We start from the raw sequence: 115343 nt of genomic DNA, 5'->3' as shown, positions 1-115343 counted from the left end.
TGTCGCGCAGCGGCTCGCCGCCCACTGGGCGGACGCGGTCGCACTGGCCGCTGCGCTGCCGGAGCCGGCCGCGCTCCGCGAGCTGCTCGCCCAGGCGGGCGCCCCCGCAACGCCGGACGAGCTCGGGCTCCCTCGCGAATGGGTCGCCCGCGCGCTCCGCGAGGCGCCGCAGCTGCGCGACCGTTACACCGGGCTGCGCTTCGCGAACGAGGCCGGCCTTGTCGAGCGGCTGGCCGGCGACTGGGCGCACGCGTCTCGGACGCGGTAGGCCGGAGGGCCCAGAGGCGGGTGGACATGCCGCCAGAATAGACAAGCGAACCGAAAGTCCCGGATCCGGGAGCGGTTCGCTTGTTTGGCGTGCGCCGGGCTTGTAACACAGCTGTAATCAAACTGTAATTGACCCTTCATGCAAATCGTCTATCAGCTGATACATATTACGAATATACTAAAGATAGAAGCAACACTCAGACCAAAGTACCAGATTTCTTCGGACATCCTTAGACTGCTGGCAACGATTCGACAAGCCCCGCGCAAGTCCGCCCGGCCCCGCACTTCGGCAGCCGGCGCCAGTCCCAATCCCCGTTCGGAGCACGTCCCCGCCGTACTGCAGGTCCCCTAATCTACTCAACAGGAGGAGTCAGCATGGAAACCACCTCGTACGTCTCGTTTCCCGTCCCAACGCCCTTATTTGATGAAAGCGTTATCGCGGATAAACCAAAACGGGTGTTCCGTCGCTACCGCTGGCTGCTGGCTCTATTGACGGCGGCGGGGATCGGCGTCACCTCCGTGCTGGGGATCTACGCTTACGCGGCCTGGGCACTCGGCAATCCGGTGATCGCCCCGCTAAAGTCGAACCCGGCCGAGGCGATCGGAGTGGCGTACGAGGACGTGCTGTTTCCGAGCGCGGACGGTTCCTCCGAGGTAAGCGGCTGGTACCTGCCGGCGGGGACCGGCGGCAAGACGGTTGTGCTTTCCCACGGCTATGGCACGAATCGAGAGGAGCCTTGGGTACCGATGTACGAGCTGGCCCGGCAGCTGCACAAGCAGAACTTCAACGTCGTGATGTTCGACTACGGGTTCACCAAGCCGAACCGATCCGTCACCGGCGGCATCGTAGAGACCCAGGAGCTGCTCGGAGCGGTGCAGTACGCCAAGTCGCGGGAGAGTGGACCGCTCTACGTATGGGGCTTCTCGATGGGTGCAGGAACGGCCCTGCAGGCGGCACTTAAGACGGATCTCATCGACGGCATGATTCTCGACAGCACCTTCATCCTCGATCCGGACACGATGTTCCACAACATTAAACAGCATCTGAGCCTGCTGCCGCGTACGCCGTCCGTGTCGCTGATCAATCTGTTCTTCCCGGTGTTCAGCGGTTACAGTCTCAACCAGGTGCCGTACCAGGCGGTCAAGACGACGACCTATGACATCCCGCTCTTCCTCATTCATGGCGAGCAGGATACCAAGGCGCCCTACACGAGCATCACGTCGTTCTACAGCAACCAAAAGGCGAATCCGGCCTCCCAGCTGTGGCTCGTCCCGGACGGCCACCACGAGCTGATCTTCGCCGAGCACCGCAAGGAATATTTGAAGCGGACGCTGCAGTTTCTGGACGCATGCGTCCGGCAAGCGGAAGAAACCGGGCACCGCACCGCCGTCTGATTGGGCCAGCACCGTGATATGACGGAGCCCCCGCCGCGCCGTCAAACGGAGCGTCCAGCACCGTCAGACGGTGCGCGGCAGGGCCTTCTGCCCGCAGGACTTTCGCGGCCGTCCTAAGATGGCGGTGGAGAAACCAGCAACCGAGCTAAAGCCCCGGCGGGATCGCCGGGGCTTGGCTATGTACGGGTGCCGGGTTACCGGGCGATGGGAGCTTCCTGGACGTGATTGGCCTCTATCGGCTTCTCGAACGCTTCGGCCAGAATTTGCAGGCCCAGTTCGACCATCCGCTGCTCGGTCTCCGTCAGCCGGCCGATCGCCGCGTAGAACTTCGCCTGGCCGGAATGATCGATTTGATCGAATATGTCCTGAGCCTGCGAAGTCAGCTTGACGAATACCGAGCGGCGGTCACTGACCGAAGGAACCCTCGCGACGAACCCGTGACCTTCCAGACGGTCGAGAATCCCCGTCATATTGGAGAGGGACGTGTTCATCACCTCGGCTAGCGTGCTGACGGACAGACGGGAACTGAACCGGAGCAGAATAAGAATCTTCAGCTGGGGCATCGTCAGGTCAAGCTTCGCCCAGGAATGGGGGTCTCCCGTTCCGGCTCCGTGGACGACCTTCATATACAGCTTCCACATGCTATCATTCATCGGCGTGATCCCTCTTTCGACAAACGAGCAGTATTCGTATTGACACACCAAAGTAGGCCTAGCGTAACATGCCCCCCCCTACCCGTCAAGGGAAATGTAAGCGTTCTATAGCCCTCAAATTGGCTTTCACTCGGTTACAAAAACGACGGCGAAAATACGAGTTGGCTTAAAAAGTATGGAGGGGATGGGCGGCCAAACAAAGGCCGCATTTATGAAGCTCGAAACCGCTCCGGGAGGGAGGATAGAAGGCAAGCTAGGTCCGGGGGGGTGGCAAGAGCCGGAGAGCGTGAGCGGGCATCTATGTACCGCATCTTTCTATATTCAATTTCCGGACCACATTTTGCGTCAATAAAGTGATATTCTTCATCGACACGGAATGACATTTGGCGTAAGATAATCGGAATTGTTTGGCAGATTTTGTCGAACGGCCAGACTAACTCGCAGAGTCAAAGCAAAGCTGCTGAGGTAGAAAGATAAAACTTAGCCCGCTTAGCGGAAATCGGCATTAGAGTCAGGAAGAAGCATTCAGAGGTAAAAAGAGACAAAACGGGTGTGCCACGGACCCTGCGCCCGTCACCGCATTGGCACCGGGGCGGGGTTCCGTTTTACAATAGAAGCCTAAGCCGGAACAGATAAGGAAGCGCTGGAAAGGAGGAAGCGGGAATGGAGAAGAGAAGCGGTATCATCCGCATCGGACTCGCCGGCTGGGGCGATCATGCAGAGCTGTATCCGCCGGGTACGGCGGCCAGGGACAAGCTCAGTGTCTACAGCGGCCACTTTCCGGTCGTCGAGGTGGACAGCTCGTTCTACGCCGTGCAGGCGGAGCGGAACTACGAACGGTGGGCGGCCGATACGCCGGACGGTTTCGGCTTTCTCGTAAAGGCGTACCAGGGAATGACCGGCCATCAGCGAGGCAAGCTGCCCTTTGAGACGGTCGATCAGATGTACGCGGCGTTCCTCGATTCGATCCGGCCGCTTCGCCGGGAGGGCAAGTTGCTCGCCGTACTGTTCCAGTTCCCGCCCTGGTTCGACTGCAACCGCGACCATGTCGAGGTGCTGCGGGACGCGCGCGAGCGGATGGGAGACATCCCGGTCGCTCTCGAATTCCGCCATGAGAGCTGGTTTCACCCGGCGTTCCGGGAGAAGACGCTGGCGTTCATGGAGGAGGAGGGCTGGATCCACAGCATCTGCGACGAGCCGGAGGCCGGACCGGGCTCGGTGCCGACCGTTCTGCACCCGACCAGCCGGCAGCGGACGGTCGTGCGGTTCCATGGGCGCAATACCGCCGGCTGGAACCAGTCGGGAGCGGCCAATTGGCGGGACGTCCGGTATTTGTACCGCTACAGCCGGGAGGAGCTGCTGGATTGGGCCGCCAAGCTGGAGAAGCTGAGGGCCGAGACGTACGAGCTCATCGTCATCTTCAACAACAACTCGGGGGGCGACGCCGCCGCCAACGCCAAGCAGCTGACGGAGCTGCTCGGGCTCGGCGATCAGGGGCTGGCGCCGCGCCAGCTCGATCTGTTCGAATGAGGATTCGCCCGGTACGAGAGAAGAACCCGACTTGCTTTTAGCTCGCCGCTATGGAGTCGGTGCCTTGTCGGGATGAACGGGCAGGAACGGGTACAGCTTGCCCTCGAGCGCAAACGACGCATGGCCGGTTTCCTCGGAGAGGACAACGACAAGCGCGTCGGTCCGTTCGGACAAGCCTAACGCCGCCCGGTGCCGCGTCCCCAGCTTTTGCCCCCGGGTAGAGCGCCGGGAGAGAGGGAGAATGTTGGCCGCCGAGACAATCTCGTTGCCGCGGATGAGGACGCCGCCGTCGTGCAGCGGATTGCCCGGGAAAAAGATCGACTCGAGCAGCGCATTCGTGAACTGGGCGCGGATACCGATGCCCGGCTGCAGCAGCTCGTCCAGCGGATCGTTGCGCTGGATGACGACGAGCGCGCCGTGGCGGCGGTTCGCCATATGGACGATGCTTGCGCTCAGCTGCTCGTAGATCTCCGTGTAAGGAGACAGGTAGCAGTTGAGATAGAACGAAGAGGCGAGCGATTGCAGCGTCAAGAACTGCTCCCGGATGTGGGCGAACCGGTTCAGCATACAGGTCGATTCGTTATCGAGGGCATCCGAGCCGGCTTCAAGATCATCCAGGATTGCCGCGATGGTTTCTTTGACCTTGGTCTTGAGCGGGGAGATATCGCACGGCGTGATGGTGGTCATGGGAGCACCTCCTAAGCGGTTGGGACACGCTGGTTCGGCAAAATTGGTAAAGCTAGTGTTCCCGGGCTGCCCGGGGACTACTCGTTTGGTTTGCGCCACTGCGTTGTGGTATGATGACGATTGATTAGGGCCTCACCAAACTATAGAAGCGGAGGGATCGAGATGATCAAAGGATTAACCGATACGACTGTCCTCCATAACGGCGTTCGCATGCCCTGGCTCGGCTTGGGAGTATGGCGCGTTCCCGAAGGGCAGGAAGTGGAGAGCTCCGTCCGTGCGGCACTGGCCGCAGGCTACCGCAGCATAGACACGGCCGCCGTCTACGGCAACGAGGAAGGCGTAGGCAGGGCGATCCAGCAATCCGGCGTCAAGCGCGACGAGCTGTTCGTGACGACCAAGGTTTGGAACAGCGAGCAGGGCTTCGATTCTACGCTGCGCGCCTTCGAAGAGAGCCGCAAGAAGCTCGGACTGGACTACATAGATCTGTATCTGATTCATTGGCCGGTAAAAGGCAAATATAAAGAGACCTGGAAGGCGCTCGAGAAGCTCTATAAGGAGAAGCAGGTTCGGGCGATCGGCGTAAGCAACTTCCACGTGCACCATCTGCAGGACGTCATGCAGGATGCCGAGATCGTCCCGATGGTCGACCAGGTGGAATTCCATCCTCTGCTCGCCCAGCGGGAGCTGCGTACGTTCTGCCGCCATAACAACATCCAGCTCGAGGCGTGGAGCCCGCTTATGCAGGGCAACCTGGACATCCCCGTGCTCAAGGAGATCGGCGAACGCTACGGCAAGTCGCCGGCGCAGGTCGTGCTTCGCTGGGATTTGCAGAATGGCGTCGTCACCATCCCGAAATCGGTGCACGAGCATCGCATCAAGGAGAACGCCGATGTATTCGATTTCGAGCTGACCGCCGAGGATATGGAGAAGATCGATGCGCTGAACGAGAACAAGCGCTACGGATCTGATCCGGACAATTTCAATTTCTAGTGCCCGCTCGGAGGTGGCATAACGAAGCGCGGAAGAGGCCCGAGGAGAATCTCCCCGGGCTTTTTTGTGCATCCGTCATTCGGTTGACGGCCGCCCTCCCGTTTTGGTATAGTCTACCTGTTATTTAGTTCAATGATCGAACAGTTCTCCTGTCGAACAACCTGGGGCTGTCCATGCCGCGAGCTAAGCGGGACGGTCGGCTCCAGGGTCCGGGCCATGCTCCGGAACGGGCAGGAGGAAGCGAGGGAGGGTGGAGAGAATGACGAACGAGAGCCGGCTGAAGAGCTGGATCGAACGCTACGAGGCGGCACACTTCCTCATCGGCAAACGGCTCGACGCGATGATGCGCGAGCAGCTCGGCGGCGAGCTGACGATCGAGCAGTTCTCGATTCTCCGGTATATGAAGCGGCGGGGCCGGACTACGTCGACGGAGCTGGCGGACGCCTTTTGCGTCGGCAAGAGCGCCATTACGGCGATCATCACTAGACTCGTCGACAAATCGCTGATCGCGAGAGTGCAGGACCAGGAGGACCGGCGCGTCGTTTATCTGGAACTTACGGACGAGGGGTACCGCATCGAGGAGATCGCCGACGAGAAGGTGCAGGCCAATGTAGGCAAGTATTTGGCAACGTTCCCGGAAGATGAGATCGAGGGCTTCATGAGCTGCTTCGAGCGGCTTGCCGCGCTGATGGTGGAAGATTCGGAAGGACGGGGGACACACGAATGAGAGCGATATTGAAAGTAAGATGGTTGCTGCTGGCCGCATGGGTGGCGCTGGCGGCCGTTCTGTTCGTGACCGCGCCCGACATGCAGCAGCTGGTGCGGGACAAGGGGCAGATCGGCGTGCCGGACGGCTACTCCTCCTCGCTGGCGACTCAGATTCTGAAGGATGCGAGCGGCGGGCAGGAGGCGGAGGCGTCGGACGCCGTCCTCGTATTCCACCGGAGCGGAGGCTTGACCGCCGAGGATAAGCGGCAGATCGAGCAGGCGGTGAAGAGCATGGACAGCCGCAAGGCCGATCTCCATCTGAGCCGCGTCATGTCGCATTTCACCCAAAAGGAGCTTGAGGAGCAGCTGGTCGCCAAGGACAACCAGACGATCCTCGTCCTCGTCAGTCCCGACAAGGGAGCGGGTGAGGCGGACGAGCTTCGCGCCGCGTTGAACAAGGAGCTGGAGGGAGTCCAAGCCGAGCATTACCTGACGGGCAACCAGTTCATCGACGAGGATGTCGTGAAAAGCTCGGAGGAAGGGCTCAAGCGGACCGAGCTGATTACGCTCGTCTTCATTCTCGCCATTCTGTTCCTCGTTTTCCGGTCGGCGGTGGCGCCGTTCGTCCCGCTCGTGACGGTGGGGCTCACTTATTTGATCTCCCAATCGGTCGTCGCGTTTCTCGTGGACCGCTGGGATTTTCCGCTGTCCAACTTTACGCAGATTTTTCTCGTGGCCGTGCTGTTCGGCATCGGCACCGACTACTGCATTCTGCTTATTAGCCGATTCAAGGAAGAACTGGCACATTCGGGCGACGTGAAGGACGCCATCGTGCGGACCTACCGGACCGCAGGCAAGACGGTCTTCTTCGCGGGTCTTGCGGTTCTGGTCGGCTTCGCCTCAATCGGCATGTCGACGTTCATCCTGTACCGTTCGGCGGCAGCGGTGGCCATCGGGGTCGGCGTGCTGCTCCTGGCACTCGTGACCGTCGTGCCGTTCTTCATGGTCGTGCTCGGCCCGAAGCTGTTCTGGCCGTCCCGGGGCTCGCTCGAGCACAAGCAGAGCGCGCTCTGGGGCTGGGCGGGACGCGTTTCGCTGAAGCGGCCGCTTCTTACGCTGCTGATCATCGCGGCTGTCGTCGCCCCGGCGCTTCTCGTCTACGACGGGAAGCTGTCGTACAACTCGCTTGACGAGATCGGCGAGAAGTACGATTCGGTCAAGGGCTTCAACATCGTCTCGTCCAGCTTTGGTCCGGGTCAGACGATGCCGGCCAAGGTCGTCATCCAGGGCGACCGGCCGCTCGACAACGCGGAGGGGCTCGCTGCGATCGAGAAGATCAGCCGCGAGCTGGCCAAGGTGGACGGCGTCGAAACCGTCCGCAGCGCTACCCGCCCTGTCGGCGAGGAGCTGAAGGACCTGCTCGTCTCCGAGCAGGCCAAACAGCTCGACCAGGGGCTCGGGCAGGGCAAGGACGGTCTCGAGCAAGTTCGCAGCGGCCTCGCGGAAGCGAGCAAGCAGCTGAGCGGCTCGGCGCCGCAGCTGGCGCAGGCGGCCGGCGGAGCCGGCGAGCTCGTCAAGGGCACGACCGATCTGAAGAACGGCGTGACCGAGCTCAGCCGCGGTCTGGCCCAGATCGAGAAGGGCGTGCGCGACGGCTCCGCCGGCGCAGGCGAGCTCAAGACGGCGGTCGCGCAAGCCGAGGCAAGCGCCCGGCAGCTGGCCGCGGCGGCAGAGCAGCTGCTTGCCGGCTACCGGCAGCTGGAGCAGGGGCTCGGCACCTTTGACGCCAAGTACCGCGAGATCGAGCAGGGCGTCGGTGGCCTGGCGCAGGCGCTCGGAGGCGCCAGCCAGAGCCTCGCGAACCTCGCCCAAAAGCACCCCGAGCTGCAGCAGGACCCGGATTTCCTGACCGCGCAGGGCACTATCGCCCAGGCGCAGCAGGGCGCTACTCAGCTATCCGGCGGTCTTCAGCAGCTGAATGCCGAGCTGGCCAAGGTGTCCGGCTCCCTCGCCGAGGCCAACGCCGGCCTCGCGCAGGCGGCGGCCGGCCAGAGCCAGCTGGCGGGCGGTCTCGCTCAGCTCGTCAGCGGCCTAGGGCAGCTGCAGCAGGGCCTCACGCAGGCGGCCGACGGCCAGGGCCAGGTGCTCGCCAAGCTGCCGGCGCTGTCCGGCGGCCTGGACCAGCTGGCTGCCGGTCAGAAGCAGCTGCAGGACGGCTTCTCGCAGCTCGACGGCCAGCTCGGCCAGCTGACCCAAGGGCTCGACCAAAGCGTGAGCGGTCTCGGCCAGATCAGCGATGGGCTCAAATCGGCGCAGGATTACCTCGGCGGTCTCGCCGCGGCGCCGGACGACAAGATGAGCGGGTTCTACATCCCGACCGAAGCGCTCAAGAACAGCGACTTCCAGCAGGTGTTCGATACGTACCTGTCCAAGGACCGGAAAGTCGCCACGTTCGATATCGTCTTCGAAGGCAACCCGTATTCGACCGAGTCGATCGACAAAGTCAAGGACATCAACGAATCGGTGCATCGGGCGGCCAAGGGCACGCTGCTCGAGGGCGGACAGTTCGGCGTGAACGGCGTCACCGGCATCTACGCCGACCTCGACCAGATCTCCGAGGCGGATTATTCGCGGACTGTCGTGCTGATGCTGATCGGCATCGCGATCATCCTCATTCTGCTGCTGCGTTCGATCATCATGCCGCTCTATCTGATCGCCTCGCTCATTCTGACGTATTACACGTCGATGGCGGTGGCGGAGATCATCTTTGTCGATCTGCTCGGGTATTCCGGCATTTCGTGGGCGGTTCCGTTCTTCGCCTTCGTCATCCTGGTCGCGCTCGGCATCGACTACAGCATCTTCCTGATGGACCGGTTCAACGAGTACAAGACGCTGTCCGTACGCGAGGCGATCGTCGAGGCGATGAAGAACATGGGGACCGTCATCATCTCGGCCGCCGTCATTCTCGGCGGCACGTTCGCGGCGATGCTGCCCTCGGGCGTGCTGTCGCTGCTCGAGATCGCAACGATAGTTATCACCGGACTCCTGCTGTACGCGCTGGTATTCCTGCCGTTCTTCATCCCGGTTATGGTCAATCTGTTCGGGAATGCGAACTGGTGGCCGTTCCTCCGCAAGGGCTCTTCCTCACACGACAACGAGCTGTCGGCATAGGTAAGCCGGGCGACGCAGAGACGCTGTTGAGACGAGGGAGAGACGAGGATCGCCGGCCGGTGGAAAGCCGTAGAGACGGAGAGAACGCGGATCACCGGAGGGAAGACGTAGAGACGGGGAAAGACGCTTGTCACCGAATCCGGTGCCCCCGGCGCTCACGGTCCTCTTCCTCCGAAGGGCACATCAAAAAACCATGGCACCGTGTGCCATGGTTTTTTTTGTGTCCGCCATTGGGATTATTTGCGAAGATTCTCCTGATCGATCATTCGGTTGTGGTCGTCCACGAGACGGCCTTCGTCAGTCGCTTTGCCGGAACTTGAGGCGGCGGCACCGCCGCTCACCTGCTCCACATAGCTGCGGAACCCTTCGTTTTGCTTCTGGGCCTCGCGTTTTTTCTCCAACAGGTCTTTCGGGTCCTGACCGTTCGGCATAGGCATGTCCTCCTTGTTGGATAGAGTATACCCGTTCTTACCCGTTTTCTTGCGCGGCGAATCAGACGGCCTGTGGAAATCTGGGGCATCCTCTCCCGCTAACCCGATACCGCCGGCAGGACAGCTGCAGGGAAGCGTCTGGGAAAAAAGGGGAAAACAGAGTATAGTGTAAGGAAGTCCTTTTGCGCGTGGAGAACCGCGTAAGCGTTTTCTGCGGAAGACAAAGGGGAAAATTCAGCATGGGCGGTGGAGAAATGGAATTTAACGAGATACGGCAGATGGCCGACGACATCAAGCGGACGGTAAACCGGGTTATCGTCGGCAAGGGAGAAGTGGTGGACCTGCTGCTGGTCGCGCTGATCGCGTCGGGACACGTGCTGCTTGAGGACGTGCCGGGCACCGGCAAAACGCTGCTTGCCAAGACGATGGCCCGCTCGCTCGGCTGCTCGTTCCGTCGGGTTCAGTTCACGCCGGATTTGCTGCCGTCGGATTTGAGCGGCATTCATTATTACAACCAGAAAGTCGGGGATTTCGAGTTCCGTCCGGGCCCCGTCTTTACGCAGATTCTGCTGGCGGACGAGATCAACCGGGCGACGCCCCGGACCCAAGCGAGTCTGCTCGAGTGCATGGAGGAGCGGCAGGTGACGGTGGACGGGGAGACGAGACGGCTGGACAGCCCGTTCCTCGTCCTCGCCACCCAAAACCCGGTCGAGAACCAGGGCACGTTCCCGCTGCCGGAGGCCCAGCTTGACCGGTTCCTGGTCAAGATCAAGATGGGCTATCCGTCGACGGACGAAGCGATGCATATCCTGAAGCGCTTCAAAGAGGACGATCCGCTCGAGACGATCGAACCGGTTGCCTCGGCTGCCACTATCCTTGAAGCCCAGCGGATGTTCCGCCGGACGCGGATCACCGACGAGCTGCTTGCCTACATAGTTGCGATCGTCGAAAAGACGCGGACGCATCCGGAAGCGGCCGCCGGCGTCAGTCCGCGGGGCAGCCAGGCGCTGCTGCGGGCTTCGCAGGTGTACGCGGTGCTGCAGGGACGCGATTATGTCGTGCCGGACGACATCAAGGCAATGGCCGCTCCGGTACTCGCCCACCGGATTATTCTGCGCAACGCGATGCGGCAGAAGGACGGCATGGCCGAGCGCATCGTCGCTCAGGTGCTCGCCGAGACGGCCGTGCCCGCCGAAGAACCGGTCCGGGGGTAGCCTGCCATGGCGATCGGCTGGCTGTTGTTCGTTGCATTTCTGGTCGTCGTGGGCCAGAGCTGGGTGTACAAGCGATACTCGCTGCGCGGCCTGAGTGTGAGCCGCACATTCAGCGAGCAGGCGGTGACCGAGGGAGACGAGGTGGAGATGGTCGAGCGGATCGCGAACCGCAAGCCGCTCCCGCTTCCCTGGATCAAGCTCGAGTCGGCGATTCACGCCCATTTGAGGTTCCGCAAGCAGTTTCATGTCGACATCAGCGGCGGCGAGCTGTTCCAGAACCATTCGAGCGTCTTCAGCCTGATGCCGTACAAGCAGATCACAAGACGCCACCAGATCCGCTGCATGCGGCGCGGCTATTACCAGCTGAACACCGCCACGCTGACGTGCGGAGACGTGCTTGGGCTGCAATCGGGACACGTGACCCTGCCGCTCAAGGCGGAGCTGACCGTCTACCCGAAGCTGCTGCCGCTGGACGACCCGGCGCTGCCGTCCCGCAGCTGGCTCGGGGACGTGCTGGTCAAGCGTTGGATTATGGAGGACCCGTTCGTTGTCACCGGCGTTCGCGGCTACCGGGACGGCGACTCGCTGAAGGACGTCAACTGGAAGGCGACGGCCCGAACGGGTGAGCTGCAAGTACACCAGAAGGGCTTTACGGCGGACACGGCGATCCGTCTCGTCCTGAACTTTGAGGTGGAGGAGACGATGCGCCAGGTCGTGAGCGATCCCGAGCTGATCGAGCGGGGTATCTCGCTCGCCGCCACCCTCGCTGCCTATGCGTGCGAGCAAGGAGCCGAAGTCGGGTTCGGCTGCAACGGCCGCGCGTTCCATACGGAGGACTTGTTCGTCCGGGTGGAGCCGGCGGCGGGCTACGAGCATCTGCAGGTGCTGAACGAGACGATGGCCCGGCTCGTGCTCGTGTCCGGACAGAGCATGGCCGACTATCTGGAGGAAGAGCTCCATCTGGCCGGCCGGCAGTCCGTCTACGTCTTCCTGACGCCTTACTTGAACGACCGGCTGCATAGCGCGCTGCAGCGGCTGGAGGCGGCGGGTCATGCCGTCGAGACGATTCTGCTGGAACACGCTCCGGCGGAAGAACTAGACCCGGACATGGCTGCCGAAGCCGAGCGGATGAAAGCGGCGGGCTGGGACTCGCCGGATAGCGGGACGGTTCCATCCGGCGCGGCCCCGGCCGCGGGCGCAGACATGTTCAGGTCAGGGGGCGGCCTGGCCGCCGCCGGGACGGCGGGAGCAGGAACGGAGAGGAGGAAGGCGCATGGCTAGACTTCGCAGAACGCTGTTCACCTGGCTGCACGGCGGCATGGAGATTCTGATCTTTCTGCCGATTCTGCTCGCTGTGGGAGTAGCGGTGGCGCCGTCCGGCCAGGCGCTGCTTTGGACGGTGCTCCTCTCGCTGTTCTATCTCGCGGGCGCGGCCGGATGGCAGCTGCTCCGCATCCGAAGACGCGTGCTCCGGCTGCTGTACGTGGCCGCGGCCGCCATAGCGGTCGCTTGGCTGCTGCCGGCAGGGCCACTGGGACTGTGGGGAGCCGTCCCGGTTGGCGCCGTGCTCGTCTACCGGGGACTACAGATGGCGGAGCGGACGCTCGTCACCATGTACCCCGAGATGGTGTACTGGATCGGCCCGTTTCTGTACTGGGCCGGCTCGCTCTTTTACCGCAACGTGACACTGCTGAAGGTATACGAGACGGCTTACGGCCGCCTCGGCCTCCTGACGCTCGTGCTTGTGTTCGTGCTGACGAACCGGGTCCACCTCCAGTGGACGGCCTCGTCCGCGAACCGGAACCAGGAGCGCGGCAAGACGGCCCGGCTCGCACCCGGCATGCTGCGGCACAACCGGGTGCTGCTGGGCGCGCTGCTTGTCCTTATCGTCCTGTTCAGCCAGTGGCGCGGGCTGCTCCACGCGCTGCAGGCGCTGTACGGCGGCGTGCTGATGCTGGTGGCCCGCCTGCTCGCCCTGCTGCCCCAAGCGGAGGAGAGGCCGCCGGAGACCCAGCGGCCGCCGGACCAGATGCCGCCGTTCGACATGGAGCCTTCGGAGCCGTCCCGGTTCCTCGTCCTTCTCGAGATGGTCGCCAAGGTGGCGGTTATGCTGGCTCTCGCCGCGGGCGTCGTCCTCCTCCTGATCGTGCTCTTCAAGCGGCTCCGCCAGCTCATTCGCTGGCTCCGCGAGAACCGGATGGGGATGAGCGGAGAAGAAACGGCGGGCGAAGGCTACGTGGACGAAGAGGAGAGTCTGGAAGGCTGGAAGCAGATTGGCGGCCGTTCTGCCGACCGGGTGCGCGCCTGGCTTTCCCGCTTTGGCCGCCGTGAGCCCAAGTGGGAGGAATTGGCCAGCGGGCAAGAGAGGGCGCGCTACCTGTACCGGCAGCTGCTCCGCCGCCGGTCGGAAGAGGGGGAGGCCGCGAAGCCCGGGCTTACGCCCGCCGAGACGACCGGCGAATGGGCGGCCCGGCATCCGGAGCGGACGGCTCCGCTCGGCGAGCTGGCGAAGGCCTATAACGAAGCCCGGTACGGGGAGCGGGAGCCGAGGCAGGCCGACCTGGACCGGACCCGGCGCGAGCTAGGGCTCGATTAGAGGCGGGAGTCCGGACCGGGTGAAGCGTGGATGCTCATGCGGAGGCTGCTAGGCAAAGGGGTGAACGGCAAGTAGACCCTGTCGCCGGCGTTCGCGCACTTCCCGGCAAGTGCGGCACGACAGGGAGCGGTCAACCTTTTACGGCAAGAAAGAAAGGCAGGATTCGGCAGGTTCTCCAGGGCGGCGCGCGGGTAAGTGGTTATAAACATCGGCCGCTGCGCCCGTTCTGCCTGAATAGGTTCCCTCGGGCTGCGAGCTGCGGCGGGAAGGAGAGGAAGCCATGCTGGAGACGAAGCCGCCCCGGACCGGGCGCATCTCATCACACGTAAAGGCCGCATCGGAGAAGGCGGAGCGAGAGGCCGCCCCCTGGATCGACCGGATGGGCCAGGCCGGCTTCGCCGCCAAAGGCATCGTCTACCTGCTCATCGGGCTGCTGGCCGTTCTGGCGGCCTGCGGCACCGGAGGCCGGTTCGCGGACACGCGAGGAGTTCTGGAGCTGATCGAAGGGCTGCCGCTCGGCGAAGCGGCGCTCACCGCTATCGCCTTCGGTCTTGCCGGCTACGCCGTCTGGCGGTTCGCGCAGGCGATCGCCGATCCCGACCGCAAGGGACGGTCGGTAAAGGGAATCGCCGCGCGGATAGGTTACGCCGGAAGCGGGCTGTTTTACGGCGGCCTCGCCTTCACGGCGCTGCGCCTCGCCTGGAGCAGCCAGGGCGGAGGCAAGTCCAAGCAGGGCTGGGCGGCCGAGCTGCTGCGCCAGCCGCTTGGCGAATGGATGCTCGGCGGCATCGGCGCCGGCATTCTCGTCTTCGGCGGCTACCAGCTGGTGAAGGCGGCATCGGCCCGGTTCGCCGACGACTGGAAGCGGGAGGAGATGAGCGAGACCGGCTACCGCTGGGGCGTCCGGCTCGGCCGGCTCGGCGAGAGTGCCCGGGGCGTCGTCTTCGGCATCGTCGGCGTGTTCCTGCTCGTCACGGCCTGGACCTCCGAGCCCCGCTACACCAAAGGCATCGACGGGGCGCTCGCCGAGCTGGCGGCCAAGCCGTACGGCAGCTGGCTCGTCGGCTTCGCGGGTGCGGGACTGATGGCGTACGGGGTGCTGCTGTTCGTCTATGCGAGATACCGGCGACTGTTGAGGGACCGCGGGCAGGAGGACGACCGGGCTCGCCGCTGACCGCTGGAGCGGGAGGAAGCACGGCGGCTTAGAGGAGAAGCTCACCGGAGAGCAGCGCCTGTGGTTAGCGGGGAGGCCGGAGGCCTTGAGCCCGGAGCTCTCAGAAGTGTCTCGCATGGACGGCAAGACACCGATCCGACAGGCGGGAGAGAACAGCAAAGAGCCGGCAGCATACACACTGCCGGTTCTTTGCTTTATCGCCCTTTGCCCCGGGCGGGCGCCTGGCCCTGCCAATCGCCTGGGGGATCAGCCGCTCTCCTCGTGGTCGATGTTGTGGTCGATGGCTTTTTCCATCTCGGGCGCGAGCCCTTTCAGCTTCACCTCGAACAGGTCGCTGCGCCGGTCCTTCAGCTGCAGCACGCTGCCCGAATGACGGATGCGGCGCAGCAGCTCCAGGTCGACGTCTCCGACGATCATCTGCTCGATGTTCGGATTGCACTCGTGAGCGATGCCGTCGCGGGGGAAGGTGAAGTCCGACGGCGTGAAGATCGCCGATTGGGCATATTGTATGTCCATGTTGACCGTATGCGTCAGGTTGCCGACCGTCCCCGCAATCACGGTGTAGACCTGATTCTCGACGGCTCTCGCCTGTGCGCAGTACCGCACCCGGAGATACGCCTGTCGGTCGTCGGTGCAGAACGGGATGAAGATAATGTTCGCCCCGAGATCGGTGACGATCCGCGACAGCTCGGGGAACTGGATGTCGTAGCAGATCAGGATGGCGATCTTGCCGCAGTCGGTATCGAACACGCTGATCTCGTTGCCGGGCTGCACGCCCCACCATTTGCGCTCGTTCGGGGTGATATGCAGCTTATACTGCTTCTCGATCGTCCCGTCGCGCCGGAACAGGTAGGCAATGTTGTAAATGTTGTGGTCTTCCTCCACGAAATGCGAGCCGGCGATGATATTGATGTCGTATTTGACCGCCATGTCGGTGAATAGGCGGATGTAGTCCTCTGTGAACGTCGACAGCTTGCGGACGGCCTGGCTCGGGATTTTTTCATCCAGGAACGAGAGCAGCTGCGTCGTGAAGATTTCGGGGAAGACGACAAAGTCGGATTTGTACGTGGAGCCGACCTCGACGAAATATTCGCACTGCGTGGCGAATTCCTCGAACGAATCGATCTTCTTCATCATGTACTGGACGACCGAGATGCGCACGGGCAGCGAGGTGCGGAAGCTGCGCTTCTCGACCGGCTGGTAATCGATATTGTGCCACTCCATCAAGGTAGCATACGTGAGCGAATCCTTATCGTCCTTCAAGTACCGGTTGTTGATCCGGTTCAGCACGAACCCGTTCATCATCTGGAACGTCAGCACGGGGTCGAAGATGTTGCGGTTCATGACCTCGTTCACGTACTCGCGCGGGGACATCTCTTTGGCATAGAGATGGTAATTCGGAATGCGGCCGCCGATCAGAATGCTCTTCAGGTTCATCTCTTTGGCGAGCGCCTTGCGCGCGTCGTACAGCCGCCGGCCGATCTTCATGCGCCGGTAGTCCGGATGCACCATCACCTCGATTCCGTACAGGTCGAGCCCGGTCGGGTCGTGGTTCGTGATGTAGCCGTTGGCGGTAATCTGCTCCCACGAGTGGTTGTCGTCATACTCGTCAAAGTTGATGAGCAGGCTGGAGCACGAGCCGATGATCTTGCCGTCGTATTCGACACAGAACTGCCCCTCCGGGAAAATGGCCAGATGGCTCCGGAGATGCTCCCGGGTCCACGGCTCCATATGCGGAAAGCAGATCTGCTGCAGAGCGATTAGCTCGTCGATATCTTTATGCTCTATGTTGCGCAGAATAATTTTCTTCTCAAATTTGGACAAATCCAAGTCGGGCATGCCGATCCTCCTCAGGGTCATTAGCTTACGTCATACATTAATTTAACCAGGGAAGGGTGCAATGAAAACGGACGGCGGCGGCAATCCCTGCCAAATGGCACTGGTCTGGGTATATAATAGAACCAATAAGGGCGCAGAACAGACAGAAAATACCTAACAGAAGCGAAGGTGGACATCATTTCGGAGAAACCAATCGGTGCCCGTACGGTGTCCGGAGCCGCCCGGGAGCGGACCGGCCCCGGCGGGAACGAGGCGGCAGGCAAGCGCGCCGAGCCTGACTTGCGGCCCGAGGAGGAGCCGGACGAACGCGGCGGGGCGGGGGCAGGCTCCCCGCACGCGCCGGTGCAGGCCGCCGGGTCAGCCGCCGAGAGGGAGGCTATACGCGCCGCGTCAACAGAAAGCGAAGCGGTACGCGCCGCGCCAACGGAAAGCGAAGCGATACGCGAGACGGCGGCGGAGACTGCCGCGGAGGAAGCGGCTGCCGACAGCGCAGCAGGACCGGCGGCGGAAGAGGCGGCCGCGGCCGCAGCCGCAGATAGCGCGGCCCGCGCAGCCGGCGAAGACGACGCGGCCGGAGGCGAAGGTGCGAGCCGTGCAGCCGGCGGGGAAGAAGCCGGGTCTCCTCCCGCGGCGGAGGCCAATAGCGGAGATCCGTTTGCTACGCTCGACATCGCCGACAAGAAGGCTGTGCGCCGCCGGATTCTGCAGATGGCCGGGCCGTCCCTCGTCGAGATGCTGCTCGTCAATTTTGTCTCGATGCTTAACATGATCATGGTCGGCCGGGTAGGCGCAGAGGCGGTCGCGGCCGTCGGACTGACGAATCAGCCGTACTTCCTGCTGCTCGCCGTCTTCATGACGCTCAACGTCGGCACGACCGCCCTCGTGGCCCGCTCCATCGGCAAAGGAGATCCGGGCACCGCGAACCGGGCCGCCGGACAGGCGTTCCTGCTCAACATCGCGCTGTCGATCGTCATTATCTTTTTCAGTTATCGGTATGCGGAAGAAATGCTCGTGATGATGGGAGCCTCGGCGGAGGTGCTGACCGAGGGCGTCTCCTATGCGCGTACGATGTTCCTGGCCATCGGCTTCACGGCAGTCTCCATGAGCCTGTCGGCCATTCTGAGGGGCTCCGGGAATACGAAGGCGCCGATGAAAATCAACGTGCTCGCGAACATTTTGGTGGTGCTAATCGGCTTCCCTCTCATCTACGGGATGTTCGGCCTGCCGAAGCTGGGTGTCGTTGGCGCGGGGATCGCGTCGATGGCGTCGCAGTTCGCCTCGATGAGCGGCCTCTTGTACGTCCTCTTCAAGGGCAAGTCGCAGGTCCGCCTGACGGGCGCGAATATTCTGCGCCTGGATGTCTCGCTCGTGAAGCGGATTCTGCGCATCGGGCTTCCCGCTGCGGGCGAGCAGTTTGCGATGCGCGGCGGCCAGATCATATTCAGTAAAGTAGTGGCGAGCCTCGGCACGATTACGTTCGCGGCGAACCAGATCGCCTTCAGCGTGCTCGGCCTCACGTTCATGCCGGGAATGGCGTTCTCCATCGTCGCCACGACGCTCGTCGGGCAGGCGCTCGGCGCCCGCAAGCCGGAGCTTGCGGAAGCGTTCGGCTGGGAGATCCGCAAGCTGGGCGTCATTGTCGCCGGTTCGCTCGGCGCGCTGTTCGTCGTGTTCGCTCCCTATATCATGATGCCCTACACGAGCGACGCCCGGATTGTCTCGCAGGGGGCGATTGCGCTGCGTGTCGTCGGCCTCGTACAGATTTCGCAGGCGACCCAGTTCATCCTGGCAGGGGCGCTGCGCGGAGCGGGAGACACCCGGTTCCCTCTCTACTCGACGTTTGTCGGCGTCTGGGGCTTCCGGGTGCTGCTGAGCGTCATGTTCGTGCTCTGGTTCGGCTGGGGCATCCTGGGCGCCTGGCTTGCGATTGCGGCGGATCAGATCATCCGCTCGGTCATTATCGTCGCCCGGTACAAGAGCGGCAAGTGGAAGAGCATTCGGGTATGACACCTACGGCAAATTCATCCGTATAACGAATATACTAGTCATGACAGCCAGGCCTTGCGGGCCCGGCGGATGGCTTGGCGGGAAGCCGCCGTACGCCTCTGGAAGGGAGGAGATTTGAATGAGTTCGGATATGAGAAGATTGCTCGGCGTCGTGCAAATGGTCGTCGAGGCCTGTATTGCGCTCGGCTATTTGGTTGGCCTGATCCCGTTCGCTTTTCTATGGTCGTCGAGTTGGGTCGTCCCGCTCGTACTGGTCAGCTTTGTGCTGGCGCTGCTGCTTCGCAACAACACGCTGGTTCCGGCCGTTGTGAACGTCCTGATGGCGTTCCTCAGCTTTATTCCGCTGCTCGGCTATGTGACGCGCATTATCGGGATTCTGCTGTCGCTGTATAACCTGTCGCAAATTCGCAGAACGTCCTGACACAGGGCGTGCCCAGCTTCGCCGCCAACAGAGGCAGCCCCTTGCAAGGGGCGCCTCTTTTTCGTAGCTTCGGGTCCGGTACCGTTCTCTCACGCCGGGTGGCTCGGCTGCCATGGCGCCTACGCCAAGGAGTAACGATGAAATAAAATGCATGAAGGATGAAACAATCCTGCATGTTCCCGCATTCCCCCGCTTTGTATAAAGAAACGAAATTTTAGATCAAGTAGAGGAGAGAGAACCTGCTTATGGCAACGACGATTACCTTCGTAAGACACGGACTAACCGATCACAATCTGGAGAAGAGAGCGCAAGGGCATACGCACAATCCGCTGAACGAAACCGGCAGGCGGCAAGCGGCCTTCCTGGCGAAGCGATTAGCCGAGGAACCGTGGGATGTGCTGATTTCCAGTGATTTGAGAAGAGCGAGCGAAACGGCGGCGTTCATCTCGGCCGCAATCGGCAGACCGGTCGACTTCTTCGATGAACGGCTGCGGGAGAAGGACAGAGGCCGGATTGCGGGGACGACGGAATCGGAACGGATCGCGCGGTGGGGAATCGATTGGGAGCGGATGGACATGGGGCAGGAAATGGACGACTCCATGCGCGCCCGGGGCATGAGCTTTGTTGAAGAGACGGCCGCCCGGTTCGCCGGCAAAAAGGTGCTCGTGGTCACCCACGGCTACTTTCTGGGCCAGACGCTCAAGGCGCTGATGGAGGACGAATCGACCGGCGACGACCTGCGCAACACTTGCGTGACCACGATCGCCCATGACGGTGAGAAGTGGACCTATTTGCTGTACGATTGCATTCGGCATCTGCCTGAGGAATAGGACGAGCCCGGTCCTTCATACCCGGTAAAGTTCCCGGTATTTGGCAGGGCTCATGCCCATAGTTTGCGTAAACACACGGCTCAAATAGAAGCCGCTCTAGAAGCCGCAGCGCGCGGCGATTTGAGGAAGCGTCAGCTCGGTCTCGATCAGCAGGCCGGCTGCGGATGCGCAGCGAACGCAAGGCAGCCGACGGGGTTTTGCGGAATACTTTGCGGAACCGCCTCGTGAACTGGACCGAACTTAGGCCAAGCCATGCGGCGAGCCCGCTCATGCTGAACGGGGCATAGGCATGCTGGCAGAGCCATTCGGCCGCCCGGTTCATGAGCGGATCGTCGGCATCCGTCAGGCGGGACCATTCCTCCTGCCGATGCTCTTCCTCCCATAACTCGCTGCTGAGCTGCCAGATATCGTTCAGCATCATCTGCTTGCGCCGGGTGCTGCGCGGGTCGATGGCAAGATGAAGCCTGCGCAAATAAGCAAGATCGGAAGCCAGCCATTTGCCATCCGTCGGATTCGACTTGAAGGAGGGCAAGCGGCTGGCTGCTTGCTGCTGCGGAGGTCCGGATAGCTCGAAACCGATCAGATGGAGCTGCAAGGGCAAGCCCATCTCGCGGTGAAACGCGATGCCCGGAGGGCAATAGATGAGGTCCCCTGCGCCTGCCTCCCCGCTTTCCGCTCCGATCCGATAGCGGAAGTTTCCCCCTTCAACGGCGAACAGCATCCAGAGAGGATACGTGTCCGCGCTCAACTCAAACTTCTCCTTACGCTCGAAGTAGGCATGCGAGACGAGGAGCAGCGACTGCTCCCACAGAGCTTGATTGTCCATACGTTTGAAGGCTCCTTAGTAGGGTGCTCATGCCGCCGCCAGTCAGCGGAACTGCTCAAGCGGGACGGCCAGCTCATGGACGCGTGAGCCGTCTTTGCCGCTTTCCTCATACAGCTCCAGCATTAACGTGCCGTTGCCCGGCAGCTTGTCGGCGGGAATGTCCAGCTGAAGCTCGAAAGAAGCCCAGGCGGGGGCGCCGCCCTCCAGCTGCCGGTGCCGGTCGAGCAGGTAGTCGTGTCCGTCGCTCACCGCGTAATGCATAACCCCTTCGAATACGCGGGCCTGTCCCTTGACCGTATACTTGCCGTTCTTGCCGGAGACTTCCATCACCCGGAACGCTGTATTCGCGTGCTCCGGCTGGCGGCCGGCGGCGGTCACCTCCACCTGCTGGGCGTTTTCTTCCCAGCGGACTTCCGCGATGCCGGCCTCCGCAAGGGCGGAGACGGGGAGATACGTGCTACCGTTATAATTGAGAGCCGGAAGCTCCTCGCTTGCATACCGCTCTCCTTGCAGCACGACCGGATAGGTCGGAGCGACGAGCAGGTACTGCTGAACCGTTTGGGCGACGGCCGGTGTAACCGCTGTCAACACTGCGCCTGCCGCCAGACCGAGTACGAATTTTTTCATGGCGAAACCCTCCCTGCTACCTTGATCGGATGAGTCCGGGAACCGCGACCTGGTCCCCTGTCCCCTCAGTTTCCCAGACATCCCGGCCGAATGCAATGCCGGATCTCCCTGCTTGGCGAGCCGTTTAGAGGCATATACGGAGAAGGACAGGCATCTGTTAGGGGAGGGCTTTTCTTGGGTAATAGTAAGGGTGGCACAAACGCCGGACACCAAGAGAAAGGGGAGAGGAACGTGAAAAAAGTCGCATTCCTGCTAGCAGACGGATTCGAGGATTCCGAGATGCAGAAGCCGTATGAGGCGGTGAAGGAAGCCGGATATGAAACGGAGATTATCGGACTCGAGAAGGGTGCCCAGCTGAAGGGCAAAAAGGGGACGGTGTCCTATACCTCCGATCTGGGCATCGATGAGGCCCAGCCGGCCGAATATGACGCCGTCGTCATTCCGGGCGGGCAGTCGCCGGAGAATCTGCGCACGAACGACAAGATGGTGGAGTTCGTCAAGCAGATTGACAGCCAGAAGAAAACGGTGGCCGCCATCTGCCACGGGCCTCAGCTGCTCGCCAGCGCCGATCTGCTGAAGGGCCGGACAATCACGTCGTACAACGCGCTCGAGGACGATATGGTGAACGCGGGAGCCTCGTTCGAGGACAAGGAAGTGGTTGTGGACGGCAACTTCGTGACGTCCCGCAACCCGAACGACGAGCCGGCCTTTATCCGTGAGCTGCTGACCAAGCTAAAGGCGTAAAGACGACCCCTCATCAGCCGCATAGACCGCCCGCACGAGCCGGCGGGAGCCCGCCTGTAGGAGGCCGCAAGGCCGCCCGCAAGCGGGCTTTTTGGCGTTCGGCCCGTTGACTGATGGAGATTCGCTCGTTGGGACATTCAAATCGCAGATCGCAGATTAACAGGGAACGGATGTTCTGTTATACTGGGAAGGGTTAGAGAGCAAACATAGAGGATAACTAGAGGAGGCGCGGGGATGCAGCGATGCAGCTGGACGACGAACGATCCGCTGTACATAGAGTACCACGATACGCAGTGGGGGGTGCCGGTTCACGACGACCGGGAGCTGTTCGAGATGCTGCTGCTCGAAGGCGTGCAGGCCGGGCTCAGCTGGATCACAGTGCTGAAGAAGCGGGAGCATTACCGCCGGGCGATGGATGGCTTCGACCCCGAGCGGATCGCGGCTTACGGCGAGGACAAGCTCGAGGAGCTGCTGGCCGATCCGGGGCTTATCCGCAACCGTCTCAAGATGCGGGCCGCCGTCACGAATGCCCAGGCCTTCCTGCGCGTCCAACGGGAATTCGGCAGCTTCGACCACTATATCTGGCAGTTCGTCTCGGGGAGCCCGGTGCAGAACCGGTATGCGTCCTCGAGCGAGGTCCCGGCCCGGACGGAGCAGTCCGATGCAATGAGCCGCGACTTGAAGCGGCGCGGCTTCAAGTTTGTCGGAAGCACCATCTGCTATGCGTACATGCAGGCGGCCGGCATGGTCAACGATCATGTCACCGGCTGCTTCCGCCACGCCGAGCTGTCCGGCGGCGGCCGCTGAGCTATTCCGCAACGGCAAACGGCCGGCACGCTTCCCGATTGGGAAACGTGCCGGCCGTTGCCGTTCAGCGGATCTGTTTAGGCTGCTTCGCAGCGTCCTGGGCGATCTCCATGTCGAGCTGTCCTTCGCTTAGCTGCTCCTGAGCCTTCGCGGTTGCCGGGCGCGCCGGGTCGGTATACCCGACCACGCCGAGCCGCCGTTCCGCCTCATGGAGCTGCTGCTCCGCCTGATGCGCCCACTGGCGGGCGATGCGCATCTCCTCCGGATCCGCGCTGGCGTTCGCCTGGGCGACCGCTCGTTCAGCGTCCTGCGCCGCTTCGACGGCGGCATTGGCGTTCTCGATCGCCTTGTCCATAGGCTCCTGATGCTGGTTGCGCTGCACCATTGCAAGTCCCTCCCTCGTAAGCGGGATGATGGTTCATCCGGCTGCTCCTACTAGGATGCGCAGACGAACCCGGGTTCATCCCGCTAGGTAGCCCCGCGGTCGGCAGCGCCGCATTCGAGGGAGAGAAGGTCAGCAGGTTTCGCGGGGGGCTCCCTGCTTGGTCGCCTGAGCCGTCTGGGCAACCTTCTCGAATGATTGGATAAAGGCATGCAGCTCATCGGGTTCCAGGCAGGACAGATGCTGCGTTACGATTTCCTCGCGTTTCTCCTTCACTTGCTCCAGCACCTGGCGGCCCTTCTCGGTCAGCCCGATGAGCACGACGCGCCGATCTTGTTCGTCGGCCTCCCGGATAACCAGGCCGTGGCTGACGAGCCGGTCGATCATGACGGTAATGGCGCTTGGTTTGACCTCCATCAGCTCGGCGAGCCTCGAAGCCTTGCAGCTGCCTTCCCGGTGAAGGCACATCAGAATATAGAATTGGGGGCCGGTTACCCCCAGATTGGCATGCTGTTCGGGCCCGATTCGCTTCAGCAGCGTGAACAGGGCCATTTGGAACCGTTGGGAGTAAGTATCTTTGTTGGTCAGCGTCATGGGCTTCTCCTTTCCAGTCCAGTATCACCTGGTACGATTACGGTGGCGAACCATTCCATTCTCGAATAATTAAGCTATTTAAATAATAGCATTCTCTTCACGTAACGTCAAGGTCGGGAGGGGGATTTTGGAAGCTGGCGGGCATGAAAAAACCGCCCCTTCCGGGGCGGGACCTTGGCGTCAATCACTCACTCAATTAAGAGCGAAGCAGGACAAGGCGGTCGGCAGCGAAGACAGGCTTCTATGGGACCTGCCGGCCTTCCATTTCCAGAGTGGTTGAATAACCGGTACAGGCAAACATAAGCAGCAGGAGACCGATCAGCAACGTCTTTTTTCGTTTCCTAAACTCGATACTTAGCGCTCCCTTTCATTCTCCATTTCTTGGCTCGGTACACGCAGCGAGGCTGCCGATTCTTCAAGCGGCAGCCTCGTGTTGCGTGTTTATATGGTTGTGTCTTAAGCGTTCATGTTCACCAGGTCAGGCGTGAGCGAAATTTCCTTCTGGGCATCGGACGAATCGTAGATCGCCTGGATAATCTGCGATGAAGCGATGACCGAATCGATATGGGCCGGCGATTTCTCGCCTGTCCGGATGCAGTTCAGGAAGCCGTCGATTTCGTTCTGGAACATGTTGCCAGCGTTGTACTTCGGCGTGGTTTCCAGCAAAGCGCCGTTTTTCGCGCTATAGATGACGAAATCCTTGCCGTACTGCAGCCGAATACCTGCTTTGTCGCCGATGAAATCGATGAACGATTCGCTGACGCCGATGTTTTGCGCCCAAGCGCCGTTGACCGTAATAGTCGGGCCTTCGGTGCGGACGAGAGCGGTCACCGAGTCGTCCACGTCGTAGGTGCCCTCGTAGTTGGGAGGACCTGCCCACATGTTCGTGTATGTATAGTTGGGCATATCCTTGCCGAGCTTGCTGAATGCCTGGCCGGATACCGTGAGCGGCTGGGGATCGCCGGTGCAGTACATGACGATGTCGAGGTAATGGACGCCCCAATCGATCAGAGCACCGCCGCCGGCAATCGCCTTGGTCGTGAAGGCTCCGCCGAGTCCCGGGATGGAGCGGTGGGAGCGGAAGCTGACGTAGACGTGATACACTTCGCCGAGATCGCCGTTCTCGATCATTTGCTTGATGATATTGACTCCGGTATTGAACCGGTTGACTACGCCGATGTTGAGCACCTTGCCGGTTTCGTGCTGGACCTTCTGCATCTCCAGCGCTTCGGCGTACGTCCTCGCGGCCGGCTTCTCGCACAGCACGTGCTTGCCCGCCCGCAGGCAATCGATCGAAATCGAAGCATGCCCGTTGTTCGGCGTGCAGATCGATACCGCTTCGACCTCGGGATCGTCAAGAATGACGCGATAATCCTCCACCGCCGTGCCGCAGCCGTAATCGCTCACCGCTTTTTCGGCCCGTTCCTTGATAATGTCGCAGAAGTATTTGATTTCCGCGTCCGGGTTGGCCATATACGCTTTGATATGCGCGCTGTTGGCGATCGTTCCGCAGCCGATGACGGCCACTTTGATTTTACTCACCGCTATCCCTCCCAGGGGAGCTGTCGCATGGTAGCGCTTCCGAAATATGTCCTGCCGCGGAGCGCATGCCCGACAGATCCGATTTGTGTGTCAAGTTCATTGTACCGGGACGGCCGAGATATACCAAGAGGTTTTCTCGAAATTTTTCCCGTATTTTTGTAGGCGTCCCGTCTCCCTCTAGGGGTCGGAGGGGAAAACGTCGCGAAGCTCCGGTCACGGTGGTGCTCGGCATCTTCAAGACGGTGGTCACCCACTAAACGGGCCGCCGAACATTCGGTTCGACAGAACCTTTGTTTAAAGGGTGACAGCCTCGGGTAAGAAATAAAAAAATTCGCCTGTTACGCACGAGCTTGGGGGTATCGCTCATGAACCACGAGGAATCACGCAGCAGAATGGAACAGCAGGGGGACCCGGCTAGAGACCGCTATTATCCGGAGCACGCTCCGTACGCCTCCGAACAGGAGAAGAGGGAGGATTCGCCGACGGCAAATGGGAAAGCGGTTTCCGCACCGGGGGAGTCCGGCTATGAGGACGTTTTGTCGGCCGGCGCGGCCGGATTGCCCGATGCTGCTGCCAGACTACAGGGCATTCCGTTCGAGAGCAAGGGTCTGACCCTGCCCGGAGGAGGGGCGGCCGGCGGCGCAGGAAGCGGCGCCGGGCATCCGAAGAAGGAAAAGGCGGCGCAGCCCGTCCGCCGGCGCAGCCGGATTTGGCGCGTGCTCGGCTTCAGCTTCCTGGGCATGTTCCTGCTACTCCTCTCGGGGGCCGGCTGGGCCTACTGGAAGGGAATGCAGCTCTATGAGCAGTCCAATATCGCGGCGCTCGGCAAGGAGCCGCAAAAGCCTACCGTGCTGTACGACCGCAACGGGGAGGTCATTACGGAGCTGACCAACTCTCGCTTCGAGTATATTCCGCTCGATCAGGTCGCCCCGATTATGCTGGAGGCGATCGTCGCCGTCGAGGACTCCCGTTTCTACGAGCACAAAGGCGTCGATCTGCAGGGAATCGCCCGCGCCACCTACAAGAACCTGAGGGCGGGCGCTGTCGTCGAGGGCGGCAGCACGATTACGCAGCAGCTCGCCAAGATGACGCTGTTCTCGTCCGAGCAGACCTATTCCCGCAAACTGAATGAAGCAATGGCCTCGCTCAAAATCGAGAATACATACACCAAAGATCAGATCCTCGAAATGTACCTGAACTCGATCTATTACGGGAACGGGGCCTACGGGATTCAGCGCGCGGCCCAAATTTATTTTGGCAAGCCGGCTTCCGAGCTGACTCTGGCCGAGGCGGCGCTGCTCGCCGGGATGCCCAAGGCGCCGAGCAACTATTCGCCGGTCGACAATCCGGACAAGGCGCTGGCCCGCCGCAACCTCGTGCTGCAGCTGATGGCAAGCCAGGGCAAGATCACCGCCGAGGAGCGGGACGCCGCCATAGCGGAGCCGATCAAGCTGATCGAGACGCCGATCTTGAAGCAGGTCGACAAGTACCCATCCTACGTCAACTATGTCATTCAAGAGGCGATTGTAAAGCACGGACTGACCGAGAAGGACATCCTGTCGCAGGGCCTCGCGATCTATACGAATCTCGATCCGAAGGTGCAGAACGCACTGACCGATGTCTACAACAACAATGCGTTATTCCCCGAGGACGCGGGCGGGCTGCAAAGCTCCGCGGTCGTGCTCGATCCGGCCAGCGGGGCTATCCGGGGTATCGCCGCGGGCCGCAACTTCTACGAGCAGAAGTTCCGCAGCTTCAACTACGCGACCCAGCTGAAGCGGCAGCCCGGCTCCAGCATCAAGCCGGTGGTCGTCTTCGCTCCGGCTCTGATGGCGGGATTCAAGCCAAACGATCTAGTTAACGACGTGGAGACGGAATTCGCCACCGGCTACAAGCCGCTCAACTACGGCAAAAAGGAGCACGGCTGGATCACGCTCGAGGAGGCGCTAATCCAATCGTACAATATCCCGGCCGTCGCCCTCCTGAACGAGGTCGGGATCGGCAAGGCGCTGGACTTCGGCCGCCGGGCCGGTCTTCCGCTGCTAGATGAGGACCGCGTGCTGGGCACCGCGCTGGGTGGCCTCCAGCAGGGCGTCTCGCCGCTTCAGATGGCCCAGGCCTACACGATGTTCGCCAATGGCGGCAAGATGGCCGAGGCGTACGCGATTACGAAGATCGTGGACCGTCAGGGACAGGTGCTGAAGGAAGCGAAGCCGCAGGCGAAGCAGCTGCTCGATCCTTCTATCGCTTACCAGATGACCCAAATGCTCCAGAAGGTCATTACGAACGGAACCGGGCAGATGGCCCAGATCGGCCGTCCCGTCGCCGGTAAGACGGGAACGACGCAGCTGCCGAACATCGCCGAGTTCAAGGATGCCCGGGGGAACCAGCTCGACGGCTCCAAGGACGCCTGGTTCGTCGGCTATACGCCGGAGCTCGTCACCGCGATCTGGCTCGGGTATCCGATGACGAACAAGACTCACTACCTGACGACCACCGGAGGCAAGGAGCCGGCGAAGCTGTTCCGCGAGGTCATGACCAGAGCGCTCGACGGCGTTCCGGCCAGCGACTTCGTGCCCCCGGAGAACTTCACGCCGATCGGGGGGCAGATCCGCTACGTAAACGGGGAGTATCCGGTGACGCCGACCCCGGCCAAACGCGTCGCGGTCGTGTCCAAGCCGCCCGCCGAGACGCCGGCCCCCCCGGATATGACGCCGCAGAAGGCAGCAGTGCCGGAGGAGAGCAAGGAAACAAACGGCAAGGGACAGGAGCCTGGCGCGGGCAAGGACGACAGCCGGAAGGATGAGAGCCGAGACGACGGCAAGAAGGAAGAGAAAAAAGACGAAGGCAAAAAAGACGACGGCAAAAAGGACGAGAAGAAGGAGGAGAAGAAGGACGACGGCAAGAGCGGAGGCGGGAACAAAGACGACGAAAAGAACAACGACAAAAAAAAAGAAGCCGGGGAGGGGACAAGCCCGGTAGAAGCAAGCCCTAACCCGGCCGGGCTAACGGCGAGCGGCGGAACGTCTTCCGCTCCATCGCAAGAGCCTACTCCTTCCCCGTCGTCTTGACCGGACACAGCAGAGAGTTCCCCCTGCTGCAGCACTTGATTGAAAAGGACGGCACGCTCCGGCAGCCATGCCGTCCCATCTGCCGTTACGGCCGGCTTCCTCCGGGAAGCCGGCTTTGTCATGGAGAGGTTCAAAGAATGTTCACGGGCGAGGAGCAGGAGAACCAGTGGCTCCGGATAAGCTGATTAGAGTAAAGAAGGAAGAGAGGGAGGCGAAGCGATGCTGATTCCGATTGAGGAGCTCCCCCGGGACAAACGGATTGCGGGCGTGCATGCCATTCCGCTTGCGGGGGACGGTGCCATTGTCATGGTGTGGGACCGCAACGAGTCACGGCTGACGACGGTGGGCGGACGGGTGGAAGGAACCGAGACGCCGATGGAGGCACTCGACCGGGAGACGGTGGAGGAGGCGGGCCTGCTGCTCAAGGCGGAGCGGGTTCCCGTCGCCTGCTGGCATTGGGCGAGCACCGATACGTATACCGTCTATTTTGTCGCCGAGGTGGACCGCCTCGTCCCGATGCCGGACGGGTTCGAGACGAGCGGGCGGGTCGTCAGCTCCTTCGAGACGGCCGGGCTTATGGTGAGGACGCTTGAGGGGGCGGGTCCCCGGCTAGAAATACTGAGGTTAGCGGAAGAAAAGGCCCAAAAGCTGGGGATGGGCGGGGTTGAGCCGCGCTCTCTCCCGAATATTCCCCAAATCCCGGATTGACGCTGGGTCGCGGCGGGGCAATAATTAAGGAAAAATAACGGCCTAAGGTGGAGACGATGAGAGAACCTTTCGGCGACCGGCCCCGCTTCCTAAGCGAAGTGGGCGGTTGGTGCTGAAAGCTCATCGTTTTTTTTATGGAAACAGGGCCTGGCCAAACCCAAGGAGAGAAGATTAATGAACAAGCCATTGGTTATCGCTCACCGGGGGGCTTCCTCCGAAGCGCCCGAGAACACGCTGGTTGCTATGCGCATCGGCATCGAACAAGGCTGTGAAGGGATTGAATTCGATATTCATCTGACCAAGGACAACCAAATCGTCGTCTGCCACGACGCCAAGGTCGACCGGACGACGAACGGAACGGGAGCGATCCGCGACATGACGCTGGAGGAGCTGCGGCAGCTCGATGCCGGCAGCTGGTTCGACGAGAAGTTCGCCGGCGAGAAGGTTCCTACGCTGGAGGAAGTTTTCGCGCTCGCGCCGGCCGACATGCTGCTCAACATCGAGCTGAAGGAAAGCTATGGCGGCGCGATCGAGCCGGTTTTGGCGGAGCTGATCCGGCGTCATAACCGTCTGGACAGCGTGGTTGTATCCTCTTTCTTCCACAAGACGCTGGCCCGGCTGCGCGAGATCGACCCCGAGATCAAGGTCGGCGCTCTGTACGCCCATGATTTTCTCTCGCACCGTCAGTTCGCGGAGAGCTACCCGATTCCGCTCACTTCGCTCCATCCGGGATACAAGTACATTCCTTGCGAGGACATCCGGGAGTCGGTCGCGGCCGGCTTCAAGGTCTACGTCTGGACGGTCAATCACCGCGAAGATATGGAGAAGCTGGCGGCGTGCGGCGTGTCCGGGATGATCTCGGATAAGCCGGGCTTCCTGCGCGAAGTAGTCGACAGCCTGTAGCTCCTCCTCCACTGCCTTCAACCGATCCCGGTTGGAGGCAGTTTTTTTGTCCGGCGGCAGAGAACGTGCCAGGCGGAGGCGTCTATTCACAAAACCTCCTTGATTTGTAGAGGAAGAAAATGGTGATCGGTTGAACAGGTCCGTATTAAGATAAAATGGGCGCCGCTCTGAGGCGCGGCTGCCTGCCGCCAGGCCGCTGTCGTTAGCCGCAGTTCTCATCGGTGAGGACAGGGCTGTGGCCGGGAAGGAATATTGGCGGTATTACGGGGCGGGGCCCGAACTGCGGCCGGAGTCACAGGCAAAGGTATGACCGGGATTATTACCAAGATATGACTTTCTCCACCTGTCGACCGGCGACCGTGCTGGTATGCTGGGAGAGACAGAGAGATTGCGGGTTGAGGAAGGATGGAGGAACAAACCGGATGGGGAAGTTAACTAGCTTTTCAATGAAGAACGTGGCGGCGATCATCATCCTGTCGCTGCTGCTGCTGGGCGGAGGGATCTATGCCTCGTCAACGCTCAAGGTCGAGAGCATGCCCGATATTTCGTTCCCGATCGTGATGGTGAACACCCAGTATTTGGCGCCACCCAAGGATATTCTGGAGCAGGTGACCAAGCCGCTGGAGAAGTCGGTTTCGAGCCTGGAGGGATTGAAGACGCTGACGAGCACGTCAAGCGACAATTTCTCCTCGATCATTCTTGAGCTCGAGCAGGACAAAAAGCCGGACGATGTCAAGAAGGACATCGAGAGCCTGATTGCCAATGTCAAGCTGCCCCAGGCGGCGGAGAAGCCGCGGGTCGAGACGATCGGCTTTGCCTCGCAGCCCGTCTACTACATGGCGGTCTACGGCGAGAACGGAATGAACCAGGCGGAGCTCGACAAGCTCTACAAGGATGTCATTCTGCCGGGCTTCAATTCGCTGAAGGGCATTGACCACGTCGACTCCATCGGCAACCAGGAAGCGACACTGACGATCAAGCTCGATGCCGACGCGGTGAACAAGTACGGCTTTACGCCCAGCCAGGTGACGGGTTACATACAGGCCGCTCTGACGGAGAGCCCGGCCGGCTCGGTGGAATTCAACGGCAATACCCAGATGGTGCGGATTAAAGGAGAGCTCGACACCATCTACAGCCTGGACCAGCTCAAGCTGATGACCGGCAAAGGCGAGACGATCCTCCTGAAGCAGCTCGCCCGAGTGGAGGCGATCAACGAATCGACATTCCTCGCCCGGCTCGACGGCAAGCCGGCGATCGGGGTCCATCTGTACAAGACGAAGGAAGCCAACGCGGTAGAGTTCGCCGATGCGGCGGACGCCCTGATTGCCGGATGGAAGACAACGCAGCCGAACATTGCGTTCCATACCGTCTACAACTCGGCGGTCGATATCAAGCATTCCATTAACGGGATGGTGCGGGAGGGCGCGCTCGGCGCGGCACTCGCCTCCCTGATGATTTTGCTGTTCCTGCGCAATATCCGCATGACGTTGATCGTTCTCGTCTCGATCCCGCTGTCGATCGTCATTACGCTGCTGTTCATGGCGCCGCTCGGCATCTCGCTGAACATCATGACGCTCGGCGGCATGGCGATCGCCATCGGCCGGGTCGTGGACGACGCCATCGTCGTCATTGAGAACATCTACAGCCAGCTGCAGAAGGCGCAGGAGCGCAACGAGTCCGTCATTTTGTACGCGACCAAGCAGGTCTCCTCCGCCATTACGTCCTCGACGATTACAACGGTCGGCGTCTTCGGTCCGATCGCGTTCGTGACGGGCGTCGTCGGCGAAGTGTTCCGCCCGTTTGCGATTACGCTGGGCGTGGCTCTGCTGTCCTCGCTGCTCGTCGCGCTGACCGTCATCCCGATGCTTGCCAAGCTGATGGTGATGCGCAGTGCGAGCATCAAGCACGTCGAGCATGCGGAAGGGCCGGTAACGAGACGGTACAAGAAGATTTTGCTTTGGTCGCTCAAGCACCGGTTCAAGACAATGGGCATGGCGGCTATCCTGTTCTTCGCCTCCCTGATCCTGATCGTGCCGCAGCTCGCCAGCACCTTCATGCCGGAGAGCGAAGCGGATAAGCAGATGCTGTTCCAGATCAAGATGCCGCGCGAAACATCGCTCGAGCTGATGGATGCCAAGGTGAAGGAGATCGAAGCGCTCCTCGGAGAGACCAAGGACAACGCCGGCAATCCGATGTTCACCGGTATCGAATCGCTGATCGGCTACGATTTCACCAAGGACCGGGTGCCTTACAAGGCGACCCTGTTCGCTGAGGCGTCCGAGGTGACCGATGCCAAAGCCGCGCTCAAGACGTACAAAGAGAAGATTCTATACGAGCTTCCCAAAGGCTCGACGGTCGACGGCTCGCTGATCAGCTTCGGAGGCGATGGAGGAGGCGGTACGGACTTCTCCTATAAGCTCAAGGGCGATGACCAGCTCGTGCTGAAGCAGGCCGCGGCCATCGTGGAAGAGAAGATGAAGGAATTCCCGGAGCTGAGCTCCATCAAGGATAGCCTGAGCGAGTCCAAAACCGAGGTGGAGATTACCGTCGACCAAAACAAGGCGCGTCTCTACGGCATGACCTCCGCCCAGGTGCTCGAAACCGTGAACGGCTGGATCGGTGAACGCAGCCTCGGCGATCTCAAATTCGATAACGTTCTGTACGAAACGAAGGTTCAGCTGAACGAGCAGGACATTAACTCGGTCGACAAGATCGGCCGTCTGCAGATTACGGCTCCGACAGGCGCCAAGCTGTACCTGAACGAGATCGCCAAAATCCGTCAGGTGGAAGCGCCGGTCTCGATCAGCCGGGAGAACCAGAGCCAGGTCCTCAGCATCAGCGCCAAGATCGAGAGCGCCGACAAGGGCGGTGTCAGCAAGAAGGTCTCGGCGGAGCTTGACAAGCTGGAGCTGCCGTCCGGCGTCAGCCGGGAAGTCTCCGGTATCTCCGACGACATGGCCGAAGGCTTCGCCCAGATGTTCGTGGCCATGGCGGCCGCCATCTTCATCGTCTACTTGATCATGGTGCTTGCTTTCGGCAATGCCAGCGCTCCGTTCGCGATTCTGTTCTCGCTGCCGCTCGCCGTCATCGGCGGCCTCGTCGGACTTCTCGTGACGGGCGAATCCATCAACGTTACTTCGCTGATCGGCTTCCTGATGCTTATCGGGATTGTCATCACGAACGCCATCGTTCTGATCGACCGTGTCCAGCAGCTGCGCGAGGAAGGCCATTCCGTCCGTGATGCGCTCGTCGAAGCGGCCATGACGCGGCTGCGTCCGATCATCATGACGGCCGGGGCGACCATTCTCGCTCTGATGCCGCTCGCCCTCGGAATGTCCAAGGGGACGATCATTTCCAAAGGATTGTCGGTCGTCGTGATCGGCGGCCTCACCACTTCGACGGTGCTGACGCTTCTAATCGTGCCGATCGTGTACGAATTGATCGAGAGCTTCAAGCGGCGCATGGCCCGACTGTTCCGCCGACCCGCTGCCCAGCCGCAGGTGCAGAATGCGGCAAGGCCTTAAAGCAAGAACGAATAAAGGAGAATCTAGCATGAAGAAGCAGAACGGATCATTGTTGCATGTGCTGAACTATAAACGGGCCGCTGCTGCCGCTTGCGCCGTCGCTGTAAGCGTGGCTATCCTAGCGGGCTGCACGGGCAAGACGGAGCCGCCGCTCGCTGCGGCGGCCCAGGAGAATCAGCTGAAGCCGGTCAAGACTACCCCGGTCGTCAAGAAGAAGATCGGCGAGCCGCTCGAGCAGGTGGCGGAGGTCGTCCCCTCGCTCCAGATGGACGTCATCGCCAAGGCAAACGGCGACGTGGTGCAGGTGCTGAAGAAGCGTGGCGATGCCGTGAAGGAAGGCGAGGTCATCGCCCGGATCGACACGAAGGACATCGCCCTGCAGAAGGAGAAAGGGGAACTCGGCATCAAGAGCGCCCAAGCCCAGCTGGACAAGGCGAAGGAAGATTACCGCAACGGGCTCGACGAGATGCGCAGCGCCATCGAGAAGATGGAGAAGGCGCTGGCCGATACCCAGAAAAATTTCAACAAGCTGCGCAACGATTACGATGACGGCTTGATTACGAAGCTGCAGCTGGAGCAGGCGGAGACGCAGTTGAACAGCCAGAAGATGGACATCGACATTCAGAAGAAGAAGCTGAAGACGATGGAAGAGACCAACTCGCTGGCCGCGCTGGAGGTGCAGCTGCAATCGTCCCGGCTCGGCGTGCAGGAGATCGAGCGGAGCCTCGACCATTACGTCATCACCGCCCCGATCAGCGGCGTGCTGACGGAGCTGCCTGTCGTCGAAAAGATGACGGTCGCTCCGGGCACCCCAATCGGGCAGATCCAGCAGATGAATCCGGCCAAGATCAAGGCCGATCTTACTGAGCAGGCGGCCGCTTGGCTGCGCGGTAAGCAGGAAGCGACCTTCTACATCGCGGGTGATGGAACGAAGCGGACGGGCAAGATTACGTACCTGGCCGACATCATGAACACCTCGACCAAGACGTTCGAGCTCAATCTCGAGGCGGATAACGCCGATCAGGCCATAAAGCCCGGCACGCGGGTACAGGTGCTGCTGAACGGCGAAGCGGAGACCAACGTTCTCTCCGTGCCCGTCGCAAGCATCGTTCGGGAGGGAAGCGACAACTATGTCTTCGTCCTTCAGCAGGATACGGTGGAGAAGCGCAAGGTCGAGCTGGGCCGCATTCAGGAGCTGGATCAGGAGATTTTGTCCGGCGTAAAGGAAGGGGAGCAGCTCGTCATCTCAGGGCAGCACCAGCTCAAGGATAAGGAAAAGGTACAAGTCGCCAAACCAGCCGAAACGAAGTAAGGCCGATAGAACGCCAGGGAGGAAACTACGTGAAACCGAACAAGAATTGGAAGCTAACCGCCGCCGCCGTCGTCCTGTCGGCCTCGCTCTTCGGCACCGTCTATCCGGCGGCTGCCTCGGAAGGAGCCGGGACTACGGCTTCGGTCGGCACTTCGTATTACCAGTTGAACAGCCAGCTCTCCGTGAGCGTGAAGAGCGTGCTGAACGAGAGCAGTCCGGACGGTGCGCAGATCGGTGCCGTCGTGCGGATGAAGAACGGCAGCGGCAAAGCCGTTCGCGTTCCCGATTACGACGTGCGGGTGAGGACCGACGACGGTATGGAATACATCCTGCAGCCGAGCGCGGCCAACGCACGGAGCGTCAAGGCAAGAGAAGAGATCGAGCTCAGCTATCTCGTCAGCGTCGACGGAATGGATTCGTTCGAAGTAACCGAGCTTGCCTGGGTCGACGTGGACGTTTACGTCTATCCCAAGCAAGAGACCGATAAGCTGGTCGTTCCGGTGGGAGATATCCAGTGGACGGGCAGCGAGGCGGAGATTACGGAGAGTGGCGCACTCAAGGGCTGGGAAGACGCGTTCGCGATTCCTTCGCTCAAATCGCCGCTTGTCTACAAGCCGGTGCAGTACGATTTGACCTATACCGAGCAGGGGCGCGCGGCGACCGTGACGTTCCTCGTCACCAATCCGGGCAGCTCCCGCGAGACAGTCCCGGATTTCCGGATCGAAGGCAAGGGCAAGGACGGCAATTACGCCGGCCAGCGCGTCGAGCAGAACGCGTTGCAGATCGAGCCGGGCGGCAAGTCCTATCTCCATTACGCGATTCCGCTGAAGGAAAACGTGACGCTGGAGAGCCTGAACGTGCTGACGCCCGAGACGTTCGTCACGATGGATGCCAAAGGGCAGCCCGCGCCTCTTCAGTACACGATCGGGCGGCTGAACGTCCTGCTGCCCAAGCAGCAGAATCTGCCCATCACCAGCCTGCCGCTCTACACGCCGGGCTCGCCCGTCAAGCTGGACCCCGTCAGCGGCCTTGTGCCATCGAACGTCGACATCTCGATGATCGAGCTGCGGATGCACGAGAACAGCGGAGAAGGCTACAAGACCGCCATCGCCAAGTTTAAAGTGACGAACCGCGGAGAAATTCCGGTGCCGGTGCCGCCGTTCCAGGCGGAGCTGCAAAGCGCGGACGGCTTCCGGTACGCCGGGACCAGGCAGCTGACCTCCACGGCTTCGATCATGCCGAATCTTGGCTATGTATTCAGCTACGCGTTCGCCATTCCGGCAACCGAGGACGGCAGCACGCTCGGCCTGCGCCTTCTGGATTCGGTCTCGGCGGCTCCGTACAAAACGACGCTCGGAGCGGTCCGCGTAGCGGCCACCGAGTCGACCGACGACGGAGATACGATGAGCTTCTACCCGTTCCAGGTGAAGCTGAATTACTGGACCATCTCGGCCAATATCGGCCAGAGCATGACCGGCCTGCCGAACTATTCCTATAAGATGAAGCTGGATCTCGACCTCGAGCGCACGGACACGGTTGTCGTGGACCAGAATTTCTCCAAGATGGAGATCGAGCTCGTCGACTCTCTCGGCCGGACGCTCGGTTCGGAGACACGCTCCTTCACGGGCGCGAATCGGATCATCGACGGACAGCAGACGTTCACCTTTGCCGACCTTCGGACGGAGCAGCTTGCGTATCCGATTACGGTGAATATATACGAGACGATCGAGACGCCGACCGGCGTCGCCAAGCGGCTCGTCAAGACGCTGAAGCAGTAGTCCGTTCTCTTCGGAACAAGCGCTCCTGTGATGCCCCCTTCCCCTGCGGCGAATGCTGCAGGGGAAGGGTTTTTTTGCAGGAAGAGCGGAGCGGTGTAAACTGGAATATGAAATAAAATTACAAAAAGCATGTTGTCGAATGTAACTAAATTCATTATACTTACTTTAAGCGGTTACACTGTTACGGCGGCTTCATTCGCCGTTGTTCGGCTACTCAGGCAACATCCAGGAAGGGATTGGTTCGCATATGATTAGGGGAGGGCTGATAAGCCTCAAGGAAGCACTGAACTCCCTGAAGCCGATGGAACGCAAGGCGGCCGAATTCATTCTGCAGTACCCCGACAAGGTCGTCAATTTGTCCGTTCAGAAGCTTGCTGAGCTGGCCGGGGTCAGTGTGGCGACGATCATTCGTCTGTCGCGCTCGCTGCAGTTGAAGGGCTACCAGCAGCTCAAGCTCAAGATTGCAGCGGATCTGGCCCAGCACAATCCGGAAGAGGATTCGTACCAGGAGATCAAGATGGATGGGTCGACCGGCGCGCTGGTCCGGTCCATCTCGCATAACAATATGCAGTCAATTCAGGACACGATGGGCGTGCTGAGAGAAGAGGATCTGGAGCTGGCGATCGAAGCGATGAGCGGAGCCCGCCGCATCACCATCTTCGGGGTCGGCGCGTCGGCAGTCATCGCAGAGGACTTTCAGCAGAAGCTGACCCGGATCAACCGCTGGTGCGACGCGGCATACGCCTTCAACAGCCAGGCGACCATCGCCGCCAACCTGACGGAGCGGGACGTCGCTTTCGGCATCTCGTACTCCGGTCTGACGGAGGATATTATCCAGTCGCTGACGATCGCCAAGGAGAGCGGGGCCAAGATCGTGACCCTGACGAAATTCGGAACGAATCCGGTCGCAGAACTGGCCGATATCCGGCTGTTCACGAGCTCGCTTGAGCAGAGCATCCGCAGCGGCGCGATGGCATCCCGCATCGCCCAGCTGAATGTCATTGATATCTTGTTTGTAGGAATAGCAAGCCGCAACTACGAGGAGAACATTCAGGCACTTGAAAAAACGCGCAAAGCGGTAAAGGTGACGAAGCGAAATGGATAAACTCGATCAGTTGTTGGAGCGCTGGGTGGAAGAGAAGAGGATACCGGGCGGAGTAGTGGATATCTCGGTCGGCGACCGGTTCCGCTACCGCAAGGCAGTTGGCTGGTACCATGACGGCAGCGGCAGGCGCCCGATGCAGCTGTCGACGATGTTCGATGCGGCCTCGTTGACGAAGGTAACGTCGACGCTGCCGTCGGTTCTGTCGCTGGTCGCGGACGGGCGGCTCGGTCTGGACGATCCGGTCGCCCGCTACCTGCCGGCCTTCGGCTCGCCGGAGGTGACGATCCGGCATCTTTTGGCCCACCATTCGGGGCTTCCTGCCGACTTGACCGGCCACAAGAACCGGGAAGGGGGTCGGGATATCGCCGGCGAGGTGATGAGCCTGTCGCTTCTCAGCCCGCCGGGAACCGAGGTGAGGTACAGCGACCCGGGGTTCATCCTGCTCGGCTGGATCGTCGAGAAGCTGACCGGCGAACGGCTCGACGCTTACGCCAAACGGGTCGTCTTCGAACCGGCCGGCATGACCGACTCGACTTTCAATCCGCCCGCCGCGCTGCGCCCGCGGATCGCGGCCACCGAAGCGTATAAGGACGGATTCATCCATGGCGAAGTGCATGACGAGAAGGCGTTCCTGCTCGGAGGCGTATGCGGGAGCGCGGGTCTGTTCACCACGGCCGACGATCTGTTTCGGTATACGAGGCGCTGGCTTTATCCGGACCGGTATCCGCTTCTGACGCCGGAGCTTGTACGCGAGAGTACCCGGACGCAGGCCCCTACCCGGGGACTTGGCTGGCAGGTATGGGCCGGAGAAGAGGATGGGCTCAGCTGCGGGCCGTTATGGCCGCACGGCAGCTTCGGGCATACCGGCTTCACGGGAACCAGCGTCTGGATTGCTCCGGAGCAGGAGCTGACCGTCATCTTTTTGACAAGCGGGGTGCATTTTGGACGGAGCAATCCGGTCCGCTTCTTGCGGCCGGAGCTGCACAGCCTGATTTATACCTCGTTATTCGGAGAGTGAGCGCCGCACAGGCGGCGCCAGGCTTCTCCTCCGAGGCATCCGTGAGGAAGAAGGGAATGAAACCGCTTTCTGTCTAGACTAGAGCCAAGACGAAGCGAACCGACATGAATTGAGCCGCATGTCCGCTGCCAGCAGCCTCCGGCGGCCAGCCATCCTGGCAAGGCAGTTCCCCGCCGGGCGAAGGAACCCGGGGGCTTCGGTGGGTGAGGCGGCGGAGGCGGAAGAGACGCGTCGCCGGACACCGGGACAGCCGCCGCAGGGCGGCTTCCGAAGAGACAGGGAGGGATAGAGCATATGGAACCAGACGTTCAGCCGAATGTGTTGACAGAGCAGAGGAACGAGAATACGACGAATTTGGACCAGCTCAGCATCCAAGAGATTGTGGAAGCGATGAACCGGGAGGACCAGAAGGTCGCCCATGCTGTGGAGGAAGCGGTACCAGCCATTGCGGCGGCGATCGAAGCGATTGTGGAGCGAATGGAGCAAGGCGGTCGGCTTTTCTATATCGGGGCGGGGACGAGCGGCCGGCTGGGGGTTCTCGATGCCTCCGAATGCCCGCCGACCTTCGGCGTGCCGCGTGAGCTCGTCACCGGCATTATCGCGGGAGGGCCAACCGCCCTGCAGAATGCGATCGAGAACGCCGAGGATGATCCCGAGGCGGGCGCACGGGACGTGGCGGCGCAAATTACGGACAAGGATGCGTTGGTCGGCATTGCCGCCAACGGAGGGACGCCGTATGTGCTGGGCGCGATCCGCAAAGCCCAAGAGATCGGCGCGGTGACGGCAGGCATCTCGTGCAACAAGGACACCAAGCTGAGCGCCGAGGCGGAATATCCGATCGAGCTGCTCGTCGGACCGGAGGCGGTTACCGGCTCCACGCGGCTCAAGGCGGGCACCGCCACCAAGATGGCGCTCAACATGATCACGACGACGGCGATGATCAAGCTTGGCAAGGTATACGGCAACCTGATGGTCAACGTGCAGGCGACCAATGCCAAGCTTCGCGACCGGGTCGTCCGCATTATCGCGCAAGCGACCGGCTGCGACCTCGCGACGGCCGAGGAGATGAACAAGCGCGCGGACGGTGATGCCCGCGTCGGCATTCTGATGCTCAAATTCGGAGTGCAGGCCGACGAAGCGCGCCGGGCGCTCCGCGTCACGAACGATCATTTTGGCCGTGCGGTCGAGCTGCTGGAGCAGCAGGCGGCAGCCGCCAGCGAATAGCCGCAGCGGAGGAGGCTCCTGGCCTTTGCCGGGAACGTGCGCCGTGAGGCGAAACGGCTCCGGAGCCCGGAGGCTTCGGGGGCGGAGCGGGAAGCGGACAACGAATAGGCGAAGCAGGGACGTCTTGGGAAGACGGCCCTTTTTGCCGTTGTCAAAGTGGCCGGCCGTAGAACACGGGCGATAAGGGAACGAAGCGATACCTTGTCCGGAAGCGGGGAGCAGCGTCAGCGTGGCCGGCGGCGAGAAGGCCAATAGGAGGCGAGGAGAAGGACAGATGCGGCAGGCAAAGGATTGACCGAGGGAAGCCGGTCCTGTATTCTCAAGCGCATAAGGCATTAGACGGATAACCGCCCGTTACCGGCGGAGAAAGGCGGGGACAGAACATGAGGCCAAAGGAAGGAATCGTGGCAAGGCGGAGCCTGTCGAAGGACGAGCTCGGCATGCTGAAGGAGCTGGCCGACCGGGTGAACGCGGAGGACGGCATCGCCATAAAGCTTAATTGGGAGACGCTGAAGGGCCGCAAAGGAAGGGAAACGAACGACTATTGTTATTATGCCGGCGGCCGGCTCGTCGGGTTCCTCGGACTGTATATTTTTCGGGACGAGGAGGCCGAGGTCAGCGGACTCGTTCATCCGGACTACCGGCGGCAGGGGATTTTCACCCGGCTCGTGAAGAGGGCCGCGGACGACTGCAGCGCGCGCGGCATTCCGCAGCTGCTGTTCATCTGCCCGCGGGACTCCGGCAGCGGCCATGCGTTCCTGCGGAGCTGGGGAGCCGATTACTCGTTCTCCGAGTATGTGATGGAGCGGCCGGCCGGAGTCTCGGACGATCCACAGGTGGATAGGAGCGGGGAGGGCCGGAAGCCAGCCGAAGGCGTCACCCTTGTAGAGGCTTCGCTTAAGGACCGGGCGGTGCTGGGACGGATGAACCGGCTCGGCTTCGCTATGCCCGAGAAGGAAGCCGAGGAGTATGCGGGCGCTTTTCTCGGCAAGCCGGGCGAAGCTACCTATATCGGGCTGCTGGACGGAGAGCCCGCCGGCAAGATTTGCGTGCAATTCTCGTCTTCCCATTCGTTCCTGTATGGGTTCACCGTGCTGCCCGCCTTTCGGAGCAAAGGGATCGGCCGGGCGATGCTGGAGCAGACGATTGACGCCGTCCAGCATCATCAGGGAGACAAGCCGGTGCGGCTCGAGGTGGCGCTGGAGAACAAGGGGGCGCTGCAGCTGTATCTGTCGTGCGGCTTTCAGGAGCGCGCGATCCAGGACTACTTGGCGTACCGGCTGAGAGGACGCTGACGGAGGGCCTATGGGCCTTCCCTTATCAATAAAAAGCCCCCGCTCCCTACCGGTCAAGGCCGGGGCAAGGACGGGGGCTTTCGCCGCGCTTGTTATTCGAAGCGGACGACCGGATCGGTCTTGGCCGACAGCGTAGGCGCGAGGTTGGCGCGGCGAATGGCGAGGACGGCTGCCGTGGCGGCCACCGCCTTGATCAGATCGCCGGGCAAGTAAGGAAGCATGCCGAGCGTCATAGCCCGCGGCAGCGAGACGCCGGCGACGTGCGCGAGCCACGGAACGCCGGTTACGTAGAGCAGCAGGCTGCCGAAGAGCACCATGGCGAGCAGCAGCAGGACGAACGCTCCCGTGCGGGCGGACCGGAGCCGGGAAGCAACCAGGCCGATCAGGAGTGCGGCGAGCGGATACATCCAGATGAAGCCTCCCGTTGAGCCTAGCAGGTAGGGGAGGCCGCCGGAGCCGTGAATCAGCGGCAGGCCGAGCGCGGTCAGCAGGAGGACGGCTCCGATCGACAGAAAGCCGTAGAACGGGCCGAGCAGCGCTCCGGTTAGCATGACGGCGAAGTTTTGCAGCGTCAAGGGCACCGGCGAAAAGCCGAGCGGGATCGTTATGTAGCTCATGACGACGAACAAGGCGGCGAACAGCGCACTGTAAGTTACGCCGCGAATGGATAGACGGGGAAAGGTCATTGCATCTTCTCCTCTCATTTGTTAACCTAAATCACGAAACTATTGGTTAACAATTCGAAATTGTAGCACGTTCTTGCGTGTATGACTAGATGGTAGGTGAAAAAAGTGTCCGACTCCCCAGATTCGTTGCGACTGGAGGAAATAACCGTCGCTTTCCAGGGGGCGACCGGCATCCGGAAGGTGCTGACCGGAGTGTCCGTCGCGCTCCGGCCGGGCGACTGGGTGGCTGTCGTCGGCCGCAACGGCAGCGGCAAAAGCACGCTGGCCCGGGTGGCGGCCGGCTTGCTGCCCGTTTCCTCGGGCCGCATACGGCGAAGCACGACCGAAGAGCGCCGGATTGGCGTCGTGCTGCAGAATCCCGACGCCCAGCTGATCGGCACCACCGTCTGGGAGGATGTCTGCTTCGGCATGGAGACGGCTGGGATCGAGTCCGAGCGGATGCCCGAGACCGGCGCTTGGGCTCTGGCGATGACCGGTCTTGCCGGCTTGGAGGAGAGGGCGGTCGATAGCCTGTCGGGCGGGCAGAAGCAGCTGCTCGCGTTTGCGGGCGCGTTGGCGGCGGGCGCGGGCTTGTTCGTGTTCGATGAAGCGACCGCTATGCTGGATCCGCTGTCCGCCGAGCGGGTGCTGGCGGCGGCGGAGGAGCAAAAGCGGCGGGGCTCCGCCGTGCTTTGGGTTACCCAGCGGCTGGAGGAGCTGGCCTTCGCGGACCGCGTGCTGGCGCTGGATGAAGGCAGGACGGTCTATGAGGGGACGGCGGCCGGCTTTTTTTATGGGGAGGAGGCGGGTCTGGTATCCAGTCTGAGCGAAGCGGCGGTCATGGAGCAGGAAACGGGGGACGAACGGCCCGCCGGGTCCATCGCAGGCATGACGACCGGTCCCCATTCACCGGATAACCGCACGCCGTGCGAGCGGCTCGGCTTCCCGCCGCCCTACGTCGTCCGGACGGCCCAGGAGCTGCTCGCTCGGGGCGTTCCGCTCGGCGTACTGCCGCTCACCACTGAGGAGCTGGCGGATGCGCTGCCCGCCCTCGGAGACCCGGGCGGGGAAGGAGGAATCTCATGGATCTGAACGTCCGCGGCTTGGCTGCAGCGGCGTCCGGAACGGATCGTCTCCTGCTGGCGGAGATCGGCTTCGCCCTGCCGCCGGGCTCGCTGACGCTTGTGCTGGGCGCCTCCGGAGCCGGGAAGTCGACGCTGCTGGAGAAGCTGGCCGGGCTCGAAGAGCCGGCGGCGGGGGAGATCCGCTACGGCGGCGCTTCTCTCTGGATTCGGGGCAAACGGAACGCCAGGCTGCCGGCGGCTGCGGGCCTTGTCTTCCAGCACCCGGACCGCCAGCTGTTCGCCTCGTCGGTCCGGGACGAGCTGGCCTACTCCCTGCGGCCGCTTCGGCTTCCGCGCGAGGAGGCGGACCGCCGCATTCGGAGGGCGCTTGCCGACGCAGGCCTGCCCGACTCGGACGCCTTCCTCGGGCAGCCGCCTCTCACCCTGAGCGGCGGCCAGAAGCGCCGGGTGGCGCTCGCCTCGACGCTTGTCCTGGAGCCCGCCTGGCTGCTTCTGGACGAGCCGACGGCAGGGCTCGACCCGGACGGCATCGCGCAGCTTGCGGACGAGCTCGCCCGGCGGGCGGCAGCCGGAACCGGCATCGTCCTGGCGACGCACGAGCCGGAGCCGTTCCTGCCGGCGGCTGGCCAGGTGCTGCTCCTGAGCGGCGGGCGCCAGGCGTTCTTCGGCACGCGCGAGGAGCTGTACGCCCGGCCGGAGGCGCTCCGGCACGCCGGCGTCGGCCTGCCGCCCGGGCTCGCGCTGGCCGAGCGGCTCGCGGCGCGCGGCTACGCGCTGCCGGCGGGCCCGCTGGCGCCGGAGCGGCTCGCGGCCGAGCTGGCGCGCCAGCTGGCGCAGCCGAGCGCACCCGCGGCGCCAGGCGCGCCCTCGGCGCAGGCGCAGCCAAGCGCATCCGCGGCGCCAGGCGCGCCTTCGGCGCAGGCTCAGCCGAGCGCATCCACGGCGCCAGCTGCGCCCTCGGCGCAGGCGCAGCCGAGCGCATCCGCGGCGCCAGCCGCGCCCCCGGCGCAGGCGCAGCCGAGCGCATCCGCAGGCGCCTTCGCGCGGCGCGACCCGCGCGCGCTCTGGGTGCTGCTGCTGGCCCTGACGTTCGGCGTCTGGGCGCAGCGCGAGTGGACCGGCCTGCTGCTGGCCGCCGGGCTGACGGCGCTCCTGATCGGCCTCTCCCGCGTGCCGCTGCGCACGCTCGCCAAGGCGTCCGCTCCGGCGGCAGCCTTCCTCGCGCTGACGGTAGCCTTTGCGGGGCTGACCTTCCCGCCGGCCGGCCCAGAGGCCTTGCTGCCGCTCCGTGTCGGCTTCGCGCCGGCGGCGGCCGCAGAGACGCTGCTCCGGCTGTCCCGCCTCTACCTGCTTCTGCTGCTGTGGCTGCTGCTGCCGTTTAGCGTCAGCCACCTGCGGCTCCAGCGGGCGCTGCAGCAGACACTCGGCGGCCTTCGCCATCCCCGGCTGCGGGAGGCTGCCGAGGCGCTGTCACTTGCCGCCTCGCTTATTCTCCGCTTCGTGCCGCTCATCCTTGCCGAATGGCAGCGCTTCGTGAAGATGACGAGGGCGAGGACGAGAGCGGCCGGACGCCCGGGCTCCGTGCGGCTGCGGGATTTGGCGCCGCTCGTCATCCCGTTCTTGGTCTCGCTTCTTCAGCTGGCGGAGCAGAGCTCCCTGGCACTCGAGGCGAGAGGGTATGCACTGGGCCGGGGACGCCGGACGAGCGCGTTCCGGCTCACGATAACCCGGGAAGACGTGTGGTGGATGCTGGGCGGCGGCCTTGCCGGCCTGCTGCTCCTGCTGTACGCCCGGCTGATAGATTGATTCAAGGGAAGAGGACGGAAGGAACCGTCCTCTTTTTTTTTGGCTGGTTTCCGGAGGAGAAGAGGCGGACCGCCCCGGGATGTGCTATAGTGGCAGATAACAAAAAATGGAGGAGGAGGCCGTGAGATGTTTGATCCGACGATCTTCGATAACCTGAAGGTAGTGCTCGAAGGGAAGCTGTACGAGCTGGATCGCCAGGGGGAGGCGCTCGTTATCGGCCGGGAGGACCGGGTGGAACTCGCCGGGCTATCCCGTACGTTCCTGATGCGGCTGCGCCCGCCGTCCGGCAACTGCACGGCGGAGATCCGGCTGACGAGCGGACTGGCCGACTTTGCCGGAGAGCTGAGAGGGCTCCGGCTGGCGGGGAGCGACCCGGGGGCGGTGCTCACTGTCCGCTTCGAGCTGCCGGGCGCGAGAAGCGCCGACGCGGCGGAGCTGGACACCTGGCTGGCCGGCCAATGGAAAGACCAGGCGGACCTGCTCCATGAGAAGACGATGCAGGTGAACCCTCAGGCGGCGGACGGGGAGCCGGATGAGGGCCGTTACCGGATCACTCTGCGCTACCGCGGAAAAATCGACGAGGACGACACTGAGGAGCTCGAGGCGCTGGCCGCCTGGCTGCCGCAGGCGTTTGCCCGGATGGACGACTGACAGGCCGGGAGAAGCCTCCCGGCCCGTCAGTTCCCCATAGCCCGCTGCTCGCCGGCGGGCGCTTTTTTGTGCTTGCCCGCAAGGGTGGCGTATAATGGCAATATTCGACTTGCCCAGAAAGGAATTTGCTTACCCATGGCCTCTCAACAACCTGCCGCTTCCCGGCTGTCCGGCGTCCGGCGCTCGCTGACCCCCGGCCGCGTGCTGGGGGCGGTGCTGATGGGCACCTTGCTGCTCAAGGTGCTGCTCGTGCTGCTGCACGGCACCTATTACGATTACCAGTCGGACGACCGCGGCTACCTGGAGTCCGCACGCGTCCTGCTGGAGACCGGCCGCTTCACCTATAACGATCCGTCCAAGCCGACGGTCTTCATCACGCCTGCCTATCCGGGCTTTCTGGCTTCGCTTATGCTGCTGACAGGCCCCGGCGAGCTTCACGAGCAGACGGTTCGGATCGTGCAGGCCATCCTGGTGACCGTCTCGCTCTATCTGCTCTACCGGCTCGGCCGCCGGCTCGTCGGCGAACGGGCGGCTCTGTGGGGGACCGTGCTGGCAGCCTTCTACCCGCCGCTCTGGCTTATGTCCAATATGCTTTTCACCGAATCGCTGTTCCTCCTTATGGTCCTGCTGCTGCTCGGCGCCGCGTTCCGTGCGGAGGACCGCCCGACGGCAGGCTCCGCGGTCCTGTTCGGGCTGCTGTGGGCCGCCGCGGTTTACGTCCGGCCGACGATCGCGCTCTGGCCAGGGTTGTTCTTCCTCCTGCTGCTTGTCCGGCGCAGGATTCCGTGGCGGCGGCTCGCCGCCTGCGGCGCCATTGCCTCGCTCTTGTTCGTCCTCTGCCTGTCGCCGTGGTGGGTGAGGAACTACCAGGTATCCGGCGGCGACTTCATCCCGCTCACCAAGTCGAGCGGCAATCCCCTCCTCCTCGGCACGTTCCCGTGGACGGTGCCGGCCCTTTTCATGGAGGAGCAAAAGACATGGCATCCGACGGACGACCTGTGGGTGAACGACGAGCTCGATACACAGATGGCCAAGGAACGGATCGCGGAGGGATTCCGGGAGCACTTTTTCCTGTACCTGTCCTGGTACACGGTCGGCAAGTTCCTGCTTTTCTGGGGGGACGTTTTCTACTGGATGAAGCTTCCGGGCGTGCCGCTTCCTGTCGCGGTTCTCTATCATTATGTTCTGCTCGCGCTGGGGGCGGCCGGTCTGTGGCGACGGCGCCGTGAGAGCGGCACAGTGGCCGTCCTTACGCTGCTTGGGTACATGAGTCTTCTGCACATGGTCTACCTGGCGCATTCGCGTTATTCGGTCCCGCTCCTGCCGCTTCTGGCTCTGTACGCAGGGGCGGAGCTGCTCCGTCGCAAACAGCAGAGAAACCGCAAGAAACAGCAGGGCGAGGAGCAAGCAGCTTCCTTGGATGCCTAATAGGCGTCCAGGGCGTCAAATCCGGTGAAATCGCCGCTGGTGCCCGGTAGTGGATCATGCTACTTTGAAGGGGACTACAGGGGGAAAGAAGGAAACCGGACCGTGGGGCTGCCCAAAGAACTGCGCAGGCTGTTGCTCATGAACGCGTCATCGTTCGTCATCTTTAATTACATCGGGATTTTCGTCAATTTGTATATTTGGGAAAAAGGCCATCGAATCGGGGACGTTTCCTGGTTCAATTTGGTTCTCTTTCTCTTCTGGGCCGTCTCCTTTGCCGCCGGGGGACGGCTTTTGCTTAACCGGTCGGTCCGGCTGCTCTTCTGCCTCTCGGCCGCATGCGGGGGAACGGCCTTTCTGCTGCTGTCCTTCCTCCAGCTGGAGAGCCGGCTGCTATGGATCGCCGTTATTGGCATGCCGGTCGGGATGATGTGGGGCTTTTTCTCCTGCGCGCAGAACATGATGGTGACGCTGTCCGGCAGGGGACGCGATATCGGCAGCTTTTTTGCCGCGTCGACCACCGTCTCGCAGATCATCAACATGTCGGTTCCGCTGCTGTCGGCGCAAGTGATCCGCTGGTTCGGCTACGGCGGCTCGTTCGCCCTGATGCTCGTCTTCGTGGCGGTCATGCTGACGATGGCGGCTTCGCTGCCGCGCACGTCGCTGCGGGAAGAGCTGGCGGGTCCGGAGCCGTGGCACCGGCAGATGCGCTACTCCAACGTCTTCGTCACCCGGCAGTCGCGGTGGCTGCTGCTTTCCTGCATGGCCGCGGGCTTTTTCCTGCAGTTTCAGAATCTGTTCGCGCTCCTGTTTACCTTTAGCGTGACCGAGGACAAAACGATCATCGCGCTCCTTAACACGATGTATACGCTGTTCTCCCTGCTGGCGCTCTATCTGTACCGGAGGCTGAAGCTCAAGGAAGGGCGCTGGCTGCTCGTGTCCGTTCTGCTGCTGTCGTTCGGCTTCCTGCTCGTGCTGGTGCCGATGCCGCCGCTCTTGATCGCCTCCAACGTGCTGACGACGATGGGGCTGTTCTACTTCAGCACGTCGTGGAACGGGCAGCAGTTCCGCCTCATCAGCGAGCTGTCCGCCGTCCAGCAGTCGCGGATGCTCGTCTGGCGGGAGTGTGCGATCTGTCTGACGCGCTGTCTCATGCTGCTATTCGTGCTGTCGGTCGAGGAATTTGCGGGAGCCGCCTTCATCGCGCTCACAGGTCTCGCCCTGACAAGCCTTGTCGTGGTACCTTACCTGCAAAGCCGGAGCGTCCGCGCCCAATTGCCCGCCGCACCAACGGGAACAGGACAAATTTGATGGATAGTTGGAGGCGATGAAATAAAACTTGACAACCGGCGTGGACCTCCACATAATGGAATACAATAATCCAAAGACGCTGCTTGGGGAAAGAGACGATGAGAGAACCCGTAAGCCTGCTTCCTTCTGGTTTCCAGGGGGTGGACTGTGCTGGGACTTTCATCGTCTTTTTGCGTACCCAAAAAAACGGCGTTCATCCATAAAGCAACTTCTGTGGAAATAAATGGGTAAGAGGGAGGAAGACTTAGTTATGCCGATTACAGGAGAAATCCATCCGGAGGTCTGGCAGATCAGCCACTTGGATTTGACGCTTCGCATCATCCTGGCGCTGGTGCTCGGCGGACTGATCGGAATCGAGAGGGAATGGAGCAACCACGCGGCAGGGTTCCGGACGCATATTCTCGTCTGCGTTGGCTCGGCTGCCATCATGCTGCTGTCCATCTACGGCTTTGGGGAATTCGCGATGGAGCCCAACGTGCGGATGGACCCGGCGCGTCTCGCCGCCCAGGTGATCAGCGGTATCGGGTTCCTCGGTGCGGGGGCGATTCTGCGGACGGGGCCGACCGTTTCGGGGCTTACGACGGCGGCCTCCATCTGGGTGGTCGCGGCCATCGGTCTGTCGGTCGGAGCCGGCTTCTATTACGGCGCCATTCTGGTGACCGGCCTCGTGCTCGTCAGCTTGTTCTTCTTGAACAAGTGGGAGAAGCATCTGCTGCGCCACAGGCGCAACCACGATCTAATTGTCAAGGTGCTTGACCGCCCGGGGACGCTGACAGCGGTGACGGCCTCTCTGTCCAAGCGCGGCATCCAGATCAAGAACGTCCATCTCGAGCACGAAACCGACACGGAGATGGCGGACGGGGAGGATGCCGTCATGTCAATTCGCCTAGTGCTTAAGACCCCCAAACCGGAGGACTTGATTCATGCCATCGAGGAGGTCGGCCAGCATCCGAACGTCGTCTCTCTCGATTCGGGATCGCTGCCCGCAGCCGAGATGAAGCTGCCCAAATTTCTCTCGCGAGACCTAGACGCCTAAAAAATTTACTTGACGTGTAACCATCGGCACTGTTATAACATTAGGTGTAAGTACGACTGAACACGATAACGCTTTCGAGGAGAACGGGCTCCGGCCTGTTCCTTTCATGAAAATGAATAGCCGCGGGTGGAGACGATGAGAAAACCCGGGACAGCAAGCGCTTTTTCGCTATGGTAGCGAAGGTGTCTTAGTTGTCCGCGGGTTTTTTGTCGTCTCCTCCGTAGATAACCGCCTTACGCAAGGGGGGCGCGAGAGACACAGCGGCCAGGTTCATGGGACGAAAGACTCCGCCAGGAGGACGATCGCGGCAGAAGTACAGAAGTGAGAGACCTAGAACGAGATCATGAGGAGGAAGTTCAAGATGAAAAAACTTTGGAAGCCAGCTCTAGCAGGTGCATTGGCTGTATCCGTTGTAAGCGGTTGCGGAGGCGGGTCCAGCGATGGAGAAGCAGCACCACCCGCTCCGGAGGACAAAACGCCCGTTACGATCCAGTACTGGCACTCGCATGCTGACGCTCAGCTCGCCGGCCTCGATTACATGATCAAGGAATTCAACAAGAAATATCCGTGGATTACCGTAGAGCCTGTCTTCCAGGGCGCCTACACCGACCTGCAGAAGAAACTGCTCGCGGCGCAAGCGGCGAAGGAAGTGCCGGCTGTTGCCAACGTTGAAGTATCCGCTCTGCCGAACTTCGCGGACAGCGGCGTGTTCATGGACCTCGGCCCGTACATCAAGCGCGACAAGGTTGACACGAACGACTTCTCCAAGGGGATGCTGAAGGCATACGCCTACAACGACAAGCAGTACGGCCTGCCGCTTATCGTCAGCACCAGCGTATTCGTCTACAACAAGACGATGTTCGACAAGGAAGGCGTGAAGCCGCCGCAAACTTGGGCGGAGATCGATGAGTTCGCTAAGAAACTTACCCAGAAAAACGGCAATGAAACAACCCGCTACGCACTTTCCGTTCCGGGCTGGGACACTTGGTACTACGATCCGTGGGTCGTCAACGGCGGAGGCTCCATCCTGTCGGCCGACAAGAAAACCGCGACGATCGACCAGCCGGACAGCATGAAGTTCATGAAGAAGTTCAAAGAGTGGAAGGACGCCGGCTACATGCATATCGGCTACGGCAAAGGCGCTTCCGACGTCATGCGTCAAATGTTCTATGACGGCAAGATCGGCATGATCCAGCATACGTCCGCTCTGATCAAAATGTATCTCGAGAACGCCAAGTTCGAAATCGGCGTATCGTTCCTGCCGGGCGACAAGACCCGTACATCGCAGATCGGCGGCGCCGGCATCGCGGTTATGGATCTCGCTCCGCAGAACCAGAAGGAAGCCGCTTGGAAGTTCATCGAGTTCATGACATCTACCGAGCATAACGTGAAGTGGGCCGAGTACACCGGTTACCTGCCGACTCGCAAATCGGCGATCGACTCCGAGGAAGGCAAAACCTACTTCGGCAAGTATCCGCAGTACAAAGCAGTGTTCGACAACTTCGACAACGTTCAGCCGCGTGAGCAGCATCCGGGCTATCCGGAATTCAGCGCCTTCTACAAGGAAGCGCTTGGCAAGATCGTGCTTGAGAACGGCGAAGTAGAGCCTCTGTTCAAAGAAGCCGCCAAGAAGATGAACGACGTGCTGAAAGACTACTAATGGGGGAGTGAACATGAGCTCGCAACCAAACACGGCGGCGCCCAAAGCGTCGCCTAAGAAAAAACCGTTCTTCCATTACGGTCGGATCGAGGGGCTGAAGGATTTCTCTTTGGCCCTCCCGGCCATTTTATTCCTGCTGCTATTCACATACTACCCGCTTGTCAATTCGTTCTATCTCAGCTTCACCGACTGGAACTTGATCAAGCCGATCAAGAAATTCGTAGGGTTTGACAACTATACGCGGATTTTGACAGACGACCGGTTTTATCACGTTCTGAAAGTCACGTTCCTTTATACGATCATCGACGTTATCGTAACGCTTGTCCTCGGCCTGCTGCTCGCGCTGCTGTTCAACAAGCAGTCCAAAGCGTACGGCGTGATGCGGCTGTTCGTCTTCATGCCTTACTACATCTCGATGGTTATCGCCTCGATCGTCTTCATCTGGATTTTGAACCCGAAATACGGGGTGCTTAACAGCTTCCTCGGCACGCTGGGCATCAACCCCGTGCAGTGGCTGAACGATCCGAAGACGGCGCTCTTCAGCCTCATCATGGTTTCCGTGTGGAAAAGCGTCGGCTTTACGATGATCATCTTCATCGGCGGCCTGCGTTCCATCCCGCTCGACTATTACGAGGCTTCGAGTCTCGACGGCGCCAACAAGTTTCATCAGTTCTGGCACATTACCGTGCCGCTGCTTTCCCCGACGACGCTGTTCCTGGTCGTCACGTCCTTCATCTCCTCGATGCAGGTGTTCCAGTCTGTCGATATCATGACCGGCGGCGGTCCGCTTGAATCGACCAAGGTGATGGTCATGTGGATCTACCAGATGGCATTCGAAGAGTTCCGTGCCGGACGTTCCTCCGCGCTTGTCGTGATCTTCTTCCTGATCATCATGGCATTCACGGCTCTGCAGTTTGCCGTCTCCAAGAAGAAAGTCCATTACGAAGGGTAGGTGCCGATAACACATGACTGCAAATAGAGTTGGAAGCACCTTCCGGCTGTTGGTCGCTCTTATCGTTACGCTAATCATGTTTTTCCCGCTTTACTGGCTGCTCATCACCTCGTTCAAGACTTCGGTGGAGCTGCGTTCGGCCGTTCCGACGTTCTGGCCCGAAGCCTTCAACTTGGACAACTATAAAGCGGCGTTCAAAGCCGCCCCGTTCGGGCGGTTCTTCACCAACACGCTCATCCAGACTGTAGGTATCGTCTTCCTGCAGTTGAACATCGGTCTGCTGGCCGCGTATGCGTTCGCCAAGGGCGCCTTCGCCGGCCGCGAGAAGTTGTTCCTGCTCGTGCTGGCTGCGCTGATCGTTCCGGAGCAGGTCGTCTTCGTGCCGGTTTACATCATGATGTCTAAGCTTGGCTGGCTGAACACGTTCCTGGCGCTGATTGTTCCGCACGGCGCTTCGGCCTATGGCATCTTCCTCCTGAGGCAGGCATTCAAGTCGATCAACAACGACGTCATCGAAGCCGCCAAAGTGGACGGCGCCGGCCGCTTCCATATCATTTACAAGCTGCTTGTGCCAATTGCCCGTCCGACCGTCGTGACGGTCATCATCCTGAAGTTCATCGGAAGCTGGAACTCCTACTTCTGGCCGCTCATCATGACGAACAGCAACAAGATGCGCGTCCTGACGACGGGGATCGCGATGATGAAGGATTCCTTCGCGGGCAACGAATCGATGTCGTACAACCTGATCATGGCGGGCAGCGTGTTCGTTATCCTGCCGATCGTTATCCTGTTTATTTTCGCTCAGAAGTACATTGTCGCTGCAATGGCGAACTCGACCTTTAAGTAAGAAAGCATGGCGTCCGGCTCCTCTACCGTCGGAGCGCCTGCTCCCCGGATGCCGTCCAGCAGGCGGCTCGCCGGGCGGGCGGGCAGCCGGCAGGAGGGGAACCAGCGCTATCCGGGCAACCGGAAAGGAGTGGGAAGCTGCTATGGCAGAATTGCGTGAAGTAGCCATACACCCAGAACTGTTTCATGGAGCGATTTCGCTTGAGCCGTCTGCAAACGGATACAAGCCATGGCGGATCCCGTATCGCGAGCTGCCGCTCTTTCCGCCGAATGGCATCAGCGGCAAGGCGGAGGTGCCGGCCGGGGTCCGTTTGCGTTTTCGGACTGTCAGCACCCGGATCGAGCTGAAGGTAGAGCCGCACGGTGAACAGAGACTGTTCGACTGCGTGGCGGGAGAGACGTTCGTTACGGTCGTCCTGCCCGCTGGAGAGACTACCGTCCTGTTCGAGGGGCTGCCCGCCGATCGGTCCGTCAAGGAGATCTATCTGTCGCAGGCATGGCCGGTGACGGTAACCGGGCTCTCGGTGGAGGAAGGAGCCGACCTGACACCGGCGGCGGACGACCGTCCGCGCTGGGTGACGTACGGCAGCTCGATCACCCAGTGCGTCGAGGCCGAGAGTCCCTCGCGGACATGGCCGGCGCTGGTGGCGGCACGGGCAGATCTCCAGCTGACCTGCCTCGGCTTTTCGGGCAGCTGTCATATCGAGCCGATGGTGGCGCGGATGATCCGCGACGAACCGGCCGACTTCCTGTCCGTCTGCTTTGGCATCAATGTCATGGGCGGCTCGAGCCTGAGCCCGCGGACATTTGGCCCCGCGGTCATCGGCTTTCTCCGGCTGCTGCGGGAGAAGCACGCCGACATTCCGATCGCCGTGCTGTCCCCGATCTACAGCCCCGACCGGGAGGAGACTCCGAACAAGGTGGGCATGGACCTGCGGATGATCCGGCAGGAGGTCGAAGCGGCCGTCGCGGCGCTTCGGGAATGCGGCGATCAGCAGCTGTATTACATGAACGGGCTTGAAATTCTCTCAGAGGCGGACGGGGAGCGGCTTCACGACCGGCTGCACCCCGATGCGGCTGGTTACAAGCTGATGGCCGAGCGGCTGTATGAGCGATTCGAGCGAGACATCCCGGGGTTTCCGCTGTTCGGGCGGAAGCCGTCCGAATGAGCAGAGAGGCGGATTCAGCATGACAGACAACGAGTATCCGATTATCGCGTCGCTCACCAAGGAAGAGCAGATCGCCAAGGTCATCCGTTCCGATATTCGGCGGGTTAACCTGATGTACGGCAACATTCTTCATCTAAAAGAAACAATCGATCGGCTGCACAAAGCGGGCAAAGTCGCCTATATCCACAGCGAGATGGTCAGCGGCCTCGGCCGGGACGCCTCAGCTGTCAGGTACTTGAGCGAGGCCTTCAAGGTGGACGGCATTATCTCAACCAAGAGCAGCATCATCGCGGCAGCCAAACAGGCCAACCTTAAGACGATCCAGCGCGTGTTCGCGATTGATTCCAGCGCACTGGATACGGCCGACAAGATGATCGCCGCCAGCGATCCCGATGAGGTCGAGATGATGCCGGCCCTCATGCCGCGCGTCATCCGGGAGATCAAGGCCAAGCTGTCGAAGCCGCTGATCGTGGGCGGTCTCATCCGCACCCGCGAGGAGATTGATCAGGCGCTGGCCAACGGGGCGGATTACGTCTCCGTGGGCAGCGAATCGTTTTGGCACCGATAAAGAACCGCGGAAGTCTAGAGGCGGTCAAAAGGACAAGGAGAGCGGAGGAATCAGCTTGAGCAACATCCGTTTAATCGTAAGCGATGTGGACGGCACGCTGCTGTCGCCGGACCACCAATTGACAGGATCTGTGAAGGAAGCAGTCCGGCGGTTTACCGAAGCAGGAGGGCTCTTCACCATCGCCACCGGCCGCCCAAGCTTGACGGTGCGGAGCGTGGTGGACGAACTGGAGCTGAAGGTTCCCCAGATTCTATGCAACGGGGCGGTGATTGCCGATACCGACCGGGTATGGGAGACGACTCCTCTCGAAGTCGCCGACCTGGCCGCCGTCATGAAGGAGGCCGACCGTCTCGGCATTACCGTGCTGCTGTTCCAGGAGGACGGCATCCGGGCGCTGCGCCGGACCGATGCCCTTGACCGTTTCGAGCACAAGGAGAGAATCGCCTGTGAGCTGCTCGATCCCGAATCGGACGAGTGGACGCAGTGGTCCGTTCAGAAGCTGCTGTTCATCGGCGAGATGACCGGCATCCGCCGGTTATGGAGCGACCACAGTCCGCTGTTCCGGGAAAGCTACGCGACCTTCCAGTCCGAGGACGACTTCTGGGAAATCGTTCCGGGCGAGCAGAGCAAGGGGGAAGCGCTGCGTCGGCTGATGGCCCATCTGGAGCTGAAGCCGGAGCAGGTGATGGCGATCGGCAACCAGATGAACGATCTGGATATGATCGAGCTGGCGGGCATCGGCGTAGCCGTCGGCAACAGCCATCCGGATTTGATGGAGCGGGCCGATTACGTCTGCTCCGCCCATTACGGCGAAGGCGTGGTGGAGGCGATCGAGCGCTTTGGCCTAGGACGGGAAGCCGCGACGGCCTCCAAGGAAGTGCCCGCGAGCTAGCGGTCCGTCAGCTAAGGATGGAGAGCGGGGCCAGGGAGTGAATTGGCCGCTGGATTCAGCCGGACGCCGATCCAATTGCGCAGTAGAATGAAGATGCAGCCTGTACCCCCGAATCGGGTACAGGCTGCTTTTTATTCGCTATGAAGAATTTGGAAGCCATTCCATTAACTATATGTAAAGAAAAATTAGCTTGAACACGCGCCTGCCAGCACGATACACTAGTAGAACAAGCATATCGTGAAAGCGCTTGAAAACCGAAACAAGGGGTCCAGTTGATGAGCAACCTGCCGATCATTGCATCCATGACAAAAGTAGATCAATTGGAGTTGGTAAAGGCTTGCCGCATCAAGGATGTTATCCTGATGGCAGGCGACGTTCTTTGCCTGCAGAACATTGTGGAGGAATTGCATCGGGCCGGCAAGACCGTTTATGTCCATATCGAGATGGTGGATGGGATCGGCAGAGATGCGGCGGCCGTTCAGTATCTGGCCGACGTCTTCAACGCCGACGGACTCGTCTCGACCAAGACGAGTGCCATTTCCGCAGCCAAGCTGGCGGGACTTAAGACCATTCAGCGAGTGTTCGCTATCGATACGGCTGCCTTTGAGACAGCCGTGAAGATGATCAATTCGAGCAAACCTGACAAGGTGGAGCTGATGCCGGGCCTGATGCCTAGAGTGATTCGTGACATGAAGAAGCGAATCCGCCAGCCTCTCATTGTAGGGGGGCTGATCCGCAACCGGGAGGAAATCTTGACCGCGGTCAAGAACGGAGCCGACTACGTCTCGATCGGCGATCCGGAATTTTGGTAACACCGGGCGGCCGGGCGGCCGCCGAGCAATCCCCCAGACCGACCGGCAGATGAGTGGACTTCAGAGGGGCAAGAAACAAGGAGGTCCATGATGGGGAGCGAAACAAAACCGATTCGGCTGAAAGCGATGTCTTTCAATATATTGCATGGGGAGGGCATTGACCGCAAGCTGGATCTGGCCCGCGTCGCCAGGGTGATCCGCGAGTCGGGAGCCGATGTGATCGGCCTGCAGGAGGTCGACCGGCATTACGGCGAGCGGAGCGCCTGGGCCGACCAGGGAGCCGAGCTGGCAGAACTGCTGGGCATGCATTACGCTTACGGGGCGAATCTGCAGCTGGCTGCGCCGGAGGAGGGGCAGCCGCTGCGTGAATACGGTACGCTCGTGCTGAGCCGGTACCCGATCGTGAGGCAGACGAATTACGCGCTGTCGCAGCTTCGGGAAGCGGGCGTACATCCTGAGAAGAGAGGCTTGCTCGAGACCCGAATCGATGTCGACGGCGCGCCGCTGGTGTTCTACAATACCCATTTCGGCCTCGGGACGGAGGAGCGGCAGATCCAGGCGAGCGAGCTGCTGGAGAAGCTGGAGGGCTGCGCGGAGCCGGTGATCGTCGCCGGCGATTTCAATGCGACGCCGGACACTCCCGAGATCGGCCGGCTGCGGGAACGGCTCACTGACGCTTTCGGCGCGATGGGACTTGAAGACGTGCCGACGCTGGTGGAGCCCAGCAAAGATGACCGGTTCGAGCAGGCGCGTGGAGAAGAGAGGGCGGCCTACTACCGCCCGACCAAGCGGATCGATTTTCTCTTCTCGTCGCCTTCCCTCGAGCTGCTGGAGGCCGAACGGATCGAGCCCGTCGTCTCCGATCATTACGCCATTACGGCAGTCTATCATTATCCGGAGTCGGCAAGGCCGGCAGCCGGTAGGAACCGGGAGGACTATTAGATGGCTACAATACGCAGGCTGCAGGCCGGAGACTTTGAGGCGGCAATCGCTCTTTCCGACCAGATATTCCGCGACGCGGAGCAAGTATCGATGGGTAGGGGCTTCCCGTTCGTATTCTCGCCGGAGCTCGGCCAATCGTACGGAGCGTTTGAGGAGGACCGGCTGGTCAGCTTTATGGGACTCGTCCCTTCCGTTCTCCGGGTAGGCCCCGCAAGCATCGGCGCTTACTCGCTAGGTTCGGTCTGTACCCATCCGGATGCGCGCGGCAAAGGGATCGCGAGCCAGATGCTGCAGGACATATTCGCATTCGCGGAGCGGGCGGAGGCATCCGTTCTGCTCATCTCGGGCGGACGCGGCCTGTACCGGACGTCGAACTGCCATCCGTTCGGCGTCATCCAGCAGTATCTGCTGGACGACAGCTCGGCAGAGAAGTTCCGCCAGAGCGGGGGAGGGGCGGGCTGCCAAGTCAGGGAGGCGGACGATGCGGATTGGTTCCGCATCCATCGTCTCGCGGAGTCGCGCGCGGTGCGCTTTGAGCAGAGCCTCTGGGACCTTGCCCAGCTGATCAAGGCGGAGGCGATCTGCAGCTGCATCAAGCTGAGCCACAAGGTGCTTCTCGCGGAGCGTGAAGGCGAGGCCGTCGCCTTCGCTGTTATCGGTGTCCCGTACCCGCAGGTGAAGGGCAAGCGCGCTCCGCTGCTCATCGAGTGGGCGGGCGATGCGGCGGCGGTAACCGCGCTGCTCACGGACGCGCTGTCCCGTTATGAGCTGGATCGGCTTATTGCACCGGCTCCGTGGTTCGAAGAGCAGCTGGCACAGCAGCTGCAGGCGATCGCCGCGGAGGCGAATCCGGAGAACCGGACGCATACGATCAAGCTGATCAACCCGGCCCGGCTGCTCGAGGAGCTGGCGCCGTGGCTGCGGCAGAAGAACGAGCACCTCCAGGCGTCGCTGGCGATTCAGTCGGCGGACGGCGGATGGAAGCTGTCGCTGAACGGACGGGAAGCGGTGCTGAACGAGGAGAAGCTGATCACACTTCTGTTCGACCCGAATCCCGAACTGCCGGAAACGCTGGATGCGGAGCTGAAGAGCGACCTGGCGGTGCTGTTCCCGGCTCCGTTGCCGTACGACCGCGGCTTGAATTACGTTTAGGTTAACGAGTCTACTGGAGGAGCCGGCGAGCGGTCTCTAGCGAACGCGTTCGATTCCCGCCGAACACCGGCCTGACTGGGACGGGCGTGGCCGTACGACGCCCGTCCCCGAGAGATAGAGCGCAAGGCAAAGCCCCGCTGAGCAGCGGGGCTTTTTGATTTACGGCATATGGGAAGCGGCGCAGCCGCCGGCTTCTCGGCGAATGAGGGCTAACCGCTTGTCGGCCACCGGTTTCCCCACGGTTATGCTCGCTTCTTTAGCCGTTGACGACCGTACCGCCGTTAACATGGAGCATCTGGCCGGTCATGTACGACGAATCGTCGGAGACGAGGTAGACGTAGGCCGGTCCGAGCTCCTCCGGCTGACCCGGCCGCTTCATCGGCACGTCCGAGCCGAAGGTGGCGACCTTCTGCTCGTCGAAGGTCGACGGAATAAGCGGTGTCCAGATCGGGCCGGGCGCGACGCCGTTGACGCGAATCCCCTTGTCCACCAGGCTCGCGGACAGCGAGCGGGTGAAGGAAACAATCGCTCCCTTGGTGGCGGAATAGTCGAGCAGCTCCGGGCTGCCTTTGTAGGCCGTGATGGAGGCCGTGTTGATAATGGCCGAGCCTTCCTTCAAGTGCGGCATCGCCGCCTTAGTCAGATAGAACATGCTGAAAATGTTCGTCCGGAAGGTCTTCTCCAGCTGCTGCTGGGTAATATCCTCGATCGTCTTTTGCGGATGCTGCTCACCCGCATTGTTCACGAGAATGTCCAGCTTGCCGAGCTCGCGCACGGTCTGCTCGACGGCATCCCGGCAGAACGACTCATCGCCGATATCGCCGGCGATCAGCAGACATTTGCGTCCCTCCGCCTCGATCAACCGCTTCGTCTCCTTGGCATCCTCGTTCTCCGTCAGGTAAACGATGGAGACGTCGGCGCCTTCCTTCGCATAACAGACCGCGGCCGCTCGGCCGATGCCGCTGTCGCCGCCCGTAATGAGCGCGACTTTGCCTTCCAGCTTGCCGCTGCCCTTGTATGCTCGGTCAACTGCTTTGGGGCGGGGGGTCATCTCTTTCTCGATTCCCGGCTGTTGGTTCTGGTGCTGAGGGGGCATGGTTTGCTGTTTTCCCGATTGTTGACTCATCATGACTGGCTCCTTTCAGATTGTAGGATGGGAATGGGAGAGTGCATGGCGAAACGGGTGATGGGAGGCGGGCATAAAGGAATCAATCGTCCGGCTTGATCGTCTTCTCGATCCGGCCGTGTTCATTATGGACGTAGACCCGGCTGCCGGCATCCTCTGCAAGCTCCTTCGCTTCCCGGACCGCTTCCCGCTTCGAGTCGGCGGACGCGGCGGGCTTGTCCCGCTTCTCTTCCTTCACGTTCCATTCGCCGTCCTTCGGCACGACGTGGTAATTGGGCGCGTCGTCCGGCCCGTGGCCTGGAGGCGTCCGGCCGTTGCGCCCGCGGTGGTCGTCGTCTCCGCGGCTGGACGCCTCGGAGCTGCCGCCGTTTTGGTCCCCTCGGCTATGCTGTCCGTGGCTCTCGGACTCCTTGTCGGACCGGCTGTCCTCCCGATCCCGGCTGCCGCCTGCGGGATGGTCCTCGTCCCATTTCTCGGCTTGCGAGATGCCGATGGCGATGGCACGTCCTTCTTCGTAGTCGTCCTTCAGGAGTGCGTTGGCAATGTCGATCGCTTTGTCCCGCACACGAGGGGACAGGTTCTTCCGAATCGGGGTAATCGTTTTTGTTCCAAGGCATGGCGATTCCTCCCTTTCCAGTTTTGACCGTTCGGGCATTGGCTATCCGGCGTTCCGGCATCTTAGAGTAGGTCCCGAGACAAAAAAGCGTCATGCGGCGTACGGTCCGGCCGGCTCGATACCGGCAAGAACGCAGGCCGCATGACGGCTGGCGCAGCTATGGTGCGTTACCTGACGCCGGTACTCTTTCTTCCGAAGAAGAACGAGGCTACGAACAAGATCAGGAACAGGACGAACAGAACTTTGGCGATTCCGGCGAAGGCACTGACAAGTCCCATGAATCCGAAGATTCCGGCAACAATCGCCAGTACCAAGAACAGCATCGCATACTTCAGCATAATAACCCCTCCTTTAGGTGTAGTTTGAAACGCGGGTCCCTCTTCCATACATGGTGAGAGGTTCCTTCTTTTCTTCTTTCCCTATAGGGTAATGCTGCCATGCCTTTCTTTACCCGCCGGCGCCGTCCGGTGAAACAAGCTGGACCGAGAAAGGAAAGAGCAGCCCTCCCTGAGAGGGCTGCTCTTTCGAAAAATCCAGGGGAGGGGAAGCAAGCGGCGTGCGGGCGAAGCCAGTGGAAAGCCGCGCCTCAGTCGTTGTCTTATTCGTCGCGGTCCTTTTTGCCACGGTTCTGCTCCTTTTGCTGCTTTTCTTGCTCCTTCCGCTGCTTCTCTTCCTCTTTTTGCTTCTCTTTGAGCTCCTTTTCTTGCTCCTTGGCATTTTCTTTTTGTTCCTTCTCGTCGTCCTTGTCCCGCTTGCCGGAGTCCTTGCCGTTCGCCTTGCCGGATTCGCCGGGAGCGCCAACGGCCTGCCCGCCAGGTGCTGCGGGGAAGGGCTTAACTGGGACGCCGGCCAGCGCCCGCGTCATGATCTCGCGGAACAGCGCCGCGGGAATGGCGGAGCCGGAGGTCGTCAGGTAATGGTCCCGGTCGGTGTGCTCGTAGCCGATCCAGACGGCGGCAGCGAGCTCAGGCGTATAGCCGACAAACCAGGCGTCTTTGGAGACGTTGCCTTCAATGCCGCTGAATTCCGGGAGATCCGGCAGCTGCGTCGTGCCGGTTTTGCCCGCCACCGGCCGGTCCATGGCGGCATTGCTTCCGGTTCCGTAACGGACGGCGTTCTGCAGCAGCTCGGTCATGGCCGCGGCATGGACCGGTTCCGTCACCTTCGTCATCTCACCGCTCGCCTGGGCGAGCAGTTGGCCGTCGGAGGTGACGATCTTGACGATGGCATGCGCCTCCTTGCGGGCACCGAGATTCGGGAAGGCGCTGAACGCGGAGGCCATTTGAAGCGGGGAGACGCCCTCCGACAGCCCGCCGAGCGCGAGGCTGAGCACCCGGTCCTTCTCCGTCAGCGGAATGCCGGCCCGCTTGGCATAGCCGATTCCCGCATCGATGCCGATCTCGTTAAGCAGCCAGACGGCTGGGATGTTCCAAGAGCTGCGCACCGCCTCCTCGAGCGATACCTGGCCGCGCGTCTGGTTGTCCCAGTCTCTCGGCTGGTAGCCGTTTAGGTTGAGCGGGCCGTCGTACAGCACCGAGGAGGCGGTATAACCTTTTTCTAGAGCCGGCCCGTAGACCGCTAGCGGCTTAAAGGAGGAGCCGGGCTGCCGCCGAAGCTGCGTGGCGAAGTTGAAGCCCCGGTACACCGTATCGCCTCTGCTGCCGACGAGCCCGCGGATGCCTCCCGTCGCCGGGTCGACGATTGCTGCCCCGCTCTGGATCAGCTGATCGGGCTTGCTGGGAGGGAAAAGGCTGTCGGTCCGATAGACTTCCTCGGCCGCCTGCTGCACCTTCGGATCGAGTTGGGTGTAAATTTGGAGACCGCCGGTCATCAGCTGGTCCTCCGTGATGCCATAACGCGACTCGGCCTCACGCACCACGTAATCGACATAGGAAGGATACCGGTCCTTCAGCTCGTTCACCTTGCCCTCCTGCAGGACGATCGGCTTGGCCGCGGCGGCGGCGTACTGCTGCTCCGAGATGTACTGCTGGTCGCGCATGAGAGACAGGACGAGATTGCGGCGCTCCAACGCTTTTTCCATGTTTTTTCGGGGCGAGTAGGCACTGGGCGCCTTCGGCAGGCCGGCGAGCAGCGCCGCCTCCTCCAGCGTGAGGTCCTTGACCTCTTTGTTGAAATATTCCCGTGCCGCCGCCTTAATCCCCCAGCGGCCTTCCCCGTAATAGATGTTGTTCAGATACAGCTCGAGAATATGGGACTTGTCGTAGCTGAGATCGATCTTGATCGCATAGGCCGCCTCCTTGAGCTTGCGGGACAGCTTTTTGTCGGTCGGCAAAAACAGGTTCTTGGCGAGCTGCTGGGTAATGGTGCTGCCGCCTTCGACGAACCGCTGCGAGCGGATGTCCCGCACGAGCGCGCGCCCGATCGACACGAGATCGACACCGGAATGCTCATAAAACCGCCGGTCCTCGGTGGCGACGACGGCATTCAGGAGGTAATCCGGCATCTCGGCAAGCGGCGCCGGCTCGATCTTGGCTGAGGAAAGCAGAGAGGCCTCCTGGCCGTTCAGGTCGTACAGCATGGTAGACTTGGGGGCGGGCGCTTCCAGGCGGGAGATGTCCATCCGCGAAATGGCCAGCGCGCTGATTCCGCTGCCAAATGCCAAGAACAGGAAAACCCCTGCCGCAATCCGCCAGCCCCATCTGCGGGGACGTCCGGGCGGCTTGGGAGGGGCGGGTGGGGGAGATGCATCCGGAGAAGAGGATGCGGGACGAACAACAAGCTTTACCATTCAGAGTGACTCCTTCGGACGTATAATGACCGTCTGCCGGGTCAAGCGGGCAGACGGATGTAGGTAGTTCGGCTAGGAAGGGCCGCGCCTTCTGCAGAGAAGCTCCGCTTAGGAATGGCGATACAGGCCGGTCAGCAGAAAAGAAGAGACGCCTTCCGTCCCGAACAGGAAGCCGAGCAGAAGAGCAGGCAGCCGGGGAGAAGCCTTCTCCGGCTCCGTTCGGGAGGAAGCGTCCTCTACACTATACGCAGCGGCGGCCGGTTTTAGGTCCGCCGCGCGCGCCGGAGCCGGGAGCCGGTCGGGCGGAGAAGCGGCCGTCTGCCCGCTGGCCGGCTCCGTTCCGCCCGGAGCCTGCACCGCCCGGGCCAGCCGGACCGGCTCGAAGCGGACCGGCGGATGGCCCATGCCGAGCGGGACGAACCGGACGGCGAGCTTGTCCGCTCCGGCGGGCGGCTGCTTCAGCAGCACCGTTGTCCGCGGACCGCCCGCGGCCTTGAAGGTGTAGTCATTCAGCTGCATATGCCAGGTGCCGACTACCGGCTCCCGGCTGCGGAGCGTGAGCGACAGGAGCAGCTCGCCGCCGTCAAGCTGGTGGACGGTAAGCAGATCCGAGGCATACAGCAGCGTTCCCTCCGGTAGCGTACGCGCTTCCTCCGCGGGAATAGCGGCGACGATGCGCGCCGGCAGACGGGCGCCGTCCCCGGCGGGAGCGGCTGCGGCGGCAGTCGCCGCAGCAAGAAGAAGGCCGCTGAGGAGAGCGGCAGCAAGGCTTGTCTTCATGGAATATCCTCCCGAGTATCCGGATTTCGTTGTATACCCATATACACCGAAACCGCCCGAATGAAACCAAGCTGGATCACTTGGTTCCTTCGGGCGATACGTTGGCAGCAAGGCAATGGAAGAGGTTCCCGCCACAGATCTGATCAGGAATGAGCTTTTTCTTTGCCTCGCTTGCGCTGTCCGAGAACAGACAGCGGATCGTCCGGGTCAATCTCGCGCTGGTTATCCTGCTTGTTATGCAGAAACGGCAGATTCGGCAGCGCGAACTTCTTGCATACTGCCCTTTGCTTGCCGGAGCGGTCGAATGCCAGCGTGGCATTGATCTCGCCTCCGAGCACGATGATCGTACTGCTCAGGTAGAGCCAGGTGAGGAAGACAATAATGCCGCCGATGCTGCCGTAAGTCTTCGTATAGTTGCCGAAGTTGTTCACGTAGAATGAGAAGCCGATCGAAAAGACAGCCCAGCTTACGGTCGCGAACAGGGCACCCGGCAGCACCTCCTTGAACCGCAAATGCAGGTTCGGCGCATACCGGTAGAGGAGCAGGAAGACGCCGAGGATGACGAGGAGCGGCAGGACGAACTGCAGCACGTTCCACAGCTGCTCGAACACGCCGGGAATCGGGAAGAGGGCGAATACCTTCTCGCCGATGACCTGGCCGAAAACGAGCATGCCAAAGCTGGAAAGAATGACGAGGGCGAGTGCCAGGGTGGCGAGAATCGATACGCCCCGCACCTTCCAGAACGGGCGCGTTTCTTCCTCGTCGTAGGCTTTGTTCAGCGATTTGATCAGCGCCATAATGCCGCTCGAAGCCGACCAGATGGTCGCGATCATCCCGATCGACAGCAGCGTCCGGCTCTTGTCCTCTTGGATCTGGGCGACGAATTTGGTCACCGTCTCCGCCGACGACTGAGGCAGATAAGCGGTCAGCGTATGGACGAAGCTGTCGGCGTCCATGGAGACGAAGCCGACCAGCGACACAAGGAAGATCAAGAACGGAAAGATCGACAGGATCAGGTAATAGGTCAGCATGGCGCCCATGGCCGGCACCTCGTCGTCCTGGAACCGGCAGTAGAGATTCTGGGCGAAGGACCACCATTTGCTCTTCATTTAGATCACTCCCTTCTTGAGCGTAGAGATACGAAAACATCCTCCATCCCCGTCGAGGGAGGAGGATGCGGGGTATGGCCGATTCCGGCCGGGCGGTCAGGGGTCTTCTTCGCAGAAGATTATCCCTTCTGGGCCAGGCGGACCAGCATATGAGCCAGCTTGTGGCGCTCGTCCTGCTCGCCAACCTTCCACAGCTCCTGGAGCAGACGCTCCTCGGGGTTGCGGGGCGCTTCGTTCTTGGCCAAATAGTCGGCCACCTTCTCGGCCGCTTTGGCAAGCTGCTCTTCGTTTAAGCCGATGTTCTCGGCCATTTCCATCCGTTTATGCAAATATTGCTTGAAGCCGTCAAAATCGCTGAGGGTTTGCTCCTTCCGGCCGGCGTCCATGCGCTCGATTACTTCCTCCACACGGTCCGTGTCCAGTGATCCGTTTTTATCGATGACGTGTCTCTCGTCTTTCATGGGGGGTAAGCCTCCTTCAGGATTTGTCTTGACAGAAGGTACTTACCCGCTCCCCCCATCTTGAATCAAGCCCTGCCACCGTCCGGGGACGCCGTCTGCTTCCTCATCGGAACCAAGAAACAGCGTCTTCGGGAGGCGGGTAGGAGAACCGATGACGCGGGTGGGAGAACGCAAAAACCCGCGTCCTCTGGGACGCGGGCGGGGGAACGAGGTAGAGAAAGGGTGGCAGTACCCAGAGTGGGCACGCCATCGGACTAGGTCTCCACCCAATCGTGGCGGAGCCGGAACAGCTCCCGCAGCTCGTCGGTGGACAGCTCGGTGATCCACTGCTCGCCGCCGCCGACAATCTGGGTGCTGAGCCCCTGCTTGCGCTCGATCATCTCGTCGATCCGCTCCTCGAGCGTGCCGAGCGTGACGAACTTATGGACCTGAACATGCCTGGTCTGGCCGATCCGGTAGGCGCGGTCCGTCGCCTGGTTCTCCACGGCCGGGTTCCACCAGCGGTCGAAGTGGAATACATGGCTTGCGGCCGTGAGATTGAGGCCCGTGCCGCCGGCCTTAAGCGAGAGCAGGAACACCCCGAACCGCTCGCCGTCCGGCAGCTCCTCGTTCTGGAAGCGGGCGATCATCTCCTCGCGCGTCGCGCGGGGCGTGCCGCCGTGCAGGAACGGCACCTCCTCGCCGAGCTGTTCCTCGAGCACCGCCTTCAGCAGCCGGCCACTCTCGACGAATTGGGTGAAGATGAGGCACCGGTCGCCTTCCTGCCGCAGCTCCTTGGTCATCTCGACGATCCGGTCGACCTTGTTGGAGCGGTTCTCCCACGGTGCGTCCGCGCCTTCCTTCAGATAGAGAGCCGGATGGTTGCAGATCTGCTTCAGCCGCGTGAGCGATGCCAGAATCTGGCCCCGTCTCTCCATGGCGGACATGGTCTCCAGCCGTCCGAACAGGTCACGGATCTGGTTCTCGTACAGGGTGGCCTGCTCGGCGGTGAGCGAGACGAACGCCTTGGCTTCATCCTTGTCCGGCAGGTCCAGCATGATGGATGGGTCCTTCTTGACCCGGCGCAGCAGGAAAGGGCGGACGAGCCGCTGAACCGCCCGGAGCGCCTCCGGGTCGTTCGAGCGCTCGATCGGCGCGACGAAGCGGGCGGCGAACTCGCGGAGCGAGCCGAGATAGCCGGGATTCAGGAAGTCGAAGATCGACCACAGCTCGGTGAGCCGGTTTTCGAGTGGCGTGCCGGTCATGGCGATCCGATGGCTGCCCGCCAGTCTCCGGATGGCGCCGGCCTGTTTCGTGTAGGCGTTCTTGATATGCTGCGCTTCGTCCAGGCAAATGGAGCTCCAGACGACCGATTTCAGCTCCTCCTCGTCCAGCTGGGCAAGCGTGTATGAGGTCAGTACGAGATCGGCATCCTGCGCCCATTCCTGGAACGAATCCCCTTTCTCGCGCTGGGGGCCGTAGTGCAGCTTGACTGCGAGGCTGGGGGCGAACCGCTGCAGCTCTTTCTGCCAGTTGCCGAGCACGGACGTCGGGCAGATAAGCAGGGATGGACCGGCCTGCCGCTCGTTTTCTTTGACGGAGAGCAGGTAGGTAATCCACTGGATCGTCTTGCCGAGGCCCATGTCGTCCGCGAGACAGCCGCCCAGGCCGAAGCGCCGCAGGAACAAGAGCCAGGACACGCCCTCCTGCTGGTAGGGCCGGAGAGAGCCGTGGAAGCTCCCGGGAGGCGGAGTCTGGGGAATGGCAGCGTGCCGTTCGAGCTGGGAGAAGAACGCCTGCAGATGCTCGTTCAGCTCAAGCTCGATGCGCAGCTCCTCCTCGTAGCTGTCTTCGTCGAGGAAGCCTTCTTCACCGAATGGCTCTTCCCGCTCGCCGGTCTCGTTCTCGCCGGCATGCTCGCTTCTGAGCTGCAGCTCTAGAACGTCCCGGAAGGTCATGCCGTTCTTGCGCTCGGCCTCGCTCAAGAGACGCTGGATCTGTTTGAGCTGTTCCGGGTCGACCTGAACCCAGTTGCCGCGGAACTGGACGAGCCGGTGCTTCTTGTCGAGCAGCTCGCGGAACTCCTCCTCGGTCAGCTCCGTGTCGCCGATGGCGAGGCGCCAGTCGAACTGGAGGATCTGGCCGAGCCCGAACAGCGAGTCGGCGCCGCTGCCGACGGAGGAGCGCAGCCGGGCCTTGAGCCGCGGCTTCCGCCGTCTCGCCCGCTCCCACCAGGACGGCAGGAACAGCCGGAAGCCGGCCTCGGCCAGCCGCAGGCTGCCGTGCGCGAGGAATTCCCACGCCTCGTCGGTGGTGAGCGTCTGCCGCAGCCGGCTGGGGTCGCCGTCCTCGCGCAGCAGCGGGACTAGGTGCAGCCATTGCTGCACGTCCCCCGCTGCGCGCGGCAGCTCGTCCCCCCAGCCGTCCGGCAGCGCGGCTGACGCGCTGAGCGGCTCCTTGCGGGCATTGACCGGAACGACGACCGCCGGGTCGCGGCGGTCCTGCAGCAGCACCTGCAGGCGCCAGCCGAGCCCGCCCTCGGGCTCGAGGAGCTGGAGGCAGGTGCGGAACGGACGCGGATCGTGCTTCCAGCCGATTGCGATCAGCCAATCGTCTTCGTCTCGCCACATGTCCGCCTGGTGCGTGGTGCCGCGCAGGGCGGGCAGCGTCTCCTCGAGCCGCCGGAGCGCTTGCGCGAGCTCAGGCTCGTCATGCACCCGCTCGGCGGTGAGAGCGTCGATCCACGCACGGTAGAGCGGCGTACCTGAAGCGGGGGCTTCGGGCGCGAGCGCCAGCGTCCAGCCGATTTCCCCGGCCTTCCATTTGAGGAAATCCGGCTGGAACCGTCCCGCGTCGAGCGCTTCCTTGACCCAGGGGGCGGCCTTCCGGAGGCCCGCCAGAGCGTCCGCCCAGGTCAGCTTCAAATGCTGGAGAGGCTCGCCGCACAGCAGCTCCAGCATCGTGCCGGGCGGGATGAGGATGCCTTCGGTATGCTGCCATTGGACGGTCTCCAGGAACGTTCCATAGAACGAGGGAGTGTGCCAGGCGAACAGCAGATGCTTCAGCTCCAGTGGATCGACTGCTGCTCCGGAGGCGCGCTCGCCTCTTACGAACAGAGCGCCCGACGGATGCCAGACGGCATGAAGCGACAATGCGAGAGAAGGAATCATGACGGCCAAGGTCCTTTCTTCAGCTCTTCCTGGAAGGCCCGCAGCCGGGCGTACTGCTGGGACAGGAGGCGGAGATACGCCTCCCAGCGCCCGGTCTGCCCGAGTCTGCCGTACAGCGTATAGAGCGATTTGAGCTGCCGGACGGCCTGCTTGTAGGAGGTTCTCGTCTTCTCCAGAATGGTCCGTTCGACGGCATGGTGATACAGCGGCAGCAGAAGCTCGGGAGCGGCCGCTTCCACCGCCTTGAGCTCGGCGGAAGGGAGGGCGTGCGGCTGCACCCCGTGCGCCAGCTGCAGATCGATCCAGGCGCGGTACCGCCGGGTCTTCATCAAGTAGGCGGAGTAGTAGGCGTAGCTGCGGGGCAGCATGCCCCGCATGACCGCGAGCCATTCCTCGTCGTCGTCCAGATGCTGGACGGCGTCCATCCAGTAGCTGCAGTACGCGTGGAACTCGTCCTGCTTCCAGCGGGAGAGGTGGGGCTGCAGCCAGCGCAGCCAGGCGAGCAACTCGCCCCAGTCTCCAGCCGCTTTGCTTTCCTCGAGCAAGAAGGCAAAATCGGTGAACCGGGGCGTCTGCAAGCCGTCTAGCAGCCGGCGCGCCTCCTCTCCTCTGCCCTCCGCCGCCTCGAAGGAGGCGAGGGCGTGGAGCAGCACGTCGCGCTGCCGGGGAGTAAGCCCAGCTTGCTTGAGCCGGAGCTCCAGCTGGCGGCGCTCCGTTACAATGGCCTCCGGGCTGCCGAACAGCCGGCTCCAGAGCATGCGGTAGGCGTCGACCCAGGGGGCGGGGCCGGGCTTGCCGCGCAGCGCCCAATCTCGGACAAGGCGGACGGTCTCGTCCCAGTGGCCGGGGTAGGCGCGCCGGAGGCGAGGCCCATCGCCCTTGGCCGCAAACTCCGCCAGCCTGCGCAGGCAGTGGTCCGCCGCGGATCGGCTGCCGGCCTCGTGGTACGACGACAGGTAGGCGGTTTGGTGGACGGCATGGAACTCGTCCAGCCGCCGCAGCACGAACAAGCCGACATGGAGTCCGTACAGGCTACGCAGGCCGGGCTCCCACTGGGCGGCAAGCGGAAGCAGCATCGCCCAGGCGGCTTCCTGGAACGTATCCACCGTCCGGTGGTGGTCCAACGTATAGCCGAAGAACCGCTGCTCGAACAGCTTGTGCCAGCCGGACGGCGGCATGTCCGGTATCGGCAGGGCAGGGCCGGCAGCCTCGCGCGCCGGCTTCTCCTGCTGCCGCTGGTTGCGAGTGCGGGTCAGCTGCCGGTGCTTGATCTGGATGAGCAGCAGCTCGGGCCGGCCGTGGGCCGTATACGCCTGGAAGATGGCGGCCGCCATATGGGCGCAATACCCGTCCGCGGCGCAGCTGCACTCGCTTTTGGAGAACTGATCGAGATTCACTTCCACTTCGCCGGGCGTCTTGCCGAGCACCCGGGCGTGCAGATAGAGCCCTTGCTTCAGGCCAAAATCACGCACCATTCCCTTGTGGAACAGCTCCCACCCGCGTTCCGCCGTCTCGGGCTCGAAGCGGGTCTGCAGCTCTTCCACGAGCATGGTCATTCGGTTTTTGGGAATTTTGACCTTCAACATGATGCGAATACCTCCAGTAGACGGGTGAGAAAGCCCGGTTCTGCGCGGCAGCCGTCCTCTGCCTGCCGATTCCGGCAGGGCCGGAACGGCGCTCTCTTCTCATGCAAACCCGGACACCGAGAGCCCGGGCACGGCGCACCGCCTGCCGGCGGGACACGGGACCCGGGCCGCATCGGCCGGGAGGACCGGCTAGCGCGGTCCGAATGAGCGGCCGGTGGCAAAAATCGTTACCCTTAATCATATCAGATTTCCCGAAGGTTTGCTCTCTTAACCTCGCGTCTCGCGCCGGTCCTCCGGGCTCCCGGCATACACCATGCAATAAAACTCGGCCGGGCCGGTGGGCGTGCTGCGGACATACCGGTCGGTAACCGCAAAGCCGGCCCGCTCATACACGGCCCGGGCCCGTTCGTTCCACACGAGCACCTCCAGGTCGATCGAATGCGCGGGCTGGAGCCGGGCGGCTTCCTCTGCCAGCGCGCGGACGAAGGCGGCCCCATACCCTTTTCCCCGCCAATCAGGGTGAAGACCGAGGCCGATCCGGGTATTGCCGGACATGGGAAAATACTGCACGAAGCCGCACAGCACTCCTTCGGCCCGAACCGAGCGGTATTGGGCTTCCCGGATGGCGGGGTCGGCGAACTCTTCCTCCCGGCGCAGGAGCTCCTCCCATGGACTCCAATTGTAAAGGTCGTAGGGAGGCTCGTAGCGCCAGGTGCAGATGGCCCGGGCGTCTTCTTCGCTCATGGGCTTGATAACGAATTCAGGCGACGGCATTGGCTTCCTCCTTAGGCATATTCGGGCGGTGAGGGGCGGATGGGGCATTTGCCCTGTTTCCGTCCCGGTTCTCTCCATTATACTTGGCTGGGGACATTCCCGCCCAGGCGAAAACAGGAACGCAAAAAAATGACAAACCGAGCAACCTTTGGGGATGTTCGCCCGTATAACATGCGTATTCACCGGCAGAGGGAGGAGAGAACCGGCATGAAGCGGCTGGAATATAGACGATATGCCGACCGGGAGCCGTTCCCAGTGCTGTATTATTACGATCCGATCGATCAGCTGGAAATTGCGCTGCGCGGCACCTGCGACTATTTTGTGAAAGAGGGGATCGTTTACGAGACGACGTCGTTCGCCGCCGAGGCGGACACGTATGTGCTGTATGTCCGGGAGGCGGAGGAAGAGCGGGCGCTGAACACCGAACCGGTACACAAGCCGGATTGGCGGGGCATCCGCATCGAGGTGCGGGAGTATTTGGAAGGGACGGACCGCTATCCCGTTCTCCAGTACCTGCATTATGAGACGAAGGAGGAGGCGCTCCTCCGGCTGTTCAGCGATTTCCTCTATTTTGAGGGCAAGGAATGGGAGAAGACGTCCGCGGAGGTGGACGAAGACCGCAAGGTCTACGTGTATTACGTGAAGGAGGCGAACCCCGGCTATGGAAGCTAGACAGACAAACGAGATTCCGTTAGAGACAGGGGACGCGGAGCAGCGGCAAACGGGGGACCCGGCGGACCAGGCTGCCGGAGGAATCCGCCCGCAGGCACACCGGGGAGCCGCCGGAGAGACGGTCAAACGCACAGGCCGGACGACCAGATTGGTCGCCCTGTTCCTGACGGCGGCACTGACCGTCGGCGGCACTGCGGCCTGCTCGGGCAGCGAGGAGTGCTACGACAACAACAACGACGGCTACTGCGATGACGACGGCAGCGCGGTCGGCGGCTATTACGGGACCTCCTCGGGAGGCACGATGTACTACCGCGGCGGCAGAAGCTCCTCGTCCAGCAGCGTCAAGGCGAGCTCCTCGAACGGCATCAGTACGGGTTCCAAAGGCGGCATCGGCAGTTCGAGCGGCTCGAGCAGCAGCTGACGGCCCCGCAAGCGGCTTGGGGAGGGGAGGAAGACCATTGAGGAAGGAAGAGAATTCGTCCTATGCCCGCAGGAGAGAAGCGCTGTATGGGCCGCTTCGCGCGGAAGGAGTTTTCACCTGGGATTGCATGTACGGGCAGGAATACGCGCTGGCGGATGTCTATCCGCTGGCCGAAGAGACCGTCGCCGAGCTGCGGACGGCGGCCGAGCGGCTGAGCCGGATCTACGCCAGGGCAATCGCCGTCGTGCGGCAAGCGCCGGAGGAGCTGCTCGGGGAGCTGGGCGTCCCGCGCGCCGCCTGGCGGGCCGTTCGCCTGTCCGTGCTGGGCGGGCGCGGCATTCCTACCGTTGTGGGGCGCTTCGACTTTGCGCTGACGGCGGACGGGGTCAGGATGCTCGAATTCAACAGCGACACGCCGACGGGGATCGTCGAGGCGTATCATGTGAATGGCCGCATCTGCCGGCATGACGGGCTCACCGACCCGAACGAGGGAATGAGCCGCCACTTCCGGGAGGCGTTCGGAGCGGCGGCCGCGCTGTATGCCGAGCAGGGGCTGCCGGACGGCGAGATCATCTTCAGTGCGCTCGGCTGGCACGAGGAGGACGTGGGGACGACCCGGTATCTGCTCGCCCAATCCGGCCTCAGCGGATCCTTCGCTCCGCTCGAGGCGCTGCGGGTATACGAGGATCGGCTGCATGTACTGGAGCAGGGAGAGCACCGGCCCGTCGGCCTGCTGTACCGGCTGCATGCTCTCGAGAAGCTCGCCGAGGACCGGGACACCGACGGATACCCGACCGGCGAGCATGTGCTGGAGCTGATCGCGGACGGCCGCGTCGCGGTGCTTAATCCGCCGGAAGCATTCCTCGCCCAAACCAAGGCGATGCAGGCGCTCATCTGGACGCTGCACGAGGAGGGAGAGTTCTTCACGGAGGAGGAGCACGAGGCGATCGCCCGTTACATGCTGCCGACCTATCTGGAGAACCGCTTCGAGGGAACCGGACGCGCCTACGTCCGCAAGCCGGTATGGGGGCGCGAGGGTGGAGGCGTCACGTTGATCGGGCCCGCGGGCGAGGTGCTCGCGAGGGACGAGGAGCCGCTCTACTGGGATCAGCCGATGGTGTACCAGCAGCTGGCCGAGCTGCCCGAGACCGAGGTCGAGACGCTGCAGGGGCGCTACTCCGGCCATCTGTTGCTCGGCACCTTCTGCATCGGCGGCGTCCCGTCGGCCATTCTTGCCCGCGTCGGCGGACGTATTACCGGGAATCTGTCCTATTATCTTCCCGTGGCAATCAAGCCATGACCGCGAGGGGGCGGCGCGCCTGCACGCCGTCCTGCAGGAAGAGGCGGTTTAAGGGCAACAAGCAAGCAGTTATTTTATGGCGATAGAGGAGGCCACCCCATATGCTGACCCAATGGGATGCAATTATGAATTTCCTGCTGTATCTCGGCGTGACCGTGCCGATGCTTGCGCTCGGCATGTTCGTCTTCATGCTTACCACGCCGTACAACGAATACAAGCTGATCAAGGAAGCGACCGTAACCAGCGACCCGGCCAAGCTCAACGCGGCCAAGGCGGCGGCTCACGACCTCGGAGGCAAAATGATCGGGCATGCGCTCGTGCTGGCGTCCGCGGTCTATCACTCGCTCGGCATCGGGGATCTGCTGCTGTGGGGCGTCCTCGGCATTGTATTCCAAGTGCTGATCTTCTATATCTTCGAATGGGTAACCCCGTTCAGCGTCGTCAAGGAGATTCCGAAGGGGAACGTCTCCGTCGGTATCTTCACGTCCCGGGTGAGCCTGGCGTCGGGCCTGCTCATGGCGGCGCTGATCAGCTACTAAGGAGCAGTGCGCTGGAGCCGGCCTTCGGCAGATGATGGCAACATACCAAAAAAAGCTTCTCCGGAGTCCCGCCTATAGACGGGTGTTCCGGGGAAGCTTTTTTTGCGATCCGGGCTGGACGAGCGGCAACAAAAACAGGGCGTCCGCCCGCGCAAACTGGCAAATCGGCGAAATGTAGCGCATATAAAAGAAGGGGCTATTCTCGGAATCGGAAGGAGGGAGCGGCACCACTCGATAAGGGAACCCACTCGTTACATAGGCCGGCCCGGCGTCTCCCGCGCGAAGCTCCCGGCGTGAAGTGCACGGCCGTCACAATGGCGTTGGTCAACCACATGCGCCATTGCCTCTGCTTCCCGGGAGCACCAGCGTTAGTCGCCCGTTTCCTTGGTTTGATCGAGCCTCCACTTATTGAAAGCGAGGAATTCGCGGAACTGCTCCTTGCTGATCCCCGAAGCCATTGCTTCGTGAACGAGCTCCTGCCATTCGGGATCGAGCTCTTCCTCGGCGGCGGTTCCGGTCAGGATGGCGTCCAGAGGAACCTGGAGGGCGGCTGCGATTTTTTCGACGAATTGAATCGAGGGATTGGACTGAACGCCTCTTTCGACATTGCTCAAGTAAGATTTCGCCACTTGCGCCTGCTCAGCCAACTCGGTCAGGGTGAAGCCTTTTTCTTTGCGAAGCAGATGGATACGGTTTCCAATCACCGGCACTCGTCCTCTTTTGTAGGTTCTAGTGAAGCCATTATACCAGACAAAGCGCGAAAGAAATATAAGGTTTGGGACCCGGCGGGTTCGGGTTTCCACTCCGCCAAGGCGCGAACTATGTAGAAATTTGATTGACAAAAGTTTCCATTACCCAGAAGTTCTGACAAACTTTTCCCCAGTGTTCCGTTAAAATGGTGTCCGTAGACGCACCGTTGTCACGGAAAACTGTGCCGCCTATCCAGAACAAAGGAAAACCTGTCTGAAAAGCAGGGGCTCAAAGTCACGGGTCTAAGGTACAAGAGACTAGGACAGCCGGACTGCCTGACAAAGCGGAGACTATGAAACCGCAGGAGGAATCGGTCTTGAGACAAGGAGTCCGCGCCGAGGAGAGCGTATCCGTCGATGCTGAGTGGGTGAGCTTGCTGCTTGCAGCAAAGAAAATGGGATTGACGGTACAGGAAGTACGAGCGTTTTTGATCCGCTCCGCGCAGGGGCGGGATGGCGGGAGGCCGGTGGAAGAACATGAGTGTAGGGAACGAGAGCGGACGCTGGGAGCCCGTTAATATGGTGCAAAGGGTGAAGCCGAAGCCATGAAACGGAAGACGCCGTTTTGGCGAGTGATGCTGGTGTTTTATTGTATGCTGCTGGTCTGGCAGCTGGGCGGCCATATCAACCGGGCCAAAGCCGAAACTGTCAATCTGAAGATCACGACGGATCCGGTCAGCCGGCTGCTGCAGATTTCGAACTGGGGGCCGGGCGACTCGGTCTCCAATGTACTGACGGTCAACAATACGGGAGGGGTTCCCTTCCAGTACGAGCTGACCTCCTCTTATACGGAGGGGGACCGCGGGCTCTACGATCTGCTGACGCTGCGGGTTGAGAGCGGAGCGGGCGTCCTGTACGACGGCCCGATGAAGGATGCGGTGAACCGGACGCTGGGCAGCCTTGATGCGAGCGGGCGCCAGCAGCTGACGTTCACTGCAGGCTTCCCGCTTGAGGCCGGCAACGAGTTTCAGGGCAAGGCGGTCACCGCCGCGTTCGCCTTCGTCGCCTCCCACGATCCGGGGGGCGGCCCGGGAACGCCGACGCCAAGCGGGACGGCGACGCCTTCGCCAACGCCGAGTGGGACGGTAACGCCGACGCCGGGCGGGACGGCGACGCCTTCGCCAACGCCAAGTGGGACGGTATCGCCGACGCCGAGCGGGACGGTAACGCCTAAGCCGTCGCCGAGCGGGACGGTAGCGCCGACCCCGACGCCATCCACCGTGACGGACAATGAGGAGCCGACGCCGTCGCCGACCACGCTGACGCCGACCGGTTCGCCGAAGCCGTCCCTCCAGCCGAGCGCGAGCAGCTCGCCTTCGGCATCGCCGACGCCTGCCGTCACCGGCAAGCCGACGTCGACCCCCGGCGGCAGTGGGAAGCCGACGCCGGCACCCACCGCATCGGCAGGCCCGTCGACATCGCCGAGCGTCTCTCCGGCACCGACCGCGACGGCTGCATCGCCGTCCGCCGTACCGCCGGATAGTCCCCAGAAGCCGCCGGCACCTCCCTCGGGAGGAACGGGGACCGCGGTGCTGATCATGCCGGATACGGCCAATCCTTGGTACAACTGGCTGACGGCTAGCCTAGCGGTAATGGGGCTGACCGGGTACGCGATGTGGAGATGGAGAAGAAAGCGGGAGCAGTAAAGGAGAGGGCTGCCATGAAGAAAGTACCGTTCGCTTATGCAGCGCTGGGTACCGTCTTCGCGGCGGCCCTTGTCGTATGCCTGTATTCGGGCTACCGCATCTGGGAGGCACCGCGCGAGGCGGAGCGCGCCCTGCGCGCCTGGGACAACGGCAGGGACGCAGCCGGAGCCGGCGCGCCGGAAGCCGGGCATGCCGACCCGCCGCTGCCCGATAGCCTCTTCGGACCGGCCGCATCGCCAGGCTCGAACCCTTCCCCACAGGCGGGAGCGTCCGTCCTGACGAAGCCCGCCTACCGTTCGGGCGACCTCGTCGGCAAGCTGGCGGTTCCCAAGCTGGACCGGGTGCTTCCGGTCGTCGAGGGAACGGGCGATGCGGAGCTCAAGCGGGGGGCTGGCCATTACATCGGCAGTGCGCTGCCCGGGGAGACCGGGAATCTCGTTCTGGCCGGACACCGGGATACCGTCTTCCGGCGGCTCGGTGAGCTTAAGCCGGGCGATGCGATCGAGCTGGAGACCCGGGATGGGGTCTACCGGTACATCGTCCGGGGAGCGAGGATCGTCAAAGGGACGGATACGCTGCTTTTGGAGCGAGGGGGAGAAGAGGTTTTGACGCTCATTACCTGCTATCCGTTCTCGTTCATTGGCTCCGCACCGGACCGGTATCTGCTGACAGCCGTCCGGGAGAGCCTCTGACACGAAGACGCCCTCCTGCCTTGTGCGGGAGGGCGTCGTTTTTTTGAAGCTAACCAATACCCATTCCTAGCCTTAGTTCCCATCCCAATGATAGATTAGCTGCACCACACCGGAGGAGAACGTTTTTGACGTCACCAGTTTCAAATTCAGCCTCTGTTTGATATCGAGAAAGAGCGGCTTTCCTTCTCCTAAAACAACAGGATGGACCGACAATCGGAATTCGTCGACAAGCCCTAACTGGATAAAGGTTGTAATAAGATTCGCTCCGCCATACAGCCAGATATCTTTGCCGGGCTTCTGCTTTAATTCCTTTACTGCTTCTACAAGATGGTCGTTGAGGAAGACGGCTTTCTCATCCGTCCCTTTCTGTGTCCGAGAAAATACGTATTTCTCTTTGCTGTGCACGAGCTCCCATAGTTCTTTTTCCGCAGCCGATTGGTCCGGTTCGGGAGTGTATTGTCCCCACTGTTCATAGCTCTTTCTTCCGTACAGAATCGTATCGATTTCATGTAAGAAATCCACAAATCCCATCTCGGCATCCATGATGCACCAATCGACTTCCCCATTCGTTCCCTCAATATACCCGTCTAACGTGACTGCCAAATCCAAACGAATTTTTCGGTTCATAAGGAGTCTCCTTTTGTGATCTATTGATCTAACACCCAGTATAGACGTAAATTAAGTCACCCTATGTCCTATTTCCATCGCTATTTTTCCGCCATTCTGCCTGCTCCTTTTCTGACATCCCATGCGGAACAAGAACAGATCTATATAAGAAAAAAAGGAATGGAGGAAACGGGGGAAATCCGCTAAAATGAAGCCCAACTGCGAGAGGAGAGGATGACATTCATGAAGGCGACGATTCGAAAAGCGGAAGCCGGCGACCGGGAGCAGCTGGCTTCTTTATTGCTTGCTTATATTGTAGGCTTTTACGGCTGCGAGCCTCCGGCGGATCGCGACCTGGCGCTGCTGCAGGACCGGCTGGCCGAGGGAAGCATCGGCTGCCAGTTCGTGGCGGAGCGGGAGGGGACGCTGGTTGGCTTTGCGACACTGTATGGCTCGTACAGCACGCTGCGCGCGAGGCCGGTTGCCGTGCTGAACGATTTGTACGTAGCGGAAGAAGAGCGCGGCCGCGGGCTCGGACAAGGGCTGTTCGAGGCTTGTGCCGCTTACGCGGCGGAGCAGGGCTATGCTTCGATGAGCTGGGAGACGGACCGGGAGAACACGGCGGCTCAGCGGTTCTATGACCGGATGGGGGGCCGTGCGGGCAGCTGGCTCGTCTATTCGCTGGAGCTGGATGGGAGATAGAGGGCCGCTGCCCCGCGCCGGAGGCGAGGGGACAGGCCCGGGAGGGAAGCGGGAGGCATGAAGGTATTCGCGGATTTGTTGTGGTTTTTTCGTATGGAGGCGAAGCGCTATCTCTGGGGAGTCGCGACGCTCGTGCTCGTCAGTCTGCTCCTTCTCGTTCCTCCCTATCTGATCGGGGTTATGGTGGACGGAATCGTGGACGGCACGCTGACGGCGGGCGCACTGACGCGGAACCTGCTGCTGCTCGCCGGCTGCGGACTCATCATGTACGTGCTTCGCTACGTGTGGCGCGTTCTGCTGTACGGAGCAGCGGCCCGGCTCAGCCAGGTGCTGAGAGGCCGGTTGTACGCCACGCTGACCCGGCAGTCGCCTGTGTTCTACCAGCGGCACCGGACGGGCGATCTGATGGCGCGCGCGACAAACGACATTCAGGCCGTCGAGCTGACGGCGGGCGAGGGCGTGCTGACGCTGGTCGACTCTCTCGTCATGGGGCTGACGGTGGTGGCGGCGATGGCGTCGGCGATCAGCTGGAAGCTGACGCTGGTCGCCCTCCTGCCGATGCCGTTCATCGCCTGGTCGACCAGCTATTACGGCAATCTGCTCCACGTCCGGTTCCGGGACGCCCAGGCGGCGTTCTCGGGACTGAACGACAAGGTGCAGGAGACGATGACGGGCATGCGCGTCATCAAGGCGTTCGGGCAGCAGGAGGCGGAGAAGGAAGAGTTCCGCAAGCTGTCCGCCCGGACGGCTGATGCGAACATGGCTGTGGCGCGTGTGGACGCCCTGTTCGATCCGACGATCTCCCTGATCGTCGGGCTGTCCTTCTTCCTGGCGATCGCCTACGGGGCCAAACTGGTCGTGGACGAAGAGCTGACGATCGGGGGACTGACCCAATTCACGATCTATCTTGGCAGCCTAATCTGGCCTATGCTGGCCATCGGGTTCCTCTTCAACATCGTGGAGCGGGGCCGGGCTTCGTACGGCCGGATCAACGAGCTGCTGCAGACGCGGCCGGACGTGCAGGACCGGCCGGGTGCAGCCCACGAAGCGCCGCGCGGAGCCGTCGAGGTGGACCTGCGCTCGTTCACGTATCCGGGCCAGCCGCAGCCGGCACTGCAGAACGTCCGCTTCCGGCTGGAGCCGGGGCAGACGCTTGGCGTCGTCGGCCGGCTCGGCAGCGGCAAGTCGACGCTGCTGCGGCTCTTCCTGCGCGAGTTCGAGGGCGCGGACGGCCTGCTCGCGATCGGGGGCCGGCCGCTCGACGGCTACACGCTGGATGCGCTGCGGGGTGCGATCGGCTACGTGCCGCAGGAGCATGTTCTGTTCTCGGCGACGGTGGCCGAGAACATCGCGTTCGGCCGGGCGGAGGCGAGCCGGGCAGAGATCGAAGCCGCCGCGCGGGCGGCAGAGGTGCACGAGGACATCGTCCGCTTCCCCGACGGCTACGACACGGTCGTCGGCGAGCGGGGCGTGACGCTCTCCGGCGGGCAGAAGCAGCGGCTGTCGATCGCCCGCGCGCTGCTACAGCAGCCGGCGTTCCTGCTGCTCGACGACGCGCTGTCCGCGGTGGACGCGCGGACGGAGCAGGCGATACTGGACGCGCTGCGGGCCGGGCGGACCGGCTGCACGACGCTGATCTCCGCGCACCGGCTCAGCGCGGTGGAGCACGCCGACGTCATCCTCGTGCTGGAGGACGGGCGGCTCGTCGAGCGCGGCACGCACCGTGAGCTGCTGGAGCTCGGCGGCCGTTACGCGGAGATGTACGAGCGGCAGCAGCTGGAGTCGCTTGTGCTGAAAGGAGGCGCGTCCTCATGACGATTCGCCGGTTAATCCGCTACTTAAGGCCGCACCGCCTCGTGCTTGGCGCCGCCTTTGCTCTGCTGCTGCTCGGGACGGCAGCCGATCTGGCCGGTCCGTACCTGGTCAGCCGTTTCATCGACGATTACTTGACGCCGCGCACGTTTCCGAAGGAAGCGATCCTCGGCTTCGCCGGCATTTATTTGACGCTGCATCTCGCTTCGGTGGCGTTCCAATACGGGCAGCTGCTTCTTTTCCAGCGGATCGCGCTGCGGGTCATCCACCGAATGAGGACGGAGGTGTTCGGCAAGGTCCAGCATCTGGGCCTGTCCTTCTTTGACCGGACGCCGGCCGGCACGCTCGTCTCGCGGATCACGAACGACACGGAGGCGGTGAAGGATCTGTACGTCAGCGTCCTGTCGACGTTCGTACAGAATGGCGTCTTCCTCTTGGGTATTTTCGTGGCCATGTTCGTGCTCGACTGGCGGCTGGCGTCGCTCTGTCTCGTGCTGCTGCCGGTGCTGTACCTGCTCATGCGCACGTTCCGCACCTACAGCTCGCGGGTCTACCGGGTGACGCGGGAAAAGCTGGGCGAGCTCAACGGCCTCCTCAGCGAATCGCTGCAGGGGATGAACATCATCCAGGCGCTGCGGCAGGAGGGACGGATGATCCGGCGGGTGGAGCGCCTGAACGAGGAGATCCGTGGCGCGTTTCTGCGCAGCGTCCGGCTCAACGGGCTGCTGCTTCGCCCGGCCGTTGACCTGCTGCGGATTTTGACGCTGATGGGCGTCGTCTCCTTCTTCGCCGGCGCCTCGGCGTCCGGGGCGGTCAAGGTAGGCGTCCTGTACGCCTTCCTGCAGTATCTCGACCGGTTCTTCGAGCCGGTCAACACGATGATGCAGCGGCTTGCCCAGCTGCAGCAGGCGCTGGTCGCCGGCGAGCGCGTGTTCCAGCTGCTGGACACGGACGAATGGGCGCCGGGCGAGAAGCCGGGCGCGCTGCCTGCGGCCGAAGCAGCGGCGGGCGGCGAGGTAAGGACGGCAAGCGGCGCTGGCCTGGATCGGCCGGGAGCCGAGACGGTGCGCGCGGAGGCGGCCTTCCCGGGTGTGCTGCCGCCGGCTTCCGCCGCGGGTCTCATCGAGTTCGACCGCGTGACGTTCTCGTACGACGGCCGGGTCGATGTGCTGCGGGACATCTCCTTTACCGTCCGCCCGGGGGAGACAGTCGCGCTGGTCGGCCACACCGGCAGCGGCAAAAGCTCGATCATCCAGCTGCTGCTTCACTTTTACAATGTGCGCAGCGGGGAGATCCGCATCGACGGCGTGCCGCTCTCCCGCATCGGCAACGACGAGCTGCGGGCGCGCATCGGGCTCGTGCAGCAGGATCCGTTCCTGTTCGCGGGAACGGTCCGCAGCAACATCGCGCTGCATGACGGAGCGGTAACCGAGGAAGCGGTGCGGGAGGCCGTCTCGCTCGTGCAGCTCGAGCCGTTCATCCGGCGCCTGCCTCGCGGCCTCGACGAGCCGGTAGTGGAGCGGGGCGCCGCCTTCTCCAGCGGGGAGCGGCAGCTGCTGTCGTTCGCGCGGACGATCGCGCGGCGGCCGGGCGTGCTGCTGCTGGACGAGGCGACGGCTAACATCGACACCGAGACCGAGGAAGCGATTCAGGCGGCGTTGACGCGGATGAGGGCGGGCCGGACGACGATCGCGATCGCGCACCGGCTGTCGACGATCCAGGACGCCAATCAGATTCTCGTCCTGCACCGGGGCGAGATTGTGGAGCGGGGCACCCATCAGGAACTGCTGCGCCAGGGCGGCTTGTACCGGGCGATGTACCTGCTTCAGCAGGGAGGCGTGGCGGCGAAGGTCTAGCGGAGACGGCCGTCCGGAGGCTTGGATCCGCCGCTGCTTGCGTGCCCCACACCCCTAAGACATAGCAGCAAAGCTGATCGTTCAAGAGGAGGCTGTCCGTGAGGACGGCCTTTGCCGTATAATAGAACCAAAAAAAGGATGTGGGCATATGGCGAATGTAGTCTCCATGGAATGGATTCGCGACCATCTGAACGACGAGTCGCTCGTGCTGGCGGACTGTCGGTTTGCGCTGGGACAGCCGCTGTCGGGACGGAAGGATTACGAGGAGGGGCATCTGCCGGGCGCCGTCTACGTCGATCTGGAACGCGACCTGTCCGGGCCAAAAGCCGAGCACGGCGGCCGGCATCCGCTACCCTCCATCACGGAGCTGGCGGATGTCCTCGGACGCGCGGGCATCGACGGCAGCAAGCGCGTTGTTGCTTACGACGACCAGGGCGGCGCGATGGCGTCGCGTCTGTGGTGGATCCTGAAGTATCTGGGCCATGACAACGTCCAGATTATGGATGGGGGCTTCGGCGCTTGGAAGCGAGAGGGTTACCCAGTAACACTTGATGTTACTGAACTGTACGCGACTACTTTCGAGCCGCAGCCTCGGTCCGAGATGCTGCTGACGATGGAGGAAGTCAAGTCCCGGCTCGGCACGCCCGGCCTGCAGCTGCTGGACTCCCGCGAAGCGAAGCGCTATCGTGGGGAGGAAGAAGCGATTGATCCGGTGGCGGGTCATATTCCGGGTGCGGCGAACTACTTCTGGAAAGACAGCCTGACCGAGCAGGGGACGTGGAAACCCGCCGAGCAGCTGCGCGAACGGTTTAGCAGCCTCTCGCCCGACCGGGAGACCGTCGTCTATTGCGGCTCGGGCGTGACGGCATGCCCGAACATCCTGGCGCTAACCGAGGCCGGCTTCCGGGACATCAAGTTGTATGGTGGCAGCTGGAGCGACTGGATCTCGTATAAGGAGAACCTGATCGCTACGGGAGAAGAGTAAAATTCAGGAGCGCTAATCGAAGGGAATGGCGAGGGTGGAAGCATGCCGACAACCTATATTCTGCTGGCAATCGAAGCGGTATTGCTTCTTGTCCTGATTTTCAACTTGCTGAAGCTGGTCCGGATCTATCGAGGCTTGGGGAAGAACGCCCCCTTTCCCGAGAAGATGCAGCAGACACTTAAGCAAGTGCTTCCCGGACCGGCGGCGGCTGTCATCGCTCGGGAAGTGACGATGTTCTATTACCTGGTTGCCAAGGCACCCGGGGAAGAAGCGGGCGAGGCTTTTTCCTATCATAAGAAGGCAGGATACATAGCCATCCTTATCGTATTTCTATGCGTCATTGGGCTGGAAAGCGCCGGGCTGTTTGTCCTGTTTCACCGGTGGAGCCCCCTTCTTTCCTGGATCCATCTCGCCCTAAACGCGTATGCGGTCCTCTATCTGATCAGCGACTACCGGGCCATCGGTCAGCTGCCGATTGTGTTCAGGGAGGAAGGGGTGGTGATCCGGGTTGGCACCAGAAGGGCGCTGACAGTCCCGTACGCCGCCATCGCTTCGATTCGAGACGGCAGCAGGTTCGAGGAACAGAAGAAGAACAAGGATGTCTTTAAGGCGATGCTGCTAGAATATGAGCCGCCGCAGCTTGAGCTGGCTCTCCGGGAGCCTGTGTCCACTCGAAGCTTTATGGAGACCCGGCAGCGGATCTCCAGCGTCTTTCTTACCGTCGACGATCCGATCGGATTCCGCCAAACGCTGGAAAAGAGGCTTGAAGTTCGGGAAGCGGAGCTCACTCCCGTCACCCGTTCTTAGAGACAACAAACACGCCGCATCCGGCCGATTCCGGATGCGGCGTGTTTCGTTAAGGGAGATAACTGCTGCGGGCGGCACCCTTACAGGGCAAAGCGAGGCGCCGACACTATCCGGCGCACCGGCTGTCCTTACCCCCGTCCGCCGGCGCCCGCCCAATGGTCGGGCCGGTCAAGCGCGGGCGGCAGCTTGGTAGCGGCGTCGCCTTTGGCTGCGTTGATCTGCATCTGGGTGAGGAACAGCGCGCCGGACAGGTTGGCTCCCCGCAGATCCGCGTCCCGCAGGTCAGCGCCGATCAGATCCGCCGTCCGCAGGTCGGCGCCCCGCAGGTCGGCGGCGATCAGGTAAGCGCCGCGCAGATTGGCGAACCGCAGATCGGCTCCCCGCAGCTGGGCACCGATCAGGTCGGCACCGCGGCCGATCGGCTTTTTGGGGCGCTTGATTGGCCCTTTCACGCGGCGGCGGGCGTCCTCCCGGACGAGCTCGCTTGCGGCGAGGAGCAGCCCGTTGATTTTGGCACGATGCGCTCCCGCATCTAGCGACAGCAGGGAGGAGGCGGGGAGGTCGGTGAGCCGAATCGTCTCCTCAAGCGCCAGGGAAAGCTCGGCATGGAGGGATTGGGCCGCCGGCAGCGTGATCGCCTCAGACAGATACCAGAGCAGCTCGTGCAGCTGCCACATGACGGGGAACACCTCGAACATGTCTTTGGCCGTCTCGGCGTCCTGCCGCCAGTCTCGGCCTCCGAACGTCTGCCTGGAAACCTGCTGCCCAGCGCCGAAGCAGTCGTAAACTGTGCAGCCGCGAAATCCCCGGTCGCGGAGCGTGCTGTGCACGCTGCACCGGTAGTCGTTCTGCAGATTGGGGCAGGGGCGGCCGCTTTCTTTATCGATCGCAAAGTCCGAGGAGGCTGCAAAGGGCAGCGCCGTGCAGCACAAGCCGAAGCAGCTCTCGCAGTCGGCCCTCAGACGCAGGCGTAAGGAATCGGTTTGGGTAGTCATGGTCGTTCTCGTTCTCCTTCCGGCTTTCCGTCTTGCCCGGGAAGCCTGTTTTCATTTTAAAACATGGAGAGGGGAGAAGAACAGACCGTTTTTGGACAGTAGAGAACGATGCCGCGAATGCCGAACAGGAGAGACGAAGGCTGTGAACACTACTCGACTGGAACCTCGTGTTATGGCATCACGCACTAGAAGCCGCACACTTTTGCCGGAACCGGCTATCGGAATAGCGGCTGAGCACGCAGGCTTTCCCTCTGCTAGAATGGCAGGAGAAGGCTCTCGGCCGGCAGGCCGCAGAGCCGCAGCGGATAGACGAGACAAGGAGGGATTGGATGAGGTTTGCTGCCAGGAGGGACCGCTGGTTAAGTGTCGTAATTTGGGCGACGGTGGCGCTGCTGCTGCTCTCCGGCCTCTCTCCCTTGGTGGTCGGAGGAGCCGGATGGGTCGGCGGCACGATTCTGTTCTTGGTCTGTGCTTCCTTCGCTTGGCTGACCGGCTCGCTGTGGGTCGCCACCTACTATGAGCTCGGCGAGTCGGAGCTCTATATCCGGATCGGTCCGATGGCCCGCCGGATTCCCTACGAGCAGATTCGCCAGGCCAAGCCGGTGCGCTCCTGGGGCTCCATCGCGGCGACATCTAGACAGAGAGTGGAGATTTTGTATGGAAATTATGAGGTTATCTATGTGTCTCCGCTGGAGCGGGAATTGTTCTTGAAGGAGCTGCAAAAGCGCAGTCCACGGGCCACTATCGAGCTCCGTGAGAACCCAGGCTCTTAGGGGACAGCTTAGAACCCGGCGCCGCTCCTCACAAGAGGGCGGCTGTCAACCATGCCGCCGCGCCTCCGATGAGAGAGCTGCTCAAGTTGACCAGATCGTTCGACATCCAGGCGAAGCCGCCGGCACGGGAGGCGGGCTGCCCGCAATGCTCGCCGACCTCCACCAGCCTGCCGCAGACGCGGCAGCGGTTCATCCGCTGGACGGTCACGCCGAGGAACGAATCCGCGAAGGCACCGGACAGGCCGCCGACGAGGCCTGCCGCGCTGTAAGCCAGGCCATCCGCCTCCAGCCCCGCCCCCTGGGCGAGCAGCCAGCCGCCGGCGCCGATGAGCAGCCCGCCGGCTGCTGCGGCGGCGGAACCGAGCCAGGACACGCCGCCGGATGTGCCGGGGGGCAGCCGTTTGCCGGTCAGCACGGAGCGGGGAGGCCGGCGGCTCAGGCTGCCGAGCTCCGTCGCCCACGTGTCCGCGGTGACGGTCGCCATGACGCCGAGGAACAGAAGCGCCCAAGCCTCAGCCGGATAGGCGGCATGCAGCAGGACGAGCAACATGCCGATCCCCCCGTTGGCGAACACCTGGCCGGCGTCCCGGCGGCCGGTTTTGGCGTAGGAGAGCTCGAGGTCTGCCTTTCGCCTCTTGCCCAGCTTGGACAGCAGGGAAGAGGAGATGAAGAAGAGCAGCAGCGTCCCGAACCAGAAGACATTTCCCGCTCCGTAATACACCGTACCCATCAGGATGGCGGCCGCCGCCCCAGACAAGGATAGCGATCGTTTCCAATAAGCCGCTCCCGCGACCAGCAGGGCGCCGAGTGCGCCGATTGCCCAATTCACCATGCATCCCTCCATAAGTTAGCGTCAGCAGGCTCCTCCGCTCCAAGCAGACGGGCCTTTATTCGTAAGGCGTCGGTTGATGGACGAAGCCGGGATAGACCTGCCGGTCCTCTAACCGGCTGTGAAAAACGGAGGTCGTCGCTGGGGAGAGCGGCGGGATGAGCCAGGACCACCGGCCGGTGACGGCTCTTCCTTCCTTCTCCTCGTTGCGCTGGAATACCTCGAACTGTTGGGCGGCCGTGTGATGGTCGACAATGCTGACGCCGCGCTCGCGGTAGGAATGCAGTACCGCGGCATTCAGCTCGACCAGTGCCCGGTCCTTCCAGAGGGAGGCGTTGGAGCTCGTCTCGAGCCCCATCCCCTCGGCGACGCGGGGCAGCAGGTTATAGCGAAACGGATCGGCCAGATTGCGGGCGCCGATCTCGGTCCCCATGTACCAGCCGTTGAAGGGAGCGGCCGGATAGGCGATGCCTCCGATCTCGAGCCGCATGTCGGTCAGAAGCGGTACGGCATACCACTTCACCTCTTCGCCCTGGAACAGATCGTAGTCCGGGTGGCGGATAGGCACCTCCAGCACAAGCTCCCGCGGCAGCTCGAACAGGCGCGGCGGAGCGCCGTCCGTCTGAACAACGAGCGGCAGCAGATCGAATGCGGTGCCTTCGCCCCGCCAGCCGAGAGCTTCGCACGCGCGCGTGAACGCGACCGAATGAGGATCGCCGAGCACAGACCCGTCCGGTCTTGCATAGCCGGCGTAGCGCAGCAGCTGATGGTTCCAGATGCGCACAGGCTCGCGACCCGGCTCCGCCGGCCGGAACGCGGTGAGCGCGGGACGAATCTCGCCGCCGTTCGTCGCATAAGCGAGATGGCGGAGCAGCGCTTCGTAGACGGCCTCCGGCGTCTCCGCCTCGCGGGCGTCGAAGACTGCGAGCCGGTTCCAGAAGAGCCGGCCGATGCAGCGGTTCGCGTTGCGCCACGCCATCCTCGCGCCGTGCGCCAGCTCCTCGTTCGTATGGGCGTAAGTGCCCTGCTCCCGGATACTCCGGCGGACCTCGCGGATCCGGTGCTCCGTCTCGCCGGGGGAGCGGCCGAGCTCGCGGCCGCAGTCCGTCAGGAAGATCTCCGCCTCGCGGAGAAGGTGCGGGATGTCTGTCTGATTGGTGGTCGTGCTAGTCATAAGGAAGCCTCCGTTGCGGTAGCATGCTGTCGCTATTAGGCTATTGAAGATTGGCCGGCAAGTCAATGGCGGGCACAAAACCGTAACAATGGCGCATGAGCGGCGGCCTGTCCCCGCTTGCTAAGAGTCTTTTTGGAAAAAGCAGTTCAACCTATGTCGCTGGAAGGAAACGGCCGAGCAGACAGAGAAAGGAAGGGGGGACGAACGAAATTCCCTGCATAGAAAGGAACGGCGCGATGTATGTCAACGTTAGGGCAATTATAGAAGGCGGCGATGCGGCCGACCCGCGCATTCTCATCCAAACGAGGACGAAGCCGGGAGAGGGGCGGAGATGCCTCGAGCTGCCAGGCGGCAGGCTGGAAGAATACGAGTCCATGCTGGAGGGGCTCAAGCGGGAGGTGCTTGAGGAGACGGGGCTGACCGTGACCGCTATAGAAGGGCTGGACGACAAGCTGGATACCGATGCGGGGGAGACGAACGTGGAGTGTCTGCGTCCGTTTGCCGTTTACCAGACGACCAAAGGCCCGGTTGATTCGATGGGCGTCTATTTCCGCTGCCGGGCGGAAGGAGACCTGCTGCAGGAGGGGGACGACACGGCGGAGATCCGCTGGATCGGTCTCGCCGAATTGGAGGAGCTGGCCAGCAGGCAGCCCGATGCGTTCTGCTGGGTCGATCGGGCGGGAGTTCTCTTTTACCTGGCCCATCGCAGGCAAGAGCTGTCGGCAGGCGGGTCGGTGAACGATACAGGATGGAGACGAGGAGGACCAGCCAATACTCATTGATCTGACTCATCTTATTGAAGACGGCTTGCCCGTCTATCCAGGAGATTCCGCGACTGAGCTGGTGCGCACGAAGACGTGGGAAAGAGACAAGCACACGAACCACCGGCTGACGATCAACATGCACGCAGGCACGCATATCGACGGGCCGATGCATTTGAGCGCCAGCACGACCTATCTGAATGAACTGCCGGCAGAGACGTTCGTAGGCGAGGGCTGCCTGCTGGACGTCCGGGGAGAAGCCGTGATCGGCTGCCGTGACGAGTATGAGGACCGAATTCAGGAGGGGCAGATCGTGCTCCTCTATACCGGGCATGGGGAGCGGTTCGCGGAGGCAGATTATTTCTCCGCCCATCCCGTTGTCGGGGAGGAGCTCGCCGAACTGTTCGTGCGCAAACGTGTGAAGATGGTCGGCATGGACCTCCCGTCGCCGGACCGACCGCCGTTCGCCGTCCATCGGCTGTTGTTCCGCCACGGCATTCTCCTGCTGGAGAACTTGGCGAATCTGGACCGACTGGCGGATGCGAAAGCGGAAGCGTTCGAGGTGATAGCCCTGCCCCTCAAAATCCGGGCGGATTCGTCTCCGGCACGTGTGCTGGCGCGGGTGTGAGGCGCGCTTCTCTTCTCCGCCGGACGGCTGATGCATCTGGCCAGCAGGCGAGGTGCCTTATCGTCGCCGGACACGCCACGGTCCTCGGCCCTTGGTCCAGATGGCGGGGCACTCTCCTCCAAACCCGAACAAACAGCTATCCGGCGGATAGCTGCTTGTTTTAATATGTCGGATAGGGCGTCCAGCCTACAACGTCTCGCCTTTCCCGTCCCTGCGTGCCGACCCGGCTACGGCTTGAGGACGACCTTGATGCAGTCCTCCTCCTTGTCGTCGAACACCTTGTATGCATGCGCGGCGTCATGCAGGCTGAGCCGGTGCGTAATAATATCGGTCGGATCGATTTCGCCGGTTTTCAGCTGCTTGTACAGCTGCGGCATGAAGTGGATAACCGGCGCCTGGCCCATCCGCACGTTGACGTTGCGCTCGAACAGATGGCCGAGCGGGAAGGCGTTATACTTGAGGCCGTACACGCCGACGAGCTGAATGGTGCCGCCCTTGCGGACGACATCAGCCGCGATCTCGAAGGCGCTCAGGGAGCCGCCCTGCAGCTTCAGCGCCGTCTCGACCTTGTCCACAATCGACTTCTTGGCGTCCATGCCGACGCAGTCGACGACGACGTCCGCGCCGCCTCCGGTCGCTTCCTTGAGCGTTTCCGTGATGGTCCTATCCTTCTCGAAGTTATAGGTCTCCACCTTATTCGTGCGCTTGGCATGAGCCAGCCGGTAGTCGACGTGGTCGACGGCGATGACACGGTTTGCGCCTCTCTGCCAGGCGAATTTCTGCGTCAGCAGCCCGACCGGGCCGCAGCCGAGCACGATGACCGTGTCCCCCGGCTTCACGCCGCCGTTTACGACGCCCCAATAGGCGGTCGGCAAAATGTCCGAGAGGAAGAGCAGCTTCTCGTCCTCCATCTCGGCATCCTCGGGAACCGGGAACGGCACGAAGTTGCCGAACGGCACCCGGAGCAGCTCGGCCTGTCCGCCGGCATAGCCTCCGTAAGTATTAGAGTAGCCGAAATAGCCGCCCGTATCTTTGGCGGTATTGGCATTGTCGCATTGGCTTTCAAGCTCGTGCCTGCAGTAGAAGCATTCGCCGCAGGCTACATTGAACGGCACGATGACGCGGTCGCCTTTTTTGACTCTCGTCACGTCGGGGCCGACCTCCTCGACGATGCCCATCGGCTCGTGGCCAATGACGTATCCATCGGGCATGCCCGGAATCATGCCGTGGTAGATGTGCAGATCCGAGCCGCATATCGCAGTCGTCGTGATCCGCACGATGACGTCGTCCTTTTTGATCAGCTTCGGATCCTCGGTTTCCTTGACCTCGACCTGCTTCATTCCCTGATAAGTGACGGCTTTCATAAACGCGCTCCTTCCATGGGAAATTGGGACACACCCCATATATTTTACCCGAATTTGCCAGGGAGGAACCGGATCACGTGGCAGGAGGCCGTCCCTGTTCGTCCCGCGCCGCCGGAATTGTCGATAGGCTTAAGTTTGCCGTAAGCCGGGAAGATGTCCAGACACGGCAAAACCCGGGGCCGGCGGAAGCCGGGGCCCGGGTTTTGTCGTCTGCTTGTCGTTGCTTAGTTGTCGGTCATCAGCTGCTCATAAGCTGCATCGTCCAGCACGCGCCGGGCGGTGACGTATCTCTTGGCATAATACGATTCGTTCAGACCGTTGATCGTGACGCCTTTGTTCGTCGCGGAGTGAGCGAACTTCCCGTTGCCGACATAAATGCCGACGTGAGAGATGCTCTTGCCGTCCGTGTTGAAGAACACGAGATCGCCGGGACGAAGATCGGACTTGTCCACCCATGCGCCCTCAAGCGCTTGGGTCTTGGAGCTGCGGGACAGCTCAATGCCGAAGCCGTCAAAGACGTACGAGGTGAATCCCGAGCAGTCAAAGCCTCTTAGCGTAGTGCCTCCGTACTTGTAGGGGGTACCCATGAGTGCGTTGACCGATGCGCTGAGCGGCGTCTCGGCGGAGGCGTTTCCGACCATGATGCCCAATAGCAAGACCAAGCTGAAAAGACCTGCGACTGCTTTCTTCAAACAAAATACTCCTTCCACTTGCCTACGAGGTTAGCTGAGGGTTCGGTTGAAGGCACCCTATGATTCCTTGCGTCCAGAATCAATTCACCCGGAGTTTGGTTCCCCCGTTTCCTGAGAACAGAAATTCGGCATGCTTGTCTTTTTTTCAAACCTGGGGATACATATTCTGCATAATGTTAGAAAATCCTTCTTCTTTTTCAAGTTAAGCGCATACATTTTTTCCAAACGGCGAAATTTCTGTATCCGAGACGAAGGAAGAAGGCCAAAACGCGAAAAAACATCCGGAATTCGGATGTTTCTCCATAATATGTCAGTAAGTGGTGTTTGGCGTCGCATGACCTAGGTCCACGGAAGTCAACCCCGACAACTACCCGGTCTTGCGGACATAAAGCGAATGCTGGCTGGTGACCGCCCACACGTCCAGGAAGGTCTCGGCGAACCGGAACAGCTGGTAGAGCACGAGTGCCCAGAAGCCGGCCCACAGGTAGGAAGCGGTCAGCACCACAAGGGACGCGAGCCAGCCGGCAGCGAGCAGCGTCAGGCTGATGAGAAGAACCGGGACGAACGCCCGGAGAAAGACGCCGAGCGCAGCGAGCGGCGAACGCTCCGAAAGCCGGCCGAACTGGAGATACATGATCAGCAGCTTGACGAGGAAGCAGTAGGCCAGCGTGCCGCCGATCCACGGGAGGGCATTTAGCAGAATGCCCTCGTAGGAAGAGCCGGCCGACCAGACCCTCCGGAGCGCCGGCAGGAGCACCAGGTAGCCCGGAATCCCAATCAGCGCCGTCTGGAGCAGATAATAGAGGAAGAACGGCCGGGCGAGCTCCCTGATGCCTTTGAAGAAGCGGTAACCCGGATTGAGGCGGGTATGGGCGATAGAGTAATACAGGCCGGCGTTCAGCAAGGGGGTCAACAGCATGCGGGCGGCCAGGAGAGCGAGCAGCAGCCAGACGTAGGGCATGACGATGTCGGTCTTCAGCAGACGGAACTGGCTCTCGGCGAGAAACAGCCGGAATTGCCCGGGGTCCGTCGATTCGTTCGGGAAGCGGTACATGAGCGGCTCGACCACCGACTTGACGAGCGCGAATAGGGCGAAGCCCCAGGCGAACCGATACAGGAACAGGGCGGTTACGGCGAACGGCTGCTTCCAGGCCGAAGCGCCGCCATCCTTCACATCTTGCCACATAGCCATTTTCACCTCACCAGGCGACCGAGCCGAACAGCGACTCGATCAGTTTGACAATGCCGCCGTTCCAGCGGGCGCTCCACCTTGGGTCGATGGATGCGTTCCGGTAATTGTTGATGTGCTGATTCTCGAGCAGGAGCGTTCGTTCGGGATCGATCAGAACACGGACGACGGGCGAAGGATGGGTGACCGTGTACACGACCCGGCTGCCCTGGCTATCCCACACCTTGTCGAGATGCGAGCCGTCGGCGAAGTAGAACCGGACCGGCACCGCCGGATAGGGAGCCCCCTGCTGGCTGATCACAACCTCATTGTCGTAGACAGTCCTGCCGTCCTTGGCCGTCTCCCGGACCCGGATGCTATCCACGGCATAGTCGACCATCTGGCTGCCGTAGACGAACTGGCTGAAGAACGGGTCCCAGCTTTTCTTGGTGACCGACTCGAGGACGGTCTGGAAATCGCGGGTGGACGGGTGCCGGAATTTCCATTTGTCGAAATACGTCCGCATGACCTTGGCCATCTGGTCGCTGCCAATCTCCGCCTCGATCGCCCGCAGCACGAGCTTCGCCCGCGTGTACACATTGTCCGCATACTCCGCGTGGCTGCCATAGTCCCAGGAGTTGCGGAGCAGAGGGGCGGGAGACGTCATGTAGCCGGCCTCCAGCGCCAGATCGGACTTCACCCCGTATTCGCGCTCCATCACCTTGTCCTCGGCATAAGAGGTGAATCCTTCGTCCAGCCAAGCCTCCTCGAATTCGTTGGAGGCGACCATGCCGTACCAGTATTGGTGGCCGATCTCATGTACGACTACCCGCTCGAGGTCGAGCGTAGGCGTCCCGGGCGATGCGGCCCAAGAGGTGATGAGCGTCGGATACTCCATGCCGGCAGCCCCGCCTGCCCCTTCGGGAGGCACCACGATCGACAGCGTCGAATAGGGATACGGACCGTACCATTCGCTGAACCGGGCGAGCGCTTTCTTGGCGGCCTGCATATAGCGGGCCTTGTAGGGAGCATGCTGGGGATCGAGGTACAGCTTGATTTTCAGCCCCGGAATGTTTGGCGCAGAGAACGACTCCTCGGCGTACTGAAAATTCGGGGACGCCGCCCAGGCGAAGTCGTGCACGTCGTCGGCATAGAATCGGTACGTTTTCGCCCCGTCCTTTTCGGCCGCGGGCTTGGTCGGGAAGCCCGTAGCGGCGACCGTGTAGGAAGAGGGCACCTTGATCTTGACGTCGAAGATGCCAAAGTCGGCATAGAACTCCGAATTGCCGTGGTACTGGTGCAGATTCCAGCCCTCGTCCGTCCGTCCTCGGGTCCCTGCCGGCTCATAGACGGCGAGCTTGGGGAACCATTGGCCGGCCATGTAGAAGTCCCCCTTGTAGCCCATCCGCGCGAACACCTCCGGCATCCGGACGGCAAAATCGAGCGACAGCGTTACCTTCTCGCCCGGCATGACGGGCTTCGGCAGGGTGAGCTTCATCAGCGTGCGGTCGTTCTCGTTGCCGTCGTCGGGCCGGACGTAGGAGATGCGTCCGAGCAGGTCGCCGCCTTCCGGCGTCTTGACCGCCAGCACCTCCATGCTGCCGAACCCGTCCGCCTTTTGCTCGTCCGAACGCAGCTTGCCGCCCGATTCCTTCAGGAAGGTGGTCTTCTTGGATTCGAAAGCGTTCGGGTAGAGGTGAAAATACAGTTCCCCGACGGGCTGTTTGCCGGGATTGGTCCAGGTAACCGATTCGCTTCCCTGGAGCGAGCGGGTCTCGGTCTGGAGCGCCACCGACATATGGTACTCTACCAGCCGGTTGCTGAGGGCGGGTGGAGCGGCAGGCGCAGGCTTGGGGCTGTCCAGGGATACCGGCTCCTTCTGCAGAGGATCATAGAAGCCCGCTGCCGGGTGATGGTGTTCGGGTACAAGCTTGACGAGTCCCGCCGCGGACAACACGCAGCAGAGGAGAGCGGCCGACCCCCACCGGACGGCGCGGCTTTTGAGCAACGATTTCATCGAATTCCCCCCGTTGACAAGCATCTACAGCATGTATATGTGGGGGGACAGGGGAATATTTCTGCTCTCGGACAATTCGGAGGACGGGCCTTGAAGGAGGGAGCTGCCGAGAGGAAGCCAGGGAGGCAAAAAGGGCCGAATACGAGCGATACGTTGAAATCACGGCCTGAAGTCCGATACAATAGGGGCAGAAGCCCGATTATGATGAAAACGGATGGTGACTTATGGATACCAGCGAAAAAGGCAAAAAGCTGAACGCGTTGAATATAGTGAGCGGCACGGTCAACCACAAAGGGTTCGGTGCCGGGTCGATCGACCTGAATAACGTTTCTTCCATTATTATCGACGGAGACGAAGCGTACGTGGACAACGGCGCGCTGCATGCGAAGAGCAAGGTGGAGAAACGCATCAAATTCGTGACGAGCAAGGACGAGGTGCCGAACGGCCGCAAATGCTTCATTGTCTGGGTGGCCGTCGATAAGAATGAGACCGGGTCTTATTACGGCGGCGTGGCGGCCTGTGAGATGCTGGTCGATCCGGAGGCGCGCCGCGGATGGAAGATTCTTGCCGACCATGTCAACCGGATGGACAAAGCGATGAAGCGGCAGGTGCTGGTCGAGAATCTCGACGAGCGGGAGAAGGCGCTGCTGAAGCAGGCGCTTGTGGAGTTCAACGAGACCTGGTGGAACAACTCGTCCGACCAGCTCAAGGAAGCACTCGCGTAGCCGGCCGACGGGCGGTGGGAGCAGCTTCGGGCAATTGTGTCGAAATTGTGACATCCGTTGTGAAGACTACCCAATGGGGCTATACTAGGAAAAGTATATTTTGCATAATATACTAGGACAGCAAAGAAGCAGACTTGGTCTGCTTTTTTGTGTATAAAGTTACAAATAAAGCAGACTTGGTCTGCTTTTTTGTGTATAAAGCTACAAACAAAGCAGACCAAGTCTGCCCCACATAAAAGCCCCGATCGCCTATCCGGCAATCGGGGCTTTTGGCGCCAGCGGCGCGGGTTATTCGTTCCACCACCGCTTGAGGTCGTCCCACCACGAGCGGGTGCCGCCGGACGCGTCCGGCTTGGGCTGGCCGACCGTCGTGGTCTCCGCGCAGTACGTCGTCGGCTCCGTCCCGCTAATGAACGCCTCGAGCCGCGAATTCGGGCAGGCGTCGTTGGCGAGCTTGCCGGTGACGGGGTCGATGTAGACGCTGACGACTCCCTGCGGCACCGGGAACAGCTTGGGCGGGACGGGATCGAGCGTCTTTTCCATATATTCCGCGAAGATCGGCGCGGCTTGGTACGAATCAAGCGAGCTGACGATCCTTCCCTTGTCGTAGCCGACCCAGACGGCGGTGGACAGCTCGGGCGTGTAGCCGACCATCCAGGCGTCGGTGTCTGTCGAGCCCGTCTTGCCTGCGACGGGCCGCTTGAGGAGGTCGGAGACGCGGCTGCCGGTTCCCCCTTCCTCAAAGACGCTCTCCATCAGGTTGGTCAGTACATACGTATAGGAGGCTTCTGCGACGCGCTCCTGCTTGGGCTTCGCTTCGTACAGCACCTTCCCTTTGGCGTTGGTCACCTTGAGCACGGCCGTCGGCTCGACCCGCACGCCCTGGTTGGCGAGGATGGCGAAGGCCGAGGCCATCTCCATCGGGCTGACCGGGAAGGTGCCGAGCGCGAGCGAGGGCAGTGGCGACAATGGGCTCGTGATGCCCATCCGCCGGGCGGTCTCGATCACCTTGTCCGGCCCCACGTCGAGCAGCGTGTGGACAGCATAGATATTGTCCGACTTGGCTAGCGCTTGGCGCATGTCGATGTAGTCGTTGGCGAAGTGGTTGTTGAAGTTGCTCGGCTTGTACACCTTCTTCCCGTTATCGTACGGGAATTCGGTCGGCTCGCTTTTGTACTTGGTCAGCGGAGTGAACCGGTTCTGCAGCGCCGTCAGGTAGACGATCGGCTTGAACGACGACCCTGGCTGACGGGTGGTGGCAAACACGCGGTTGAACTGGTTCTTCTCGTAATCCCGCCCGCCGACCAACGCCTTCACGTAACCGGTCCGGGGATCGAGGGAGACGAGCGCGCCCTGCAGCTCCGTGTCCTTACCCAGATGCTTGGCCAGAGCTTCCTCCGCATTTTTCTGCGCGCGCTTGTCCAGCGTCGTATAGATGCGGATGCCGCCTCCGTCGAACAGCGATTCGCTGATGCCGAGCTCCTCGGTAACGAACTGCCGGACATAATCCTGGAAGTAGGGGGCCTCAGACGGCGGCGCGGCCTGCTGATCCTTATAATGAAGCTCCTGCCGGGCGGCCTCGTCGGCCTGCTGCTTCGTGATGAAGCCCTGTTCGGCCATGGCGTTCAAGATGAGCTTCTGCCTTGCTTTTGCATTCTCGGGATTCAAGAACGGCGAGAAGTATTTGGGCCCCTTCGGGATTCCGGCGAGCATGGCGCTCTCGGCGAGCGACAGCTCCTTGGCGGGCTTGCCAAAATACAGCTCCGAGGCGGCCTGCGCTCCGTAGGTGGAGAAGCCGTAATAGATCTGATTAAGATACTGCTCGAGAATCTGCTCCTTGCTGAGCTGCAGCTCGAGCTGGACGGCGTAGACCGCTTCCTTCAGCTTGCGGTCCCAGGTCCGGTCGTGGTTCAGGTAGAGATTGCGCGCCAGCTGCTGCGTAATCGTGCTCGCGCCCTGATCGAGACTGAGCGTCTTCAGGTCGGTCCAGACGGCGCGGGCGAGTCCCCGCGGGTCGATGCCGAAGTGATCGTAGAAGCGCTGATCCTCGATGGCGAGCGTCGCCTGAACGAGCGTCGGAGCCAACTCCTTCAGCGGCACGACCTGACGGTTCTGTCCGGCCGAGTAGGAACGGATCAGATCCCCGTGCAAATCGTAAATCTCGGAATTTTGCTGAACCGTGGAGACGGGAAGCGCCTGGGAGCGCAGATAGAGGAGAGCGATGCCGAGGACCACCGCCCCCACGACGGAGGCGGAGGCCGCAAGCGCCAGCCACCGCCTGATCCGCCTAGCCGCGCGCAGCAGCGCGCTCTCCGCCTCGTAGTCGGCTTGCTCTCTTGTCGTCCGGGGCCGTCTTGCCATGCCGGCGCCTCCCCTCCCTTTTTCTCTCGCTTAACGCATCCTAGTAAGTAGTATGGAAAAAGGTGGAGACGGCTATACGGCGGGACGGAATTATTATTTTGGGCCGTTTGCTTTTTCGGAACGATCAACTATAATACAAGGGAATGTGCCGGGTCAGGCGGTTCCGATGTCTTGATTGCGGTTAAGAATACTAGGAAATCCGGTCGGCGGACGTTTGCCATTACATAGGAAAGAGGGATTGCCATCATGGAATTGTGGTACACGGAGAAACAAACCGAGAACTTCGGCATTACGGCCAAAATCAAGGAAACGCTGGTAACGGAGAAGACGGACTTTCAGGACTTGGCGATTATCGATACGGTCGAATTCGGACGGATGCTCGTGCTAGACGGCATGGTCATGACGACGGTGAAGGATGAGTTCGTCTACCATGAGATGGTCACCCATCCGGCTCTCTTCACGCATCCTAACCCGAAAAAGGTGCTCGTGGTGGGCGGCGGCGACGGCGGCGTCATCCGCGAGGTGATGAAGCATCCCAAGGTCGAGAAGGCTGTGCTGGTCGACATCGACGGCAAAGTCATTGAATATTCGAAGAAATTTCTGCCGGAGATTGCCGGAGAGCTCGACAATCCCCGCGTCGAGGTGCTCGTGAACGACGGATACATGCATATTCACGACCACAAGAATGAGTACGACGTAATCATGGTCGACTCTACGGAGCCGGTCGGTCCAGCCGTCGAGCTGTTCAGCCGCGGCTTCTACCAGGGCATCTACGAAGCGCTCAAGGATGACGGCATCTTCGTCGCCCAGACGGACAATCCTTGGTTCAAGGCGGATCTGATCCGCCAGGTCAACAAGGACGTGCGGGAGATCTTCCCGATCGTGCGCGTATACGGCGCGAACATCCCGACGTACCCGAGCGGCCTGTGGACGTTCACGATGGGCAGCAAGACGTACGATCCGCTCGAGGTAGACGAGGCGTCCATTCCGGAGATCGAAACCAAGTACTACTCGCCGAGACTGCACAAAGCTGCATTCTGCCTGCCTAAGTTCGTCGAGGATCTCTGCAAGTAAGGTTCCGGCGCATGCCCCGGCTGGGAAATAGGAAGGCGGGGCCAAGCAGCTGTCGTGCCGAGCTCCGGCGTCGGAGCCGGCCGCGGCTTGGCCGCTGCCTCTGTCCGGATCCCCGCAGCGGGCTACGGAGAGGCTGAAGCAACGCCCAAAAAAAGGCGGCCCTGTGAGGCCGCCTTTTTAGATTAGGCTGCCGGAGGGCATCCGGCAGCAAAGGAGGATAGCCGATGGCGGAAGAACCCAACGCCCATCGCCGTATAGCGCTGACGGTCTCAAGCGTCAGCGGGCATGACCGGATCCGCCGCCGAACCCAAGCGGATCTGTATTATCGGAACGGACGGTGGTTCGTCCGTTACGAGGAACCGTCCGCCGAGATGGGGCGGACAATGACAACCGTCCGGATCGACCCGCGGCAGATCCGGGTGGTGCGCCACGGCGACGTCCGCTCGGAGCAGACGTTCGTCCGGGACGAGCGGCATCCGGGCTACTACGAGACGGCGCAGGGCCGGCTCCCGCTCGCCGTGCGGACGCGCGAGCTCGAGGCGGGCCTGTCGGCCGACGGATTCGGCACGGTCGCCTGGTCATACGACCTTGAGGTGTCGGACGAGCCGGCGGGACGATTCCGGCTGGTACTCAAGCTAGAGCCCGGGCCGGAGCTCGATTAAGAAGAATACAGCGACCGGAACGCCGTGAGTGCGTTCAACTCGCCGGTATCGACCGATGCCGGCTTTTTGCGTCCGATCGGGGTAGCTGTTTGGCGGAGAAGTTCGCGGATCGCCGGTCCGGACATGCGGGGACGGGCCGACAGCAGGAGGGCGATCGCTCCGGTGACATGGGAGGTCGCCATGGAAGTGCCACTCAGTTCGTGGTAGCCGCCGTTCATCCAGGAGGAATAGATGGCCTCGCCGGGTGCGTACAGATCAATCCGCTTGCTGCGATTGCTGAACGGTGCGACCCGCTTCTGCTTGGTGGTGGCACCGACGGCGAGCACATCCGGGAGCTTGGCCGGGTAATCGAGCTTTCCCTTCTTGCCGTCGTTGCCGGAGGAGGCGACGACGAGAATTCCGGCGTCGATCGCCTGCTGGATGGCTTGCTCGAGTGCCTTCGAGGAGGTTTTCATCCCGAAGCTCATATTGATGATGTCCATCCGTTGGCGGATGCACCATTCAATCGCGTACACGATATCGGCGATGTAGGCCGTTCCGTTATGATCGAACGCCTTCACCGCGTAGAGAGACGCCTCGGGCGCCACTCCGAGAAGGCCGGCCTGACGGGAATGGGCGGCTATGGTGCCGGCGATATGCGTCCCGTGTCCGTTGTCGTCTCGCGGGAGCATATGCCGATGGACGATGTTGATGCCGCCCGCGACGGTGCCCTGCAGATCGGGGTGCATGTAGTCGATGCCCGTGTCTATGACCCCAATTTTCACTTCCTGACCGGCCGAGCGCTTCCAGACAGAGGGGGCCTTAATCTTGCGGACGCCCCAGGGGATGTGCTGGTCGCGTACTTTAAGAGGCTGCGCGGAAGGGCGGAGAGGAACGGTAGGGAGCCCGTGGATCTGCACCGGACGGTCGTCCTCCTCGATCTCAAGGAAAGGGAGCCGGTGCCGAGTCTTCTCCGGCGAACGGAGGGAGCAGGCGAAGCCGTGTATGGACGGAAGCGGCTGAAGGAACGGACCGCCGGACGAAGGCGGGGCCAGCTCTTCCAGGAGAGCGAGGCACCGGCGGTAATCGTCGTCCGACTGGAGGCGGAGAATATGCCTCGTCTCGGTGGTCCCGGGAAGAAGCTCTTCCTGAAGCGAACGGATCAGATCCCTTTCCATCATCCAAGACTCCTTTGCCGAGAGATACCATCTGTCGATATCCTATGAGACGGACCTCTCGAAGGCATCGGATGATCGCCCTGCCGTCGGACATTTCCGCTCCGCCCGGTGGCAGCGGCCCGGGCGGCGGCATACGATAGGGCAAGGGATAGCTTCCTGCTGCGGGGAGCTCCCATCCGGAAGCCGGAGGCGTCCCGAGGATACAGTCGCAAAACGGAAGCGGGCGGCTTCCGTTTGCTCCATGCCCGGCGGACAAGCCTTCATGGCGGACCGGGAGAGGAACGGGCCATGCCGGCGGCGGCAAAGCGCGGCGGGATGCCGGGTTTGCCCAGTTGCATTTTTGTATAAAATAGGGTTTACTATAGGATGATATCGAGCGCAATCGAAGCGGAATCGTTAATCAGCCCGAAGGGATGTGTCATGCATGAGCAGCCAATACGAGCTTCGTATACCGGTCGAACAAGCCAAAGAAATGCCGATGGTCGATCTCGCCTTCCTGGTGTTGAAGGCGGCGAACACGCCGTTCTACTACCGTGACCTGATGCAGGAGATCGCCAAGATCAAGGGCTTCACCGAAGAGGAAGTAATGGACGTAATCGCCCATCTGTACACCGAGATCAACGTGGACGGCCGCTTTGCCTGCGTCGGCAGCAATCTGTGGGGACTGAAGCGCTGGTACCCGGTCGACAACAAGATGGAAGAAGGCATGGGTGCCGTCAAGCGTCCGAGAATCATCAACGACGACGACGACGATCTCGACGATGAGGACTACCACGAGGAAGAGGAAACTTTTACTGCCGACGACGAAGACTTCGACTCCTTCGACGAGGACCGCGAGGAAGTCGAGTCCGAGGAGGAAGACGAGTTCTACGGCGAGGAAGACAGCGAAGAAGTAGGCGAGGAAGAAGAGTCCGAGGGAGAAGAGGCCGAGGAAGAAGAGGAATTAGAAGACGAGGAAGAACGGTAAGAAGAGGCTCTCCCTCTCACTTGACAAGCCTACCTCCGCCAAGTAAACTATTGCATGGGCTAGAAAAACGTATGGAAACGAATAATTTTTTAACCAACAAAGTGCCCCGTTCCCGGAACGGGTGTCACTTTTATTTTTTTGGCATGAATCCGCCTGCTTTCTTCAAACTAAGGAACATGCGGTTCGTTACTTAGAAGGTTTTTCGGTCGCCGGTTATAAGGAAGATCATCGCAGGAGGGTAAAGATTGTGACAAAATATATTTTTGTAACGGGTGGGGTAGTGTCCTCCCTGGGCAAAGGAATTACGGCCGCTTCCCTTGGACGCTTGTTGAAAAACCGGGGACTTAAGGTCACCATCCAGAAGTTTGACCCGTACATCAACGTTGACCCGGGAACGATGAGTCCTTACCAGCACGGGGAAGTGTTCGTAACCGACGACGGAGCCGAAACCGACCTCGACCTTGGGCATTATGAGCGGTTCATCGACATCAATCTGACGAAGAACAGCAATGTGACGACAGGCAAGGTGTACTCGTCGGTCATCGCGAAGGAGCGCAGAGGCGAGTACCTCGGCGGCACGGTGCAGGTTATCCCGCATATTACGAACGAGATCAAGGACCGGGTATTCCGCGCCGGACGCGAAGCCCAGTCGGACGTCGTCATCACCGAGATCGGCGGGACGGTCGGAGACATCGAGAGCCTGCCGTTCCTTGAGGCGATCCGCCAGATCAAGAGCGACATCGGTCGCGAGAACGTCATGTACATTCACGTGACGCTTATTCCTTATATTAAAGCGGCCGGCGAAGTGAAGACCAAGCCGACCCAGCACAGCGTCAAAGAGCTCCGCAGCCTGGGCATCCAGCCGCATGTGATCGTCTGCAGGACGGAGCACGCGCTTGCCGAGGACCTGAAGCGCAAGATCGCGCTGTTCTGCGACATCGACGCGAACGCCGTCGTCGAGTGCCGGGACGCCGACACACTGTACGAAGTTCCGCTCATGCTGCTTGAGCAGGGGCTCGACGATATCGTCGTCAACCACCTGCAGCTGACGACCCCGGAGCCGGATATGACGGAATGGAGAGGGCTTGTGCAGCGGGTCAGAGACCTCAAGCATACGACCGAGATCGCAATCGTCGGCAAGTACGTTGCGCTGCATGACGCTTATTTGAGCATTGTCGAGGCGCTCTCGCACGCCGGCTTCGACAGCAACACCGACATCAAGATCCGCTGGGTAAACGCGGAAGAGATCTACGACCACAATGTTGATGAGCTGCTGGGCGGCGTACAGGGCATCCTGGTGCCGGGCGGCTTCGGCGACCGCGGCATCGAGGGCAAGATCGTGGCCATCCGGTATGCGCGCGAGAAGAAGGTTCCGTTCTTCGGCATCTGCCTTGGTATGCAGGTGGCGGTTGTGGAATACGCCCGTTCCATCGTTGGGCTCGAGGGCGCGAACAGCTCCGAGATCAACCCGGCTACGCCTTATCCGGTCATCGACCTGCTGCCGGAGCAAAAGGATATCGAGGATCTGGGCGGCACGATGCGCCTTGGTCTGTATCCCTGCAAGGTCGCTCCGGGCTCGCTTGCCCATGAGTGCTACGGAGAAGATCTCGTGTATGAGCGCCATCGCCATCGGTACGAGTTCAACAACCAGTTCCGGGAGCAGATCGAAGCGGCCGGCCTGAAGATCACCGGCACCTCGCCGGATGGACGGCTCGTCGAGATGATCGAGCTGGAGGACCATCCGTGGTTCCTCGCGGTTCAGTTCCATCCGGAATTTACATCGCGTCCGAACCGCAGCCAGCCGCTGTTCCGCGAATTCGTGAAGGCCGCCTTCTCGCAGAACTCCGACCGGTAAACCGGACATCTGCATCTTTTTGGAAATTTTTTGGTTTTTTCCTGGTAGAGGGAAGGAATCCTCCTTCGCTTGTCGAATGTTACTTTTAACAGAACTTCGGCATACGGAGGAGGATTTTTCTTGAAGAAGAGGAAGTTGTTGATCGTAGACGACCAGAATGGCATAAGGGTCTTGCTTGTAGAGGTGTTTAATAGCGAAGGCTACCAGACCTTCCAAGCCTCGAACGGCAAGCTCGCCCTGGAGATCGTGCGGAAGGAAGCGCCGGAGCTAGTGCTGCTCGATATGAAGATTCCGGGGATGGACGGATTGGATATTCTGAAGCACATCAAGCAGATCAATCCCGCTATCAAGGTGATCATGATGACAGCCTATGGAGAGCTTGACATGATCAAGGAAGCGACGGACCTCGGCGCCCTTATGCATTTCACCAAGCCTTTCGACATCGACGAGCTTCGAATTGCGGTAAACGCCCAGTTCACAGCCCCTTCTTCCTCCCATGGATATGCGGTAGGAAGCTGATCTTCCTTGCCGCGCGGGATACAATCCCGTGAATAGATTCGCCAAATAGGACCCGAGAGGGTCCTTTTTTGTGGCGTCCCGAACGCTTGCTTCTTGAAAACGTTTGCGAACAACGGCGCCAAAAAAATGGCCGCATCCGCCTCCGAAGAGCACCCGCTTCGTTACCATTTCCATAATCGATATGCTATAATAGCTCCGTGTTACCTGCGTCCTTGGACGAGCACGGAGTCTACTTTCAGATTGACGAGGAGGATTTTTGCTATGCCATTGGTTTCGATGAATGAATTCCTGCCTAAGGCCAAAGCGAACAAGTACGCCGTAGGCCAATTTAACATGAACAACCTCGAGTTTGCCCAGGCGATTATGCAAGCCGCTATGGAATTGAACTCGCCGTTCATCTACGGCGTCAGCGAAGGCGCCCTCAAATACATGGGAATCGAGTACACGGTCGCGATCGCCGAAGCCGCCGCGAAGAAATCCGGCCTTCCCATCGCACTTCATCTCGACCACGGCAGCAGCTTCGAAGTGGCTATGCAATGTATCCGTGCGGGCTTCAGCTCGGTTATGTTCGACGGCTCCCATCATTCCTATGAAGACAACATCCGCCTGACCAAGGAAGTGGTGAAGGCCGCTCACGCGATGGGCGTCTCCGTCGAGGGCGAGCTCGGAACGATCGGCGGCGTAGAGGACGACATCAGCGTGGACGAGGAGAATGCGAATCTGGCGAAGCCGGAGGAGGCGATCCGCTTCTACGAGGAGACGGGCGTCGACTGCCTCGCTATCGCAGTAGGCACGGCTCACGGGATGTATGCGGGCGAGCCGAACATCCACTTCGACATCATCCAGCAGGTAGCCAATGCCGTTCCGGTGCCGATCGTTCTGCATGGCGGTTCGGGCGTACCGGACGAGGCGATTCGCAAGTCGATCCAGGCCGGCGTAGGCAAGATCAACGTGAACACCGAGAACCAGGTCGCCTGCACGAACGCGATCCGCGAAGTGCTGAACAAGGATGCCAAGGTGTATGATCCCCGCAAATATTTGACACCTGCCCGCCAGGCAATGGTGGAAGTGGTCAAAGCCAAAATCGAACTGTTCGGAAGCAGCAATCAGGCGTAACGGACGTCCGTTCGCTTTTTTATGGGGCAAGGGAACTGCGCGCGCAAGCCGCAATTCCCTTCCTGCTTTTTTTGGAGCCCTGGAGGGGGCGGGTCGCAAGGCTCGGAATCCTCGGTCGGGGTAGGATGGGAGAACTGGTTGTCTCCGGGGCCTTTGGGACGGAGAGAGCGGAATTCCTTATGAATCAAGTAACAGGCAACAAGCAAACAAACAAGATTATAGCTTAGGGTATTAGGTAGGAGGACAATATTCGGAATGGAAACATTGATGATTGCCGGCGGACGGCCGCTTAAGGGGACCGTGACAATCAGCGGTGCCAAGAACAGTGCGGTCGCTCTGGTTCCAGCCGCCATCCTGGCGGAGACACCCGTTACCTTGGACAACCTGCCGGACCTCAGCGACGTTGCGATATACACAGAGCTTCTGACGGAGCTTGGAGCGGTCGTGTCCCGTACGGCGGATCAAATGACCGTCGATCCGACCTCTCTCCGATCCGTCCCTCTGCCGAACGGTAACGTCAAAAAGCTCCGGGCCTCTTATTACCTGATGGGCGCTTTGCTCGGACGGTTCGGCGAAGCCGTTATCGGACTGCCGGGGGGCTGCAACTTCGAGCCGCGTCCGATCGATCAGCATATTAAGGGCTTCGAAGCGTTGGGTGCACGCGTCACCAACGAAGGCGGCGCGATCCATATCCGGGCCAGCCGGCTGACAGGTGCCAAGATCTACCTCGACGTGGTCAGCGTGGGCGCGACCATTAACATCATGCTGGCGGCCGCTAGAGCCAAAGGCGTCACAATTATCGAAAATGCGGCCAAAGAGCCTGAAATAATAGATGTAGCAACTCTGCTTAACTCGATGGGCGCGCAAATCAAGGGCGTGGGGACCGAGACGATTCGTATTGAGGGTGTCGACTCGCTCCATGGCTGCCGGCACAGCATCATCCCCGACCGGATCCAGGCAGGGACCTACATGATTGCTGCGGCGGCTACGCGCGGAGATGTCATCGTCGACAACGTCATCCCCAAGCATATGGAGGCGGTCACCGCCAAGCTGCTGGAGATGGGCGTGCAGATTACCGAGATGGACGAAGCGATTCGCGTCGTCGGCCGTCCCGACTATGAGCCAGTCGACGTCAAGGCGCTTGTCTATCCCGGCTTCGCGACCGACATTCAATCTCCGATGGCGAGCCTGCTGACCCAGGCGAACGGCGTCAGCATTCTCACCGATTACGTATACAGCAATCGCTTCAAGTATGTCCCGGAGCTTATCCGCATGGGCGCGAATATCCGGCTGGAGGGCCGTTCCGCTGTCATTCAGGGCGGAACTCCGCTGTCGGCGGCCAAGGTGACGGCTACCGACCTACGTGCCGGCGCCGCTCTTGTGATCGCCGGTCTGACCGTCGGCGGCGGAGTGACCGAAGTGTCCGGCGTCGAATTCATCGACCGCGGTTACGACAACCTGGTGAGCAATCTGTCCATGCTGGGCGCGGAGATTTGGCGCCAGGGCTAGCGGGAACAAGCAGTCCCGGGAGCTGATGAGGAATCCTCCCGGGAGATTGTGGTTATACTAGCATCTGTTTTTGAAATATTAATAGTGTGGTGGTCAATTGATGGATATGCAGCTCGCACAATTGGAAGAGCTGAAATTAACGGAATTATACAAGATGGCCAAGCTTCATCAGATTCCCTATTACGGTCAGATGAAAAAGAAGGAATTGATCTTCGCCATTCTGAGAGCCCAAGCGGAAAAGGGCGGCCTCATGTTTATGGAAGGCGTCTTGGAGATTTTGCAGGAAGGCTTCGGGTTCCTTAGGCCGATCAACTACTTGCCGAGCTCCGAAGACATCTACATCTCCGCCTCCCAAATCCGCAAGTTCGATCTGCGTTCGGGCGACCTGGTATCGGGCAAATGCCGTCCTCCCAAAGAGAACGAGCGGTACTTCGGCCTGCTTCAGGTGGAAGCCGTCAACGGTGAAAAGCCGGAGACCGCAGCCGAACGCCTTCACTTCCCGGCGCTTACTCCTCTCTATCCGCAAACCAAGCTCGTTTTGGAAACAACTCCAACTTCCCTATCCACCCGTATCATGGACATTCTCAGCCCAGTCGGCCTCGGCCAGCGCGGACTGATCGTCGCTCCCCCGAAGGCGGGGAAAACGCTCCTTCTCAAGGAAATCGCCAACAGCATCTCCACGAATCATCCCGATATCGAGCTGTTCGTGCTGCTGATCGACGAGAGACCGGAGGAAGTGACCGACATGCAGCGGTCCGTCAAGGGAGAAGTGGTCGCGTCCACGTTCGATGAGCTGCCGGAGAACCATATCAAGGTGGCGGAGCTCGTTTTGGAGCGGGCGCAGCGGCTCGTAGAGCATAAGAAGGACGTTGTTATCCTGCTGGACAGCATCACGCGTTTGGCAAGAGCGTACAACCTGGTCATCCCGCCGTCCGGGCGGACGCTGTCGGGCGGAATCGACCCAGGTGCCTTCCACCGGCCGAAGCGATTCTTCGGCGCGGCGCGGAATATTGAAGAGGGCGGCAGCCTCACCATCCTGGCGACCGCGCTCGTCGAGACAGGGTCGCGGATGGATGACGTCATTTATGAGGAATTCAAAGGCACAGGCAACCTGGAGCTTCATCTTGACCGGAAGCTGGCGGAGCGCCGCATCTTCCCGGCGATCGACATTCGCCGTTCGGGAACGCGCCGCGAAGAGATGCTCCTGACCAAAGAAGAGCTCGAAAAGGTATGGGCGCTGCGCAAAAATATGCAGGAGTCGCACGAATTCGTCGATGCGTTCCTGAAAAAACTGGCTGACTCGAAGACCAACCAGGAATTTCTGGAGACGCTTGAGACGAAGCCGGCCACCAAGCGGGTCAAGAACTCGGCTTCTTGATCGACGCTGGCGGCGTTAGTCTAGCAAAAGGGGAAAGACCATGAATCTGGTTTATGCAGATACAAACGGCAATGTTTACGATCACCCGGAATGGGCAGGGCTCGGCCGAAGCGGGGATATGGTCGTCGAGATTCTAGAAGACGAGCTGATCCCGCTTCCGGAAGGAGCGACCCTTGTCAGTTTGCCCGGCACCAAAGCGGCCTATCTCGATCCCGACTCGGGTGAGATGAAGCTGCTGGGCAGCGAGTATTCGGCTGTCGGGGCCTTATTGCCCCAAGGCTTTACTCGACTGCTGCTGCCAGGCTATATCAAAAGCGATAAAAACGCGGTGCTGCCGCTATTCGGCTATACGGCAGTCGTCTGGAAGGAAGACGGCTTCTATGTCGCCGCCCGCCAAAGCGACGATCCTTACGTCTGGAATCCGGTCAACTGTGATCCGCAGGAGCTTGAGCTTCAAGTCCAGCGGCGGCTGGAAGCATTCCCGGAGAACCGGCTGTATCAGCACTTGTCCAAATGTGCACTCGAATATGAGTGCCTGACCGCCTCCAATACGTTCCTCAATCGGTGGGAGGGAGCCGTTCCCGTCTCCTATTCGTGCAATGCAGGCTGCTACGGGTGTATATCCGAGCAGCCGGACGACAGCGGCTTCGTCGCTCCGCAGACCCGGATGAACTTCCGACCCAAGGTGGAGGAGCTTGTGGAGATTATGCTTGAGCATCTGAAGACGCCGGAGAGCATCATCAGCTTCGGCCAGGGCTGCGAAGGAGAGCCATCCACGCAGGCGTCGCTCATCATCCCCGCGATCAAGGAGGTGCGTAGCCGCACCCAGACCGGCTTCATCAACATCAACACCAACGCCGGCTTGACCGACCATATTCGAGGCATTGTGGATGCTGGCCTCGATCTGATGCGGGTCAGTACGATCAGCGCGCTCGACGAGCATTACAATGCCTACTACAAGCCGCGCGGCTATACGTTGGCCAATGTGGAAAAGTCGCTCCGCTATGCGACCGACCACGGCGTTCTTACTTCGATCAACTACTTGATCTTCCCAGGCGTAACCGACCGCGAGGAAGAAATCGAAGCGATGATCGGGTTTGTCCGCCGTACCGGTCTTAAGCTGATCCAGATGCGGAACCTGAACATCGATCCCGAAGCCTATCTGCAGCTGATACCCAAGCCGCAGGGCGAGATTCTGGGGATGAAGCAAATGATCGAGATCCTTCAGGAGGAGCTCCCGGACGTCGCAATCGGCTCCTATACGCACACGCCGGCCGGGCTGGCGGAGAAGAGACGGCGCGAAGCGGCTGCAGGGGAATAAGACTTGCGCATCGCCTCGCTAAGGTATATAATGCATTCATGTGTCCATTTAACTCTGGTTCGACGAATAGAGCCAGGGCGGAAAGAGGTGAAAGTTGTGAAACAAGGAATTCATCCGAACTATAACGAAGTAACTGTTACTTGCGCATGCGGGAACACCTTCCAATCCGGTTCCATTAAGAATAACCTTCGTGTGGAGATTTGCTCCGCCTGCCATCCGTTCTTCACTGGCAAGCAGAAGTTCATCGACGCCGGCGGCCGCGTGGACAAGTTCAAGAAAAAATACGGCATCTAATACCAAGCCGCTTCCTATAATTGAGCGGCATAACCGAGCCTCCCTAAGCCATGCTAATGGCATAGGGAGGTGTTTTATTTTGAAGACGCCGCAGACGGTTGCCCTTCTCTTGATCGCGGGACTGCTTGCCGCCACGCCGGGCTGCACGCCCGCCGGGACACGCGGAGCCGGAGGAGAAACGAAGACCCAATCCTTTGGCGGAGCGGGAGGCGGAACCCGTGCGAATTATTATGGCAGGGACGGCATGCTGGGAACGACCGGAGCGAATCCGAACTTCCCTACCAGTCCGACGTATCATAATTACCGTGCCGATCTGACGATGATTCGGGAATCGCTCCGGAACATCAAGGGACTCAGCGACGTGCACGTGGCTTTCCACGGACCGAATGCCGTGATACGCGGGACGCTTCCGTCCGGCACGAGCGAGCAGGAGATCGCCAAGCGGGAAGCAGAGGCATCCGAAGCCGCTTATCGGATGGTGCCCCGCTACCATTTTCGTTCGGATTTCCGGGCCCGCTAATCCGGACCTCGGTAAGTTTCTTCCATCGGTTGCACTTTGACTGCATTTTCGTTATACTTATGGATGCCGTGCTAGATGGGGAGGTAGCGGTGCCCTGTAACCCGCAATCCGCTACAGCGGGGTTGAATTCCTATTAGAGGTCTTGTCGATGTAAGGTCTGGACGCACGTACGTAGTGTTGACAGTCGGGTCCTCCGCAATGGAAGCTTGTGAACCCGGTCAGGTCCGGAAGGAAGCAGCCGTAAGCAGGATGTTTCATGTGCCGGAGGGTAGCCCGACTCGAGCTAACGGCGGGTGTTCCGCTTGGATCGCACGATCGATAATAGGTGCACGGTTCTTACTTTTCATACAGACAATGAATGACACTTTTCTGTCGAGCATGCTCGAGGAGAAGTGTTTTTTTGTGTCTTTGGAAGGATTTTATGAACCATGCTCGAATGTTAATACTTGTAATTTGCGACGGCATCCCGTGCCATAATGTCCAGAAAGCGCAGCATACCAGCAGCGACTTTGTCAGAACCCGGCGACCGCTGCCTTCTCTAGCAGACATATACTCAAAGGGGGGAAGCAGTTGTTCGCTTCGCAAAATCGCAGCTATCGGTTGTCGGTGGAAGAGATGAATCATTACATAACGTCTTGTCAGACCGGAGGACTATTGTTAATCCATGCCGATAACACTGTCGGAAACTGCAGCGCCACCCTGCTGAACGAGTTGGGTTACCGGGCAGCCGAGCTGGTCGGCCGCTCCGTGCGCGTCATAGGCCTCGAGGAGACGGGAGAACAGCTGGATGTCCGTTGCCGGCAGTCGAAGGAGTGCAAAGGACCACTTCCTACCCTTACGCTGCAAGCTGCGGACGGGCGTTCCCTTTCGAGCCGCTTTTCGACCATGCGCTTTGATGGGGAGGAAGGGGGAGGCACGCTTTTGTATCTCTTTGACGTCCGGCCGGTGGAGAAGCTAACGCTTCTTCAGAAGTTCGCAGGAACCTTCTTAAAAGACATCACCCTGGGAGTTATTTTGATCGACACGGAATTCCGTCTGATCGACATCAGCGAGATGGCTTGCCGGGTGCTCGGACTCGACAAGGAGAAGAGCGTCGGGCGGCCGATGGAGGAAGTGTTCCGTCACGTGCCAAGCCAGCATCAGCTTATTCAGCCCTCCATCCTGAATGGGATGGTCGTTCGCAACCACGCGGTCTCCTGGACGAACAACCAGGAGCGCTACGAGCTGCTCCTTGACTCCAATCTGTTGAAGGACGAACAAGGGGAAACGGTGGGCGCCTATGTCATTTTCAAGGATGTCTCCAATCTGCGCTCACTCGAAGAGCAGGTACAGCGGAGCGACCGGCTGGCCATGATCGGCCAGATCGCCGCGGGAACCGCCCATGAGATCCGTAATCCGCTCACCTCGATCAAAGGCTTCATGCAGGTGCTGAAGAATACGTTCATCGAACGGGGCATGAGCAAGGAGCAGGATTACACGGACATCATGCTGACCGAAATTAATCGGATCAACGAGCTGTGCAGCGAATTTCTGCTGCTCAGCAAGCCGAAGCACGCCACGATGGAGCGGGTAAGCCTGCAATCGGTTATGAGAGAGATTCTGCCCATCATCCACAATGAAGCCCTTCTGTACGGCATCAATGTCATCTACGACGGGGTAGCCGAAATGCCCGAAGTCGTCGCGGACGGGGAGCTGCTCAAACAGGTCTTCCTCAATATTTGCAAGAACGGCATCGAAGCGATGGGAGAGGGCGGCTTGCTCAAGATTACCGAGCATGTTCTGCTGGAGGAGCGCAAGGTTTGCATAGAGATCCATGATACGGGTCCGGGCATCCCGAACTTCGTGATCGACAAGATCTTTGATCCGTTTTATACCACCAAGGAGAACGGGACGGGACTCGGGCTGTCCGTTTGCCAGCGGATTATTCACGATATCGGTGGGACCATCCGCGTTTCGTCCAAAGGCTTCGGCACGACCTTTTCCGTTATGATCCCGTTTCCGTAAGCAGTCCTCGCGAAAGGGCTGTTTTTTTATTAGAAGACGCCCGGTTTTGAGGATCATCGCTCCGCGAGGATAGGCGGTTGCCGCCGGTGCTTCAATGCAGACCGCTTGTATAGTATAATGGAACCATCCATTGCTTTTGGGAAAGATAAGAGAGGGACCCATGACACAACATATAGCGCTATACCGGCTGTGGCGTCCCCAGAGCTTCGGGGACGTCGTCGGACAACAGCATATCGTACGCACTCTTCAGAACTCGCTTCGGGAAGATCGGCTGAGTCATGCCTATCTGTTCTGCGGCCCCCGGGGAACCGGCAAGACAACCGCGGCCAAGATTCTGGCCAAGGCCGTCAACTGCGAGCGCGGGCCGGCCGAGGAGCCCTGCAACGAATGCGACGCCTGTCGCCGCATCACCGAGGGTACCGTCATGGACGTCATGGAGATCGACGCCGCATCGAACCGGGGCGTGGAGGAGATCCGCGAGATCCGTGACAAGGTGAAATTCGCGCCGACTGAGGTGCGCCGCAAGGTCTACATCATCGACGAGGTCCATATGCTGACGACGGAGGCGTTCAATGCGCTGCTGAAGACGCTTGAGGAGCCGCCTGGGCATGTCATGTTCATTTTGGCGACGACCGAGCCGCACAAGCTGCCGGCCACCATCATCTCGCGCTGCCAGCGTTTCGACTTCCGGCGGGTGCCGCTCGACGAGCAGGCCGCCCGGCTTGAGGAGATTTGCGAGAAGGAGCAGGTGGAGGCCGAGCCGGAGGCGATCCGGCTGATCGGCCGGCTGTCCCAGGGCGGCATGCGCGACGCCGTCAGCCTTCTCGATCAGACCATGGCATATTCGGATGGCAAGGTGACCTACGAAGCGGTCATCACCATGACGGGCGGCATCGCTTCCGACCAGTTCGCCAAGCTGGCCCGGCTCATCCATGAGCAGGAGATTGCAGGCGTGCTGGCAGTTGTCGAGGCGATGATGCAGGAAGGCAAGAGCCCGGACAAATGCGTGGAGAACCTGATGCATTACTTCCGGGATTTGCTTCTCTTGAAGATGATGCCGGGCTCTCAGGCAGCCGAGGAGCGCGTGCTCGATCCGGTCCGGTACCAGGAGACGGCCGATCTGTTCGAGCGGGTAGACCTGTTCCGGATGATCGAGGTGCTCAATCATTATCATAATGAGATGAAGTTCTCCGCCCAGCCGCAATTTTTGTTCGAGATCGCGGTCATGAAACTGTGCGCACCGTCCGCCGGCGTGGAGCCGGCTCCGCCTTCCCGTTCACCGCAGGATAGCGCGGGAGCCACGCAATCCGGCTCCGGCCGCGGAGCGGGACAGCCTGCCGCCGCTGGGGAACTTGCCGCGCTGCGGGAGCGTGTCGAACAGCTGGAGAAGACGCTTGCCCGCCTCGGCAGTCTGCCTCAGGGAGCCGCGGGAGGGGCAGCTGGGGGGAACGCTCCTTCCCATGCTGCGGCATCCTCGTTCGGCCCCAAGAAGCAGCCGGCGAGGGCGAAGCGGACTGTCAAGCTGGACGGATTCGTCCAGAACAAGGATTCCGACGCGTTCAAGCAGACAGTGGCCAAGTGGAGCCAGGTGCTGGGCCAAGTGAAGGAACAGAAGATCACCGTGCATGCCTGGCTCGTAGACGGGGAGCCGGTTGCCGTAGACGGCGACACGCTCCTGCTGGCCTTCAAGAGTGCCATGCACCGGGAGACGACCGAGAGGCCGGCCAACCGGCAGCTGATCGAGCAGGTGATGGGGCAGGTGCTCGGCAGTCCGGCTAACTTCCTTGCCGTGATGCAGAAGGAATGGAAGGACGCCCTGACCGAGGAGCCGGAGCCTGCCGAGGAGATGAGCCTCGAGCAGGAAGGCCCGTCTGACGGGCACAAGGAGCCATGGATTAACGAAGCCATCCAGATGTTTGGCGAAGACCTGGTAAAGATAAAAGAAGATTAAAGGAGAAGAGCCCATGAACAATATGAATCAGATGATGAAACAAGTAAAGAAAATGCAGGAGCAAATGCTCAAGGCACAGGAAGAGCTCGCCACCAAGACGGTCGAGGGCACTGCGGGGGGCGGCGTGGTTACCGTAACGGCCAACGGCCAAAAGAAAATCCTCGGCGTCACCATCAAGCCGGAAGCCGTTGACCCGGATGATGTCGAAATGCTGCAGGACCTCGTCCTGGCAGCGGTGAACGAAGCGTTGAATCAAGCGGAGGAGCTTGCCAACAAGGATATGGGCCGTTTCACGTCGGGGCTCAAGATCCCGGGCATGTTCTAATGCCTACCCACCAATAAAGGAGCCAATGCCTTGTATTATCCGGAACCGTTGGCCAAACTGATCGATTCCTTCTCCAAACTGCCGGGCATCGGCCCGAAGACGGCGGGGCGCCTCGCCTTCCAAATCCTCCGGATGAAGGAGGACGAGGTCGTCGACTTCGCCAAAGCTTTGGTCAATGTCAAACGAAATCTGCACTACTGCTCGGTCTGCTGCAACATCACCGATGTTGACCCTTGCCGGATTTGCCAGGACAAGACGCGCGACGCGTCCTGCATTTGTGTCGTCCAGGAAGCCAAGGACCTCGTAGCCATCGAACGAACCAAAGAGTTCAATGGGTATTATCATGTGCTGCACGGCGCCATTTCTCCCATGGAAGGCATTGGGCCCGACGAGATCTACATCGCCGAGCTGCTGAAGCGGCTGAGCGACGAACGGGTGCAAGAGCTGATTCTGGCGACTAATCCCAATATCGAGGGGGAAGCCACCGCGATGTATTTGTCCCGGCTGGTCAAACCGTTCGGGCTTAAGGTGACCCGGATTGCCCACGGCCTGCCGGTCGGCGGAGATCTTGAATATGCGGATGAGGTGACCTTGACCAAGGCGCTGGAAGGACGAAGAGAATTATCGTAGCATTGGCCTGATTGGAATAGCTGTTGCATTATGCGAGGAGCCTGCGGGCTCCTTTTTTTGATGGAGCGGGGGCTTCGGGGATCAAACAGAGCGGCGCAAGGACGAAGGGGCAGGCAATGTTCTAAACGGCGGGTGTTCTCCCATAAGTATTAGGGATGAGGACGAGAGGGGGAACGCCTGGTGAACGGAATGGCCTGGTTGCGAAAGCGAAAGGAGACGGCTGCGCTCCGGCAAGACAAGTTTGGTATGCTACTGGAGGTGGAGAAGGCTCATCAGAAGTGGAAGGCCGCGCAGGAGGCGCTAGAATGGGCGGTCCATGCCGAAGAGGTGGACTGCGCAATCTATGAAATGGTGGCCGCCGAGCGTAAATATGTGATGCTGCTGAAGCTCGCGGGCAAGGTGGAATGGACGGAAGAAGACTTGTTCGCCCGCCGGGAGGTGCAGAGATGAAGGTGCTGGGCTGGGCCGTCTTTTTGCTGTCTTGTTCCCTGCTTATGTTGGTTGTGCTGCGCAACCGGAGAGCGGGAGCGTGGCTGACCTCCGCCGGTCTTCACTTGATCGGCGCTGCGGTTCTCCTGTACGTGGGCAACTGGGCGGGAGCCTATTACGGCTTCCGCATTCCGATCAACGCCGTGACGATGACGGTGCTTGCCCTGCTGGGGATTCCGGGGTACGGGATGCTTGCTGCCGTTAAGCTTTTCTTGGTCAGCTGAGCTCGAAAAGAAAAACTTCGAAAATATGTGTTGACTCTTACTAGGTTGCTATGCTATATTATTAAAGTCGCCTTCGGGGATAACGAAGCGCGGCGGGGACGAAAGTCCTCAAGCAACATGCCCTTTGAAAACTGAACAACGAGTGAGTAATTTAAGCCAGCGCAGTGCGGTTTTCGAACCCATTGCAACTGTTTGAACAAATGAGCGAATCGCTCTTTCTTTAAAACGTTTCAAGATCTTTGGGTCTTGGGGCACTTTTATGGAGAGTTTGATCCTGGCTCAGGACGAACGCTGGCGGCGTGCCTAATACATGCAAGTCGAGCGGAGTTGATGAGAAGCTTGCTTCTCTGATGCTTAGCGGCGGACGGGTGAGTAACAC

Annotated in this window: 103 protein-coding genes, 1 rRNA gene, 1 other RNA gene and 2 riboswitches (1 of these 107 running past the window's edge); of the genes, 75 read left to right on the top strand and 30 right to left on the bottom strand. The window is 61.2% G+C overall.

Annotation, left to right across the window (positions count from 1 at the left end; all coding sequences use genetic code 11):
* Positions 1-268: the 3' portion of a sn-glycerol-1-phosphate dehydrogenase gene (locus KJS47_RS17930; protein ID WP_213526445.1), read on the top strand. 992 nt of this gene lie to the left of the window's left edge; only the last 268 of its 1260 coding nucleotides appear in the window; its start codon lies beyond the left edge, outside the window; its stop codon occupies positions 266-268.
* Between the two features lie 374 nt (positions 269-642).
* Positions 643-1662 carry an alpha/beta hydrolase gene (locus tag KJS47_RS17925; RefSeq protein WP_213526444.1) on the top strand — a complete coding sequence of 340 codons (1020 nt, stop codon included), beginning with the start codon at positions 643-645 and terminating at the stop codon, positions 1660-1662.
* Between the two features lie 194 nt (positions 1663-1856).
* On the opposite strand, the gene KJS47_RS17920 is transcribed toward KJS47_RS17925, so the two are convergent.
* Positions 1857-2315: a MarR family transcriptional regulator gene (locus tag KJS47_RS17920; protein WP_213526443.1), complete on the bottom strand. Its 459-nt coding sequence runs from the start codon at positions 2313-2315 to the stop codon at positions 1857-1859.
* Between the two features lie 663 nt (positions 2316-2978).
* Between KJS47_RS17920 and KJS47_RS17915 the strand changes: the two genes are divergently transcribed.
* A complete protein-coding gene (locus KJS47_RS17915) occupies positions 2979-3845 on the top strand; it encodes a DUF72 domain-containing protein (RefSeq protein WP_213526442.1) in 867 nt (288 codons plus the stop codon).
* Between the two features lie 48 nt (positions 3846-3893).
* Here the strand turns inward: KJS47_RS17915 and cdaS are convergent, their stop codons facing one another.
* Positions 3894-4532, bottom strand: a complete 639-nt coding sequence (gene cdaS / locus KJS47_RS17910) for a sporulation-specific diadenylate cyclase CdaS (RefSeq protein ID WP_213526441.1) — start codon at positions 4530-4532, stop codon at positions 3894-3896.
* Positions 4533-4694: 162 nt separating this feature from the next.
* Here cdaS and KJS47_RS17905 point away from each other — a divergent pair, with 162 nt between their 5' ends.
* The 3 genes from KJS47_RS17905 (at position 4695) to KJS47_RS17895 (ending at position 9401) form a co-directional block, all read left to right on the top strand.
* A complete protein-coding gene (locus KJS47_RS17905) occupies positions 4695-5522 on the top strand; it encodes an aldo/keto reductase (protein ID WP_213526440.1) in 828 nt (275 codons plus the stop codon).
* 259 nt (positions 5523-5781) lie between these two features.
* Complete coding sequence (locus KJS47_RS17900; RefSeq protein ID WP_213526439.1) at positions 5782-6249, top strand: MarR family winged helix-turn-helix transcriptional regulator; 468 nt, start codon at positions 5782-5784, stop codon at positions 6247-6249.
* Positions 6246-9401 carry an MMPL/RND family transporter gene (locus KJS47_RS17895; RefSeq protein WP_213526438.1) on the top strand — a complete coding sequence of 1052 codons (3156 nt, stop codon included), beginning with the start codon at positions 6246-6248 and terminating at the stop codon, positions 9399-9401. The genes KJS47_RS17900 and KJS47_RS17895 overlap by 4 nt, the downstream gene beginning before the upstream one ends.
* 236 nt (positions 9402-9637) lie before the next feature.
* Here the strand turns inward: KJS47_RS17895 and KJS47_RS17890 are convergent, their stop codons facing one another.
* Entirely contained in the window at positions 9638-9832 is a 195-nt protein-coding gene (locus KJS47_RS17890; protein WP_213526437.1) for a hypothetical protein, read from the bottom strand.
* A gap of 254 nt (positions 9833-10086) precedes the next feature.
* Between KJS47_RS17890 and KJS47_RS17885 the strand changes: the two genes are divergently transcribed.
* The 4 genes from KJS47_RS17885 to KJS47_RS17870 all read left to right on the top strand — a co-directional run bounded on the left by KJS47_RS17885 (position 10087) and on the right by KJS47_RS17870 (position 14816).
* On the top strand, positions 10087-11046 hold the full coding sequence (locus KJS47_RS17885) for an AAA family ATPase (protein ID WP_213526712.1): 960 nt from the start codon (positions 10087-10089) through the stop codon (positions 11044-11046).
* 6 nt (positions 11047-11052) lie between these two features.
* On the top strand, positions 11053-12327 hold the full coding sequence (locus KJS47_RS17880; protein ID WP_213526436.1) for a DUF58 domain-containing protein: 1275 nt from the start codon (positions 11053-11055) through the stop codon (positions 12325-12327).
* Positions 12320-13642, top strand: a complete 1323-nt coding sequence (locus tag KJS47_RS17875) for a DUF4129 domain-containing protein (RefSeq protein ID WP_213526435.1) — start codon at positions 12320-12322, stop codon at positions 13640-13642. The genes KJS47_RS17880 and KJS47_RS17875 overlap by 8 nt, the downstream gene beginning before the upstream one ends.
* Before the next feature lie 280 nt (positions 13643-13922).
* Positions 13923-14816, top strand: a complete 894-nt coding sequence (locus tag KJS47_RS17870) for a DUF1206 domain-containing protein (RefSeq protein WP_213526434.1) — start codon at positions 13923-13925, stop codon at positions 14814-14816.
* A 246-nt stretch (positions 14817-15062) separates the two neighbouring features.
* Here the strand turns inward: KJS47_RS17870 and KJS47_RS17865 are convergent, their stop codons facing one another.
* Positions 15063-16655 carry a bifunctional GNAT family N-acetyltransferase/carbon-nitrogen hydrolase family protein gene (locus KJS47_RS17865; RefSeq protein ID WP_213526433.1) on the bottom strand — a complete coding sequence of 531 codons (1593 nt, stop codon included), beginning with the start codon at positions 16653-16655 and terminating at the stop codon, positions 15063-15065.
* 168 nt (positions 16656-16823) lie between these two features.
* On the opposite strand from KJS47_RS17865, the gene KJS47_RS17860 reads away from it, so the two are divergent.
* The 3 genes from KJS47_RS17860 to KJS47_RS17850 all read left to right on the top strand — a co-directional run bounded on the left by KJS47_RS17860 (position 16824) and on the right by KJS47_RS17850 (position 19913).
* Positions 16824-18662, top strand: a complete 1839-nt coding sequence (locus KJS47_RS17860) for an MATE family efflux transporter (protein ID WP_213526432.1) — start codon at positions 16824-16826, stop codon at positions 18660-18662.
* A 118-nt stretch (positions 18663-18780) separates the two neighbouring features.
* Positions 18781-19083, top strand: coding sequence for a hypothetical protein (locus KJS47_RS17855; protein WP_213526431.1), 303 nt, complete (start codon positions 18781-18783; stop codon positions 19081-19083).
* 245 nt (positions 19084-19328) lie between these two features.
* Entirely contained in the window at positions 19329-19913 is a 585-nt protein-coding gene (locus tag KJS47_RS17850) for a histidine phosphatase family protein (RefSeq protein WP_213526430.1), read from the top strand.
* An 868-nt stretch (positions 19914-20781) separates the two neighbouring features.
* Here KJS47_RS17850 and KJS47_RS17845 read toward each other — a convergent pair.
* Positions 20782-21366 carry a Gmad2 immunoglobulin-like domain-containing protein gene (locus tag KJS47_RS17845; protein ID WP_213526429.1) on the bottom strand — a complete coding sequence of 195 codons (585 nt, stop codon included), beginning with the start codon at positions 21364-21366 and terminating at the stop codon, positions 20782-20784.
* Positions 21367-21597: 231 nt separating this feature from the next.
* Here KJS47_RS17845 and KJS47_RS17840 point away from each other — a divergent pair, with 231 nt between their 5' ends.
* Both KJS47_RS17840 and KJS47_RS17835 read left to right on the top strand, forming a co-directional pair.
* The gene (locus KJS47_RS17840) at positions 21598-22110 is read left to right on the top strand and encodes a type 1 glutamine amidotransferase domain-containing protein (RefSeq protein WP_283772093.1); all 513 of its coding nucleotides are present in this window, start codon (positions 21598-21600) and stop codon (positions 22108-22110) included.
* Positions 22111-22344: 234 nt separating this feature from the next.
* A complete protein-coding gene (locus KJS47_RS17835; RefSeq protein WP_213526427.1) occupies positions 22345-22917 on the top strand; it encodes a DNA-3-methyladenine glycosylase I in 573 nt (190 codons plus the stop codon).
* 64 nt (positions 22918-22981) lie between these two features.
* Here KJS47_RS17835 and KJS47_RS17830 read toward each other — a convergent pair whose 3' ends face one another.
* From KJS47_RS17830 to KJS47_RS17820, 3 genes are all read right to left on the bottom strand, one after another.
* Positions 22982-23302, bottom strand: coding sequence for a hypothetical protein (locus KJS47_RS17830; RefSeq protein WP_213526426.1), 321 nt, complete (start codon positions 23300-23302; stop codon positions 22982-22984).
* A gap of 129 nt (positions 23303-23431) precedes the next feature.
* Positions 23432-23893 (bottom strand): MarR family winged helix-turn-helix transcriptional regulator, encoded by a 462-nt coding sequence (locus tag KJS47_RS17825; RefSeq protein ID WP_213526425.1) that lies wholly within the window; start codon positions 23891-23893, stop codon positions 23432-23434.
* A gap of 456 nt (positions 23894-24349) precedes the next feature.
* Positions 24350-25435, bottom strand: coding sequence for a Gfo/Idh/MocA family protein (locus KJS47_RS17820; RefSeq protein ID WP_213526424.1), 1086 nt, complete (start codon positions 25433-25435; stop codon positions 24350-24352).
* 365 nt (positions 25436-25800) lie between these two features.
* Between KJS47_RS17820 and KJS47_RS17815 the strand changes: the two genes are divergently transcribed.
* The 10 genes from KJS47_RS17815 (at position 25801) to KJS47_RS17770 (ending at position 41373) form a co-directional block, all read left to right on the top strand.
* Positions 25801-28506, top strand: coding sequence for a transglycosylase domain-containing protein (locus tag KJS47_RS17815; protein WP_249716521.1), 2706 nt, complete (start codon positions 25801-25803; stop codon positions 28504-28506).
* 219 nt (positions 28507-28725) lie between these two features.
* A complete protein-coding gene (locus KJS47_RS17810) occupies positions 28726-29214 on the top strand; it encodes an NUDIX domain-containing protein (protein WP_213526423.1) in 489 nt (162 codons plus the stop codon).
* Between the two features lie 174 nt (positions 29215-29388).
* Positions 29389-30117, top strand: a complete 729-nt coding sequence (locus KJS47_RS17805; protein ID WP_213526422.1) for a glycerophosphodiester phosphodiesterase — start codon at positions 29389-29391, stop codon at positions 30115-30117.
* 422 nt (positions 30118-30539) lie between these two features.
* Positions 30540-33641 (top strand): efflux RND transporter permease subunit, encoded by a 3102-nt coding sequence (locus KJS47_RS17800; protein WP_213526421.1) that lies wholly within the window; start codon positions 30540-30542, stop codon positions 33639-33641.
* Between the two features lie 28 nt (positions 33642-33669).
* Positions 33670-34953: an efflux RND transporter periplasmic adaptor subunit gene (locus tag KJS47_RS17795; RefSeq protein WP_213526420.1), complete on the top strand. Its 1284-nt coding sequence runs from the start codon at positions 33670-33672 to the stop codon at positions 34951-34953.
* 29 nt (positions 34954-34982) lie between these two features.
* Positions 34983-36731 (top strand): hypothetical protein, encoded by a 1749-nt coding sequence (locus tag KJS47_RS17790; protein WP_213526419.1) that lies wholly within the window; start codon positions 34983-34985, stop codon positions 36729-36731.
* 247 nt (positions 36732-36978) lie between these two features.
* Positions 36979-37836: a MurR/RpiR family transcriptional regulator gene (locus KJS47_RS17785; RefSeq protein ID WP_213526418.1), complete on the top strand. Its 858-nt coding sequence runs from the start codon at positions 36979-36981 to the stop codon at positions 37834-37836.
* Complete coding sequence (locus KJS47_RS17780; RefSeq protein ID WP_213526417.1) at positions 37829-38854, top strand: serine hydrolase domain-containing protein; 1026 nt, start codon at positions 37829-37831, stop codon at positions 38852-38854. The genes KJS47_RS17785 and KJS47_RS17780 overlap by 8 nt, the downstream gene beginning before the upstream one ends.
* Positions 38855-39148: 294 nt before the next feature.
* Positions 39149-40078 carry an N-acetylmuramic acid 6-phosphate etherase gene (murQ, locus tag KJS47_RS17775; protein ID WP_213526416.1) on the top strand — a complete coding sequence of 310 codons (930 nt, stop codon included), beginning with the start codon at positions 39149-39151 and terminating at the stop codon, positions 40076-40078.
* Between the two features lie 383 nt (positions 40079-40461).
* Complete coding sequence (locus KJS47_RS17770; protein ID WP_213526415.1) at positions 40462-41373, top strand: GNAT family N-acetyltransferase; 912 nt, start codon at positions 40462-40464, stop codon at positions 41371-41373.
* A 92-nt stretch (positions 41374-41465) separates the two neighbouring features.
* Here KJS47_RS17770 and KJS47_RS17765 read toward each other — a convergent pair whose 3' ends face one another.
* Positions 41466-42059: a biotin transporter BioY gene (locus tag KJS47_RS17765; protein WP_213526414.1), complete on the bottom strand. Its 594-nt coding sequence runs from the start codon at positions 42057-42059 to the stop codon at positions 41466-41468.
* Between the two features lie 105 nt (positions 42060-42164).
* Between KJS47_RS17765 and KJS47_RS17760 the strand changes: the two genes are divergently transcribed.
* From KJS47_RS17760 to KJS47_RS17690, 15 genes are all read left to right on the top strand, one after another.
* Complete coding sequence (locus KJS47_RS17760; protein WP_213526413.1) at positions 42165-43130, top strand: ATP-binding cassette domain-containing protein; 966 nt, start codon at positions 42165-42167, stop codon at positions 43128-43130.
* Positions 43121-44929, top strand: a complete 1809-nt coding sequence (locus tag KJS47_RS17755) for an ATP-binding cassette domain-containing protein (protein WP_213526412.1) — start codon at positions 43121-43123, stop codon at positions 44927-44929. Before KJS47_RS17760 ends, KJS47_RS17755 begins: the two co-directional genes overlap by 10 nt.
* 126 nt (positions 44930-45055) lie before the next feature.
* Entirely contained in the window at positions 45056-45580 is a 525-nt protein-coding gene (locus tag KJS47_RS17750; protein WP_213526411.1) for a hypothetical protein, read from the top strand.
* A 135-nt stretch (positions 45581-45715) separates the two neighbouring features.
* Positions 45716-47008, top strand: coding sequence for an ArnT family glycosyltransferase (locus KJS47_RS17745; protein WP_213526410.1), 1293 nt, complete (start codon positions 45716-45718; stop codon positions 47006-47008).
* A gap of 102 nt (positions 47009-47110) precedes the next feature.
* On the top strand, positions 47111-48316 hold the full coding sequence (locus tag KJS47_RS17740; RefSeq protein WP_213526409.1) for an MFS transporter: 1206 nt from the start codon (positions 47111-47113) through the stop codon (positions 48314-48316).
* A 250-nt stretch (positions 48317-48566) separates the two neighbouring features.
* Positions 48567-49352, top strand: coding sequence for an MgtC/SapB family protein (locus tag KJS47_RS17735; protein ID WP_213526408.1), 786 nt, complete (start codon positions 48567-48569; stop codon positions 49350-49352).
* 361 nt (positions 49353-49713) lie between these two features.
* Positions 49714-51012: an ABC transporter substrate-binding protein gene (locus KJS47_RS17730; protein ID WP_213526407.1), complete on the top strand. Its 1299-nt coding sequence runs from the start codon at positions 49714-49716 to the stop codon at positions 51010-51012.
* Positions 51013-51025: 13 nt separating this feature from the next.
* Entirely contained in the window at positions 51026-51964 is a 939-nt protein-coding gene (locus tag KJS47_RS17725; RefSeq protein ID WP_213526406.1) for a carbohydrate ABC transporter permease, read from the top strand.
* A gap of 13 nt (positions 51965-51977) precedes the next feature.
* The gene (locus KJS47_RS17720) at positions 51978-52811 is read left to right on the top strand and encodes a carbohydrate ABC transporter permease (RefSeq protein ID WP_213526405.1); all 834 of its coding nucleotides are present in this window, start codon (positions 51978-51980) and stop codon (positions 52809-52811) included.
* A gap of 142 nt (positions 52812-52953) precedes the next feature.
* Complete coding sequence (locus KJS47_RS17715; protein ID WP_213526404.1) at positions 52954-53979, top strand: SGNH/GDSL hydrolase family protein; 1026 nt, start codon at positions 52954-52956, stop codon at positions 53977-53979.
* Between the two features lie 19 nt (positions 53980-53998).
* Positions 53999-54547 carry a glycerol-3-phosphate responsive antiterminator gene (locus tag KJS47_RS17710; protein WP_213526403.1) on the top strand — a complete coding sequence of 183 codons (549 nt, stop codon included), beginning with the start codon at positions 53999-54001 and terminating at the stop codon, positions 54545-54547.
* Positions 54548-54602: 55 nt separating this feature from the next.
* Positions 54603-55439, top strand: coding sequence for an HAD family hydrolase (locus KJS47_RS17705; RefSeq protein WP_213526402.1), 837 nt, complete (start codon positions 54603-54605; stop codon positions 55437-55439).
* A 275-nt stretch (positions 55440-55714) separates the two neighbouring features.
* Positions 55715-56251, top strand: a complete 537-nt coding sequence (locus tag KJS47_RS17700; protein ID WP_213526401.1) for a glycerol-3-phosphate responsive antiterminator — start codon at positions 55715-55717, stop codon at positions 56249-56251.
* Positions 56252-56341: 90 nt separating this feature from the next.
* Positions 56342-57193, top strand: a complete 852-nt coding sequence (locus KJS47_RS17695; protein ID WP_213526400.1) for an endonuclease/exonuclease/phosphatase family protein — start codon at positions 56342-56344, stop codon at positions 57191-57193.
* Positions 57194-58345: a GNAT family N-acetyltransferase gene (locus KJS47_RS17690; protein WP_213526399.1), complete on the top strand. Its 1152-nt coding sequence runs from the start codon at positions 57194-57196 to the stop codon at positions 58343-58345.
* A gap of 256 nt (positions 58346-58601) precedes the next feature.
* On the opposite strand, the gene KJS47_RS17685 is transcribed toward KJS47_RS17690, so the two are convergent.
* The 10 genes from KJS47_RS17685 to KJS47_RS17640 all read right to left on the bottom strand — a co-directional run bounded on the left by KJS47_RS17685 (position 58602) and on the right by KJS47_RS17640 (position 70695).
* Positions 58602-59471, bottom strand: a complete 870-nt coding sequence (locus KJS47_RS17685) for an SDR family oxidoreductase (protein ID WP_213526708.1) — start codon at positions 59469-59471, stop codon at positions 58602-58604.
* An 82-nt stretch (positions 59472-59553) separates the two neighbouring features.
* The gene (locus KJS47_RS17680; protein ID WP_249716519.1) at positions 59554-60036 is read right to left on the bottom strand and encodes a DUF2188 domain-containing protein; all 483 of its coding nucleotides are present in this window, start codon (positions 60034-60036) and stop codon (positions 59554-59556) included.
* A 218-nt stretch (positions 60037-60254) separates the two neighbouring features.
* The gene (locus KJS47_RS17675) at positions 60255-60425 is read right to left on the bottom strand and encodes a DUF1328 domain-containing protein (RefSeq protein WP_213526398.1); all 171 of its coding nucleotides are present in this window, start codon (positions 60423-60425) and stop codon (positions 60255-60257) included.
* 260 nt (positions 60426-60685) lie between these two features.
* Positions 60686-62836 (bottom strand): transglycosylase domain-containing protein, encoded by a 2151-nt coding sequence (locus tag KJS47_RS17670; protein ID WP_213526397.1) that lies wholly within the window; start codon positions 62834-62836, stop codon positions 60686-60688.
* A 108-nt stretch (positions 62837-62944) separates the two neighbouring features.
* Positions 62945-63616: a hypothetical protein gene (locus KJS47_RS17665; protein ID WP_213526396.1), complete on the bottom strand. Its 672-nt coding sequence runs from the start codon at positions 63614-63616 to the stop codon at positions 62945-62947.
* Positions 63617-63759: 143 nt separating this feature from the next.
* Complete coding sequence (locus tag KJS47_RS17660; protein WP_213526395.1) at positions 63760-64725, bottom strand: YihY/virulence factor BrkB family protein; 966 nt, start codon at positions 64723-64725, stop codon at positions 63760-63762.
* A 119-nt stretch (positions 64726-64844) separates the two neighbouring features.
* Positions 64845-65186, bottom strand: a complete 342-nt coding sequence (locus KJS47_RS17655; RefSeq protein WP_213526394.1) for a DUF3243 domain-containing protein — start codon at positions 65184-65186, stop codon at positions 64845-64847.
* Positions 65187-65440: 254 nt separating this feature from the next.
* Positions 65441-68335 (bottom strand): DEAD/DEAH box helicase, encoded by a 2895-nt coding sequence (locus KJS47_RS17650; protein ID WP_213526706.1) that lies wholly within the window; start codon positions 68333-68335, stop codon positions 65441-65443.
* Positions 68332-69921, bottom strand: a complete 1590-nt coding sequence (locus tag KJS47_RS17645) for an SWIM zinc finger family protein (protein ID WP_213526393.1) — start codon at positions 69919-69921, stop codon at positions 68332-68334. The genes KJS47_RS17650 and KJS47_RS17645 overlap by 4 nt, the downstream gene beginning before the upstream one ends.
* A 267-nt stretch (positions 69922-70188) precedes the next feature.
* Positions 70189-70695: a GNAT family N-acetyltransferase gene (locus tag KJS47_RS17640; protein ID WP_249716517.1), complete on the bottom strand. Its 507-nt coding sequence runs from the start codon at positions 70693-70695 to the stop codon at positions 70189-70191.
* 207 nt (positions 70696-70902) lie between these two features.
* Here KJS47_RS17640 and KJS47_RS17635 point away from each other — a divergent pair, with 207 nt between their 5' ends.
* From KJS47_RS17635 to KJS47_RS17620, 4 genes are all read left to right on the top strand, one after another.
* Positions 70903-71367: a hypothetical protein gene (locus KJS47_RS17635; protein ID WP_213526392.1), complete on the top strand. Its 465-nt coding sequence runs from the start codon at positions 70903-70905 to the stop codon at positions 71365-71367.
* Positions 71357-71788, top strand: coding sequence for a hypothetical protein (locus tag KJS47_RS17630; protein ID WP_249716515.1), 432 nt, complete (start codon positions 71357-71359; stop codon positions 71786-71788). The genes KJS47_RS17635 and KJS47_RS17630 overlap by 11 nt, the downstream gene beginning before the upstream one ends.
* Positions 71789-71825: 37 nt before the next feature.
* Complete coding sequence (locus tag KJS47_RS17625) at positions 71826-73088, top strand: glutathionylspermidine synthase family protein (protein ID WP_249716513.1); 1263 nt, start codon at positions 71826-71828, stop codon at positions 73086-73088.
* A 101-nt stretch (positions 73089-73189) separates the two neighbouring features.
* A complete protein-coding gene (locus tag KJS47_RS17620; protein WP_213526391.1) occupies positions 73190-73627 on the top strand; it encodes a DUF350 domain-containing protein in 438 nt (145 codons plus the stop codon).
* A gap of 368 nt (positions 73628-73995) precedes the next feature.
* Here the strand turns inward: KJS47_RS17620 and KJS47_RS17615 are convergent, their stop codons facing one another.
* Positions 73996-74331: a helix-turn-helix domain-containing protein gene (locus tag KJS47_RS17615; protein WP_213526390.1), complete on the bottom strand. Its 336-nt coding sequence runs from the start codon at positions 74329-74331 to the stop codon at positions 73996-73998.
* A 238-nt stretch (positions 74332-74569) separates the two neighbouring features.
* A riboswitch (cyclic di-GMP riboswitch) is annotated at positions 74570-74656 on the top strand.
* A gap of 37 nt (positions 74657-74693) precedes the next feature.
* Here KJS47_RS17615 and KJS47_RS17610 point away from each other — a divergent pair.
* From KJS47_RS17610 to KJS47_RS17600, 3 genes are read left to right on the top strand one after another with little or no spacing between them, the layout of a single operon-like run.
* Complete coding sequence (locus KJS47_RS17610) at positions 74694-74894, top strand: anti-repressor SinI family protein (protein ID WP_306433035.1); 201 nt, start codon at positions 74694-74696, stop codon at positions 74892-74894.
* 27 nt (positions 74895-74921) lie between these two features.
* Positions 74922-76022 carry an RAD23 family protein gene (locus tag KJS47_RS17605; protein WP_213526388.1) on the top strand — a complete coding sequence of 367 codons (1101 nt, stop codon included), beginning with the start codon at positions 74922-74924 and terminating at the stop codon, positions 76020-76022.
* A gap of 14 nt (positions 76023-76036) precedes the next feature.
* Positions 76037-76714, top strand: coding sequence for a class D sortase (locus KJS47_RS17600; RefSeq protein ID WP_213526387.1), 678 nt, complete (start codon positions 76037-76039; stop codon positions 76712-76714).
* Between the two features lie 72 nt (positions 76715-76786).
* On the opposite strand, the gene KJS47_RS17595 is transcribed toward KJS47_RS17600, so the two are convergent.
* The gene (locus KJS47_RS17595; protein WP_213526386.1) at positions 76787-77341 is read right to left on the bottom strand and encodes a dihydrofolate reductase family protein; all 555 of its coding nucleotides are present in this window, start codon (positions 77339-77341) and stop codon (positions 76787-76789) included.
* Between the two features lie 222 nt (positions 77342-77563).
* Here KJS47_RS17595 and KJS47_RS17590 point away from each other — a divergent pair, with 222 nt between their 5' ends.
* The 5 genes from KJS47_RS17590 to KJS47_RS17570 all read left to right on the top strand — a co-directional run bounded on the left by KJS47_RS17590 (position 77564) and on the right by KJS47_RS17570 (position 83482).
* Positions 77564-78022 (top strand): GNAT family N-acetyltransferase, encoded by a 459-nt coding sequence (locus tag KJS47_RS17590; RefSeq protein ID WP_249716511.1) that lies wholly within the window; start codon positions 77564-77566, stop codon positions 78020-78022.
* Positions 78023-78079: 57 nt separating this feature from the next.
* Positions 78080-79837, top strand: coding sequence for an ABC transporter transmembrane domain-containing protein (locus tag KJS47_RS17585; RefSeq protein WP_213526384.1), 1758 nt, complete (start codon positions 78080-78082; stop codon positions 79835-79837).
* The gene (locus KJS47_RS24130) at positions 79834-81690 is read left to right on the top strand and encodes an ABC transporter ATP-binding protein (RefSeq protein WP_249716509.1); all 1857 of its coding nucleotides are present in this window, start codon (positions 79834-79836) and stop codon (positions 81688-81690) included. Before KJS47_RS17585 ends, KJS47_RS24130 begins: the two co-directional genes overlap by 4 nt.
* A 148-nt stretch (positions 81691-81838) precedes the next feature.
* On the top strand, positions 81839-82675 hold the full coding sequence (locus tag KJS47_RS17575) for a sulfurtransferase (protein WP_213526383.1): 837 nt from the start codon (positions 81839-81841) through the stop codon (positions 82673-82675).
* Between the two features lie 42 nt (positions 82676-82717).
* Positions 82718-83482 carry a hypothetical protein gene (locus tag KJS47_RS17570; RefSeq protein WP_213526382.1) on the top strand — a complete coding sequence of 255 codons (765 nt, stop codon included), beginning with the start codon at positions 82718-82720 and terminating at the stop codon, positions 83480-83482.
* 128 nt (positions 83483-83610) lie between these two features.
* Here the strand turns inward: KJS47_RS17570 and KJS47_RS17565 are convergent, their stop codons facing one another.
* A complete protein-coding gene (locus tag KJS47_RS17565; RefSeq protein WP_213526381.1) occupies positions 83611-84477 on the bottom strand; it encodes a pentapeptide repeat-containing protein in 867 nt (288 codons plus the stop codon).
* Positions 84478-84806: 329 nt separating this feature from the next.
* Here KJS47_RS17565 and KJS47_RS17560 point away from each other — a divergent pair, with 329 nt between their 5' ends.
* A complete protein-coding gene (locus KJS47_RS17560; protein WP_213526380.1) occupies positions 84807-85250 on the top strand; it encodes a PH domain-containing protein in 444 nt (147 codons plus the stop codon).
* Positions 85251-85278: 28 nt separating this feature from the next.
* Here the strand turns inward: KJS47_RS17560 and KJS47_RS17555 are convergent, their stop codons facing one another.
* Positions 85279-86079, bottom strand: a complete 801-nt coding sequence (locus KJS47_RS17555; protein ID WP_213526696.1) for a DUF92 domain-containing protein — start codon at positions 86077-86079, stop codon at positions 85279-85281.
* Between the two features lie 58 nt (positions 86080-86137).
* A complete protein-coding gene (locus tag KJS47_RS17550) occupies positions 86138-87253 on the bottom strand; it encodes a nitric oxide synthase oxygenase (protein WP_213526379.1) in 1116 nt (371 codons plus the stop codon).
* 236 nt (positions 87254-87489) lie between these two features.
* Here KJS47_RS17550 and KJS47_RS17545 point away from each other — a divergent pair, with 236 nt between their 5' ends.
* On the top strand, positions 87490-88035 hold the full coding sequence (locus KJS47_RS17545; protein WP_213526378.1) for an NUDIX hydrolase: 546 nt from the start codon (positions 87490-87492) through the stop codon (positions 88033-88035).
* A gap of 25 nt (positions 88036-88060) precedes the next feature.
* Positions 88061-88642: a cyclase family protein gene (locus tag KJS47_RS17540; protein ID WP_249716507.1), complete on the top strand. Its 582-nt coding sequence runs from the start codon at positions 88061-88063 to the stop codon at positions 88640-88642.
* A 227-nt stretch (positions 88643-88869) separates the two neighbouring features.
* On the opposite strand, the gene KJS47_RS17535 is transcribed toward KJS47_RS17540, so the two are convergent.
* From KJS47_RS17535 to KJS47_RS17520, 4 genes are all read right to left on the bottom strand, one after another.
* Positions 88870-90006, bottom strand: coding sequence for a zinc-dependent alcohol dehydrogenase (locus KJS47_RS17535; RefSeq protein ID WP_213526377.1), 1137 nt, complete (start codon positions 90004-90006; stop codon positions 88870-88872).
* Between the two features lie 224 nt (positions 90007-90230).
* The gene (locus tag KJS47_RS17530) at positions 90231-90698 is read right to left on the bottom strand and encodes a C40 family peptidase (RefSeq protein WP_213526376.1); all 468 of its coding nucleotides are present in this window, start codon (positions 90696-90698) and stop codon (positions 90231-90233) included.
* Between the two features lie 3 nt (positions 90699-90701).
* Positions 90702-90839, bottom strand: a riboswitch (cyclic di-AMP (ydaO/yuaA leader).
* Between the two features lie 226 nt (positions 90840-91065).
* Positions 91066-91890 carry a hypothetical protein gene (locus KJS47_RS17525; protein ID WP_213526375.1) on the bottom strand — a complete coding sequence of 275 codons (825 nt, stop codon included), beginning with the start codon at positions 91888-91890 and terminating at the stop codon, positions 91066-91068.
* A gap of 7 nt (positions 91891-91897) precedes the next feature.
* Entirely contained in the window at positions 91898-93883 is a 1986-nt protein-coding gene (locus KJS47_RS17520) for a M1 family metallopeptidase (RefSeq protein ID WP_249716506.1), read from the bottom strand.
* A gap of 224 nt (positions 93884-94107) precedes the next feature.
* On the opposite strand from KJS47_RS17520, the gene KJS47_RS17515 reads away from it, so the two are divergent.
* Positions 94108-94608: a YwhD family protein gene (locus KJS47_RS17515; protein WP_213526373.1), complete on the top strand. Its 501-nt coding sequence runs from the start codon at positions 94108-94110 to the stop codon at positions 94606-94608.
* A 288-nt stretch (positions 94609-94896) separates the two neighbouring features.
* Here KJS47_RS17515 and KJS47_RS17510 read toward each other — a convergent pair whose 3' ends face one another.
* A complete protein-coding gene (locus KJS47_RS17510; protein WP_213526372.1) occupies positions 94897-96969 on the bottom strand; it encodes a transglycosylase domain-containing protein in 2073 nt (690 codons plus the stop codon).
* A gap of 246 nt (positions 96970-97215) precedes the next feature.
* Between KJS47_RS17510 and speE the strand changes: the two genes are divergently transcribed.
* Complete coding sequence (gene speE / locus KJS47_RS17505; RefSeq protein WP_213526371.1) at positions 97216-98043, top strand: polyamine aminopropyltransferase; 828 nt, start codon at positions 97216-97218, stop codon at positions 98041-98043.
* Positions 98044-98267: 224 nt separating this feature from the next.
* Positions 98268-98705 (top strand): YwiB family protein, encoded by a 438-nt coding sequence (locus tag KJS47_RS17500; protein WP_213526370.1) that lies wholly within the window; start codon positions 98268-98270, stop codon positions 98703-98705.
* Here KJS47_RS17500 and KJS47_RS17495 read toward each other — a convergent pair.
* The gene (locus KJS47_RS17495; protein ID WP_249716502.1) at positions 98702-99865 is read right to left on the bottom strand and encodes a S8 family peptidase; all 1164 of its coding nucleotides are present in this window, start codon (positions 99863-99865) and stop codon (positions 98702-98704) included. The two genes, KJS47_RS17500 and KJS47_RS17495, sit on opposite strands and share 4 nt — an antisense overlap.
* A gap of 421 nt (positions 99866-100286) precedes the next feature.
* On the opposite strand from KJS47_RS17495, the gene rpoE reads away from it, so the two are divergent.
* The 17 genes from rpoE to KJS47_RS17410 form a co-directional block, all read left to right on the top strand.
* The gene (rpoE, locus tag KJS47_RS17490) at positions 100287-100829 is read left to right on the top strand and encodes a DNA-directed RNA polymerase subunit delta (protein WP_213526369.1); all 543 of its coding nucleotides are present in this window, start codon (positions 100287-100289) and stop codon (positions 100827-100829) included.
* A 247-nt stretch (positions 100830-101076) separates the two neighbouring features.
* The gene (locus KJS47_RS17485; RefSeq protein WP_213526368.1) at positions 101077-102684 is read left to right on the top strand and encodes a CTP synthase; all 1608 of its coding nucleotides are present in this window, start codon (positions 101077-101079) and stop codon (positions 102682-102684) included.
* A gap of 120 nt (positions 102685-102804) precedes the next feature.
* Positions 102805-103203, top strand: a complete 399-nt coding sequence (locus KJS47_RS17480; RefSeq protein ID WP_213526367.1) for a response regulator — start codon at positions 102805-102807, stop codon at positions 103201-103203.
* Positions 103204-103464: 261 nt separating this feature from the next.
* Positions 103465-104319, top strand: coding sequence for a class II fructose-1,6-bisphosphate aldolase (gene fba / locus KJS47_RS17475; RefSeq protein WP_213526366.1), 855 nt, complete (start codon positions 103465-103467; stop codon positions 104317-104319).
* Positions 104320-104574: 255 nt separating this feature from the next.
* A complete protein-coding gene (locus tag KJS47_RS17470; RefSeq protein ID WP_213526365.1) occupies positions 104575-105828 on the top strand; it encodes a UDP-N-acetylglucosamine 1-carboxyvinyltransferase in 1254 nt (417 codons plus the stop codon).
* Between the two features lie 100 nt (positions 105829-105928).
* Positions 105929-107206 (top strand): transcription termination factor Rho, encoded by a 1278-nt coding sequence (gene rho / locus KJS47_RS17465; protein ID WP_213526364.1) that lies wholly within the window; start codon positions 105929-105931, stop codon positions 107204-107206.
* A 40-nt stretch (positions 107207-107246) separates the two neighbouring features.
* Entirely contained in the window at positions 107247-108527 is a 1281-nt protein-coding gene (locus KJS47_RS17460) for a radical SAM family protein (protein WP_213526363.1), read from the top strand.
* Between the two features lie 96 nt (positions 108528-108623).
* Positions 108624-108821: a 50S ribosomal protein L31 gene (gene rpmE, locus KJS47_RS17455; protein ID WP_213526362.1), complete on the top strand. Its 198-nt coding sequence runs from the start codon at positions 108624-108626 to the stop codon at positions 108819-108821.
* 79 nt (positions 108822-108900) lie between these two features.
* Positions 108901-109341, top strand: a complete 441-nt coding sequence (locus KJS47_RS17450; protein ID WP_213526361.1) for a hypothetical protein — start codon at positions 108901-108903, stop codon at positions 109339-109341.
* Between the two features lie 66 nt (positions 109342-109407).
* Positions 109408-109674: signal recognition particle sRNA large type (ffs, locus tag KJS47_RS17445), an RNA gene on the top strand.
* Between the two features lie 552 nt (positions 109675-110226).
* Positions 110227-111345: an ATP-binding protein gene (locus tag KJS47_RS17440; RefSeq protein ID WP_306433037.1), complete on the top strand. Its 1119-nt coding sequence runs from the start codon at positions 110227-110229 to the stop codon at positions 111343-111345.
* Between the two features lie 160 nt (positions 111346-111505).
* A complete protein-coding gene (gene dnaX / locus KJS47_RS17435) occupies positions 111506-113296 on the top strand; it encodes a DNA polymerase III subunit gamma/tau (RefSeq protein WP_213526360.1) in 1791 nt (596 codons plus the stop codon).
* A gap of 13 nt (positions 113297-113309) precedes the next feature.
* A complete protein-coding gene (locus tag KJS47_RS17430; RefSeq protein ID WP_213526359.1) occupies positions 113310-113621 on the top strand; it encodes a YbaB/EbfC family nucleoid-associated protein in 312 nt (103 codons plus the stop codon).
* Positions 113622-113651: 30 nt separating this feature from the next.
* Positions 113652-114251, top strand: a complete 600-nt coding sequence (gene recR / locus KJS47_RS17425; RefSeq protein WP_213526358.1) for a recombination mediator RecR — start codon at positions 113652-113654, stop codon at positions 114249-114251.
* A 180-nt stretch (positions 114252-114431) separates the two neighbouring features.
* Positions 114432-114701 (top strand): DUF2508 family protein, encoded by a 270-nt coding sequence (locus tag KJS47_RS17420; RefSeq protein ID WP_213526357.1) that lies wholly within the window; start codon positions 114432-114434, stop codon positions 114699-114701.
* The gene (locus KJS47_RS17415) at positions 114698-114964 is read left to right on the top strand and encodes a pro-sigmaK processing inhibitor BofA family protein (RefSeq protein ID WP_213526356.1); all 267 of its coding nucleotides are present in this window, start codon (positions 114698-114700) and stop codon (positions 114962-114964) included. The genes KJS47_RS17420 and KJS47_RS17415 overlap by 4 nt, the downstream gene beginning before the upstream one ends.
* 256 nt (positions 114965-115220) lie before the next feature.
* A 16S ribosomal RNA gene (locus tag KJS47_RS17410) occupies positions 115221-115343 on the top strand; the annotation flags it as partial.

The organism is Paenibacillus sp. J31TS4 (genome assembly GCF_018403265.1).
Taxonomy (GTDB): Bacteria; Bacillota; Bacilli; order Paenibacillales; family NBRC-103111; genus J31TS4.
The sequence above is the reverse complement of the archived record's forward strand: the minus strand, read 5'-3'. Positions and strand labels throughout refer to the sequence as shown.

What these genes read in the sequence shown, in the direction of transcription:
- KJS47_RS17430 (WP_213526359.1), top strand. Translation starts at nt 113,310, where the DNA reads ATGAACAATATGAATCAGATGATGAAACAAGTAAAGAAAATGCAGGAG.
- KJS47_RS17655 (WP_213526394.1), bottom strand. Translation starts at nt 65,186, where the DNA reads ATGAAAGACGAGAGACACGTCATCGATAAAAACGGATCACTGGACACG.
- KJS47_RS17560 (WP_213526380.1), top strand. Translation starts at nt 84,807, where the DNA reads ATGAGGTTTGCTGCCAGGAGGGACCGCTGGTTAAGTGTCGTAATTTGG.
- KJS47_RS17665 (WP_213526396.1), bottom strand. Translation starts at nt 63,616, where the DNA reads ATGAAGACAAGCCTTGCTGCCGCTCTCCTCAGCGGCCTTCTTCTTGCT.
- KJS47_RS17830 (WP_213526426.1), bottom strand. Translation starts at nt 23,302, where the DNA reads ATGGTGCAGCGCAACCAGCATCAGGAGCCTATGGACAAGGCGATCGAG.
- KJS47_RS17905 (WP_213526440.1), top strand. Translation starts at nt 4,695, where the DNA reads ATGATCAAAGGATTAACCGATACGACTGTCCTCCATAACGGCGTTCGC.
- KJS47_RS17565 (WP_213526381.1), bottom strand. Translation starts at nt 84,477, where the DNA reads ATGACTACCCAAACCGATTCCTTACGCCTGCGTCTGAGGGCCGACTGC.
- KJS47_RS17855 (WP_213526431.1), top strand. Translation starts at nt 18,781, where the DNA reads ATGAGTTCGGATATGAGAAGATTGCTCGGCGTCGTGCAAATGGTCGTC.
- KJS47_RS17865 (WP_213526433.1), bottom strand. Translation starts at nt 16,655, where the DNA reads ATGCCCGACTTGGATTTGTCCAAATTTGAGAAGAAAATTATTCTGCGC.
- rho (WP_213526364.1), top strand. Translation starts at nt 105,929, where the DNA reads ATGGATATGCAGCTCGCACAATTGGAAGAGCTGAAATTAACGGAATTA.
- KJS47_RS17525 (WP_213526375.1), bottom strand. Translation starts at nt 91,890, where the DNA reads ATGGCTATGTGGCAAGATGTGAAGGATGGCGGCGCTTCGGCCTGGAAG.
- KJS47_RS17520 (WP_249716506.1), bottom strand. Translation starts at nt 93,883, where the DNA reads ATGAAATCGTTGCTCAAAAGCCGCGCCGTCCGGTGGGGGTCGGCCGCT.
- KJS47_RS17725 (WP_213526406.1), top strand. Translation starts at nt 51,026, where the DNA reads ATGAGCTCGCAACCAAACACGGCGGCGCCCAAAGCGTCGCCTAAGAAA.
- KJS47_RS17825 (WP_213526425.1), bottom strand. Translation starts at nt 23,893, where the DNA reads ATGACGCTGACCAACAAAGATACTTACTCCCAACGGTTCCAAATGGCC.
- KJS47_RS17645 (WP_213526393.1), bottom strand. Translation starts at nt 69,921, where the DNA reads ATGTTGAAGGTCAAAATTCCCAAAAACCGAATGACCATGCTCGTGGAA.
- KJS47_RS17440 (WP_306433037.1), top strand. Translation starts at nt 110,227, where the DNA reads ATGCGCTTTGATGGGGAGGAAGGGGGAGGCACGCTTTTGTATCTCTTT.
- KJS47_RS17735 (WP_213526408.1), top strand. Translation starts at nt 48,567, where the DNA reads ATGCCGATTACAGGAGAAATCCATCCGGAGGTCTGGCAGATCAGCCAC.
- KJS47_RS17750 (WP_213526411.1), top strand. Translation starts at nt 45,056, where the DNA reads ATGTTTGATCCGACGATCTTCGATAACCTGAAGGTAGTGCTCGAAGGG.
- KJS47_RS17880 (WP_213526436.1), top strand. Translation starts at nt 11,053, where the DNA reads ATGGCGATCGGCTGGCTGTTGTTCGTTGCATTTCTGGTCGTCGTGGGC.
- KJS47_RS17415 (WP_213526356.1), top strand. Translation starts at nt 114,698, where the DNA reads ATGAAGGTGCTGGGCTGGGCCGTCTTTTTGCTGTCTTGTTCCCTGCTT.
- KJS47_RS17765 (WP_213526414.1), bottom strand. Translation starts at nt 42,059, where the DNA reads ATGACCTTTCCCCGTCTATCCATTCGCGGCGTAACTTACAGTGCGCTG.
- KJS47_RS17780 (WP_213526417.1), top strand. Translation starts at nt 37,829, where the DNA reads ATGGATAAACTCGATCAGTTGTTGGAGCGCTGGGTGGAAGAGAAGAGG.
- KJS47_RS17810 (WP_213526423.1), top strand. Translation starts at nt 28,726, where the DNA reads ATGCTGATTCCGATTGAGGAGCTCCCCCGGGACAAACGGATTGCGGGC.
- KJS47_RS17500 (WP_213526370.1), top strand. Translation starts at nt 98,268, where the DNA reads ATGGCGGAAGAACCCAACGCCCATCGCCGTATAGCGCTGACGGTCTCA.
- KJS47_RS17730 (WP_213526407.1), top strand. Translation starts at nt 49,714, where the DNA reads ATGAAAAAACTTTGGAAGCCAGCTCTAGCAGGTGCATTGGCTGTATCC.
- KJS47_RS17785 (WP_213526418.1), top strand. Translation starts at nt 36,979, where the DNA reads ATGATTAGGGGAGGGCTGATAAGCCTCAAGGAAGCACTGAACTCCCTG.
- rpoE (WP_213526369.1), top strand. Translation starts at nt 100,287, where the DNA reads ATGAGCAGCCAATACGAGCTTCGTATACCGGTCGAACAAGCCAAAGAA.
- KJS47_RS17605 (WP_213526388.1), top strand. Translation starts at nt 74,922, where the DNA reads ATGAAACGGAAGACGCCGTTTTGGCGAGTGATGCTGGTGTTTTATTGT.
- KJS47_RS17495 (WP_249716502.1), bottom strand. Translation starts at nt 99,865, where the DNA reads ATGATGGAAAGGGATCTGATCCGTTCGCTTCAGGAAGAGCTTCTTCCC.
- KJS47_RS24130 (WP_249716509.1), top strand. Translation starts at nt 79,834, where the DNA reads ATGACGATTCGCCGGTTAATCCGCTACTTAAGGCCGCACCGCCTCGTG.
- KJS47_RS17925 (WP_213526444.1), top strand. Translation starts at nt 643, where the DNA reads ATGGAAACCACCTCGTACGTCTCGTTTCCCGTCCCAACGCCCTTATTT.
- KJS47_RS17835 (WP_213526427.1), top strand. Translation starts at nt 22,345, where the DNA reads ATGCAGCGATGCAGCTGGACGACGAACGATCCGCTGTACATAGAGTAC.
- KJS47_RS17590 (WP_249716511.1), top strand. Translation starts at nt 77,564, where the DNA reads ATGAAGGCGACGATTCGAAAAGCGGAAGCCGGCGACCGGGAGCAGCTG.
- KJS47_RS17890 (WP_213526437.1), bottom strand. Translation starts at nt 9,832, where the DNA reads ATGCCGAACGGTCAGGACCCGAAAGACCTGTTGGAGAAAAAACGCGAG.
- KJS47_RS17670 (WP_213526397.1), bottom strand. Translation starts at nt 62,836, where the DNA reads ATGGTAAAGCTTGTTGTTCGTCCCGCATCCTCTTCTCCGGATGCATCT.
- KJS47_RS17815 (WP_249716521.1), top strand. Translation starts at nt 25,801, where the DNA reads ATGAACCACGAGGAATCACGCAGCAGAATGGAACAGCAGGGGGACCCG.
- KJS47_RS17795 (WP_213526420.1), top strand. Translation starts at nt 33,670, where the DNA reads ATGAAGAAGCAGAACGGATCATTGTTGCATGTGCTGAACTATAAACGG.
- KJS47_RS17720 (WP_213526405.1), top strand. Translation starts at nt 51,978, where the DNA reads ATGACTGCAAATAGAGTTGGAAGCACCTTCCGGCTGTTGGTCGCTCTT.
- KJS47_RS17570 (WP_213526382.1), top strand. Translation starts at nt 82,718, where the DNA reads ATGCCGACAACCTATATTCTGCTGGCAATCGAAGCGGTATTGCTTCTT.
- KJS47_RS17550 (WP_213526379.1), bottom strand. Translation starts at nt 87,253, where the DNA reads ATGACTAGCACGACCACCAATCAGACAGACATCCCGCACCTTCTCCGC.
- KJS47_RS17915 (WP_213526442.1), top strand. Translation starts at nt 2,979, where the DNA reads ATGGAGAAGAGAAGCGGTATCATCCGCATCGGACTCGCCGGCTGGGGC.
- KJS47_RS17600 (WP_213526387.1), top strand. Translation starts at nt 76,037, where the DNA reads ATGAAGAAAGTACCGTTCGCTTATGCAGCGCTGGGTACCGTCTTCGCG.
- KJS47_RS17660 (WP_213526395.1), bottom strand. Translation starts at nt 64,725, where the DNA reads ATGAAGAGCAAATGGTGGTCCTTCGCCCAGAATCTCTACTGCCGGTTC.
- KJS47_RS17755 (WP_213526412.1), top strand. Translation starts at nt 43,121, where the DNA reads ATGGATCTGAACGTCCGCGGCTTGGCTGCAGCGGCGTCCGGAACGGAT.
- KJS47_RS17845 (WP_213526429.1), bottom strand. Translation starts at nt 21,366, where the DNA reads ATGAAAAAATTCGTACTCGGTCTGGCGGCAGGCGCAGTGTTGACAGCG.
- KJS47_RS17895 (WP_213526438.1), top strand. Translation starts at nt 6,246, where the DNA reads ATGAGAGCGATATTGAAAGTAAGATGGTTGCTGCTGGCCGCATGGGTG.
- KJS47_RS17640 (WP_249716517.1), bottom strand. Translation starts at nt 70,695, where the DNA reads ATGCCGTCGCCTGAATTCGTTATCAAGCCCATGAGCGAAGAAGACGCC.
- KJS47_RS17585 (WP_213526384.1), top strand. Translation starts at nt 78,080, where the DNA reads ATGAAGGTATTCGCGGATTTGTTGTGGTTTTTTCGTATGGAGGCGAAG.
- KJS47_RS17900 (WP_213526439.1), top strand. Translation starts at nt 5,782, where the DNA reads ATGACGAACGAGAGCCGGCTGAAGAGCTGGATCGAACGCTACGAGGCG.
- KJS47_RS17460 (WP_213526363.1), top strand. Translation starts at nt 107,247, where the DNA reads ATGAATCTGGTTTATGCAGATACAAACGGCAATGTTTACGATCACCCG.
- fba (WP_213526366.1), top strand. Translation starts at nt 103,465, where the DNA reads ATGCCATTGGTTTCGATGAATGAATTCCTGCCTAAGGCCAAAGCGAAC.
- KJS47_RS17700 (WP_213526401.1), top strand. Translation starts at nt 55,715, where the DNA reads ATGAGCAACCTGCCGATCATTGCATCCATGACAAAAGTAGATCAATTG.
- KJS47_RS17650 (WP_213526706.1), bottom strand. Translation starts at nt 68,335, where the DNA reads ATGATTCCTTCTCTCGCATTGTCGCTTCATGCCGTCTGGCATCCGTCG.
- KJS47_RS17885 (WP_213526712.1), top strand. Translation starts at nt 10,087, where the DNA reads ATGGAATTTAACGAGATACGGCAGATGGCCGACGACATCAAGCGGACG.
- KJS47_RS17875 (WP_213526435.1), top strand. Translation starts at nt 12,320, where the DNA reads ATGGCTAGACTTCGCAGAACGCTGTTCACCTGGCTGCACGGCGGCATG.
- KJS47_RS17745 (WP_213526410.1), top strand. Translation starts at nt 45,716, where the DNA reads ATGGCCTCTCAACAACCTGCCGCTTCCCGGCTGTCCGGCGTCCGGCGC.
- KJS47_RS17715 (WP_213526404.1), top strand. Translation starts at nt 52,954, where the DNA reads ATGGCAGAATTGCGTGAAGTAGCCATACACCCAGAACTGTTTCATGGA.
- KJS47_RS17710 (WP_213526403.1), top strand. Translation starts at nt 53,999, where the DNA reads ATGACAGACAACGAGTATCCGATTATCGCGTCGCTCACCAAGGAAGAG.
- KJS47_RS17575 (WP_213526383.1), top strand. Translation starts at nt 81,839, where the DNA reads ATGGCGAATGTAGTCTCCATGGAATGGATTCGCGACCATCTGAACGAC.
- KJS47_RS17920 (WP_213526443.1), bottom strand. Translation starts at nt 2,315, where the DNA reads ATGAATGATAGCATGTGGAAGCTGTATATGAAGGTCGTCCACGGAGCC.
- KJS47_RS17675 (WP_213526398.1), bottom strand. Translation starts at nt 60,425, where the DNA reads ATGCTGAAGTATGCGATGCTGTTCTTGGTACTGGCGATTGTTGCCGGA.
- KJS47_RS17800 (WP_213526421.1), top strand. Translation starts at nt 30,540, where the DNA reads ATGGGGAAGTTAACTAGCTTTTCAATGAAGAACGTGGCGGCGATCATC.
- KJS47_RS17635 (WP_213526392.1), top strand. Translation starts at nt 70,903, where the DNA reads ATGAAGCGGCTGGAATATAGACGATATGCCGACCGGGAGCCGTTCCCA.
- cdaS (WP_213526441.1), bottom strand. Translation starts at nt 4,532, where the DNA reads ATGACCACCATCACGCCGTGCGATATCTCCCCGCTCAAGACCAAGGTC.
- dnaX (WP_213526360.1), top strand. Translation starts at nt 111,506, where the DNA reads ATGACACAACATATAGCGCTATACCGGCTGTGGCGTCCCCAGAGCTTC.
- KJS47_RS17535 (WP_213526377.1), bottom strand. Translation starts at nt 90,006, where the DNA reads ATGAAAGCCGTCACTTATCAGGGAATGAAGCAGGTCGAGGTCAAGGAA.
- KJS47_RS17515 (WP_213526373.1), top strand. Translation starts at nt 94,108, where the DNA reads ATGGATACCAGCGAAAAAGGCAAAAAGCTGAACGCGTTGAATATAGTG.
- KJS47_RS17620 (WP_213526391.1), top strand. Translation starts at nt 73,190, where the DNA reads ATGCTGACCCAATGGGATGCAATTATGAATTTCCTGCTGTATCTCGGC.
- KJS47_RS17770 (WP_213526415.1), top strand. Translation starts at nt 40,462, where the DNA reads ATGAGGCCAAAGGAAGGAATCGTGGCAAGGCGGAGCCTGTCGAAGGAC.
- KJS47_RS17690 (WP_213526399.1), top strand. Translation starts at nt 57,194, where the DNA reads ATGGCTACAATACGCAGGCTGCAGGCCGGAGACTTTGAGGCGGCAATC.
- KJS47_RS17805 (WP_213526422.1), top strand. Translation starts at nt 29,389, where the DNA reads ATGAACAAGCCATTGGTTATCGCTCACCGGGGGGCTTCCTCCGAAGCG.
- KJS47_RS17470 (WP_213526365.1), top strand. Translation starts at nt 104,575, where the DNA reads ATGGAAACATTGATGATTGCCGGCGGACGGCCGCTTAAGGGGACCGTG.
- murQ (WP_213526416.1), top strand. Translation starts at nt 39,149, where the DNA reads ATGGAACCAGACGTTCAGCCGAATGTGTTGACAGAGCAGAGGAACGAG.
- KJS47_RS17510 (WP_213526372.1), bottom strand. Translation starts at nt 96,969, where the DNA reads ATGGCAAGACGGCCCCGGACGACAAGAGAGCAAGCCGACTACGAGGCG.
- KJS47_RS17595 (WP_213526386.1), bottom strand. Translation starts at nt 77,341, where the DNA reads ATGAACCGAAAAATTCGTTTGGATTTGGCAGTCACGTTAGACGGGTAT.
- KJS47_RS17630 (WP_249716515.1), top strand. Translation starts at nt 71,357, where the DNA reads ATGGAAGCTAGACAGACAAACGAGATTCCGTTAGAGACAGGGGACGCG.
- speE (WP_213526371.1), top strand. Translation starts at nt 97,216, where the DNA reads ATGGAATTGTGGTACACGGAGAAACAAACCGAGAACTTCGGCATTACG.
- KJS47_RS17545 (WP_213526378.1), top strand. Translation starts at nt 87,490, where the DNA reads ATGTATGTCAACGTTAGGGCAATTATAGAAGGCGGCGATGCGGCCGAC.
- KJS47_RS17850 (WP_213526430.1), top strand. Translation starts at nt 19,329, where the DNA reads ATGGCAACGACGATTACCTTCGTAAGACACGGACTAACCGATCACAAT.
- KJS47_RS17870 (WP_213526434.1), top strand. Translation starts at nt 13,923, where the DNA reads ATGCTGGAGACGAAGCCGCCCCGGACCGGGCGCATCTCATCACACGTA.
- KJS47_RS17685 (WP_213526708.1), bottom strand. Translation starts at nt 59,471, where the DNA reads ATGAGTCAACAATCGGGAAAACAGCAAACCATGCCCCCTCAGCACCAG.
- KJS47_RS17695 (WP_213526400.1), top strand. Translation starts at nt 56,342, where the DNA reads ATGGGGAGCGAAACAAAACCGATTCGGCTGAAAGCGATGTCTTTCAAT.